The organism is Methylobacterium sp. AC315 (assembly GCF_979253755.1).
This window is the reverse complement of sequence record NZ_CEEDEA010000003.1, coordinates 278,957-390,000: the sequence shown is the minus strand read 5'-3', so window position 1 is coordinate 390,000 and position 111,044 is coordinate 278,957. Positions and strand designations below refer to the sequence as shown.

The following is a 111,044-nucleotide window of genomic DNA, read 5'->3' as shown; positions in this document are numbered from 1 at the left end:
GTCGCGGCGGCGTCCATGCGCAGCACGAAGCCCCGAACGGTGTCGCCGATCCGGCAGCGGACCAGCCGGTTCTCCTGGATCGAGCCGCCGCCGAGGGGTTGGACCGCCTCGATGGCGAGATCCGGACAGCCGAGATGCGAGGCGATCCAGTCGCGCAGCTGCGCCTGTTCCATTCGCTAAAGCCCCGAGACGAGGTGGCCGCCATCGACCGCGACGACGCTGCCGGTCATGTACGAGCCCGCCCCGGAGGCGAGCAACAGCAGCGGCCCATCGAGTTCGGATGCCTCACCCAGCCGGCGCTGCGGGACGCGCTTGATCAGCGCCTTGCCGGGTTCGGATTCGAAGAACGCATCGTTCAAATCGGTGGCGATGTAGCCGGGGGCGAGGGCATTCACCCGGATCCCGTGGCGGGCCCATTCCAGCGCGAGGCTCTTGGTGAGCTGGACGACCCCGGCCTTGGAGGCGGCGTAGGGCGCCAACCCACCGGCGACCCGCAGGCCGAGAATCGACGCGATGTTGACGATGCTGCCGCCGGAACCATGCCGGACCATGCGCCGCCCGGTCGCCTGCGCGACGAGCCAGACGCCCTTCAGGTTGGTGGCGAGGACGAAGTCCCAATCGGCCTCGTCCAGCTCGAGGGCCGGCTTCGTTGCGGTGACGCCGGCATTGTTGACGAGCACCGCCACGGGCCCGAACCGCGCCTCGGCGGCATCGAGCGCCCGCTCGACGCTCGCGGCGTCGGTGACGTCCATCACGATTGCCCGCGCCTCGCCGCCCTCCCCTTCGACCTGGGCGACGGTCTCGGCCAGCGCGTCGGCCCGGCGGGCGCAGAGCGACAGGCGGGCGCCGGCTTTAGCCAGCGTGCCGGCGAAGTGGCGGCCGAGGCCGCTGGAGGCCCCGGTGACCAGCACGTGCCGGCCGGTGAGATCGAACAGGCCGGCCATCTCAGTGCAACCGCTCGATGGCCATGGCGATGCCCTGTCCGCCGCCGATGCACATGGTGACGAGGCCGTAGCGGCCGTTCACCCGGGCGAGTTCGTAGAGCGCCTTGACGGTGACGATCGCCCCCGTGGCGCCGAGCGGATGGCCGAGCGCGATGGCGCCACCGTTCGCGTTGACCTTGGCGGGGTCGAGATCCAGGGCGCGGGAGACCGCGCAGGCCTGGGCCGCGAAAGCCTCGTTTGATTCGATCACGTCGAAGTCGGCAGCGCGCAATCCGGTGCGCGCCAGCAGGCGCTCAACGGCCGGCACCGGACCCATGCCCATCTCGGACGGATCGACCCCGGCATGGGCGTACCCGACGATCCGGGCGAGAGGCTTGGACCCATCACGCTCGGCCGCGGCGGCACTCGCCAGCACGACGATCGCGGCGCCGTCATTGAGGCCGGAGGCGTTGCCGGCGGTGACGCTGCCGGTCTTGGAGAAGGCCGGACGAAGCTTGGCGAGATCCTCGACGCTGGTGGCCTTCGGGTGCTCGTCGGTCTCGAACGCCACCGTCTCGCGCTTGCGCTGGACCGCGACGGCCAGGATCTGCTCACGGAATCGGCCCTCGCCGATCGCATGGGCGGCCCGGGCCTGGCTCTCGGCCGCGAACGCGTCCTGCATGGCCCGGGAGATGCCGTAGCGCGCGGCCACGTTCTCGGCGGTGACGCCCATATGGCCGTTGCCGAACGGGTCGTTCAGCACGCCGACCATGTAGTCGACCAGGGTCGCGTCGCCCATGCGCTGGCCGAACCGCCCGGTCTTCAGGAGATGCGGCGACCGGCTCATGCTCTCGGCGCCCCCGGCGACCGCCACCTCGGCGTCGCCCAGCATGATCGCCTGCGCGGCCGAGACGATCGCCTGCAGCCCGCTGCCGCACAGGCGGTTGACCGTGAGCGCCGGCACGGCCTCGGGGATCCCGCCCTCGATCGCGGAGACCCGGGCGATGTAGGCGTCGCGCGGCTCGGTCGGGATGACGTTGCCGATCACCACGTGGCCCACCGCCTCCGGCGCGGTCCCGGACCGCTTCAGCGCTTCCGCGATGCATTGCGCTGCCAGCTCGGCCGGCGGGATCGCCGAGAGCGAGCCCCCGAAGGTGCCGATCGCGGTGCGCACCGCGCCGGTGATCACGACATCTGTCATGTCTCGCGGACCTTTCCTCTCGTCGGCTGAACACCGATCCTGGCGTTCCCGCTACCGGATTCTATTCTTCACCGGCGAATGAGCAGTCAAACGGTCCTCTCACCGGCGCCCTCATCCGGAGGCGCCCGTGTCAGGGCGCCTCGGAGTAGCCAAGCATTCCGTTGCGCGATCCCCGGGGCCTCCATCAAGGCGGCTTCGCCGCACATCACGAGTGCGGACGGTGGGTTGTTCTTCCACCCTGCCGAGGTGGAAGAACAACCGTCACCCCTCCACACCCCAGGTCCAAAAAGAATCACCCTCGGCTTCGAGGTTGCGGTTGAGCACCATCTTGTGGACTTCGTCGGCACCGTCCACCAGACGGGCTTGGCGTGCGTAGCGGTAGATCCATTCGAGCGGCGTGTCGGTGGAGTAGCCCCGGGCACCGTTGATCTGGATGGCGATGTCGGCTGCCGCGTGCACCAGGTTGGCGACGTGGACCTTGGCCATCGAGACCTCCTTGCGGGCAAAGCTGCCCTGGTCGAGCGCCCAGGCGGCCTTCATCACCAGCAGGCGGCCGATCTCGATCCGCATGGCGAGGTCGCCCAGCATCAACTGGATGCTTTCGCGGTCGGCAAGACGGATGCCGAAGCCGTGGCGCTCCCCCGCATAGGCCCGGGCGATCTCGACGCAGCGCTTCGACAGGCCGAGCCAGCGCATGCAGTGGGTCAGACGCGCCGGGCCGAGGCGGATCTGCGTCAGCTTCAGCCCGTCGCCCTCGTTCATCAGGACGTTGCCGGCGGGGATCTCCAGCCCGTCGAACAGCAATTCGCAGTGGCCGCCGTGCTCCTCCGGGCCCATGATCGGGATCCGGCGCAGGATCTCCCAGCCGGGCTGATCCTTGTGGAACAGGAAGGCGGTCAGCCCCTTGCGCGCATCGTCGGATGTACGCGCCATCAGGATGAAATGCGCGGCCTCCTCCGCTCCGGTGATGTACCATTTGCGGCCGGTGACCACGTAGGTGTCGCCCCGCCGCTCGGCCCGGGTCTGAATCATGCCGGGATCGGAGCCACCGCCGGGATGCGGCTCGGTCATCGCGAAGGCCGAGCGGACCTCGCCGCGCACGATCGGGTCGAGCCAGCGGGCCTTCTGGTCCGGGGTCGCGACCTTCTCCAGCACCATCATGTTGCCGTCGTCGGGGGCGGCCGAGTTGAACACGACCGGTCCGAAGATCGAGCGGTTCATCGCCTCGTAGCAGACCGCCATGCCGACCTTGTCGAGGCCGGCTCCACCGGTCTCGGGCTTGAGCTGCAGGCACCACAGCCCCTCGGCCTTCGCGAGTCCGCGCAGCCGCGCCAGCTCGGCGAGGCTGATATTGCCGTGCCCGTCATAGGCCTCCGGGTCCGATTCCAGCGGAACGATATGCGCGTCCACGAAGGCCGCGATCCGCGCGCGGTATTCCTCGACGCGGCGGGAGATGGTGAAATCCATGGTCGCGGGCTCCGATGGATGCCTGTTTGCGGGAACTTACCGGCGGCCGAACAGCCGCTCGATGTCGGAGAGCTTCAACTCGATCGAGGTCGGGCGGCCGTGGTTGCACTGCCCGGAATTCGGCGTCGCCTCCATCTCGCGCAGGAGCGCGTTCATCTCCTCCGGACGCAGGCGGCGGCCGGCGCGGACCGAGCCGTGGCAGCTCATGCGCGACAGGATCGCGTCCAGGCGCCGGCCGAGCGGGCCACCCTCGGTGGCGGGGGCGCCGCCCTCCTCGTCTCCGCTGGCCTCCAGCGCGTCGAGGATGTCGGTCACGAGATCGCGCACGGACGCGCCGATCAGCGCGGCCGGCACTGCGCGCACCAGCACCGCACCGGTACCGAACGCCTCGATCGACAGGCCGAGCCGGTCGAGGTCCGAAGCCGCGGCGACCAGGCGCTCGGCGGCGTCCGGGCTCATCTCGACCACGTCGGGGATCAGCAGGCCCTGGCGGGCGATACCACCCCGGGCCCGCTCCGCCTTCATGCGCTCATAGACCAGACGCTCGTGGGCGGCGTGTTGATCGACGATCACCAGGCCGTCCCGAGTCTGGGCGAGGATGTAGGTCTCGTGAATCTGGGCGCGGGCAGCGCCGAGCGGGTGATCGACGGCCTCGGCCGCCTCGACCACCGGCCGGACATCCGCCTGGGGCGGGGCCGCGAGATCCGCCTCGGGCGAGTGCGCGAACGGCGCCTGCGGAGCCTCGCCGAACCCTTGCGCGTCGCCGAAGACGGGCACCGGCTCGCGGTCGTCCGGCTCGGTTGCCGGTTGCCAGCTGTCCGGCCGCCAGGCTTGGGCTCGGCTGTAGCCCGACGGCGCCGCCACGGAGGGCGTGTTCGCCGGGAAGAAGCTCGGGCGGGCGGACCGGAACAGGCTCGTCACGGCGGCGCCGGTATGGGTCGTGAGCGCGGGGCCGGCCGGACGCAGGGCGTCGAGGGTCCGGCTGGCCCCGGTGGTGGCCGAGCGGGCGCCGCCCCGGCGCAGGGCGTCGTGGATCGCGCTGACCACGAGCGCCCGCACGAGACCGGGCTCGCGGAACCGCACCTCGGTCTTGGCCGGGTGGACGTTGACGTCGACCAAGTTGGGATCGCACGCGATGGCGAGCCCGAGCACCGGATGCCGGTCTGAGGCCAGCGTGTCGGCATAGGCGCCCCGCACCGCGCCAAGCAGCAGCCGGTCGCGCACGGGGCGGCCGTTGACCACGAGGTGGATGTAGCCGGCCGCCCCGCGGTGATAGGTCGGCAGGCCGACATGGCCGGTGACCGCGAATCCTTCCCGGGCGAGCGATACCGGCAGCGCGTTGGCGGCGAAATCCGCGCCCAGCACCGCTGTTAAGCGGCGGAGCTCGCCCTCGGGTCCGGTCTCGGACGGCAGCAGCAGCGGCTGCCCGGCATCGGCGCGCAGCGTGAAGCGGATGCCGGGCTGGGCCACGGCGAGCCGACGCAGGGTCTCCGCGATGGCGGCGTTCTCGGCCCGGTCGGATTTCAGGAACTTCAGCCGCGCGGGCGTCGCTGCGAACAGCTCGGTCACCTCGATCCGAGTGCCGCGCTGGGCCGGGGCCGGACGGACCGGACCCTTAAGGCCGGCCTCGACGGTGAGGCTCGCCCCGGCATCGGCGCCCTCGGGACGGGTCGTGATCGCGAGCCGGGACACGGCACCGATCGAGGGCAGCGCTTCGCCGCGGAATCCCAGCGTGTCGATGGCCGAGAGATCGCCGCCGGGCAGCTTCGAGGTCGCGTGGCGTTCGACGCACAATGCGAGGTCGTCCGGGCCCATGCCGCGGCCGTCGTCGATCACCCGGATCAGCCGGCGACCGCCGTTCTCCACCACCACGTCGATGGTGCGGGCGCCGGCATCGATGGCGTTCTCAACCAGCTCCTTCACGGCCGAGGCGGGGCGCTCGACCACCTCGCCTGCCGCGATGCGGTCGACGAGGATCGGGTCGAGACGGCGGATGACGGGCGCAAGGGTGGACATCGACGCGCACGATAGCGGCTGGGCGGCGGCGCTCCTAGCGGACCGGATGACAGGGATCGTGTCGCGACGCCGCGGCGCTCAGGCGCGGCGGCTCGATCCGCCCAACGAGATGCGGCTGCCCGCAGGCCGGGCGCCGTGGCTCGGCGCCTTGTAGGGGCGGCGCGACGCGTCGTAGAGGGCGGTACCGACGACGCCGGCGGCCCGTCGCAGCGTGGCGCCGTCGCAGGTCGCCGCGACGCGCACGCCGATCTCGTGGGTATGGCTGCGGCCATACAGCCAGACCGCGAGGCGTGCTCGGGTCGCCTCGGGGATGCCGTCGAGGATGTACGTCGCGGTGTCGGCGTCGGCCTTGATCAATTGTCCGACGGTTTCCGGCGGGATCGGGCAATCCGCCGCCGGATCGTCGATGCTCAGCGGCTGGGTCTTCGTCATGGTCAAACCTGTCAGCCTGGGAACTGCAGGTTGAGGGGGCGTGGTTAATGATCCGTCAACGAACCGGCACCCGCCGCGTCTCACAGCGGCTTGCGGATGATCCGGGCGATCAGGCCGACGATGCCCTCGCGGAACAGCAGCACGCAGAGCACGAAGACGCAGCCCTGAATGATCGTCACCCAGGCGCCGAACTGCGCCAGATACGTTTCCATCGTGACAATCACCAGCGCGCCCACGATCGGCCCGAACACCGTGCCCATGCCGCCCACCAGCGTCATCAGCACCACCTCGCCGGACATCGACCAGTGGACGTCGGTGAGCGAGGCGAGCTGGAACACGATCGCCTTGGTCGAGCCCGCAAGCCCCGCGAGCGTCGCCGAGAGCACGAAGACCGCGAGCTTGTACTGGTTGGCGCGGTAGCCCAGCGAGATCGCCCGGGGCTCGTTGTCCCGGATCGCCTTGAGCACCTGCCCGAACGGCGAGTGGATGATCCGGTAGATCAGCAGCATCCCGGCCATGAAGACCACGCAGACGACGGCATACATCGCCCGGTCGTCGGCGAGGCTGAACACCCCGAACAGGTTGCCGCGCGGCACCGCCTGGATCCCGTCCTCGCCGCCGGTGAACTTCGCCTGCAGCGAGAAGAAGAACGCCATCTGGGCGAGCGCCAGTGTGATCATCGAGAAGTAGATGCCCTGCCGGCGGATCGCCAGCGAGCCGAAGACCAGCCCGAGCAGGGCCGCGGTGGCGGTGCCCGACAGGATCGCCAATTCCGGCGTGAAACCGAGGCTCTTGGCCGTGTAGGCGCAGAGATAGCTCGCCATGCCGAAATAGGCGGCGTGACCGAACGAGAGCAGGCCGCCGTAGCCGAGCAGCAGGTTGAAGGCGAGCGCGAACAGCGCGAAGCACAGCACCTTCATCAGGTAGACGGGATAGAGGATCAGCGGCGCCGCGGTCAGCACGACCGCGATGCCGACAAAAATCATCCAGTGCAGCGCCTTGTCGTCGCGGCGCGTCGGCAGCGCTGCGGCGATCGGGGCGACGTCGATGGCGGCGGTGTCGGCCATGGGGATCGAGCCTCTGATCTCTTTCAGGCCGTGCGCCCGAACAGGCCGGCGGGTTTGACGAGCAGCACCAGCACCATGATCACGAAGATCACGGTGGCCGACGCCTCCGGGTAGAACACCTTGGTCAGGCCCTCGACCAGGCCGAGGGCGAAGCCGGTGATCACCGAGCCGATGATCGAGCCCATGCCGCCGATCACCACCACGGCGAAGACCACGATGATGATGTCGGCGCCCATGTTCGGGTTCACCGAGTAGATCGGGGCGGCGAGGACCCCGGCGAAACCCGCGAGCGCCACGCCGAACCCGTAGGTCAGGGTCAGGAACAGCGGCACGTTCACCCCGAAGGCCTGGACCAGGGTCGGGTTCTCGGTCGCGGCCCGGAGGTAGGCGCCGAGCTTGGTCTTCTCGATCACCAACCACGTCGCGATGCAGACGGTGAGCGAGGCCACCACCACCCAGGCCCGGTAGTTCGGCAGGAACATGAACGGCAGGCGCTGGCCGCCCGACAGCTCGGCCGGGATCGCGTAGGGCAGCCCCGACACGCCGTACTGGTTGCGGAACAGGCCCTGGATGATCAGCGCCAACCCGAAGGTCAGGAGCAGGCCGTAGAGGTGATCGAGCTTGTAGAGGCGCGCGATCAGCACCCGTTCCAGCAGGATGCCGAAGGCCCCCACCACCAGCGGCGCCAGCCCGAGCGCCCACCAGTAGCCGAGCCCGACATAGGTCAGCAGCATCCAGGCCACGAACGCGCCCATCATGTAGAGCGCGCCGTGGGCGAAGTTGATGATGTTGAGGAGCCCGAAGATGATCGCGAGACCGAGCGACAGGATCGCGTAGAACGAGCCGTTGATCAGGCCGAGCAGCAACTGTCCGAACAGCGCCTGGGTCGGCACGCCGAAGATCGTGGTCATAGCCGTCCTCCGTGCCGGACCCGCACCGTTAGCCCTTCACCAGCGGGCAATTGCCGTCGTTGAGCGGCCGGAAGACCTGATCGCCCGGGATCGTCTCGAGCTTGTTGTAGAGGTCCCACTCACCCTTCGACTCCGAGGGCTTCTTCACCTCGAACAGGTACATGTCGTGGATCTTGCGGCCGTCCGCGCGGATGGTGCCCTTTCCGAACAGCGGGTCGTCGGTGGGCATGGACTTCATCTTGGCGACCACGGCGGCACCGTCGGCTCCGGATTTCAGCTCGGCCATCGCCTTCAGGTAATGAAGCACGTCGGAGTAGACGCCCGCGTGGTTGGCGGTCGGCTTCGAGTTGCCCTTCATCTGCTTGGCGAACCGGTCCGAGAAGGCGCGGGTCTGGTCGTTCAGGTCCCAGTAGAACGGCTCGGTGAGAACGAGGCCCTGCGCGACCTTGGTCCCGAGCGAATGCACGTCCGAGGAGAACACGAGGAGCCCGGCCAAAGCCTGGCCGCCCTCGGTGATGCCGAACTCGCCGGCCTGCTTGATCGCGTTGATCGTGTCGGTGCCCGCGTTGGCGAGCCCGATCACCTTGGCGCCGGACCCCTGCGCCTGCAGCAGGAACGACGAGAAGTCCGAGGTCGGGAACGGGGTCTTGACCGAGCCGATGACCTTGCCGCCGTTCTTGGTGATCACCGCGCTGGTGTCGCGCTGCAGGGTCTGGCCGAAGACGTAGTCGGCGGTAAGGAAGAACCAGGTGTTGCCGCCGCGCTTGACCATGGCGCCGCCGGTGCCGTTGGCGAGCGCCACCGTGTCGTAGACCCAGTGGATCGTGTTCGGCGTGCATTGCGGGCCGGTGAGGTCGGCGGTCCCGGCGCCGGTATCGATGAAGACCTTGTTCTTCTCTTTGGTTACTTGGCTGATCGCCAGGGCGACCGACGAGGTCACGCCGTCGGTGATCATGTCGACGCCGTCGCGGTCATACCATTGCCGGGCGATGCCGGCCCCGACATCGGGCTTGTTCTGGTGGTCGGCGGAGACGATCTCGACCTTCAGCCCGTGCTCTGCCGGCTTGAAATCCTCCACCGCCAGCTTTGCGGCGACGACCGAGCCTTCGCCGCTGATGTCGGAATAGGCGCCCGAGCGGTCGCCCAGGATGCCGATCTTTACGTTCGTCTGCGCGCTCGCGCCGCCCATCATCAGGGCACCCGCGAGGGCGGCGAGGGACACGGACCCGATGAGACGTCCGAACATCATGGTCTTCCTATCCTCCAGCGGCGCAGCGGATGACCGCTTGCCGAGCGTCCGACGCCGTTCTCCGGCGCTGATCAGGTATTGGTCGTCCGCCTCAGACGCCGAGATAGGCGTGAAGCTTGTCGATATTTGCGTCAAGCTCGGCATTCGGGATCATGTCGACCACCCTGCCCTGCTCGATGACGAAGTGCCGGTCGGCCAAGGTCTGCGCGAAGCGAAAATTCTGCTCCACCAGCACGATGGTGTAGCCCTGTGACTTCAACTGTTGGATCGTCCGGCCGATCTGCTGCACGATCACCGGCGCGAGACCTTCGGTAGGCTCGTCCAGCAGGATCAGCTTGGCGCCGGTCCGCAGGATCCGGCCGATGGCGAGCATCTGCTGCTCGCCGCCCGAGAGCTTGGTGCCCTGGCTGCCCGCACGCTCCTTCAGGTTCGGGAACAGGGTGTGGATCTCGGCCACCGTCATGCCGCCGGGCTTCACCCGCGGCGGCAGCATCAGGTTCTCGTGGACCGTGAGGCTCGCGAAGATGCCGCGCTCCTCCGGGACGTAGCCGAGGCCGAGCCGGGCGATGTTGCGCGAAGCCATTCGGATCGTCTCGACACCGTCATAGACGATCGATCCGGAGCGCTTACCCAGGATGCCGATGATCGCCCGGAGCGTCGTGGTCTTGCCGGCGCCGTTCCGGCCGAGCAGCGTGATCACCTCGCCGGCCCGGACATCGAGGTCGATGCCGTGCAGCACGTGGCTCTCGCCGTACCAGCCCTCCAGGCCGCGGACGGTGAGGAGGGCATCGGTCGCCGCGGCCGGCGCGGGTCTCTTCACGGCGGCCTCAAGCATGTCCCGACCCGATATAAGCCTCGACCACGCGCGGATCCTTTGAGACGGTGGCGTAATCGCCCTCGGCCAGGACCTGTCCGCGCGCGAGAACAGTGATGCGGTCGGACAGCGACGCGACCACCGAGAGATTGTGCTCGACCATCAGGATCGTCCGATCCTTCGAGACCCGCCGGATCAGCTGCGCCGTCCGGTCGACGTCCTCGTGGCCCATGCCGGCCATCGGCTCGTCGAGCAGCAGCATCTCGGGATCGAGCGCCAGGGTCGTGGCGATCTCGAGGGCGCGCTTGCGGCCGTAGGACAGTTCCACCGCGAGCGAGTCGGCGAACTCTGACAGGCCCACGGCCTCGACGAGCGCCAACGCCTCGCCGTTGAGCGCCCGCAGCACTTTCTCGGGGCGCCAGAAGTCGAACGAATCCCCCCTGCGCCGGCGCTGGAGCGCGATGCGGACGTTTTCGGTGACCGTCAGGTGCGGAAATACCGCCGAGATCTGGAAGGAACGCACGAGGCCGAGCCGAGCCACGTCGGCGGCGCGCAGCCCGGTGATGTCCCGATCCTTGTACCGGATCGTGCCCGCGGTCGGGATCAGAAACTTCGTGAGCAGGTTGAAACAGGTGGTCTTGCCGGCACCGTTCGGGCCGATCAGCGCATGGATCGTCCCGCGCTCGACTTCCAACTTGACGCCGTTGACGGCCCGGAATCCCTTGAATTCCATCGTCAAGCCATCGGTCGCCAGGATCACGTCCCGTGCCAAGCGCGTCCCTCCCGCGTATGATTTATTGCCTGCCATATCGCCGATCCGGCCCTGAACAGTCCATCGCAAACGCTCGGCGCGGCGGGACAATCCCCGGCTCATGATATGCTGATGCTTTCCGGGGTCGGGCCAACATCCCGTCGGGATGATGATACCGGCGCGGAGGGCACCTGACGGCCGGTCGATCCGGGCCGACCGGGTGTCGGCAAGCCGCTTGACCCAACTTCGGCCGAGCCTGTAACTCATACAAATCACGGGCAGGGAGGGCGCGCATGGTCGGCCAAGCGGCCTACATTGCCGTCGACTGGGGCACCACCAACCGGCGCGCCTACGCGATGTCGGCGGAGGGCGTCGTCGTCGAAACCCAGCAGGACGATCGCGGCGTCCTCGCGCTATCGCCCGACGATTATCCCGGCGCGATCGCGCGGCTGCGGGAGCGCTTCGGCGCGCAGATCGTGGTCGCAGCCGGCATGGTCGGCTCGACGCGCGGCTGGCGCGAAGCTCCCTATATCGATGCGCCCGCAGCGTTGCGGGACCTCGCCGCGGCGAGCCTCGCGGTCGCCCCCGACGTGCGGATCATCCCGGGTGTCGCGCTCCGGAGCGGCCCGCGGCCGGACGTGATGCGGGGCGAGGAGGTCCAGGTGCTGGGCGCGATCAGCAGCGGCGCCGCGCCGCCGACGGCGTTGTTCTGCCAGCCCGGCACGCACAACAAATGGATCGCCACGGTGGACGGCGCGATCACCGATTTTGCCACCGTGATGACCGGCGAACTCTTCGCCCTGGTCCGCACCCACGGCATCCTGGCCGGCATGCTGGACGGTGCGGTCGCGGACGGTCCCGCCTTCCGGGACGGGCTCCGCCGCGGGCGCGAGGCGCGCAACCTCGCCGCCGCCTTGTTCGAGGTCCGCGCCGGGGTGCTGCTCGCCCGGCTGGCGCCTGACGATGCCGCCGCCTACGCCAGCGGCCTCATGATCGGCGCGGATGTCGGCACGCGCACCGATCTGGCCGAGCGTCCGGTGCACCTGCTCGGCGGCGGCGCGCTAGCCGCGCTCTACACTGTTGCGATCACGGAAGCTGGCGGCCATGCCGTTGCCGTGCCGGACGGCGCCACGACGGCCGGCATCCACGCCATCTGGCAGGCCATCTCGAAAGCGCGGGCATGACGATCCTCGACCGTTTCGAAGTCGCTTTCGCGGCCTGCCCCCTGGTGGCGATCCTGCGCGGACTCACCCCGGACGAGGCACCCGCGATCGGCGACGCGCTGGTCGAGGCCGGGTTCACCCTGATCGAGGTGCCGCTGAACTCGCCCGATCCGCTCCGAAGCATCGGGCTGCTGGCCGAACGCTTCGCCGGGCGTGCCCTGGTGGGGGCCGGCACGGTTCTGACGCCCGGTCAGGTCGGCGACGTCGCGGCGGCGGGCGGGACCCTGATCGTCTCGCCCAACACCGACCCGGCGGTGATCGGCGCGTCCGTAGCCGCGGGCCTCGTCTCACTGCCCGGCTATCAGACGCCGAGCGAGGCATTCGCCGCCCTCGCAGCCGGCGCGACCGCCCTGAAACTCTTCCCCGCGGACATCGCGACCCCGGCAGCGCTCAAGGCGCACCGGGCCGTGTTCCCGGCCAGCGCCCGCGTGCTCGCCGTCGGCGGCGTCACGCCCGATAGCGTATCCATTTGGCGGCAGGCCGGCGCGGTGGGCTTCGGGCTCGGTTCGAGCCTCTATCGCCCCGGCAAGCCTGCGGATGAGGTCGCCCGGGACGCTTCAGCCTTCATCGCGGCGATCAGCGGACCTGCCTGATTGCGCGTAGCCCCACCGAACCGGGGCTGTCCGTCGAGTATCGTCAATCCTCGTAACCGGAGCGCGACAGAGATGGCGCTGCGGTCTAGAAACGCGCCCGCGTGGAGCAGGCGGGAGCAGGCGGATGGCGGACGGGCGGATCGGACGGGCGGACGGCTTCGACGGACTCGAGACGCCCTGCCTTCTCCTCGACGCGGACAGGCTGGCTGCCAACGTCGCGACCATGCGGGCGGGGCTCGACCGGCTGGGCGTAACGCTGCGGCCGCACCTGAAGACCGCGAAATCGCTCGCCGTCGCCCGCATCGCCATGGCGAGCCCGTCCGGACCCGCGACGGTCTCGACCCTCCGGGAGGCCGAGCACTTCGCCGAGGGGGGCGTGCGCGACCTGATCTACGCCGTCGGGATCGCGCCGCAGAAGCTCGACCGTGTTGGGGCGATCCGGCGGCGCTGGGATGCGGACCTCGCCATCGTGCTCGATTCGGCCGAGCAGGCCGACGCCGTGGCGGCGTGGAGCCGCCGGAACGACGACCCGCTGCCGGTGCTGATCGAGGTCGATGCCGACGGTCATCGTTCCGGCGTCGATCCGCGCGATGCGGATACGCTGGTGGCGATCGGCCGGGTGCTCTCCGACGGTGCCTCCCTGCGCGGCGTGCTGCTGCATGCGGGCGACAGCTACGGCCTCACCGATCCCGCCGCGCTGAAGGCGGCAGCCGAAGCCGAACGCGCCGCCGCCGTGGCGGCGGCCGCGATCCTGCGCGGCGCCGGCCTGCCCTGCCCGGTTGTCAGCGTCGGCTCGACGCCGACCGCGCGCTACGCCGACAACCTCGACGGCATCACCGAGGTCCGGGCCGGCGTATTCATGATCGGGGACCTGTTCCAGGCAGGCGTCGGCTCCTGCCGGGTCGACGAGATCGCCCTGACCGTTTTGACCACGGTGATCGGCCACCAGCGGGAGAAGGGCTGGATCATCACGGATGCCGGCTGGATGGCGCTGTCCCGCGACCGCGGTACGGCGCGTCAGGCCATCGATCAGGGCTACGGCATCGCCTGCGACGGGACGGGACAGCCCTACCCGGACCTGATCGTACGGGACGCGAACCAGGAACACGGGATCCTGGCCCTCCGGCCGGGCTCGTCAGCGCCCCTCCCCGACCTGCCGATCGGGGCACGGCTTCGGATCCTGCCCAACCATGCTTGCGCCACCGGCGCCCAGCACGACCACTACCATGTCGTCGCCGACGGCGGGCTGAGCGGAGCAGTCTGGCCGCGCATCAACGGCTGGTAATGTCGGGTCTTACCGCCCGTTCGAGACAGTCCGCACCGGACGGTCCGACTGGTCCATCACCGTGCGGCAGCCGGCGCTCAGATTCGGTCGCTGCTGGCGCAGACAGACCGTGATCGCTGCCACGTTGGGGATCTGGGCTGCGCAGAGACGCATCACGTCCGGGGTGCAGGCCGCGCGGTCGGCACGGGATTGCGCCAGCGCGGGCGCTGCGCCGGCGATCAGGGCGAGCAGAGCGAACGTGGCGGACTTCATCGACGGGAATCCTCAGGCGGATGATGGATGGGCTTTAACGGCCAAGCCTCGAAGTGCGGCGTGAACGCCGCGACACACCGAAATATCTATCGCGCGACCGACCTATTCTGCCGCAGCGCCGCGGATCGTCACCGCCATGCGGCACCTCAGCCGGATATCCTGCAGCGCGTCTCGTACGGTCAGGGTCTTGCGACCGGCGTGATCGCCCCGGTCGCCACAGGCTCGATCTGTGACGCGGCGGCATTCACCGGCGCCTTCTGCCGATCGAGCTTGTCCGCCGAGACGAGAGCCGCGGTGATCAGGGCCACCGCCGCTATCGTCGCCTTCAAGACCTCCCAGATTCGCGTAAGCATGGCTGAGTCCCAATGGCGTCACTGGATCTTCAGCATGTCTGCCTGGGGCGAAGCTGTTCAACACGCCCGCCCGGCGTCGTCTCATCGATCCGTGACTTCCGGATCTTCGGCGGCGACCCTTCCCAAAACCTTTCCGGGCCGCCGGTCCACACTCATCCGCCGGGACCTGATGCATCCGGGCCTCACCTGGAGGCGGAGTCCGCCGCAGCCTCCGCGGCCATCGCCTCGAAGACCAGTGAATGCCGCAGCGCCAGCGCCTCGACATCGTAGGTGTAGCCGCCGCCGATCACCGCAACGACCGGGATAGCGCGGGTGCGGGCCTGCGCGATGACGAACCGATCCCGGGCCAGCAGGCCCGCATCCGTCAGGCAGAGCCGCCCGAGGCGGTCGTCGCGGTGCGGATCGACTCCGGCATTGTAGAACACCAGGTCGGGCGCCAGCGCGTCGAGGAGCGGCGGCATCCGGGCGCGCAGCACGTCGAGGTAGCCGCCGTCATCGAGACGGTCCGGCAGGCCGATATCGAGGTCCCCGGCGATCTTGTGCGCGGGATAGTTGTTCTCGCAGTGGATCGAGAGCGTGAACAGTTCCGGGCAGAGCGCCAGGCAATCCGCGGTGCCATCGCCTTGGTGGACATCCAGATCGACCACCAGGACACGCCTCACCGCGCCCTCCGCCTGCAGCGTGCGGGCGGCGACGGCCACGTCGTTCAGCACGCAGAAGCCTGCACCCTGGAGCCGCCGTGCGTGATGGCTTCCACCGGCCGCGCTTCCGGCCAGCCCCTCGGCCAAGGCCAGGCGGGCGGCCAGGAGCGTCCCGCCCACGGAGGCGCGCGAGCGGCGAACCAGGGCAGCATCCACGGGTAGGCCGATGGCGCGCTCGATCTCCGGCGGGACCGCGACGGCGAGGACGGAAGCCACGTAGGCGGGGTCGTGCGCCTGGACCAGGATCTCGGCCCCGGCGAGCTCCGGGGTGACGAAGCCGAGCGGCGCCAGCCCCTTGGCCACCAGCGTCTCGGCCAGCAAGCCATATTTGCGCATCGGGAAGCGATGGCCCGCCGGAAGGCTCGATTCGTAGGCCGGGTGGAAGGCGATGGGCGGGATCACGCGGCTAGGCCGAGATCGCCGAGGATCGCCTGCGCAAGCGCCAGGCCGCTGTCATGGGCTGCTTCGATCCGCGGCCCGAGACACCAGTCGCCGGCCGCTCCCAGTCGGAGCGCGGGATCGTACTGGCAGGGGCGACCCAAGGCGGTCTCGACCTGGGCGAAGCGCCAGCGATGCGCCTCCGCGTAGCTCGGCCGAAGCGGCGCGGCCAGACACGCCGCCGCAGCCCGCGTCAACTCGGACACGACCGCATCCCGCGACAGTTCCAGATGCGCGCGCGACCAATCGGGCTTCGCGTGTACGGTCAGGCGGATGCCGGCGGGACGGCCGGGTTTCGACGAGTCCGTCGCGATGAGCCCGAGCGGACCGTCCTTCGGCTCGATCAGGGCTGCCGTGGGCGCCTCATCGACCGCGAGCATCAGCGACCAGCACGGTGCGTAGGAGGCATGCTGGATCTCGGGCATCGCGAAACCGGAGGCCGCCAACAGCGTAACGGTGTCTGGCGCCGGAAAGGTGATCGCCAGTGCCGCGAACGGGCCGTGATGCCCGCCCGCGCTGTCGGTCAGTCGCCAGGACGCCTCGTCGCGGACGATACGCGTGATCGTCGTACCGCTGGACACGGGAAGTTCGGCCAGAAGGTCCCGGACCGGCGCGGTCATGCCCGGCACGCCGACGCGGCGCATCGCCCCGCCCCAGGGCGCCGTGATCCCGCGCATGTCCCAGTCGGCAACCCGCGCGGCGAAGGCATCGGCGTGCGCACGTAGGAATTGCGCGCCATGGTCGAACTGCATCGTGCCCGAAAGGCGGGTCGCCATGCGGCCGCCGACGCCGCGTCCCTTGTCGAACACCTGCACGGGCAGGCCGGCCTCGGCGAGATGACGCGCCGCCGTGGCGCCGGCCATTCCAGCGCCCAGGATCGCGACGCGTCTGTTGTGGCTCACGCTACCGCCCCCGGCGCAACGCGGACCCTGCATCCGCGTAGACGGCAGAGATAGGGGATGATCCGTCGGGCGTCAGAGCGAACGGGCCGCGACGCAAGCGCTCGCGCGTGAGCAACGATGCGGCCACAACCGGGGACTCTCATGGGCGACGCAGCGAAAGGCCCGGTCCGATGCGCGCTGCTCGATCGCTCGGAAGCCGAGACGATGGTGCGGGTAGAGGGAATCGAACCCCCACGCCTTGCGGCTGGCGATTTTGAGTCGCCCGCGTCTACCAATTCCGCCATACCCGCGCGCGTCGGGCTCTTCGCATAAGTGTGGCCTCCACGCCAAGGGTGCGCGGCCGGGTTTTTTGCCGACATTGCCGATCTGGCCAAGGCGCGGCGCCTGTGCTCAAAGGACGGCCGCTTCCTCACGACCCGGACCCTGAATGCTCCGCCGGCTCTACGCGTGGATCCTCGCGCTCAGCGGCAGGCCCTCCGCGCCCTACGTGCTCGGGGCCGTCGCCTTCGCCGAAAGCTCGTTCTTCCCGGTCCCGCCGGACGCGATGCTGGTCCCGATGGCGGTCAGCCGTCCGGATCGGGTCTGGCTCTACGCGACGATCGCCACGGTGGCCTCGGTGCTCGGCGGGCTGGTCGGCTACGCGATCGGGGCGCTGCTGTTCGATTCCCTCGGCGAGTGGCTGATCCGGCTGTACGGGCTGCAGAATTCGGCCGCGACCTTCCAGGATTCCTACGCCCGCTACGGCCATTGGGTGATCCTGTTGAAGGGGCTCACGCCGATCCCGTACAAGCTCGTCACGATCACGTCGGGCTTCGCCCATTACAGCCTGTTCTGGTTCACGGTGCTGTCGATCGTCACCCGCGGGGCCCGGTTCTTCATCCTGGCCGGACTGCTGGGCCGCTACGGCGTCCAGATCCGCGGCGTGCTCGATCGGCATCTCAACGTGGTCGTGGCGATCTCGGTCGCCGTGATCGTCCTCGGCTTCCTGCTGTTCAAGGTGATCCTGTAGCCATGAACTTCGCGTCGGCACTGCGCCTCAAGAAGGCGGGTCTTGGGCTGGCTCTCGGCTCGGCATTGGTCCTGGCCGCCGTTCTGGTGCTGCAGTACGGCTACGGCTATGCGCCGTGTAAGCTCTGCCTGACCGAGCGCCTGCCCTTCTACGCCGCCCTGCCCCTTGGGCTCGCCGCGCTGTTCGCGCCCGAGCGCCTGGCTCGCCTGGCGCTCGGGCTCGCCGCCCTGGGGCTCCTGTATGGCGCCGGGCTCGGCGTCTACCATGGTGGCGCGGAATGGGGATTCTGGCCGGGCCCGAGCGATTGCGGCGGCGGCACGGGTGCGAACCCGGGACAGGTCGGCGAATTCCTGAATGCGCTTCAGAACACGAAGGTCGTGGATTGCTCGGTGGCGGCCTTGCGCATCCTCGGGATCTCCCTGGCCGGATGGAACGCCGTCGTCGCCTTCGTCCTGGCCTCGTTCGCCGGCACCGCAGCCCTGCGGTCCTGAGCTCCCGCGGTACGGTGCGCCTCAGTTGCGGTCGTCGGGCATGATCGGGATCGGCGCGACGTCGATCCCCTCATCGATGAGGGCGCGCGCTTCGGCCGGGCTGGCCTCGCCGTAGATCGAGCGGCCCTCGGCCTCACCGTAGTGGATCTTGCGCGCCTCCTCTGGGAAGCGCGTCCCGACATGCTCGGAATTGGCCACGACCTGCTCGCGCAGCGCCCGCAGCATCGCCCGTACCTGCCGCTCGGGCTCCGCGATCATCGCCATCGGAGCTTCGGCCTGGGGCGCCGCCGGCGCCGGACGCTCATTGCGATCGCTGCGGGCCACGTTGGGCGCCATCAGCGCCTTCGTGACATTCGCGCTCTCGCAGATCGGGCAGGTCACCAGCCCACGCTCCGCCTGCGCATCGTAGGATTCGGAGGACGGGAACCAGCTGTCGAAGCCGTGCGCGGATTCGCAAACGAGACTGTACCGGATCATGGGTTTGCTTACTGTACGGCCTGAACCTGAGGCCCGATGCGCTCGATTGTGAACGCGCGCGTGTGTTGCAGGGCGGGAATCCGCGCCCGGGCGTCAGCGACCTGGGCGAGGTCGATCTCGGCCAGGATTACGCCCGGCTCGGACCCGCCGGCATCGGCGAGCACCCGCCCCCAGGGATCGACGATCATGGAATGGCCGAAGGTCTCGCGGCCGTCCTCGTGGATTCCACCCTGGGCCGCCGAGATCATGAAGGCGCCGGTCTCGATCGCCCGCGCCCGCTGGAGGATGTGCCAATGCGCCTCACCGGTCTGGCGGGTGAAGCAGGCCGGTGCGGTGAGCACCTCGGCCCCAGCCTCTGCGAGGGCGCGGTACAAGGCCGGGAAGCGGATATCGTAGCAGATCGTCAGGCCGAGCGTCGCCCAAGGGGTCGCCGCCACCACCGCGCAGGCGCCGCCGGTATAGGTGGCCGATTCACGCCAGCGCTCGCCGCTCGGCAGGTCGACATCGAACAGGTGCAGCTTGTCGTAGGACCCCAGGATCTCCCCGTCCGCGCCGATCAGGAAGGCCCGGTTGGCAATCTTGTCGCCCGACCGCACCGCCAGCGAGCCGATATGCACCATCACCCCGGTGTCCCGGGCGGTCTGCCGCAGGCCGGCCAGGGTCGGATCCTGCTCGGCCTCGGTGACGTGCGCGAACAGGCGCTCGCGGCTGCGCTCGACCAGCGACGTCATCTCGGGAGTCTGGACGTAATGCGCGCCGCGGTCGGCAGCCTCGCGCACCCCGGCGACAGCCGCGTCGCGATTGGCGCCCGGGTCGCGGCCCGAGCGCATCTGCACGCAGGCGGCGGTGAAGCGCCTCTCAGGCATCGGCCTTGTCCGTCAGCAGCGGATCGAGCTTGCCGGCACGATCCAAGGCGTAGAGATCGTCGCAGCCGCCGACATGGGTCGATCCGATGAAGATCTGCGGTACGCTGGTGCGGCCACCGGCGCGCTCGACCATCACGGCCCGGCCACCCTGGGCGCGCTCGACGTCGATTTCCTGGAAGGCGACGCCCTTCTCCTTCAGCAGGCTCTTGGCCGCCGAACAGTAAGGGCACCAGGCCGTGGTGTAGATCGTGACCGGCTGCATGGCGGGCGTCATCTCGCGCGGGAACTCCCGTCATATAGGAGTACGCCCGTCGATTTACCTATGCCCGTGTGGTCACAGCCGAACCGAGCCGCAACCGCAGCGGCCCCTGGTGAATCCAGAGCCGATCGGCCGGTCAGGCGGCCATCAGCTTCTCGACCTCGTTGACGAGATCGCGCAGGTGGAATGGCTTCGACAGGACCTTGGCATCCTTCGGAGCCTTCGAATCCGGGTTGAGCGCCACCGCGGCGAAGCCGGTGATGAACATCACCTTGATGTCCGGGTCGAGCTCGGTGGCGCGCCGCGCCAGCTCGATCCCGTCCATCTCGGGCATCACGATATCGGTCAGCAGCAGCTCGAACGGCTCCTCGCGCAGCCGGTTGTAGGCCGAGAGGCCGTTGTCGAAGGACAGGACATCGTAGCCCGCGTTCTGCAGCGCCTTGGCCAGGAACCGGCGCATGTCGTTGTCGTCTTCCGCCAGCAGGATTTTCATCGGCCGTTTCCGAGCCCTCGAGTCGAAATGTTGATCCCATAAAGGGACGCGATGGTAAACAAGGTGTTAGGATTGGAGCCCGCAGCCGGCGCCGCGTGTCTCGAAAACGGCCCTGTGGGCCGTCGGCATCAGGGTGGACAGGCGATCATCCGCATACCACACTGCGTATCCGCCGCGCTTTTCCAGACGCCGGGGTGTGCACGTAACCCATGACCGCGCCCGAAACGGTACAGCCCGACGCCCTCGGTTTCGCCCCGGCTTTCGCGGTCGAAGAACCGGCGACGCACATCCTGCCCTTCGTCTTCAATACCGGCCATTCCGGCGCCGTCTACCCCCCCGATTTCGTCGCCGCCTCGCGCCTGGACGCGCTCACTCTGCGCCGCTCCGAGGATGCCCATGTCGATCGCCTGTTCGCCTCTGTGGTCGAACTCGGCGCACCGCTGCTCCGGGCGAATTTCCCGCGGGCTTTCCTGGACGTGAACCGCGAGCCCTACGAGCTCGACCCACGCATGTTCGACGGCCGTTTGCCGCCATTCGCCAACACCCGGTCGATGCGGGTCGCGGGCGGGCTTGGCACCGTTCCGCGGGTCGTGGCGGACGGCCAGGAGATCTACGCCCGGCGCCTGCCGGTCGGCGATGCGATCGCCCGCATCGAGGCCCTGTACAAACCCTACCACCGAGTCCTGCGCGGCCTGATCCAGCGCACGGCGCGGACGCACGGCCATTGCATCCTGATCGATTGCCACTCGATGCCGTCCTCAAGTCTCGGACGCGATACCGAGATCAAGGCCGACATGGTCCTGGGCGACCGCTACGGCACCGCGTGCGCGCCGGGCCTGATCGAGGCGTTCGAGGCCGCGTTCCGCGCCAAGGGTTTCCGGGTGGTCCGCAACAAACCCTACGCGGGCGGCTTCATCACCGAGCATTACGGCGAGCCCAACCTCGGGCGGCATGCTCTGCAGATAGAGGTCAACCGGGCGTTGTACATGGACGAGGCGAGCCTCACGACGACGCCTGATTTCCCGAGCCTCGTGAAGGCACTGCGGTCGGTTGTGGCCGGCGTGGCGGCCGATCTCGGTGACCTTACGCCCAGCCGGATCGCCGCCGAGTAGGCTGCACTCAGTCCACGTCCGGCGCCGCCACGAAAATCGGCGTTCGAAACGGCCTTCCTCACCCATAGCCTTGGGAAGGTCCGCCGCGGCGAGACCACGGGCCCGTCGATCAATCGACGGAGCACGCAACGAGGAGGTCGAGACAAGAAAAAAGGCCACTCCCGAAGGAGCGGCCCGAAGTCTAGGGAGGAAACGCCCAAGAAGGGCTACGGGACCGCGACGCCATCGCGATCTCGCAATGCACAAATGACAGTGCGGCGCACAAGACGCAAGGGCAAAATCGTCTCCGCCCGCGCGTCGAATGCATGGCTCAAGCGCGCAACGCGCAAAGGCCTCAGCTCTGCTTCAGGAGTTTTTCCATCTCGGCGCGCAGCGGGCCGGCGAGATCCGGCCGCTCCAGCGCGTAAGCCAGGTTCGCGGTCAGGAACCCGATCTTCGAGCCGGTGTCGTAGGTCCGGCCCTCGTAGTGCATGCCGAAGAAGTCCTGCGTGCCCATCAGGTCGATCATGGCGTCGGTGAGCTGGATCTCGCCGCCGGCGCCCTTCTTCCCGTGCTCCAGGATCCCGAAAATCTCGGGCTGGAGGATGTAGCGGCCGGAGATGATGAAATTCGATGGTGCGGTGCCCTGTTTCGGCTTCTCGACCATGCCGGTGATCTCGAACGACTGACCGTAGGTCTCGCCGACGCTGACGATACCGTATTGGTGCGTCTCTTCCGGCGCCACCTCCTCGACCGCGATGACGTTGCCGCCATGGCGCTCATAGGTTGCGAGCATCTGCTGCATGCAGCCGCGGCTCAGCATATCTGGCAGCAGCACCGCGAAGGGCTCGTCGCCGACGATCTCCCGGGCGCACCAGACCGCATGACCGAGGCCGAGGGGGGCCTGCTGGCGGGTGAAGCTTGTTTGGCCGGCCTTGGGCAGATCGCGTTTCAGCTCTTCGTAGGCAGCGGTCTTCCCGCGTTCCTGAAGGGTGTGCTCGAGTTCGAAGGCAATATCGAAATGGTCCTCGATCACCGCCTTGCCGCGTCCCGTGACGAAGATGAAGTGCTCGATGCCGGCTTCGCGCGCTTCATCGACGACATGCTGGACGACCGGCCGGTCCACGACCGTGAGCATTTCCTTCGGGACCGCCTTCGTGGCGGGCAGGAATCGCGTGCCCAGCCCCGCGACGGGCAGGACAGCCTTGCGGATCGGTTTCATCAAGCGGCAACCTCGGAAACAGAATGGGATGACACGGTCAATGGTTCAGGCAGTGAGATAGCCTAACACGATGCTTCGCAAGGCCTCTACGTCGATAGTATGAGGCAAAGCACCGTAAATATCCCGTCTGCGACCACCTAAAGTGGCCGTTACCAGATGATATCTCACCGGGCGTTTGAACGCGCGATGAAGCGGGGTGGGCGCCTTGCCTGCCCGTGCCCGGTTCGGGCAAGGCTCCCGGCAGCTTCCCTCGGAGCGGCTTCGGAGCGGACGACATGACGGGTCTGGTGACAGGCGGGGCCGGATCCATCGGCGGCCGCATGGTTTGGGACCTGCTGGATACCGGCCGCATGGGAATCGTGCCGCGCGACGACCGGGCCACCGGGCTCGACCAGTCGCTGGCCCGAACGGGCAAATCCAGTCCGCGAACCGGGGCTTGAGGCGATGCCGTCGCGCCGCACCCTGCTCGCTGCCGCCCTCTCCCTCTGCCCCGCGGTAGCCCGGGCTGCGAAGCCGACGGCACCGAACGGCGCCTTCCAGGCGTTCATCGCGTCCCTGCGTCCGGAGGCCGAAGCCCGCGGCGTCTCGGCCGAGACCTTCGCGGCCGCGTTCCGGGGCATCACGGCACCCGATCCCGGCGTCCTGGCGCGGACGCGCCAGCAGGGCGAGTTCGTGCGGCCGGTCTGGGATTACCTGGTCGGCGCGGTCTCGGCAGGCCGCATCGCCCACGGACGCGCACGAGCGGGCACCCTCGCGCGCGCGCTGAAGGCGATCGAGGCGCGCTACGGCGTCCCGGCGCCAATCGTGCTGGCGTTCTGGGGCGTCGAATCCGATTTCGGCGCGAGCGCCGGCAACCTTTCCACGATCCGGGCGCTGGCGACCCTGGCGGAGGCCCGGCATCGCGGCACGCTGTTCCGCGACGAGTTGCTGGCCGCCCTGGCGATCCTCCAGCGCGGCGATATCGCGCCCGAGCGCATGAGCGGAAGCTGGGCGGGGGCCATGGGGCAGGTGCAGTTCCTGCCGTCCACCTACCTAGCCCACGCGGTCGATTTCGACGGCGACGGCCGCAGGGACATCTGGACCAGCGAAGCGGATTCGCTCGGATCGATCGCGGCCTATCTCAAGGACCTGGGCTGGGATCCGACGCTGTCCTGGGGCTATGAGGTGCGTCTGCACGACGGTTTCGACCTGAACGCCTATGCCGGGCCGATCTCCGGCTTCGCCGCGCGGGGTGTCCGGCGGACGGACGGAAAGCCGTTGCCCGGGCGTGGGGACGCCGCGCTGTTCCTGCCCGGCGGTCTCGGGGCGCCGGCTTTCCTGATCACCGGCAACTTCGAGGTGATCCGCCAGTACAACACCTCGGATTCCTACGCGCTGGCCGTCGGCCACCTCGCCGACCGCCTGGACGGCGCCCCCGCGCTCGCGGCGCCCTGGCCTACAGGACCACGCCTCGACGGAGCGGGATTGCGCGCGCTGCAAACAGGTCTGGCGACCGCCGCCTTCTACGAGGGCCCGACCGATGGCCGCGCCGGGCCGAAGCTGCGCGACGCCGTGCGGCGCTACCAAATCGCGGCCGGCCTGCCGGCGGATGGGTATGCCTCGCCGGCGTTGCTCGCCCACGTCCAGGGCCGGCACGATCCGGCGCGGTAATCGGCCTCCGAGGGCGGGTTTAGACGCGCAAGTCGGTCTCCCGTATAGTGCCGCCTACCGACCGGTGTTTTTCGGTCGCCTTCAAGGTGCGGGATCTGCATGGGAGTCGCAGTCTGGCGTCGTACGGCGCGTCCAGCCATCCTCGGATTCGCCGTCCTGTTGAGCCAAGCGGGCCTGTCCCTGGTCGGCGGCACACCCGCTCAGGCACAATGGGGCGACAGCTATCATCGGCCCGAGGGCGGCGCCTATTACGAGGCCCCGCCGCGGCGGCGCCCGCGCGATGCCTATTATCGCGACGACGGCTCCAGCGCCCGCCAGCCCCGCTACGCACCGCCCCAGGAAGCGCCGCGGCAGTTCTACTGGCCGTGGGAGGACCGGCCCCAGCCGGTCGCTCCACCGCCGGAGCGCACCTACCGGGCGCCGCGTCCGCGCAGCACGATCGGAAACGCGGACGCGCAGCGGCCCTCGCCGTCCGTCAAGCGCCGGGAGCGGCCCGCCCGGGCGCCGGTGGCGCCGAAGCCCGCCATCGCCAAGACCGCGCCGAACGTCCAGATCGCGGTGTTCGGCGATTCGCTGGCCGACCACCTTGCCCACGGTCTGGACGACGTCTTCGAGGACAACGCCGACATCGCGGTCGTCGATCGGGCGAAGGGCGACAGCGGACTCGTGCGTAGGGACGTGGTCGATTGGCCCAAGAGCGCCGAAGACTACCTGCGCACCAATCCCAAGGTCCGCTACGCGCTGGTCATGCTGGGCGCCAACGACCGCCAGCCGATCCGTGAAGGTGACGAGACCGTCGATCCGCTCACCGATCGCTGGAAGGCCCTGTACCGCGCCCGGGTCGAAGCCCTCGTGAAGGTGTTTGCCGACCACAAGGTGCCGCTGGTCTGGGTCGGGCTTCCGCCGGTGCAGAGCGAGAGCTTGAGCCGGGATCTCGCGAGCCTCAACGACATCGTCCGGGACACCGTGACGAAGGCCGGCGCGACCTATGTCGACATCTGGCCCGGCTTCGTCGACGACCGCGACCGCTACGCGGCCTCGGGCCCGGATCCGGAAGGTCAGATCGCCAAGCTGCGGACCGCCGACGGCGTGCACTTCACCAAGGCGGGCGACCGCAAGCTGGCGCATTTCGCCGATGTCGAGCTGAAGCGCCTGATGGGAACGGCCACGCCGGCGCTGACCGATCCGCCGCCCACCGCGACTATCGCGCCGGGGGCGCCGAGCGCGACGCCCGGTCCGAGCCTCGACGGTTCCGGCCAGCCCACCGACACCGCGGCGATCGATCGGCAGATCACCGCGATGCTGCCGAGCCTGCCGGAACCTCCGGGCGTCCCAGCGCTGCCGGTCAAGCCCGCGGCCGGGCCGGTCGTGCCCCTCGGGCGCACCGAGGTCTCCCCCGGCGGGACGCTGCTGACCGGCCGTCCGCGCGATTCGGACAACCTCGGCACCGTGGAGCGGACGCTGGTCCGCGGCAATGCGCCGATGCCCCAGCCCGGCCGCGCCGACGATTTCCGCTGGCCCCCCGGCTGAGTGGTGATCCCGGCGCTGCGCTCGCACGGAGCGCCGGGACTGAACCTACCTCACCGCGGCAGGACGCTCGCACCCATCAAGGCCTCGTCGATGGCACGGGCCGCCTGACGGCCCTCTCGGATCGCCCAGACAACCAAGGACTGGCCCCGGCGCATGTCGCCGGCGCTCCAGATCTTCGGATCCGAGGTGCGGTAATCCTCCTCGTTCGCCTCGACGTTCCCGCGCTTGCTGACGCTGATGCCGGACTGGTCGAGCAAGCCCTTCTGCACCGATCCGGCGAAACCGATCGCCATGAAGACGAGATCGGCCGGCAGGATGAATTCGGTCCCGGGCATCGGCTGCCGCTTGGCGTCGACCCGGGCGCAGACCACGCCGGTCAGCCGGCCCTTCTTGTTGCCGTCGAGCCGCAGCGTCGCCGCCTGGAACTCGCGCTCCGCACCTTCCGCCTGGCTGGACGAGGTCCGCATCTTGGTCGGCCAGTACGGCCACACCGTCAGCTTGTCCTCGCGCTCGGGCGGCCGGGGCCGGATGTCGAGCTGCGTCACCGACAGCGCGCCCTGGCGGAACGCGGTGCCGACGCAATCGGAGGCGGTGTCACCGCCGCCGATCACGACGACGTTCTTGCCCGACGCCAGGATCGGGGCTTCGCCGTTGCCGCGCATCGGCTCCGCGGCCACGCGCCGGTTCGACTGGATCAGGTAAGGCATGGCGTAGTGGACGCCCTCGAGTTCCTGCCCGGGCAGCTGCGGGTTGCGGGGATCCTCCGCACCGCCGCAGAACATCACCGCATCGAACTCGGCCTTCAGCTCGTCGACCGGCTTGGTCACGCCGACGTTCTGGTTGTAGTGGAAGACAACGCCCTCGCCCTCCATCTGCCGGACGCGGCGATCGATGTGGCGCTTCTCCATCTTGAAGTCGGGGATGCCGTAGCGGAGCAGGCCACCGGCCTTCGGCTCGCGCTCGAACACGTGCACGTCGTGGCCGACCCGGGCCAGCTGTTGGGCCGCCGCGAGACCCGCCGGGCCGGAGCCGACGACGGCCACGCGCTTGCCGGTGCGCATCGACGCCGGCTCGGGCTTGATCCAGCCCATGTTCCACGCGCGGTCGGCGATCGCCTGCTCGATCGTCTTGATCGCCACCGGCTGATTCTCGAGGTTGAGCGTACACGCCTCCTCGCAGGGCGCCGGGCAGACGCGACCGGTGAATTCCGGGAAGTTGTTGGTCGAGTGGAGGTTGCGCGACGCCTCCTCCCAGTCGGACTGGAACACGAGGTCGTTCCAGTCCGGGATCTGGTTGTGGACCGGGCACCCGGTCGGGCCGTGGCAGAACGGGATGCCGCAATCCATGCAGCGCGCGGCCTGTTTGGTCAGGTCGTGCTCGTCGAGCGGCAGCGTAAACTCGCGGAAGTGCCGCACGCGATCGGCTGCGAGCTGGTACTTCTGCTCCTGCCGGTCGAACTCGAGGAAACCCGTGATCTTGCCCATCGATCAACCCTTGAGGCCCGCAGATCGACCGATGCTGCAGCCTATTAAACCGTCATTCCGCGATCGGCGCCCGCGTCGCACGGGCGCCGATACCGATAGCCTTACTCCGCTGCCACCGGCATCCGCGCCATCTCCATCTCGCGCAGCGCGCGGCGGTATTCCACCGGCATCACCTTGACGAACTTGGTGCGGAAGCTCGCCCAGTCGTCGAGGATCTGCTTCGCCCGCGGGCTGCCGGTATACTTGAGATGGTTAGTGATGAGCTGGCTGAGGCGCTCCTCATCGTGGCCGGACATGTCGGCCAGGATGTCGACGCGCCCCTTGGTCTCGAGATCGCCGTCTTGGTGGAAGCGGCGCATCAGGTCGTCTTCCTCCTCGACGGGCTCGAGATCGACCATCGACAGGTTGCAGCGGGCCGAGAACGAGCCGTCCTCGTCAAGGACGTAGGCGATGCCGCCCGACATGCCGGCCGCGAAGTTGCGTCCGGTCTCGCCGATCGACACCACGACCCCGCCGGTCATGTACTCGCAGCCATGGTCACCCATGCCTTCGACCACCGTGATCGCGCCGGAATTGCGGACCGCAAAGCGCTCGCCCGCGGAGCCGCGGATGTAACACTCTCCGGCGATCGCCCCGTACAGCACGGTGTTGCCGACCATGATGGTCCGGTCGGGTGGCGACCGCAGCGCATCGCTCGGGCGGATGATCAGCTTGCCGCCCGAAAGGCCCTTCCCGACGTAGTCGTTGCCGTGGCCGGTCAGCTCGATGGTGACGCCGGCCGCGACCCAGGCGCCGAAGCTCTGGCCGGCGGTGCCCGACAGCTTCACCACGATAGTGTCGTCCGGCAAGCCCTCGTGACCGTGCGCCTTGGCGACCATGCCGGACAGCATCGCACCGGCGGCCCGGTCCGAGTTGCGGATCACGTCGGTGACGACCACCGGCTCGCCGGTCTCGATGGCGTTCCGGGCCCCCTCGATCAGGCGCCGGTCCAGGACCGTGTCGATCGGGTGGTGCTGCTTCTCGACGTGCCGGATGGCGATGCCGTCCGCCACCTTGGGGCGATGGAACAGCTTGGTGAAATCGAGCCCGCGCGCCTTCCAGTGGGCGATGGCCTCGACCTTGTCGAGCACGTCCGAACGCCCGACGAGCTCTTCCAGCTTCGTGAAGCCCAGGGAGGCCAGGATCTCGCGCACCTCCTCGGCCACGAAGAAGAAGTAGTTCACCACGTGCTCGGGCGTGCCCTTGAAGCGCTTGCGCAGCACCGGATCCTGCGTGGCGACGCCCACCGGGCAGGTGTTGAGGTGGCACTTGCGCATCATGATGCAGCCGGCCGCGATCAGGGGAGCGGTCGAGAAGCCCATCTGGTCGGCGCCGAGCAGGGCCGCGATGACCACGTCGCGACCGGTGCGGATGCCGCCGTCGGCCTGGAGGGCGACGCGGCCGCGCAGGCCGTTGAGCACCAGCGTCTGTTGGGTCTCGGCGAGACCGGTCTCCCACGGTCCGCCCGCATGCTTGAGCGAGGTCAGCGGCGCGGCGCCGGTGCCGCCGTCGTAGCCCGAGATGGTGATGTGGTCCGCCCGCGCCTTGGCGACGCCGGCCGCCACGGTACCGACGCCGACCTCGGAGACGAGCTTCACCGACACGTCCGCGGACGGGTTCACGTTCTTCAGGTCGAAGATCAGCTGGGCCAGATCCTCGATCGAGTAGATGTCGTGGTGCGGCGGCGGCGAAATCAGGCCGACGCCCGGGGTGGCGTAGCGGACCTTTGCGATCTTGGCGTCGACCTTGTGGCCGGGCAGCTGGCCGCCCTCGCCGGGCTTGGCGCCCTGCGCGACCTTGATCTGCATCATGTCGGCGTTGACGAGATATTCCGTCGTAACGCCGAATCTGCCCGAGGCGACCTGCTTGATCGCGGACCGGCGCGAACGCCCGTCCGGCAGCGGCTTGAATCGCTCGACCTCCTCGCCGCCCTCGCCCGAGTTCGAGCGACCGCCGAAGGAGTTCAGCGCGATGGCGAGCGTCTCGTGCGCTTCCTTCGAGATGGACCCGTACGACATCGCCCCGGTGGCGAAGCGCTTGACGATCTCGGAGGCCGACTCGACCGAATCCAGCGGCACCGGCTGGCGGCCGAGTTCGGTTGCGCTCCTGAGGCGGAACAGGCCCCGCAGGGTCTTGAGCTGGTTCTCCTGCCGGTTCACCAGCGCGGCGTATTCGCGGTAGCGCTCCGGCACGTTAAGGCGCACCGCGTGCTGGAGCGTCGCGATCGTGTCGGGCGTCCAGGTATGAGCCTCGCCGCGCAGCCGGTAGGCGTACTCGCCGCCGACATCGAGGGCGTTGCGGTAGATCGGGGCGTCGCCGAAAGCGTCGCGGTGACGGCTGACGGTCTCCTCCGCGACCTCGGCCATGCCGACGCCCTCGATGGTCGTGGCCGTGCCGAAGAAGTCGCGGCCGACGAAGGTCGAGTTGAGCCCGACCGCGTCGAAGATCTGGGCGCCGCAATACGACTGGTAGGTCGAGATGCCCATCTTCGACATGACCTTGAGCAGGCCCTTATCGATCGCCTTGATGTAGCGGTAGATGATCTCGTCATCGGTGAGGTCCGGCGGGAACTCGTCCTTCATCGCCAGCAGCGTCTCGAAGGCGAGATAGGGATTGATGGCCTCCGCGCCGTAGCCGGCCAGGCAGGCGAAGTGGTGCACCTCACGCGGCTCGCCCGATTCGACCACGAGGCCGACCGAGGTGCGTAGACCCTTGCGGATCAGGTAGTTGTGCACCGACGCGGTCGCCAGGAGGGCCGGGATCGGCACCCGATCCGGACCGACCGCGCGGTCGGTCAGCACGATGATGTTGTAGCCGCCGCGCACCGCCGCCTCGGCCCGGTCGCAGAGGCGGTCGAGCGCCCCGTCCATGGCCTGCGCGCCCATCTCGGCCGGGTAGGTCATGTCCAGGGTCTTGGTGTCGAACCGGTCCTCGAAATGGCCGATCGAGCGGATCTTCTCCAGGTCGCCGTTGGTCAGGATCGGCTGGCGGACTTCCAGGCGCTTGCGCCGGGACGCGCCCTCCATGTCGAGCAGGTTCGGCCGCGGCCCGATGAACGAGACGAGGCTCATCACCGCCTCTTCGCGGATCGGGTCGATCGGCGGGTTGGTGACCTGCGCGAAGTTCTGCTTGAAGTAGGTATAGAGCAGCTTGGACTTCTCGGAGAGCGCCGAGAGCGGCGTGTCCGTCCCCATCGAGCCGACCGCCTCCTGGCCGGTGACGGCCATGGGCTGCATCAGCAGCTTGAGGTCTTCCTGGGTGTAGCCAAAGGCCTGCTGGCGATCGAGCAGGCCCACGTCGGAGCGCGTCTCCCGCGCCACGACGGGCTTGAGATCTTCCAGCACGATCTGGGTGTTCTTGACCCAGTCGGCGTAGGGATGCGCGGCGGCGAGCTCGCCCTTGATCTCCTCGTCGGAGACGATCCGGCCCTTCTGCAGGTCGATCAGAAGCATCCGGCCCGGCTGCAGGCGCCAGGACTGAACAATCTTCTCGTCGGGGATCGGCAGCGTGCCCATCTCCGAAGCGAGCACGACCAGCCCGTCATCGGTGACGATGTAGCGGGCCGGGCGCAGGCCGTTGCGGTCGAGGGTGGCGCCGATCTGGCGGCCATCCGTGAAGGCCACGGCCGCGGGGCCGTCCCACGGCTCCATCAGGGCGGCGTGGTACTCGTAGAAGGCGCGCCGCTCCTCGCTCATCAGCGGGTTGCCGGCCCAGGCCTCCGGGATCAGCATCATCATGGCGTGGGCGAGCGGGTAGCCGCCCTGCACCAGGAACTCGAGGGCGTTGTCGAAGCACGCGGTGTCGGACTGGCCCTCGTAGGAGATCGGCCAGAGCTTCGAGATGTCGTTGCCGAACAGGTCCGAATCGACGCTCGCCTGCCGGGCCGCCATCCAGTTGACGTTGCCGCGCAGCGTGTTGATCTCGCCGTTATGGGCGACCATCCGGTAGGGGTGCGACAGGCGCCAGGTCGGGAAGGTGTTGGTCGCGAAGCGCTGGTGGACCAGGGCGATCGCCGAGACGAAACGCTCGTCCTTCAGGTCGAGGAAGTAGTCGCCGATCTGGGTGACCAGAACCATGCCCTTGTACACGATGGTCCGGGTCGAGACGGAGACCGGGTAGAACTCTTTCACCCGCGGGTCGTCCAGGGCGTAGACCTTGTTGGAGATCACCTTGCGGGCGACGAAGACGCGCCGCTCGAACGTGTCCTGGTCGGAGACGGAGCCCGGTCGGCCGATGAACACCTGCCGGTGATGCGGCTCGGTGGCCTTCACGGCGACGCCCAGATCCTCGGGGTCGACCGGGACATCGCGCCAGCCGAGGAGCGGCAGGCCCTCGTCGGCCAGGGCCGCCTCGATGATTCCCTGGATGATCGCCCGGGGCTCCTCGGCCTTGGGCAGGAAGAACTGGCCGATGGCGTACTGCCCGGCGGGCGGCAGCTCGAATCCGAGGCGCGAGCACTCGTCCGCGAAGAAGCCGTGCGGGATCTGCGTGAGGATACCGCAGCCGTCGCCCATCTTGGGGTCGGCACCCACCGCACCGCGGTGGTCCAGATTCTCGAGGATCTTCAGGCCTTGCTGAACGATGGCATGGGTCCGGCGATCGTGCATGTCGGCGATGAAGCCGACGCCGCAGGCATCACGCTCGTTGGCCGGATCGTAGGCGCCCTGGGCTTTGGGCAGAGCGGGATCGCGCACCGTGATCGGCATCGCGCCGCCGCGCGGGGCGGAAGCCTGGAACTCGGAAGCAGCAAACTCTTCGGCGGGTCCGCGCTGTGCCATGCTTCGTCTCGTCCTTCCCTCGATCCCCTTCGCCGCACCTCGGCCCGCGAGCATGTTTCATGCCCGTGAGTCGCAACCGTGCGGCGTCCCGACCCGATGCCGCAGGCGATCCGGTCGGTCCCCGCGAGGACGTGCCCGTCGACCTTCGTTCATCGAAAACCCGGACCGCTCCAGGAGCGGCGTGCTGGCGCGCTCGAGACCGCCGGCCGGACTTCCCGCTGGCGCGCGGGACGGCGACGGCCGGCATGCGCGGCCAATGGGACAGTTCTGCTGTCCTAAGTCGCGAAATTGGCAGATTGAAACCGTTTCAGCAAGGGATCGCGCGGGCATGCGGGCGCGGCATCCGCGACTGCACTTAAACCGCCGTCCATCAATCGCTTCCGCAATCTCGCCCGAATCACGCGGTCTACGACCAGTGCCGAGCACAAGCGGCATGCGGGGCAACGACCTCGCCGGCATGGTCGAGGTCTGGGCAAACCGGCCCGGACCATGCCGGAACCGGATACTCTGCCGGGTCTCCAGAACGGGAACGCATCAGAGTGATGATCGAGAACGGAACGTCTCGCCGCGCAGCGCAGCGGGTTCTCAGTGCAGCCCTTCTGTCGGGCGGATTGATGCTGGGCCTCTCCCAGGGCGCCCGCGCGCAATTCGCCTTCGAGGACGAGATCCTGCCGCCACGGGTGATCGCATGGCGCCTGTCCGACCGCGGCTTCAGCGGCGTCAGCCGTCCGCGGTTCGACGGGCGCGTCTACGTCGTCGACGCCGTGAGCCCGACGGGCGCCCCGGTCCGTCTGTTCGTCGATCCGGCCGCCGGCGCGATCGTGGGACGCCAGCGCATCGGTTCGCCCGAGAGCTACGCCCGGTTGGAGCAGCCGCGCGCCGGCTTTGGATGGACCGAGGAGGATGCGGCGCCGCAGCGTCTCCTGCGGCCGGCGATGCCCGATGGCGTCCCGGCTCGGGCCGCGCGTCCGGCACGCCGCCCGAGTCCGGAGGCACTGCGTCCCGAGTTCAATCCCGATGGCCTGAATCCGGATGGCCGAGCGCGGCCTGAGGCGCCCCGCAAGGTCGCCCGGGCCCTGGCGCCTGGGCGCGCGCCGGAGCTGAAGCCGGCACTTCGCAACGTTCCGGAGGCGCCAGCTCCGAAGGTCGCCCCCGTGGAGGCATCCAGGGTGGATCCTGTGCCTGAGCCGAAATCCGCAGCCATCGAAAAGGCGCCTCCGGCCGGTCCGGCCCAGGCGGGACCGGCCAAGCCCGCAGCGGGCACGGTTGCCGAGGCTGCCAAGCCCCCAGCTGCCGATTGGAAGGATCCGCCGCCGGACAAGAAGCCGGTGCGAATCATCGGCGGTGCGACGATCGTCCCCGGCGCCTCCGAGAAAGAGCCCGCCGGAGCCCAGTAGCGCTGGCCCGAACGCTCGCCGCCGAAATCGATACCGGTTCGACGCAAGCGAGCGCGTCGACGCGAGGACTGAGAGACGTCCTCGATCGCGACGTGATCTGGGACTGCTCTAGTCGGTGGGGCTCAGACGCTCCGAGCCAGTAAAGACGGTCAGCGTATCCGCGCGGGCAATGGCGCAAAGAGTGATCCCGTGCGCTTGGGCACGCTCCAACGCCAGCGAGGTCGGCGCCGAGATCGCCACGATCACGGCCGCACCGAGGCGCGCGGCCTTCTCGACCATCTCGAACGAGCACCGGCTGGTGATCACCAGGAAACCGTCTGCTGGATCGGTGCCGGCCCGCATGGCGGCGCCGATCAGCTTGTCCAGAGCGTTGTGGCGGCCGACATCCTCGCGGACGGACGCCAGGGTGCCGTCGAGCCGAGCCCAGGCGGCGGCGTGCACGGCGCGGGTCTCGGCGCCCAGCACCTGCGCCGCGTCGAGCCCGGCGAGAGCCCGGGCGATCGCCGGGAGCGAGACCTGGATGTCGGGGGCGCCCCGTATGTCCGCGCGTGGCAATTCCGCCAGATCCTCGATGCCGCAGACACCGCAGCCCGTCCGCCCGCTGATGGCGCGCTTGCGCGCGAGGTGCTCGCGCAGACGTCCGGGGGCCAGCTCGACATGGAGGCGCAGCCCGTCCGGGCCAACCTCCACGCGCGTGCTGCGAATCTCGTCGGCGGATTCGATGATCCCTTCCGTCAGGCTGAAGCCGTAGGCGAAATCCTCCAGGTCGGCCGGCGACGCCATCATGACGGCATGCGGCACGCTGCCGTAGACCAGGTTGACCGGCGCCTCGACGGCGAGCACCCGCGTCCCCGCCCGGGGCGCGGCATCGGCGTAGGCCACGACCTGCATCGGAGCCGGGACCGCGCTAGCCGGCAGCTCGGCCGGAAAATCCTGGGGTGTCGTCAACATCCACGGCTCCGAAAGGCCCGTCCGGTGCTGCGATCGCATCGGATACGAAGCCACGCTAGCGAATCGAACGCAGCGAAAGACCGGTGCAAGGCGTCTAAGAGGCCACCCGAATCAGCCGGAAACCACCCTCTGCGACGCTTGTGCGGTTGCACCTGGCACGTCCTTGTGATCTGAAGCCGCGATCGGATACATGCCGGATGACACAACCGGCAGTCCGTCACGTCGGCACCATCCCGCGCTCATTCAAGACGGGAAAGTCCGACGGGAAATCAAATTGCAGGGGAGCAACGAGAGGCAGATGCGGACGGTGCGGACGATCACCCGATCACCCTTGAGCCTCGCCGCCCTCGGCGCCCTGCTCGCCTCGACATCCGGGGCGCTCGCCGCCGGATTCGGTCAGCCGGTGCCGTGGGAGATGAGCCGGCAGATCCCGGTTACCGAGAACGCGCGCGACATCCTCAGCTTCGAGATCGGCCTGCACTGGCTCTCGCTCGTGATCTCGGTCTTCGTGCTGGGGCTGATCCTCTGGTGCGTCTTCCGCTTCAACGAGAAGACCAACCCGACCCCGTCGCGCACCACCCACAATACCGCGATCGAGATCGCCTGGACGATCGTGCCGGTGCTGATCCTCGTCGCCGTGGCGATCCCGTCCTTCCGCCTGCTGCGCACGCAGCTTGCGGATCCGAAGGCCGACATGATCGTCAAGGTCATCGGCCATGCCTGGTACTGGTCCTACGAGTACCCGCAGACCGAGGCCGGCGGCGGTTTCACGTTCGATGCCAACATCGACGAGGACAAGCAGCCCCGCCTGCTCCAGACCGACAATGAGATGGTCGTGCCACTCGGCAAGATCGTGAAGATCCAGGTCACGGCGGCGGACGTGCTGCATTCCTGGGCGATGCCGGCCTTCGGCTTCAAGATCGACGCCGTGCCGGGCCGCCTGAACCAGATGTGGTTCCGGGCCGACAAGGAAGGCACCTTCCACGGTCAGTGCTCGGAGCTGTGCGGACAGCGTCACGCCTACATGCCGATCGTCGTCCGCGTCGTCAGCGAGCAGGCCTACGCCGACTGGCTGAATGAAGCGAAGACGAAGTACGCGCGCATCGACAACGGAACAAGCTTCGCCGAAGCCCGCTGAAGTCCGGTTGACCGAATAGAACCCGTCAGATCCACAAGGCACCCGAATCCATGGCTACAGCCGCAGCCCATGCCGAGGCCCACGAGGTCCACGACCATAAACCGTCGTTCTTCGCCCGCTGGTTCCTGTCGACGAACCACAAGGACATCGGCACGCTCTACCTGCTCTTCGCCTTCTGCGCCGGCATGATCGGCGCGTTCCTTTCCTTCGGTATCCGGATGGAGATGGAACAGCCGGGGCTGCAGTTCTTCTCCAATCCGGCGACGTACAACGTGTTCGTCACCGGACACGGCCTCATCATGGTGTTCTTCATGGTGATGCCGGCACTGATCGGCGGCTTCGGCAACTGGTTCGTGCCCCTCATGATCGGCGCGCCCGACATGGCGTTCCCTCGCATGAACAACATCTCGTTCTGGCTGACGGTGGCGGGCTTCTGCTCCCTGCTGTGCTCGCTGTTCGTCGAGGGCGCCCCCGGCGCATCCGGCGCCGGCACCGGCTGGACCGTCTATCCGCCGCTCTCCACTGCCGGCCATCCCGGTCCGGCCGTCGACTTCGCAATCTTTGCCCTGCACCTGTCCGGCACCGGCTCGATCCTGGGGGCGATCAACTTCATCACCACCATCCTGAACATGCGCGCCCCGGGCATGACGCTGCACAAGATGCCGCTCTTCGCCTGGGCCGAGCTGGTCACCGCCTTCCTGCTTCTGCTCTCGCTGCCGGTGCTCGCGGGCGCCATCACGATGCTGCTGACCGACCGTAACTTCGGCACGACCTTCTTCGACCCGGCCGGCGGCGGCGACCCGATCCTGTACCAGCATCTGTTCTGGTTCTTCGGTCACCCCGAAGTCTACATCATGATCCTGCCGGCCTTCGGCATCGTCTCGCACATCATCGCCACGTTCTCGCGCAAGCCGGTCTTCGGCTACCTTGCGATGGCCTACGCCATGGTCGCGATCGGCGTCGTCGGCTTCGTCGTGTGGGCGCACCACATGTACACCGTGGGCCTGTCGCTTCAGACGCAGTCCTACTTCGTGTTCGCCACGATGGTGATCGCGGTGCCCACGGGCGTGAAGATCTTCTCCTGGATCGCCACCATGTGGGGCGGATCCATCCGCTTCACCGCCGCCATGCACTGGGCCGTGGGCTTCATCTTCCTGTTCACCGTCGGCGGCGTCACCGGCGTGGTGCTCGCCAACTCGGCGGTCGATAAGTACCTGCACGACACCTACTACGTCGTGGCACACTTCCACTACGTGCTGTCACTTGGCGCTGTGTTCATCATCTTCGCCGGTGTCTACTACTGGTTCCCGAAGATGACCGGCCACATCATCCCGGAATGGGCTGGCAAGCTGCACTTCTGGCTGGCCTTCATCGGCGCGAACGTCCTGTTCTTCCCGATGCACTTCCTCGGCCTGGCCGGCATGCCGCGTCGTTACGCCGACTACCCGGACGCCTTCGCGGGCTGGCACAAGGTCTCCACCTACGGCGGCCACATCTTCGGCCTCAGCATGTTCGTCTTCGTGATCGGCGTCGTGCTGGCCTTCCGCTCGAAGGAGCGGGCCGCCGACAACCCGTGGGGCGAAGGTGCCACCACCCTCGAGTGGACGCTCCCCTCCCCGCCGCCGTTCCACCAGTTCGAGACGCTGCCCCGAATCGTCGACGAGCCGGGCGCGCACTGACAAGTCTCCGCGAGGGCCGCATCCGCGGCCCTCGCCCTTCCCCGGAAGCCGCCACGGCGACTTCCCGGCAAGGGCGACCAAGACGGGTGATCCGCACAAGCCGAGTGTCCCGCTCGCGCTGACCCTTGGAACGAATCGATTTCGAAACACGACTCGGCCGTGACGCGCGTGGCCGGGCGCCGACACAACAGCGGCAGACGCGATGACGAGCCTGACGAACACGATCAGACCGGACGCACCGGCCCCGACCTTTACGGCGGTCGGCGGCGACGTGCCGGACTATTTCGCGCTGCTCAAGCCGCGGGTGATGGTCCTCGTGATCTTCACCGCGCTGGTCGGCATGGTCGTCTCCCAGGGCCACGTTCCGCCGGCCATCGGCGTGATCTCGCTCTTGGCCATTGCGGTCGGCGCCGGGGCGTCGGGCTGCCTCAACATGTGGTGGGATGCCGACATCGACGCGGTCATGACCCGCACCGCGCAGCGGCCGATCCCGGCCGGGCGGATCTCGCCCGAGGAGGCGCTCGGCTTCGGGCTGTTCCTGTCGGTGGCATCGGTTCTTGTGCTGGGCCTCGCGGCGAACTGGCTCGCCGCCGGTCTGTTGGCCTTCACCATCGTGTTCTACGCGGTGATCTATTCGATGTGGCTGAAGCGGGCGACCGCGCAGAACATCGTCATCGGTGGCGCCGCCGGTGCCCTGCCGCCGGTGATCGGCCAAGCCGTCGTCTCCGGCTCGGTCGGGATCGAGTCCCTCGTACTCTTCGCGATCATCTTCATCTGGACGCCGCCGCATTTCTGGGCGCTGGCACTGATCAAGGCCGAAGAATACGCCCGCGCCGGCATCCCGATGATGCCCAACGTCGCCGGGCCGGCTTCGACCCGCCGGCAGATCGTTTGGTACTCGGTGTTCCTGTTTCCCCTCGGGCTTGCGCCCGTGGCGCTCGGGTTCGGCGGCCTGCTCTACGCGGTGATCGCCGTGATCGGCGGGCTCGGAATGCTGGCCTTCAGCGTCCGCGTCCTGAGGAATCGCACCGGCGATGCCGAGAAGCGGGCTGCGATGGGCATGTTCGGCTTCTCGATCCTGTACCTGTTCGCGCTGTTCTCGGCGCTGCTTGCCGAGCAGAGCTTCGGCCTCTTCCTGCCGGTCCTGGTCTAATCGCCATGCCGGATCCGGAAGTCCCCTATCGCCAGCTCACGCCCGTCGAGGAGGCGCGCCGGCGTAAGCGCTCGGTGGCCATCGCGTTGGCCCTGGGTGCGTGGGTCCTGCTGTTCTTCGTGCTGACGATCGTCAAACTCGGCCCGCAGATCCTCAGCCGTCCGCTCTGAGGGGCACGATGACAAAACCTCATCCCGATCCGCTTCGCGGCGCCAAGCGCACGGCGATCGCGTGTGCCGGCCTGGCGGTCGGCATGGTCGGCCTCGCCTTCGCGTCGGTGCCGCTCTACGACGCGTTCTGCAAGGCAACGGGCTACGACGGCACGCCGCGCCAGGGCCCGGCCCTCGCGTCGGCGGCGCGCACCGACGACAGCATGGTGGTGCACTTCGATACCAACGTCGCGCCGGGCCTGAGCTGGAAGTTCGCCCCCGAAGCCAACACCGTCGAGGCGAAGCTCGGCGAAACCAAGACGGTGTTCTTCCGGGTGCAGAACACCGGCGCCAAGCCATCGACCGGCGTCGCGACCTTCAACGTCCAGCCCGGCCTGATGGGCAGCTACTTCGTCAAGATCGCCTGTTTCTGCTTCAACGAGCAGACGTTGCAGCCCGGCGAGACGCTGGACGTGCCGGTGGTCTTCTACGTCGACCCGGCGGTGCGGGAGGATTCGAACACCGCGCATCTTTCCGAAATGACGCTGTCCTACACGTATTTCGCCTCCAAGAACGGCCAGCCGGTGACGGCGGCGGTCGCGACCACGGGGGCTTCGGGCACGAAGCGCGATTTCTGATCGCGAACGCGTGACAACACAGGTCGGCACCGACTAAGTGTGCGGACAAGCTTGGGGGTCCCGTATGTGGCGCCCAGCCAAAGAGCGATAGGCCGGATGCCGGGAACGGCGCGGGGCGTCAGGGTGAGGAGCGACGGGACGATGGCCGAGGCGCACGCCAAGAATCACGATTTTCATATTCTAAGCCCGAGTCCGTGGCCGCTGATGGGCGCCTTCTCGGGCTTCCTGATGGCGTTCGGCGCCGTGTTCTGGATGAAGAGCCTCCAGATCGGTACCCTGACCCCGGGTCCCTACATCTTCGGGGCTGGCGTTTTCGGCGTGCTCTACACCATGTTCGCTTGGTGGAAGGACGTGGTGCACGAGGCCAATTCCGGCGATCACACCCGCGTGGTCCAACTCCATCACCGGTATGGCATGATGATGTTCATCGCCTCCGAGGTGATGTTCTTCGTCGCTTGGTTCTGGGCCTACTTCGAGGCGGCCCTCTACACCGCCGACCCGATCCAGGCCTCCCGGGTCGAGTTCACGGGCGGCGTCTGGCCGCCCAAGGGCATCGAGGCGTTCGATCCGTGGCACTTGCCGCTGCTGAACACCCTGATCCTGCTGACCTCCGGCACGACCGTCACCTGGGCCCACCATGCCTTGCTGCATGGGGACCGCAAGGGTCTCAAGTACGGCCTGTGGCTGACCATCGTGCTGGGCGTGCTGTTCACGGCCTGCCAGGCGTACGAGTACAGCCACGCCGAATTCGGCTTCGCGGGCAGCATCTACTCGTCGACCTTCTACATGGCGACGGGCTTCCACGGCTTCCACGTCATCATCGGCACGATCTTCCTGGCCGTATGCCTGTACCGGACCTACGCGGGCCAGTTCACCCCACGCCAGCACCTCGGATTCGAGTTCGCCGCCTGGTACTGGCACTTCGTTGACGTCGTGTGGCTGTTCCTGTTCGCCGCGATCTACGTCTGGGGCTCGGGCGTCTTCCACGGCGCCGCGCACTGAGCGCTGCTATCTCGTCACCGCATGGCGGGGGTGTGAAAGGGCGGCTCAGGCCGCCCTTTTTCGTGTGCGACTCGGCGTGATCCCCATATCGAGGGAATGGCTGTGAGGCGGCGCGCATGCGCTCGCCTGGGCCAGTCTGGAGTGCTCACGTGGACCAACGAACCTATCCGCAGCTGCCGCCCGTCCCCACCGGCCTCCGCGGCCGGTGCCCCCGCTGCGGCGAAGGCCATCTGTTCAAGGGCTACCTGACCCTGCGGCCGTCCTGCGAATCCTGCGGGCTCGACTATTCGGGTTTCGACTCGGCGGATGGGCCGGCTTTCTTCGTGATGTCGATCGTCGGCCTTCTGGTGGTGGGTCTGGCTCTGTGGCTGGAGATCACCTACGAGCCGCCGATCTGGGTCCACGCGCTGGTAGCCGGCAGTCTTTCGATCGGTCTGAGCCTGATCCTGGTCCGGCCGCTCAAAGGCATGCTGATCGCCCTCCAGTACAGCAACAAGGCCGAGCAGGGACGTTTCGAGCAGTGAGTCGCACATCGCCGCGTGCGGCCGCCTGGCGTGACCTCGTCGCACCCGGGCTCGCATCCCTGATCGCGCTGGCGATCCTGCTGGGTCTCGGGACGTGGCAGATCGAGCGCAAGACCTGGAAAGAAGAGCTGATCGCCCGCATCGTCCGGCAGACGAAGGCGGAGCCTGTGGCGCCCCCTGAACCCGGCACCTGGGATCCCGGCCGGGACGAGTTCCGCCATGTGCGGGTCTCCGGCCGGTTCGACAACGATCGCGAGGCGCTGGTCCACGGACTTGCGGCCGGCGAGACGCCGGGCCGGGCGCTCCAGGGCTATTACGTGATCACGCCGTTTCAGCGCGCGGATGGCGGTGTCGTCCTGATCAACCGCGGCTTCGTGCCCACGGAGCTGAAGACCCAGGCCGACCGCCGGGATGGCCTCATCGAGGGCCCGACCACCGTCACCGGGATTCTCCGGGTCAGCGAGGCGCGGGGGATGTTCGTGCCGGAGGCGGATCCGGCACGGGGCGAATGGTTCACCCGCGACGTCGCCAGCATCGCTGCCGCGCGCGGGGTCGCCGACGCGGCACCCTACCTGATCGAGGCCGACGCGGTGCCGGATCAGACCACGTGGCCACGGGGCGGTCAGCTGAAGGTCGATCTGCCGAACAACCACCTGCAATACGCCTTCACGTGGTTCGCGCTGGCGCTTTGCCTGATCGGCGTGTTCGGCATGTTCGCCTATCGACGCCTGAACGATTCGGATGGCGTCGGCACAGTGTGAGAATAAACCCGCCGCTGAGTGAGTTCGGCGCAGAAGAATGCAACAGGACGGGCGTCTAAAACGGCATCGCGTTCCTTTGACCCGGCATCGTCAACGCGGAATACTTTGCGTGTTCATTAGCGGTCGCGCAAGCCTGCATCTTGTATTCAGTTTGTCGCGATCCTTCGAAGACGCCGCGGGGCAACGTCCCCGCGCGACAGAGGTAGCGCGCCATGACCGACCGTTTCAAAGACACGCCGCCTGATCCGATCCGCTTTGCCTACTGGGTGCCCAACGTCTCGGGCGGCCTCGTGATCAGCAAGATCCCGCAGCGCACGAGCTGGGATGCCGACTACAACCGGCGCCTGGCACAGATCGCGGAGGAATCCGGCTTCGACTACGCCCTGACCCAGATCCGCTTCACGGCTGGCTACGGCGCCGAATATCAGCACGAATCGGTGGCGTTCAGCCACGCGCTGCTGGCCGCCACCTCCAAGATCAAGGTGATTGCCGCGCTGCTGCCAGGCCCCTGGCATCCCACACTGGCGGCCAAGCAGATCGCAACGATCTCGCAGCTGAGCGGCGGCCGGATCGCCGTCAACATCGTGTCGGGCTGGTTCTCGGGCGAGTTCCGCGCGATCGGCGAGCCCTGGCTCGACCACGACGAGCGTTACCGGCGCTCGGAAGAGTTCATCCGCAGCCTCCGGGGGATCTGGACCCAGGACAACTTCACCTTCCGGGGCGATTTCTATCGCTACACGGACTATACCCTGAAGCCGAAGCCGGCCGACCCGCTGCCGGAGATCTTCCAGGGCGGCTCGTCCCGGGCGGCGCGCGACATGGCAGCGCGCGTCTCGGACTGGTACTTCACCAACGGCAACACGCCGGAGAACATCCGCGCGCAGGTCGACGATGTCCGCGCGAAGGCCGCCGCAATCGGCAACAACCCGCGCATCGGCGTGAATGCCTTCGTGATCGCCCGCGATACCGAAGAGGAGGCCCGCGCCGTCCTCCAGGAGATCATCGACCACGCCGATCCGGACGCCGTGAAGGCGTTCGGCCACGAGGTGAAGAATGCCGGGAAAGCCTCGCCCGAGGGAGAAGGCAACTGGGCCAAGTCGGATTTCAACGACCTCGTCCAGTACAATGACGGCTTCAAGACCAACCTGATCGGCACACCGGACCAGATCGCCGAGCGGATCCTCGCGCTGAAGGATGCGGGGGCCGACCTCGCGCTTCTGGCCTTCCTCCATTTCCAGGAGGAGGTCGCGTATTTCGGGGCACATGTGATCCCCCGGGTCCGCGCACTCGAAGCCGCCCGCGAGACGCGCGCCGAGGCGGCCTGATGGCTGCCCGCCCGAAAGATTTCCGCCCCGTTCGGAGTGAGCCATCATGAACATCGCCGTCGACGCGCGCGCGCTCGACCCCCTGCCGCGCCAAGGTGTGCCGGGGCCAGCCAGCCCGGCCTCGCCCGCCCATGTGATCCGTGACGACACGGAGGCGCTGGCGGTCGCCCGGAACCTCGCCGCGGAGTTTCGACGCGGCGCCTCGGAACGCGACCGGAACCACGCGCGGCCCCTGGCGGAGCTCGACGCCTTCTCCCAGAGCGGGTTGTGGTCGATCAACGTGCCGAAGGCGTTCGGCGGCCCGGAGGTGTCCTACAAGACCCTCGCGCAGGTCGTCGCGATCATCTCGGCGGCCGATCCGGCGATCGGCCAGATCTCGCAGAACCACCTCGGTATCGTTGCGTCGATCCGGACGGTCTCGGACGAGGCGCAGCAGCGTCTGCTGTTCGGGGCGGTTCTGCGCGGCACACGGTTCGGCAACGCGTTCTCCGAGCGCGGCACCAAGCGGGCCGCGGATTTCGACACCCGGTTCACCGATCACGGCGACCACGTGATCGTGCGCGGCCAGAAGTTCTACGCCACCGGGGCATTGCTCGCTCACCTGGTGCCGATCGTCGCCCTCGATGCGGAGGGACGGGCCTGGTACGCCATCGCCGAGCGGAACGCGCCAGGACTCACCGTGATCGACGACTGGTCCAGCTTCGGCCAGCGCGGCACGGCGAGCGGCACGGTGCTGATCGAGAATGTCCGGGTCGAGAAGACACACTTGGTGCCGGCCTGGAAGGGCTACGAGGCGCCCCGGTCGGACGGCGCCATCTTCCAGGTCATCCAGGCGGCGGTCGATGCCGGCATCGGCCGCGAGGCCCTGGACGACACGATCGCGTTCGTGCGCGAGAAGGCGCGCCCGTGGATCGACAGCGGTCAGGAGCGGGCCTCCGACGACCCCTACACGATCCAGGCGGTCGGCGACCTCACCATTCGGCAGCACGCAGCGGAAGCCCTGCTCGACCGGGCCGGGCTCGCCCTCGACGCGGCGGTCGCACAGCCGGATGCGGAGCGTGTCGCGGCGGCCCAGCTCGCCGTCGCGGAGGCGAAGGTGCTGACGACCGAGGTCGCGTTGGCCGCCTCCAACAAGCTGTTCGAGCTCTCCGGCACCCGCTCGACGCTGGCGGCGGAGAACCTCGACCGCCACTGGCGCAATGCCCGGACCCATACCCTGCATGATCCGGTGCGCTGGAAGGTCGCCATCGTCGGCAATCACGCCCTGAACGATGTCGCGCCGCCGTTCCACGCCTGGAGCTGACGCAGGTCCCGGCGGCCGGGCTGCTGGCACGGATGGAGCGTCGTCCCCGGATCATACCGCGGGCGACGTTTCTGGCTGGGTTTGATGCGCCGGCGTAGGGCTCGCGTGCTCCTAGAGAACCGGCAGGCCCCGGGCTTTGGCTTCCTCGCCCGGCTCCACGTGAATGGTCACGACCGCACCTGGGATCGTGGTTTCCAGGGCGCTCTCCAGCCGGTCGCAGATGGCGTGCGAGGCCTCGACCGTCATGCTGCCCGGAACCACGAGGTGGAAATCGATGAACGTGGCTTGGCCGGCCGAACGGGTGCGGACGTCGTGGGCTTCGAGCGCGCCCTCCCCGTGCTGCGAGATCAGCGAGCGGATCTGGCAGACCACGTCGGGGGACGCGGCCCGATCCATCAGGCCATCGACGGATTCGCGCACCATCCGGAAGCCCGACCACAGGATGTTGAGTGCCACGAGCCCGGCCACCGCCGGGTCGAGGGCCGGGTAGCCGGTTACCCAGACCGCGGCGACGCCCAAGAGTACGCCGCAGGAGGTCACGACGTCGGCGAAGACGTGGCGCGCATCTGCGATCAGGGCCGGCGAGCGCCACGCGCGGCCCCAGCGCATCAGCGCCCAGGCCCAGGCGGCGTTGATGACGCCCGCCCCGAGATTGATCGCCAGACCCACCGCTGGCGTGTCCAAGGGTTTTGGGGCGAGCAGGCCGAAATACGCCTCCCGCAGGATCAGGACGGCGGCCACCACGATGAGGGCGCCCTCGATCACCGCGGAGAAAAACTCCGCCTTGTGGTGGCCGTAGGGATGCTCGGCGTCGGCCGGACGCGCGGCGACACGCAGGGCCACGAAGGCGCCGATCGCCGCCACCACGTTGATGATGCTCTCGAGCGCGTCGGAATACAGCGCCAGGCTGCTGGTGAGCCAGGCCGCGTAGAACTTCAGCCCGGTGACCACCAAGCCGATGCCGGCGCTGAAGAGGGCTGCTTTCTGGGTCCGGTCCATGGGATGCGCCGATCACGAGTCGACGTGCCCATACGGGATGCAGCTTGCCTCAGGCCACGGCAAAGCTTCGACGCTGCCGAAAGAGTCTTAGCTTCGGCTATGCTTCGGTCGGACCGGGAGCCGGACTGCGGGCCGCCTCGCGCTGGCGGCTCCGCTCGGCCTTGGCCCGCGCCTCGGTCGCCTTGCGCATCAGGCGACGCCGCTGCCACGCGAAGCGCGCGGCGGTGGCCATCGTGTCGAGCCGCGCGGCTTCACGGTCCCAGTACCCGACGAGCTGGCCGTCGAGGGTCATGCGGGCGGGACGGCTGATCCTGACCATGACGTTCAGTCCCGTGGCGCTGGCGGCTCGCCGGTCTCGGCCACGATCAGCGCGTCCGCGTCACCGTTGAAACTCCCGAGCCCGGAGTTCGGCACCGGTACGGCCGGGCTTCCGAAGGGCTCGCTGGGATAGGCCTCCGCGAACTTCGACCGTGCCTGATCTGGATCGTCGGCCTTAAGCACGATCTGTTCGGTGCCAGGCAGCGGCCAGCGCGGGTCTGCGGCATCACGGGGGCGCACGGCGTACCAGGGCATCGTTCGGGCGTCTCCGTCCTCGGTGTGGCGTGAACAGGCGGCGCGGCGAACCGGTTCCGAGGTTGAAACCGCGTCCGGTTCGGTGCAGGCACCCGGCGATGCGCGTGGACCTGTTCGATTTCGACCTGCCGGAGAGCTGCATCGCCCTGCGCCCGGCCGAGCCGCGCGACGGTGGGCGGCTCCTGGTCGTACGCCCCGGCGAGGATTTGGCGGACCGCACGGTGCGCGACCTGCCGGCAGCGCTGCGCTCCGGCGATGCCCTGGTCTTCAACGACACGCGGGTGATCCCGGCGCGGCTCAACGGCGTGCGCACGCGCCCGGGGGCGCCGGGCCAGCGCACGGAGGTGATGCTGCACCTGCGGGAGGCGCCCGCGCGCTGGCGCGCCTTCGCCCGCCCGGCCAAGCGATTGACCCCCGGGGACGCGATCCAGTTCGGTGCGCTCCAGGCCATCGTCGCCGATAAGGCGGAGGGCGGCGAGATCGTGCTGGATTTCGACCGCGGCGGCGCCGAACTCGACGCGGCGATCGCCCAGGAAGGCGCGCTGCCCCTGCCGCCCTACATCGCCGGCAAGCGCCCCACCGACGCCCGCGACGCAACCGATTATCAGACTGTCTACGCACGGCATCCCGGTGCCGTGGCGGCACCGACGGCTGGGCTGCATTTCTCGGACGCGCTGCTCACGGACCTCGACGCGGCCGGCCTGCGGCGTCACCACGTCACCCTGCATGTCGGCGCCGGGACGTTCCTGCCGGTCAAGGCGGACGACACCGACGCCCACCGGATGCACGCCGAGATCGGCATCCTCGATGCCGATACGGCCGCCACCCTCAATGCCGTCCGGGCCGCGGGCGGCCGGATCGTCGCGGTGGGCACGACGGCGCTACGCCTCCTCGAGAGCGCCGCGAGCCCCGACGGCACGCTCTCGGCTTTCTCGGGGCCGACCGACATCTTCATCACGCCCGGCTACCGCTTCCGCGCGGTCGACGCCCTGGTGACGAACTTCCACCTACCGCGCTCGACCCTGTTCATGCTGGTCTCGGCGTTCTCGGGCCTCGACACGATGCGGGCGGTCTACGCGCACGCGATCCGGAGCGGCTACCGCTTCTACTCTTACGGCGACGCCAGCCTGCTGTTTCCGGGCCCGCGCGCGGATATCCCATGACCGAGACCCTGCCCTTCGGCTTCACCCTGCACGGGCAGGACGGCACCGCCCGCACCGGCGCCATCGCGACGCCGCGCGGAGAGATTCGCACGCCGGCCTTCATGCCGGTGGGGACCGCCGCGACCGTGAAGGCGATGTATCCGGGGCAGGTGCGGGAACTGGGCGCCGACGTGGTCCTGGGTAACACCTATCACCTGATGCTCCGTCCGGGCCCGGAGCGGATGGCGCGGCTCGGCGGCCTGCACAAATTCATGAACTGGGACCGGCCGATCCTGACCGATTCCGGCGGCTTCCAAGTGATGTCGCTCTCGGCCCTGCGGAAGATCGACGAGCAGGGCGTGACCTTCCGCTCGCATATCGACGGCACCGCGCACCACATGAGCCCGGAACGCTCCATCGAGATCCAGGGTCTGCTCGGCTCCGACATCCAGATGCAGCTCGACGAATGCGTGCGGCTTCCAGCCGAGCATGCGGCGATCGAGAAGGCCATGCACCTCTCGCTGCGCTGGGCCGAGCGCTGCCGGGTGGCGTTCGGCGAACAACCCGGCAAGGCGATGTTCGGCATCGTGCAGGGCGGCGACATCCCGGCGCTCCGCGTCGAGAGCGCACGCGCGCTCACCGACCTCGACCTGAAGGGCTACGCGGTGGGCGGGCTCGCGGTGGGCGAGCCGCAGGCGGTGATGTTCGCCATGATCGAGACCGTTGAGCCGCACCTGCCGCAGGCCAAGCCGCGCTATCTGATGGGAGTGGGCACGCCGGACGACATCCTCGGGGCGGTGGCCCGGGGCATCGACATGTTCGACTGCGTGATGCCGACCCGCGCAGGCCGGCATGGTCTGGCCTATACCCGCAACGGCCGGGTCAACCTGCGCAACGCCCGCCACGCCGAGGATACGGCGCCGCTGGACGAGACCTCGACCTGCCCGGCGGCGCGCGACTATTCCCGGGCCTATCTCCACCACCTCGTCCGGTCGAACGAGATCCTGGGGATGATGCTGCTCACCTGGAACAACCTCGCCTACTACCAGGACCTGATGGCAGGCGCCCGGGCGGCAATCGGCGCGGGGCGGTTCACGGAGTATTGCGCCGCCACCCGCGAGGGCTGGGCGCGGGCCGAACGCGCTTCTGCCGGCTGAGGATCCGCGTCACGGATGCGCCAGCACGCGATAGGTGCCGTCCGGATCGTCGGTCCCGAGGCGGACGGCGTCTTTCAGGTCCGCCACGATCCGCGCCGCCACCGGCAGGCGGTAGTGCAGCGCATCCCAGTAATTGTCGTCCCGCGTGGTGATCGGCGAGGGACGGCGGAAATCCACCACCACGGCGCCGTGCCGGGCACCGATCTCCGCGACCCGCGCCTTGCAGGCCGCCTCCCGGCGGCCGGCCGGCGTGCCGGGCACCCCCTGCGCGACCGCGTGAACCGGCATGAAGGCGACGAGCTTCGTCGCGGTCCCGGGCAGTCGAGCGAGCAGGGCATCGAGCCGCGCCAATGCCGGCATCGGCGCATCCGGTGGATCGGCGGGCGTCGCAGGATCGCGCGCGCCGGCACGGATATGAGTGCGGGCGCGCTCGGGATCGTACAGCACCTCGGGCGGCGTGAAGACCGCATAGCCGTCGGACCTCAGCCGCGTCTGCACGAGGCCGAGGCGCGCCAGTCCGGTCTGCGCAGCGATCGTGAGCGAGCGGAGGCTGACCTGCCGGAGCACGCCCCAGGGTGTGCCGGCCTCGTAGAGCCAGTCCGGAAAGGCGTTGGCGCTGCGGGCCGGCGGATCGGCGGCGCACCAGGTCGTGTCGAGGCCGAACAGGATCGCCCTCACCGGCCGGTGGGCCACGAACAGCTCGGCCAGCCGAATTTGCTCATCCGGTGTCGCGGCGTTGACCGCCAGGTTGGCAAAGCGCGCCGCGAAGGCGGAATCGAGGGCGCCCGGGTCCAGCAGCCGCGCTGTCGAGGTGCCGAACACGGCGGCGTCGAAGGCACCGCCGCGGGCGATCTGCGGATAAGACAGCCGCTGGTTCGTATCCATGATCGGACCCGGCGGATGGCCGGGTGCCACCCGTAATCCGTAGGGGTCGAGGATCGCGATGCCGACAACCACGGAGATCCCAACCAGCGCTGCGCCGATGAGGAATTGTCGCGCATAGTCCACCCACACGGACGCCGCCGCGGCGACGGGGTTTGGACCGGCTGGTGTTTCCAAGGCCATAGGCAGGGCGCATACTCGCTTCGGACCGAGCCGTCGCGGGAATTAGCGGTCCGTGCGGTGGACGGGATCAGCAAGGCGACGGCGGACAAGCAATCGCCGTAGCGAGGGGCGTAGCCCGCACCCACGCCTTGCGGCCCAGGCCGCCAAGTGCTGAAGCAAGAAAGCGGGAAGACCGTCAGCCCCGAGAGGAGCTTGGTCGGAGTGGCAGGATTTGAACCTGCGACCCCCACGTCCCGAACGTGGTGCGCTACCAGACTGCGCTACACTCCGAAGGCCGGCTTGCGTGTCCGCAACTGCCGGCAGCGGGCTTATAGCTGCGCCTTTCCCGTACCGCAAGGGCGGTTTTGGGCGGTCAGCGCAGACGGGTCGTCCAATCGCCCGCCAGATGCCGGACCGTGATCTCGGACGCCGCGCAGCGCAGCGCGGCCGTCGCGGCATATCCGGGACCGCAATCGAGTTCGGTGAGCGTCCAGTCGCCGGCCTGCTGCATGCGGAGGAGCCTTGGGCGGGCGGGCGGCACGCTGACGCTGAAACGGTCGAGCGACATCGAGAGGCCGGCACCCAGCGCCTTCACCACGGCCTCCTTGCGCGTCCACAGGCCGAAGAAGGCGGGCTCCATCGTCTCGTGGGAGTGGCCGGCGAGGGCTGCGACCTCATCCGCCGCAAAATGCCCGCGCGCGATGCGCAACGGATCCGGGATCGGCCGGATCGCCTCGACATCGACGCCGATGGCCGCGCCGCGCGCTACGCCGACGACCGCGCGTTCACCGGAATGGGACAGGTTGAAGTCGAAGGCGACGTGCGCGGCACCGGCCAGGCGAGGCTTTCCGGCCCCGCCGGCCTCCACGCGAATCGCGCCCGGCGCGCTGCCCAGCGCCTCTCCGAGAATCAGTCGCAGGGCCGCGTGGCTCGCCTGGAACCGAATGCGGTCCGCCGCCCGCATGAAGCGCGCGGCGCGGTCGCGCTCGTGTGTATCCAGGACGGGCGCACACCGATCGAGCTGACCCGGCGACAAAGCCAGATCGACGATCCAGATGTCGGCCGCGCTCACGCGACCCATCGCGAGGTCCGGGCGTACGACGTAGGCTGTTCAGGGTGGGGCGGCACGGGTTCGATCCGGTGGCGGCGGGGGGAGGAGCATCGTCGTGCGGCACCGGGCCGACAAGTGCAGGGCGACTTGAGGGTTCGGCCGGCTCCGACAGGCGTGGCATTGCCGAGCCTCGCGGGGCGGCGCGCCCGCTACGGCGTCTTCTTCGCGACCTACCTCTATCAAGGTCTGATCGCCGGCTTTTCACTCACCGCCCTGGCCAACCACCTTACGGCGCGTGGGGTGTCGGCAACCGAGGTCGGGGTTCATTTCGCCCTGGCGGGGCTGCCCTGGACGCTCCAGCCGATCCTGTGGGGGCCGCTCGTCGACCGGTCCGGCAACCTGCGCATGGGCCGGCGCCGGCCCTTCGCGGTGGCCGCGCTTCTCGGGTGTCACGCGGCGGTGGCCCTGATGCTGTTGCTCGACGCGGAACAGGTGGGCCTGCTCGGCATCGCCTTCCTGGTCCACAGCCTGTTCGCCTCGCTGCTGGATACCGCATGCGACCGGATGATCATGGACCACGTACCCGCGGAAGAGTTGGGCCGGGTCAGCGCCTGCACGCGCGCGGGCTTCGTCGTCGGCACGAGCCTCAGCGCGGCGATCCTCGGCTGGACGCTCGCCACGTACGGGCTGACCGTCAGCCTCTCCGTGCTGCTCGGGGCGGGTCTGCTGGCGAGCCTGCCGATGCTGCTCGTGCGCGAAGCACCCGCAGACGCGTTGCTGTCGCTCGACCGGCGCGGACCGGATCCCCGACGGGTCCCGTTCCTGCGCTTCCTCCGCCGCCTTGGGATCGCGCTGCGCAGAAAGCGGGCGCTGCAGCTGCTGGCCCTGTGTTTCGGCCTCGACGGGGCCCTTGGGCTGTTCGAGCTGCCCTTCTCGGTCGACCTGCTCCAAGGCCGCGGCTGGGAGCCCGCGGCCCTGTCCCGACTCCAGGCGGGGCTGGCGCTCGTGAGCGGCACCGCGGGCGCGTTCACCATCGGCCTGTGGTCCGATCGGGTCGGGCCGGTGCGGCCGCTGAGAATCCTGCTCGTGGCGAGCGCGGCGACCTTCGTGCTGGCGGGGGTGCTGATCGGTGCCGGCCTTCTCGGCTCCGCGGCACCGCTCATCCTGGCCCTGACCAACGCCTTGCCGGGTCTCTTGATCGTCGCGCTGATGCCCGCCCTGCTCCAGGCCAGCCGCGGACGCGCCGGCGCGGCGACGCAGTTCGAGGTCTACATGGCGGCGATGAATCTCGGCTCGGTCGCCGGGACGGCTTCGGCCGGATGGCTCGCCCCGGTGATGCCGCTGTCCGCCGTGGCAATCCTGGTCGCCACCGTGTTCCTGGGTGCGGCCCTCCTGGTCGGCCGCGGCGAGTTGCTCGCCCCGGGCGGTTGAGGGAAATCGGGGATGTCGCAGGGCGGCCGACTCCCCCCGGGCCCGCGATGCGCTAGAACGCCCACATGCCAGCTGCGAAGCCCGACACGCCCGACCTCGACCTGACAGCCGAGGAGGCGCGCACCGAGCATGCCCGGCTCTCGGACGCGATCCAGGAGGCCGACAGGCTCTACTACCAGGAGGACGCGCCCGAGATCTCGGACGCGGAGTACGACCGCCTGCGCCGCCGGCTGGAGGAGATCGAGACCCGGTTTCCCGATCTCGCCGGGACCGGGGCGGCCAGCACGTCGGTCGGCGCCAAGCCCTCGGAGAAGTTCGCCAAGGTGCGGCACGCCGTGCCGATGCTCTCGCTGGGCAACGCCTTCGATGCGGAGGAAGTCGCCGAGTTCGCGGCTCGGGTCCGGCGCTTCCTGGGCTGGCCCGAGGACGCGCCCCTGGCCTTCACGGCGGAGCCGAAGATCGACGGCCTGTCGTTGTCGCTGCGCTACGTGAACGGCGCGCTCGAGACGGCAGCCACCCGCGGAGACGGCGAGGTCGGCGAAAACGTCACCGCCAACGCCCGCACCGTCCACGACATACCGGCCTCGCTCGCGGGGACCGGATGGCCGGAGATCTGCGAGATCCGTGGGGAGGTTTACCTGTCCCACGCCGATTTCGCCGCGATCAACGTGCGCCAAGAGGCGTCCGGCAAGCCGCTCTTCGCCAACCCGCGCAACGCCGCCGCCGGCAGCCTGCGCCAGCTCGATCCCGGCATCACGGCGTCCCGGCCGCTGAAGTTCTTCGCCTATGCCTGGGGCGAGCTCTCGGCACCGATCGCCGAGACCCAGTCCGGCGCCCTCGAACGGTTCGCCAGCTGGGGCCTGCCGGTGAACCCCCTGACCCGCACGTTCACCGACATCGACGCGATTCTCGGTCACTACCGCCGGATCGAGGCGGACCGGGCCGGGCTCGGCTACGACATCGACGGCGTCGTCTACAAGGTGGACGACCTCGCGTTGCAGAAGCGGCTCGGCTTCGTCTCCCGCTCGCCGCGCTGGGCGCTGGCGCACAAGTTCGCCGCCCAGGAGGCGACGACGGTGGTGGAGGACATCGTCATCAATGTCGGCCGCACCGGCTCGCTCAACCCCCTCGCGAAGCTGCGGCCCGTGACGGTGGGCGGCGTGGTCGTGTCCAACGCGACGCTCCACAACGAGGGCTACGTGAAGGGCGTCGGGGGCGACGGCGCGCCGATCCGCGACGGCCGGGACATCCGCGTCGGCGACACCGTCACCGTGGTGCGGGCCGGCGACGTCATCCCGAAAGTGATGGATGTCGACCTCGCCAAGCGCCCGGCGGATTCGCAGCCCTACGCCTTCCCCGAGACCTGCCCGGCCTGCGGCAGCCGCGCCGTGCGGGCGGTCAACCCGCGCACCGGACGCCCGGACGCGATCCGGCGCTGCACCGGCGGCCTGATCTGCCCGGCGCAGGGGGTCGAGCGGCTGAAGCACTTCGTCTCGCGCAACGGTTTCGATATCGAGGGTTTCGGCGAGACCTACATCGAGGTGCTGTTCGAAGCCGGGCTGGTGCGCCAGCCCGCTGATCTGTTCCGCCTGGATTTCGAGACCCTGAAGGCGGCCGTCGTGGCCCGGCGCGAGGCGCTTTCGGCCGAGCGGCGCGCCGAGGCCGGCGCCATCGAGCCGCCGAAGAAGGCCGCCAAGAGGAAGGGCGACGACGAAGACAAGGCGATCAAGAACCTGCTGGCCGGGGTCGAGGCCCGCCGGTCGGTCCCGATGAACCGGCTGCTGTTCGCCCTCGGCATCCCGCAGATCGGCGAGGCCACCGCCAAGGCGCTGGCCAAGCGGTTTTCGGACATGCCGTCCCTCATCGCCGCGATCAAGGACGCGGCGGCCGTGCAGCCGGGGCCGGACTGGGTCGAGCTGCGGTCCGTGGACAGGATCGGCGACACGACCCGAGACCGCCTGCTCGATCTCGGCTTTCCTGACGACGCACATTCCGACGCACCGTCCGATGCGCCGCGCGCGCGGCTCAGCGCCCCCCAGCGGGAAAACCTGCTGCAGCATTACGGCGATGCCGATGCCGTGCGGGCCGCCCTCGCCCGGGCCGCCGAGCAGAAGCCCGGGGACGCTTACCGGCTGTTTGCCGACGATGGCGAGATCGGGCCCGTGGCGACCGACGCGCTGATCCTGTTCTTCTCCGAGCCGCACAATGCCGACGCCGTCACGGCCCTGATCGCGGAAGTCACGGTCGCGCCGATGGAGCGTCCGGCGGCCGCCTCGGCCTTCGCCGGCCAGACCGTGGTCTTCACCGGCACCCTGGAGAAGATGACCCGCAACGAGGCCAAGGCCGTGGCCGAGCGGCTCGGCGCGAAGGTCTCCGGATCGGTTTCGGCCAAGACCGACCTCGTGGTCGCGGGCCCCGGGGCCGGCTCGAAGCTCAAGGATGCCGAGAAGCACGGCGTCCGGGTCGTGTCGGAGGATGATTGGCTCGGGATGGTGGCGCAGGGTTGAAGCGCTGGTCGCGGGGGCTTAGACGGTTCGGGAACACCCCGAGAACGTTCCACGGCATGGTCCACCCGCGATGACGGTCCTGGCCCTCGACTTCGAGACGGCCAACGAGCGGCGCGACAGTGCCTGCGCGGTGGGTCTTGCCTGGATCGCGGACGGGCGCGTCGTGCGCCGGGAGAGCCACCTGATCCGGCCGCCGGAGATGCGGTTCTCGCCGGGCAACATCCGGGTCCACGGCATCCTGCCCGCCAACGTGGCCAACGAGCCGGATTTCGCCGGCGTGATGGCGCCCTATCTCGGCGATCTGACCCGCGGGCTGATCCTGGCGCACAACGCCAGCTTCGACATCGGCGTGCTCCGCGCGGGCTTGGCCCGGGCGGGCCTGCCGGTTCCGGCTCTGTCCTATCTCTGCACCGTCCAGATCGCCCGCCGGGTCTTCCCGGCACCGGAGGGCTGCGGCCTCGGCAAGGTGGCCCGGCGCCTCGGAATCCGCTTCGAGCACCACGACGCCGGAGAGGATGCCTATGCCTGCGCGGCGATCGCCCTGGCGGCCATGCGCCAGACCGAGACGCCGGACGTCCACGGCCTCGCGGCGGCGATCGGCGTCCCGGTCACCCGGGTGACGGGCGGCCCGTCCCTCCCCCGCCAGGCTGCGGGACCGATCAGCGACCGCGCGCTGGCCGCTTTCCCGGCCGCCCCCTCGGCGCTGAGCTTCTCCGTGCGAGGCTCGACCGGCAAGCGATACGACATCGTGCTGGAAGAGCGGACGGGCGGCCCGCAACTCAGATGCACCTGCACGGCGGGCCGCTACGGCATGCGCTGCCGCCACGTGAAGGCGCTGGAGGTCGGAGACATCACCGACCTGCTTTCCGACAACGCCGGCGATGTGGAACTGCTCGCCCGGATGCTCGGTGCGAAGCTCCGTGTCGCGTGATGAGGATCAGGCTGCCGCGAGGCAATGCTGAAGCACCGTGACTGGGCGCTCGACATCGCTCGAAGCCACATGCCGACGTCCAATTAGCCGGAGACGCAGTAAGCCGAGCCGTTCCCGGAGCGATCGGGAACGGCTCTCAGTCCCTGGTCTTATGAGGGTCTGCTGAAAGATCAGGCTGCGCGCTTCTCCGCCGCGTAGAACGTTCCGCCCTGCTCGGCCATGGCGGCCAGGGTGTCGGGGACCCGGAAGCGGGGGCCGTGCTTGGCCTCCAGGCCGCGGGCGAGGGCCACGAAGGAGGCCGCCCCCATGAAGTCGATGTAGGACAGGGTGCCGCCCGTGAAGGGGGCGAAGCCGAAGCCCAGGATCGAGCCGACATCGGCCTCCCGGGGATCGGTGACCACGCCTTCGCCGACGGTGCGGGCGGCTTCCAGCGCCTGCACCACCAGGAGCCGCTGCTTCAGCTCGTTGAAATCGACTGCCTCCGGGGTGATCCGGTTGGGCTGCAGGTCGGCCAGGCCCGGCCAGAGGCGCTTGGGTGCGCCTTCGGGGTAATCGTAGAACCCCTTGCGGTTCTTGCGCCCGAGCCGGCCCTGGCCCTCCACCATGGCGGTGAGGATCGTCTTCTGGGCGGGGTCGACCGCATCCGCCCCGACCTGCGCCTCGGTGGCCTTGGCGATCTTGAGCACGAGGTCGAGGGCGACCTCGTCGTTGAGCGAGAGCGGCCCGACCGGCATGCCGGCCTGGCGCCCTGCGCTCTCGATCATGGCGGGCGGCACGCCCTCGGCGAGCATCTTGTGCCCCTCCAGGATGTAGGCGCCGACGCAGCGGTTGGCGAAGAAGCCGCGGGCGTCGTTCACGACGATCGGCGTCTTCTTGATCAGCCGCACGTAATCGAGGGCGGTGGCGAGCGCCGCGTCCCCGGTGGCCTCGCCCTTGATGATCTCGACCAGCATCATCTTCTCCACGGGCGAGAAGAAATGGATGCCGACGAACCGGTCTGGCCGCTGCGAGTTCTTCGCCAGGCCGGAGATCGGCAGGGTCGAGGTGTTGGAGGCGAAGATCGTATCGGCGCCGATCACTGCCTCGACCTTCTGGATCACCTCGGCCTTCACCTTGGGGTCCTCGAACACCGCCTCGATCACGAGGTCGCAACCGCTGAGCGTGGCGTAATCCGCCGTGGTGGTGATCCGGCCGAGCAGCGCGTCGCGGTCCGCGGTCTTGGCGCGGCCCTTGTTGATCTGGCCGGTAATCAGCGTGTGGGCGTAGGCCTTGCCCTTCTCGGCGGCCTCGATCGACTGGTCGACCAGGACGACCTCGATCCCGGCCTGGGCCGTGACGTAGGCGACGCCCGCGCCCATGAAGCCGGCGCCGATCACGCCGACCCGCTTCAGGTTGGTGGCCGGGACGTCCTTCGGCCGGCGGGCACCCTTGTTCAGCTCGCCCATGGAGATGAACAGCGTGCGGATCATCGCCGCCGCCTCCTTCGAGCGCAGGATATGCGCGAAGTACCGGCTCTCGACCCGCAGGGCGAGGTCCATGGGCAGCTGCAGACCCTCGTAGACCGAGGCCAGGATCGCCTTGGCGGCCGGGTAATTGTCGTGCGTCTCGCGGCGGTAGATCGCGTTGGCCGGCGGCCAGATCATCATGCCGGCGGGCGAGTAGACCTTGCCGGAGGGTGCCTTGAACTTCGGCACGTCCCAGGGTGCCACCGCCGAGCCGCCGTCGCGGATCCAGGCCTTGGCGCGCTCGACGATCTCGGCCTGCGGCGCCACCGCGTGGATCAGCCCCATGCCCTTGGCCATCGGCGCGCGGATCTGCTCGCCCTTGAACAGCATCTGGAGCGCGTCGCCGGTCTGCATCAGCCGCGCGACCCGCTGGGTGCCGCCGCCGCCCGGGAACAGCCCGACCTTGATCTCCGGCAGCCCGAGCCGTGTCTTGGCATCGTCCGAGGCGATGCGGTGGTGGCAGGACAGGGCGAGCTCGAAGGCGCCACCCAGGCACAAGCCCTGGATCGCGGCAGCGAACGGCTTGCCGCAGGTCTCAAGCCGCCGGAACAGCAGCGACAGGCGCCGCGACGCCTCGAAGAAGTGGCGCATCGCCACCTCCTCGCCCTGCTCGGCCTTCAACTGCTCATAGGCCCGGCCGAGCCCCTGCAGCATCGTGAGGTCGGCGCCACCGGAGAAGTTGTCCTTGCCGGTGGCGATCACGCAACCCTTGATCGCCGCGTCCGAGGCGACCCGCTCGATGATCTGCTCGAGCTGATCCATCACCGCTTCGGTGATCACGTTCATCGAACGGCCCGGCATATCCCAGGTCGCCACCGCAACGCCGTCTCTATCGGTCTCAAAACGGAAATCGGTCAGCGTCATCGTGCCGTCCTCCCAAAGTCACGCCGTCTAAAAGCCGGTGGTTGTACGTTAAGGTTGCATTGAGCGCCGTAGCGCATGATCCGCCGGTCGGGGGGTACCGACGGATTCGGCATATGACGAAGGACATTGGCTGCCGCGCATGCCGCGACGGGGCCGCCCTCGATTTCGACTTCACAATGGCGTTTCAGCCGATCCTCGACCTCGGATCCGGGCACGTCTGGGCCTACGAAGCCCTGGTGCGCGGGCCCAACGGCGAACCGGCCGGCACCATCCTCGACCGGGTCACCGACGCGAATCGCTACCAGTTCGACCAGGCCGCGCGCGTCAAGGCGATCGAATTGGCCGGGCGCCTGTTCCCGCGGGACAGCGACACGCGGCTGTCGATCAACTTCATGCCGAACGCGGTCTACGAGCCGAACGCCTGCATCCGCGCCTCGCTGGAGGCCGCGCGACGCGTCGACTTCTCGTATCGGCGGATCATGTTCGAGTTCACCGAACAGGAGCGGTTCCGCGACATCGAGCATGTGAAGCGCATCGTCGCCGCCTACCGCAGGCAGGGCTTCCTGACGGCGCTCGATGATTTCGGCGCCGGCTTCGCGGGGCTGAACCTGCTGGCGAATTTCCGTCCCGACCTGATCAAGATCGACATGGAGCTCGTGCGCAGCATCGACACGGATTCCGGCCGCCACGCGATCGTGTCCGGAATCATCGCCATCGCCCGCGCGCTCGGCGTCACGGTTCTGGCCGAGGGCGTCGAGACCGCGGGGGAACTCGATGCCCTGCGCGGTCTCGGGATCACGCTCGTGCAGGGCTATCACTTCGCCAAGCCCAAGCTCGAAGACCTGCCCCGGGTGGACGGCTTCGCCCATCGGGCGGCCGCGCGCGCGGCCTGAGACCAGCCGATCGCGCGCGGGGAACGGCATCGGCTACTTCGGCGCCGGTGCAGGGGGAGCCGCCGGGGGCGGCACCGGCGGCGCACCGGTCTTCGGGGCGTTGTCGGTGGCGGCGGCCACCGCCAGCATGTTGAGCAACTTCGTCACCGAGTTCTGCGAGATCGCCGTCACCGCCGAGTTGGGGTCGGCGTTCATCGTCTGGAACTTGAGGTAGGTCGGATCGGCGTAGATCTCGTCCAGATGCTTCAGCTCCGCGAGCGTGAACTTCTGGGCGTATTCCTTCGACAGCCCCTCGATCATGATGCCGCGCTGCTTCTCGAACTCGTCCGTGAGCTCCTTGCGCACGGCCTCGGCGCGCGATTCCGGCATCGCCGCAACGGTCTTCTCCAGGGCGACGTTGAAGCCGGTCTGAAGGTTCTTGATCAGGGTCTTATTCACCAGCGACGTGGCTTCGGTGATACGGTCGGACGCATCGTCGGCACGTGCGGCCAGCGGTATGCTCAGGGAGACGCCCAGGCAGAGCGTCGCGATCAGGCGGTTCAAGGGCTCGACTCCCAATGTTTTATCGTCCGGCCCGGATTCGGGCCGACCGTCGCCCGCGCCTCTAGCAGCGTTCCCGGGCTTTGGGGAGCGGCCGTGACCGGCCCCCGCGCCGCACCGTCGCTCAGACGCGCTCGATGATCGTGGCGGTGCCCATGCCGGCACCGATGCAGAGCGTCACCAGCGCGCGCTCCTTGCCGGTGCGCTCCAGCTCGTCGAGCACCGTTCCGAGGATCATCGCGCCGGTCGCCCCGAGCGGGTGGCCCAGGGCGATCGCGCCGCCGGTGACGTTGACGATTTCGGGATCGAGGTCGAACGCCTGGCAAAAGCGCAGCACCACCGCCGCAAAGGCCTCGTTCACCTCGAACAGATCGATGTCGGAGAGGCTCAGCCCGGACCGGGCCAGAACCTTGCGCGTGACGTCCACCGGCCCCGTGAGCATCAGGGCCGGATCCGAACCGATGTTGGCAAACGCCCGGATCCGCGCCCGCGGCCGCAGGCCCGCGGCGGCGCCGGCCGCCTGCGAGCCGATCAGCACGGCGGCGGCGCCATCGACGATGCCCGACGAATTGCCGGCATGGTGGACGTGGTTGACCGTCTCGACATCCGGGTGCGCGTCGGTCGCCACCGCGTCGAACCCGCCCATCTGGCCCATCTGGACGAAGGAGGCCTTCAGCGCGGCGAGCGACTGCATGTCGGTGCCCGGCCGCATATGCTCGTCGCGATCGAGCAGCGTGATGCCGTTCACGTCGCGGACCGGAACCACCGAGCCGTTAAACAGCCCGTCCGCCCAGGACTTGGCCGAGCGCGCCTGCGATCGCACCGCGTAGGCGTCGCAATCGTCCCGCGAGAACCCGTACTTGGTGGCGATCAGGTCCGCCGAGACGCCCTGCGGCATGAAGTACGACTTGATGGCGATCGCCGGATCGACCGGCCAGGCGCCCCCGGACGCGCCGATGCCGATGCGGCTCATCGATTCGACGCCGCCCCCCACCGCCATCTCGTGCTGGCCGCTCATCACCTGCGCGGCGGCGAAATTCACCGCGTCGAGGCCCGACGCGCAGAAGCGGTTGATCTGGATGCCCGGGACGTGGTCGCCATAGTCGCTCACCAGCGCGGCGGCGCGGGCGATGTCGCCCCCCGCCTCGCCCACCGGGTCGACGCATCCCAGGATCACGTCATCCACCAGGGCGGTATCGAGGCCATTGCGGTCCTTCAGGGCCCGCAGGGCGGTCTCGGCGAGGCGCAGGGCCGTCACCTCGTGCAGGGCTCCGTCCGCCTTGCCACGGCCGCGCGGCGTGCGGACGTGATCGTAGATGAAGGCTTCGGGCATCGGCGTTCCCCAGCGTGTTCTTGCCTGTTGGCGACGCGGCCTTACCGGGCCGACTCGCTGGGCGCCAGTCTGCCACGGCGGATACGCGTCGCACCATCCCGGACCGTGGCGAATCGGCCAAGCGTGAAGCCCGCGTAAAACAGAACCGCGCCCGATCGGGGTTCGATCGGGCGCGCTCGTTAGGATGGTTGAGGGGTGGCCTGGGGCCCGTTCGGGATCCTAGTCCTGAAGCATCCGCTTCAGCAGCTCGACCTCGTCGCCGAGAACTGTATCCTCGCCGATCTGCTTCTCGATCTTGCGCACCGCGTGCAGCACCGTGGTGTGGTCGCGTCCACCGAACCGGCGACCGATCTCGGGCAGCGAGCGCAGGGTCAGCACCTTCGACAGGTACATGGCGATCTGGCGCGGCTTGACCACGGCGGCGGTGCGCCGCTCCGACAGGATGTCCGAGCGCGAGACGTTGTAGCGCGAGGCGACCAGCTTCTGGATATCCTCGATCTTGATGCGCTTCGGCTCGCGGTTCTTCACGAGGTCGCGGATCGCGCTCTCGGCGGTCTCCATCGTGACGGCGGTGCCGGTGAGCGTGGCGTGGGCCAGCAGACGGTTGACCGCGCCTTCGAGGTCGCGGCCGTTGGCCGTGATCGCCCGGGCCACGTAGGTCGCGACCTGCGGCGACACGTCGAAGCCCGGATGCGCCGCCCGCACCGCGGCGAGCCGCGCCGACAGGATCGAGACGCGCAGCGCCTCGTCGAGGGCCGTGATCTCGACCACGAGGCCGCCGCCCAGGCGCGAGCGCACGCGCTCGTCCAGCGCCTCCAGCTCGGTCGGGGGCCGGTCGGACGCCACGACGACCTGCCGGCCGGCATCGATCAGCGCGTTGATGGTGTGGCCGAATTCCGCCTGGATCGACTTGCCTTGAATGAACTGGACGTCGTCCAGGATCAGCAGATCGATGCCGCGCAGACGCTCCTTGTAGGCGAGGGCCGACTGGGTCTTCAGGGCGTTGACGAAGCCGTACATGAAGCGGTCGGCGGTCAGGTAGATCACCCGGCGGCCGGCCTCGCGGGCGGCATGGCCGATGCCGTGCAGCAGGTGGGTCTTGCCGAGGCCGACGCCGGCATGGAGGTAGAGCGGGTTGTAGAGCGCGCCCTCGCCCTGGTGCCGGGCGACCCGCTCGGCGGCGGCATGGGCCAGCGCGTTCGAGCGGCCGATCACGAAGCTCGCGAAGGTCAGCCGCGCGTCCAGCGGCGTGCCGCTGAGGTCACCGCCCGCATCGGCGGAGCGATGCTCCGACGGCGTGGCGACGGCCGCAACCGGTGTCGGCGTCCCGGTGGCGTGGAGCCGGGCCAGCGGGCCGCTGGCCGGTCCGGCCTTGGGCGCGCCGACGGCGGCCGGACGGACCGGGGCGGCCGTGCCGCGCACGCCGACTTCGATCCGGCCGATCTCCTCGGCCTCGGCCTTGAAGGTGCCGAGCACCCGGTCGAGGTAGTGTGATTCGATCCAGCTCTTGAGGAAGCGCGTCGGCACCGTCAGCCGCGCCGTCCCGGCGGTCACGCCCTCCAGTTCCAGGCGGGCGAACCAGCTGGCGAACACATCCTCGCCCAGCTCAGCGCGCAGCCGACGCTTCACCCGCGCCCAGGCGGGCCCGAAATCCATGTTGCCGCCGCTGCGGCCGCCCTCGTCGTCGCTCGCCACCGTTCCGTCGACACGCATCACTGGCTCTCCCGACGCCGCCGGCGGAAACCCGCAGGCCGCGCGTACGCACGATTTACGCCCTCAGCGTCCCGCATAATCGGGCGGGACAGACTCCGCTGGCGGAGTCAACTCCCCACCAAGGAACTTTTGCCGATTGGAAGAGCCTATCAACAATTACCTACAGTTCCTTTAACAGTGGGACTTGTGGGGACGGCCCAGATTCGCAACTGCAAGTCTTCTCCGACTCAACCGGGTCGCTGGATAGAGTCTTGGCGAATCGGAATGATTCGCTCACGTCCCGAAATCGGCGGTCTTTTCTTGAACACAGTCAGTTTTTGTTAAGCTACACGCCACCCCAAGACTCCGCAACGTGCGAAATTCTGGCCTAGGGTTAACGCTTCGCGACCCGGGCCGGACCAGGCCGGCCGGCGGCGCTCCGGAACGCGGACACGAAAAAGCCCGGCGCGAAGGCCGGGCTTGGTGTCGTCTTACGTGCTGCGGTGGCGGGATTAGGCGGCCAGCGCCTTCACCCGGGCGGCCAGGCGCGAGACCTTCCGCGAGGCGTTGTTCTTGTGAACGATGCCGTGCTGGGCAGCGCGCATCATCTCGGGTTCGGCGGCCCGCAAAGCGGTCAGCGCGTCCTGCTGGTTGCCGGCGGCGATCGCCTCCTCGACCTTGCGGACGAAGGTGCGCATGCGCGAGCGGCGCGAGCGGTTGACCGCCGTGCGCTTCTCGATCTTGCGGGTCATTTTCTTGGCCGAAGCGGTGTTGGCCATGGAGTCCTCGTTCTCTTCGTCGGGCGATGCCGACGGGCCGGCTCAGCCGGGAATCGGTCGTCGCATCAGGTTGTCAGGCGATAGCCGAGACGCAGCGCGCGCGAAAGCGCGGCCTCTCGGCGAAGCGCGCTCTATAGACACGGTCCGATGTCGCGTCAACGCATCGGTCGGAGCAAGCCCAGCGACACGGCGAGCTTCGGCGAAGCCATCATAGGTTCTCGGGTGGTCATTTTTTCCTTGTAAATAGGCTTTAATTCCGATACAAGTCTCTCAGTCCATATGGGAAAGAGGGCCGTCCGTGAATGGCGTTACGCTCAAATCCGTCATTCGAAGTGGCGTTGCTACGCAGCCTTGTGGCTGGCCTCACATTCGAATTTAAGCTTTTAAAGCTGCGACTTGCTCTTCAACGAGCGTATTCGCCAGAACAGCCTCGTGTACCCGCCGGCCAACCCAATGCCGGACAGTGGGCGCGTGAAGCGGAAAACTCGCGCCCTGGATCAAATTATCAGCAAATTGCCGAAACATGCCAGGAGTATATCGAGGCCAACTGCGTAGGAAAAATTTATCGCGAATTCCCTCGACAATTCCTCGGAATGGATGTCTCAGATTTGAAGGCTGCCGCGCGAGCTAATGAACCCGGAGCCAAGAAAGCACATAAACTATTATTTGATAATCGCTTCAAGAAGTAGGAGGCATAAGAATGGAATCTGTATCTATTTTTAGAATTTTGAATCTTCTCGAAAAATCGAAAGTTAAATTTCGTCTCGCCCGTGACCGTCCAGACACAATTAGGGTTGATGCGACATTATATGGTCTGCGACTCGAAATAGAGTGCTTCGATGACAATCATATAGAAATTTCGACATTCCGCGGCACGGAAGATATCGACGGAGAATACGATTATCTACTGAAGATCTTGTCCGAAAACTCAATGGATTAGATCGAGACAATTCGATATGATGATTTGAGGCATGGCGGCAGGTGATCACGTGTCACTCCGGCCAGCGCAAAGCCGCCGCCGCCGCAAGCGTCCCGACCACGGCGGCGATCAGGGTCAGCGCCGTTAGCACCGCGAGCGGCACGAGGAACGGCACCGTGCCCCCCGTCGCCGCCTGGGCGGCCGAGACGCCGAAGATCAGGCTCGGGATCATCAGCGGCAGGACCAGGACCGCGAGAATCAGCCCGCCCCGGCGGATCGAGGCCGTCAGCGCCGCCCCGACCGCGCCGATGAAGCTGAGTGCCGGGGTTCCGGCGAGCAGCGTCAGCGCGGTGGCGCCCATGGCGGTGCCGTCGAGGGCGACGAGCAGGCCGAAGAGCGGCGAGGCCAGCGCCAAGGGCAGTCCCGTCGTCAGCCAGTGCGCCGTGACCTTGGCGAGCACCACGCCTTCGAGGGGCACCGGGGCGGCGGTCATCAGGTCGAGGGATCCGTCCTCCTCGTCGGCCTGGAACAAGCGATCGAGGCCGATCAGGGTCGAGAGCACCGCGGCGAGCCACAGGATGGCCGGGCCGATCCGCGACAGCAGGTTGAGATCGGGTCCGAGCGCGAACGGCACCAGGGCGACGATCATCAGGAAGAACACCAGCGACAGGGCGCCGGAGCCGCCGACGCGGCCGGCGAGCCGCAGGTCGCGGGCGATCAGCGCGAGGATGGCACGGGTCACGCCCAATCCTCCGCGGGCTCGGGCTCCGGCCCGGTCCCGGGCTCGATGCGCAACTCCGCCGCCCCGTCGAGGCCCAGCGGCTGGTGGGTGGCGGCGATCACCAGGCCGCCGCCCGCCCGGTGGGCCGCCATCAGGCCAGCGAGGAGGGCCTGCGAGCCGGTATCGAGGGCCGCGGTCGGCTCGTCCAGGAGCCAGAGCGGGCGCGCGCAGACCAGCAGCCGCGCCAGGGCCACGCGCCGCCTCTGGCCGGCCGACAGATAGCCGACCGGCAAATCGTGGGCGTGGCCGAGGCCGAGCCGGTCCAGGGCCTCCCGGGGCGACAGGCGCGGAGCGCCGAGGAGGCTCTGCGCGAAGCGCAGATTCTCGCCGGCCGACAGCGAACTCTTGAGGCCGTCGCGGTGGCCGATTGCATGGAGGCATTCGGGCAGGCTCGCCTCGCCGACCTCGGACAAGGCGATGCGCCCGGCATCGGGCCGCAGCCGGCCCGTCAGGATGGCGAGCAGGCTCGACTTGCCCGCGCCGTTCCGCCCGGTCACCGCCAGGGCGTCGCCGGGCCCGAGGGCGAAGGTCAGGCCGGAGAAGATCCGCCGGCCGGAACGGCGGCAGGCGAGATTGTCGACGCTGAGCCGCACCCGGTACCCCGCCCTCTCCCGCCGGCAGGCGGCCAGACCGATCCGCGCCGCCCCGCGGACGGGAACGGACACGCGGCGCCTCCATGCCCGATTGCGGCGCATAACGGAACCGTGCCGGGACGGGCCGGCTTTTTTCACCGGTTGCGGAGGCTTTCATGAACGAGGCGGAACACCCGAGCGAGGCGGACGTCGCCGCGACGGCCGATGCGCGGGAGGGCCGGGCCCTGGTCGAGGCCCGCGTGGCCCTCTGTACCCCGGAGGAGCAGGCGGCGTTCTGGGAGGCGGTCGGGCGCTGCTTCGGCGGCGGCAAGCCGCCCGACATGCAAGTCGACGCCTGATCAGCTGCCCAGGTCAGGCCCCTTTCTGAGGTTCTTTTCGTGTCAGCGCCCGCAACGCGCCCCGGAAGGTGCGCACGTCCTGCTCGGTCAGGCCCATGCGGTGGAGCATGTCGCGCATGTTGCGGGCGATGATGTCGCGCTTCTCGGGCGGGTAGAACCGGGCTCCGTCGAGGGCCGCCTCCAGGCTCCCGAACAGGGATATCAGGGCCTCGCGGCTCGCCGGCGGCGACAGCAGCTCGCCCGAGAACGGCAGCACAGCCCGGCCGCTGGCCTGCCGCCAGGCGTAGCCGACCAGCAGCACCGCCTGAGCCAGGTTCAGCGACGGGAAGTCCGGCGAGACCGGGAAGGTGATGATGGCGTCGGCCAACGACACCTCGTCGTTCATCAACCCGACCCGCTCGCGGCCGAACATCACCGCGACGCGCTGCCCCTGCCGGGCGACCACCTCGCCCATCGCGTCCTCAGGCGCGAAGACCCGCTTCATCTGACCGCGCTCCCGCGCCGTGGTGGCGAGCACGTAATGCAGATCGCCGATCGCCTCGGCGACGCTGGCATGGATCGTCGCCCGGTCGAGCACGTGGGTCGCCCCCGAGGCCGCCTCGCGCACGCCCTTCTTGGGCCAGCCGTTCTTCGGGTTGACCAAGCGCAGCTCCGACAGGCCGAAATTGGCCATGGCCCGGGCGGTCATCCCGATATTCTCGGCGAGCTGCGGCTCCACCAGGATCACCACCGGGGCGATTCCGGCCGGCACCTCGGTGAGCTTGGCCGGTGCCTGGTCCTGCGGGTCTTGGGTCGTCATGCCGGCCCTCTGGCACAGCCGGCGACCGCCCGTCGAGGGCCGGGTGACGATGCCGCCCGGATGACAGCCCGCGCCTTCCGCTGCCGGAAGGGCCGCGCTATGTCGCCGGGGCGAAACGTACCCAATCGACGGTTGGGCGGGCGACCGCACGGCCCTTGCATGCCGTGCGCGGGGACAACGCGAGAAGGCATCGGTCCATGGCGAAGATCAAGGTAGCGAACCCCGTCGTTGAACTCGACGGCGACGAGATGACCCGGATCATCTGGGCCGAGATCAAGAACAAGCTCATCCATCCCTATCTCGACGTCGACCTCGAATATTACGACCTCGGCGTGGAGCACCGCGACGCCACCGGCGACAAGGTCACGGTCGATGCCGCCGAGGCGATCAAGCGCCACGGCGTCGGCGTGAAGTGCGCCACCATCACCCCCGACGAGCAGCGGGTGCAGGAATTCGGCCTCAAGGAGATGTGGCGGTCGCCCAACGGCACGATCCGCAACATCCTGGGCGGCGTGATCTTCCGCGAGCCCATCATCTGCAAGAACGTCCCGCGCCTCGTGCCCGGCTGGACCCAGCCCTTCGTGATCGGCCGCCACGCCTACGGCGACCAGTACCGCGCCACCGACTTCAAGGTGCCCGGCAAGGGGCGCCTGACCATCAAGTTCGAGGGCGACGACGGCACCGTCATCGAGAAGGAGGTGTTCAAGTTCCCGGACGCCGGCGTCGCGATGTCGATGTACAACCTGGACCAGTCGATCATCGACTTCGCCCGCGCCTCGCTGAACTACGGCCTCGCCCGCAAGTACCCGGTCTACCTGTCGACCAAGAACACCATCCTCAAGGCCTATGACGGCCGGTTCAAGGACCTGTTCCAGAAGGTCTACGAGGAGGAGTTCGAGGCCAAGTTCAAGCCGCTCGGGATCACCTACGAGCACCGCCTGATCGACGACATGGTCGCCTCGTGCCTGAAGTGGTCCGGCGGCTACGTCTGGGCGTGCAAGAACTACGACGGCGACGTGCAGTCGGACACCGCCGCGCAAGGCTTCGGCTCGCTCGGCCTGATGACCTCGGTGCTGATGACCCCGGACGGCCAGACCGTCGAGGCAGAGGCCGCCCACGGCACGGTCACGCGGCACTTCCGCGAGCACCAGAAGGGCCGCGAGACCTCGACCAACTCGATCGCCTCGATCTTCGCCTGGACCCGTGGCCTGTCGCACCGCGCCAAGCTCGACGGCAACGACGACCTCGCCAAGTTCTCGGCGACCCTCGAGAAGGTCTGCGTCGACACCGTCGAGGCCGGGCATATGACCAAGGACCTCGCGCTCCTGGTCGGACCCGATCAGAAGTGGCTCTCCACCACGGGCTTCCTCGACAAGGTCGATCAGAACCTGAAGACCGCGATGGGCGTCTGACAGGTCCATTCCTGTCGGAATCCGAACGGCGGGCGCCCCGAGGCGTCCGCCGTTCTTGTTCGAGGTCGCCGTCGGCCGCCGGAGGGCGGTACGCGGTTCGTCCGGGTCAGGCCTCAGCCTGTCCATCCCCCCCGCAGCTCTGGGCCAGCGCCCGGCCGACCTCGATCAGCAGCAGGTCGATCGCGGCCCGCATCAGCGGATCGCCGACCGAATCGATCAGGTCGCGCACCGAGAGGCACTGCGCCGCGAGGGTGTCCAGGTGGCTATCGTTCATGGCGTTGGTTCTCATCAGGCGGCCAGGTAGGCCGGCTCGGACACGAGGACGGAGCGGCTGTCGCCGTGGACCGTGCGAAGGCGCGCCAGGGTGCGGGCGTCGAAGGCGGCGGTCGCCGCCATGATGTCCTCGCCGCCGATCTGGACCGGAAGGCCCAGCGGCTGGGCGCGGAAATGCAGCTGGATGACGTGGATCATGTAAAGGGTCGGCATCTGCAGCAGCAGGCCGGTGAGCCCGTGCGCCATGCCCCATTCCACGATGCCGGTGAGCAGGGCGATCGAGACCGGGTTGACCACACGGCCCCGGGCGCGGTGCGAGCGGGCGACGCCCTGCCGGGTCCATTCCCAGAGGTGCGGGCCGGCGGGACGCGCGCCCTCGCAGAGTTCCGGGTAGACGTCGGAGAGGAGGTGCGGGCGCGTGGTCGGCAGGAGGCGGCTGTAGCCGATGACGGTATCGCCCTCCATGGCCAGGAAGTGCACCGCGTGCGGCGTATCGAACTGGTCGATCTCGCGTCCGTCCGGACGGGCCAGGTCGGTCCAGCCCTTCTCCTCGACGAAGATCTGGTGCCGCAGGCGCCAAGCCTGCTCCATCGCGTCGCCATAGCGACAGGCGTTGGCGGGGGTGACCACATGGATCATGAAACAACCTCACGTCTCGATGCCGTGAGTGTTCCGCGTTCGGGCTCGGGTGTGTACTACGTAAAACCGTAGGGTTACGTGTATCGCCCAGCGCCGATGCAACCGTGGATTTGACGCCGGATCGCGGACCCAGCGGGTGCCGCCCTCAGGTGATGAGGCCGGCCCGCAACGCCTGCGCCACGGTGTGCGCCTTGTTGACCGTGTCGAGCTTCGTGCGCGCCGAGCGCAGATGATAATCGACGCCCGAGGCGGTGATGCCCATCACCATCCCGATCTCCGCGTCGGTCTTGCCTTCGGCGGCCCATTGCAGGGTCTCGCGCTCCCGCGGCGACAGGCGCACCGGCTCGCTTGCGCTGGGACGGCTGTTCATCAGGAGCAGTTGCCCGACCGCGTAGGTCGCCACCAGATTGACCGCGATGCGGTCTGCCGCCTCGATCTCGATCGCCGCGCCGGAAAAGCTGATCCCGCCCGGTTCGCCGTCGAGGGTCACGAAGGGGATCGTCAGGCCGGCCCGGATACCGAACTCCGTGGCCTCGTCCATGACGCGGCCGCCGACTGGCGTCTCGGCCTGTACGGCATTCCATTCGAACGGGACGGCGCTGGTGCAGAGCCGACGAACCGTCGGGTCGTGCAGGGCGTAGCCCCGGGTGACGTAACGACGGGCCCATTCCTCCGGCATCGTACTCGCGAGGACGAAGCCGCCGTGGCGCCGCGGCGGCAGCCCGGGTTCCGGCACGATGCCGGCCATCACGTAGGAAACCCCATATCCGCGGAAGGCGCCCACGAGCAGATGGGCGATCTCGTCCGGCGTCGCCGCGCGGTCGAGATCGCGTAAGAGGTTGAACGTCCTGTCCAAATGCTTCGCTTGCGGCATGCTCGCCCCGGATTTTACACGTAGCGCGACAAATCGCAGACCACCACAACCTGAGGATGGCATCTTGAACGCTTCGGCGATAGGTTGTGACCGAAATCTGTCCCGCGGCCGGGGTCGCCTCCGGCACCGATGTGCGAAGCGGATCGAGTGCGAGTTTCGTGTCCATGATCGACGATGAGACTTCTCCGACGACGCGCTCACTTCTGGAGCGCATCGCCGCCACGCTCGACGTGCCGGCGTCCTACTTCTTCCGCGTCGATTGCATGCCGGCCGATCCGTCGGGGGTCAGTGCGGCGCAGTGCGACGAGGTCACGTCGCTGTTCCGGGCCATCAAGTCACCCGCCCGCCGCGACGCCGTGATGCGGCTGCTCCGCGAGATGGCCAGCGACAGCTAGGGCGCTCTTCGCCGGAGGGCAGATCTGACGGGCCGCAGCGATCGTTTGGAATCAGAGGCTCGACGTCGATCCGAGGCGATGCGCTTTCGGGCGGCTCCGGGCGGCCCTGGTTTCCGAGGGCCGGTCATCGCCCCAGAGATGCATGCGATCCAATGCGGCCGATGCCGTCGTTTTCGACCCGGCGCCTATCCGATGCTCCGATCCCCACCACCGGGCGTCGGCGGTCACCGCCGGTGTCGCCCGCGCTGCTGCGCCGCCAAGACATCGCCGCAGCGGCTGAGAAGAAGATCCGGTAGGACGGCCGTTCCGACGCTCAGGATGCCACCAACAAGGCGGCTCCGGCCACGCCGGACAGGACCAGCCGCAGGCGGCCGAGCCAGAGCGGCACGAGGCCGCGTCGGGGCAGATCCTGATCGATCAGGCCCCAGGCCAGGACGAGGACGCCGAGCACGCGCAAGTCCCAGGGGGCCGGCGCCGCCATCGCGGCCCAGGCCACCAGCGACGGCACGATCGCGACGACATAATCCCCGTTGCCGGAGTTGCGGGCTGCGGCCGCGCCCCAGCGGATGCCGCCCAGGAACGACGCGATCACCGCGCCATACGCCGACAGGATCGTCCGAGGCGACAGACCGATGCTGCTCAAGCCGCCGTCCGAGCCCGAGACTGCGAGCGCCGCGAAGCCCAGGAACGGGATGAGGCCGGCCACGCCGAGCACGAGCGCGCTCATCGGGACAGGGTTCCGGTGCGCCATCCATCCTCCGAGCCGCCGCACGGGCGGCCGCCACGCCGTATTTACGCGGGCGGGTATCGCCCGACCCGAGCGTTCACGCATCGCGTGAGACCGGTCAAGCTGGGATCAGGGCGGCAAAACACAGCAGGCGTCCGCCGGTTCTCGGACCACGCGTCCGGACCCTGAAACGCCCCACGCCGCGCCGCGGGACACACGGCTCGGGCGAGACCGTGGGTGCACGCACGGCGCGACGCGCCGGACGCGCTTCAATCCCGCGAAAGCACGCGCGGAAAGAGCAGTCTCGTTCATCGCGCGGGGGGGATCGATGCGGCCACACGCCGTCATTCCGGGGCGCCGCAGGCGAGCCCGGAATGACGGGGCGGGTTATCAGGTATGGGGTATCGATCCTCAGGAACTGAATCGTCCAACCCATGTGGTCCGTAGACACACGGGCACGGAAGCGCATCGCCTCCCGCATCACCATCGAAGCCGAAAGCCGATGGCCATCGGCCGGGAGGAGGTTCGCGCGGCCGCTACGACTTGCGGGCCGGAGCGGTGAAGCCGTTCGGGCTCGGGGTCGGGGCACCCAGGAGCGACATCGGCGCGGTGATGCCGTCCTTCGCGGCGGGCGGCTCGTTGACGGCGGGATCGAGCTTGCGCGGCTTGAAGGTCGCCGCGAGGCTCTTGGCGCTGGCCAGGTCGGTGGGGCTGAGCTTGTTCGCCACGTCGTCGCGCTTCTTAGCCGCGTCGTCGTCGCCCTGTGCGGCGGCGGCCGAGAACCATGCGTAGGACTGCACCAGATCCTGCGTCAGGCCGAGGCCGCGGGCGTAGAGCACCGCCAGGTTGTACTGGCTGTCGCGCACGCCGAACTCGGCGCCCTGTCGGAACCACGAGGCCGCCGAGGCGAAATCGGGCTTGCCGTTGGCGGCGGGGTTTTCAGCGTAGAGCACTGCCAGATTGTGCATCGAGCGGGCATGGCCCTGCTCGGCGGCCCGGCCGTACCAGAGCTTCGCCTTGTCGAGGTCCCGGACCACGCCGGATCCCTTCTCATAGTGACCGGCAAGCTTGTACTCGGCCGGGGCATAACCGGCCCCTGCCAGCTTCTCGAACAGCTTCGCGGCCACCGAGAGGTCGCGGGGCATGCCGCGGCCGTCCGCTTCGCGCGCTGCCAGATCCCAGATCGCCGTGCCGTCGCCGTCCAGCGCCGCCTGCTTCACCTTGGCGAGGGCCGGCGGAACCGTGCCCAGATCCGCCTGCAGGGTGTTCATGCCCGAGACCTGCGGCACAGCAGCCCGGACGGCGGCCGCCCGCGCCTCTGCGGGAAGCGGCGTCGGCAGGGCCTGCGTGGTCACCGGGTCGGCCACCGGCGGCTTCTGCGCCGGAGCCTCTGCGGCTATCTCCGGGCGGACGTCCCGGGCGGGCTCGGCCCGGCTCGGGGCGACCTGCGAGGTCTGGACCGTGCGCGGTGCCTCGTCGGGGGCACGCATGCTAATTGCCTGGAGCGCGCCCAGAGCCAGCACGATGGCGGCGAGGCCGAGCAAGAGGGGCCGCCGCCGGCGGTTGATCTCCGCCCGCAACCGGCTGAGCCGGCTCTCACCCGCGGCTTCCGGCTCGCTCTCGGCCATGCGGGCGCGCAGGTCCCGGCGGTCGGCCGGCGCCTCGGCGGCGAGTTCAGCCTGGGCGGCCTGGGCGGCGCGACGGGCGGCCGCGATGAAGCTGGTCTTGATGTCGGCTTCGCCGCCGGCCTCCGGAACCGGGCGGCCGCGCGCCGGATCGGCCGAACGCTCCCGCGCCGGCCGGCGGATGGCGGTGTCACGGACCGCGCGCGGCTCCCGGCCCGGACGACCGCTGCCGGGTTCCAGCAGGTCGTCGGCCAAGCGCGACGCGTCGGATGCCGCGACCCGCGCCTCCGGGCTGGTTGAGGTCAGGAGCCGCTCGTCCAGCGACGGTGGGCGCGCGGCGGTCGAATCGGCTGGGCCGAGCCGGTTGACGAGGCGCTCCAGGGCGGACTGGACGCCCTCCAGGGTGGCGCCGAGCCGCTGGTCCGAGGCGATCTGCCGGGCCTGCATGTCGGCCAGGCTCGCCCGCAGGAGGCCGATCTCGCCGAGCTCGGCGCTCGGCAGGCCGGAGCCCTTGAGGGTCTGGGCCACGGCGTTGCGCGCGGCGCGCTCGACGACGGCCTCGCTCGGCGCCGATTCGCGCAGGGCCGCAACCTGCTGCAGCAGGTCGTCCATGGTGCGCTCGAGGCCTGCCAGGGCCGGATCGCCGCTACGGGGGGCATCGAGCCGGCCCGCGAGCGAGACGACCTGCTTCTCCAGGGCGTCGAGGCCCTCGTTCTCCGGGCGGCTGCCGACCTGATCGACCTTCTCGGCGAGGCTGCGCAGCATCGCGTGGATCGAGGCCATGTCGCCGGCCTGAGCCGGATCGGACGCTTCGGCGCGGTCGTACCGCTGATCGCGGGTGTAGAGGCCGTCGACCTTGTCGGCCAGCGTCTGGATCTGCTCGGCGATGGCGGCCGGGGCGCCGGTGCGGACATCGCTGCGGATCTCCTCCAGCAGCGGGCGCAGGCTGGCCTCGCTGCCGATGCGCTGGAGCTGCGCGATCTGTGCGCTCACGGCCTGTAGGCTGTTGGCCAGACTCTGGATCCGCTCCGGGCCGGCCAGGGCGCCGATCAGGCGGCGGATCTCTTCGAGCTCCGCGAACAGACCCGCCAGCGTGTGGCCGTCCGAACCGGCCTGTCCGGCCGCGGCGACGCTGTCGAGGCGCTCGGCCAGGCGGCGCACGTCGTCGGCCACGCGGGTGTGGACGTTCTCGGCGACCTCCTCGGCCAGCCGCTCGACCTGGGCCCGGACCTGCTCGACCGGCGCCGCGATCGCGGCGAGGTCGGTGCCGACCTGCGCCCGCTCGATGCCGTGCGCGAGCGAGGTCACGGCCTGCTCAAGTGCCCCGACATCGCGGCTGGTCGCCAGCTGATTGATCGCCTCGCGCAGACGCACGGTCTCGCTCTGCAGCTCGGACACGGCGGCGGACGGCGCCGCCATATCCTCGACGCGCGCCTCGAGGCGGCGGGCGAGGTCCATCCGCATGCTCGCCACGACGCCGCCATCGGACCGGCCTGCGGCGAGCGCGCGCTCACCGACGCCCTCCGACAGCTCACGCTGGCGCTGGCGGATATCCTGGACGGCGTTGCGGATCTCGACCGCATCCGGCCGGCCGCGGCGGCCGGCGGGGCGCCCGGAGGCCATCTGCTCGCCGAGCTGCGACATCCGCCGCTCGATGTCGCCGAGACGCTCGGTCACCTGCTGGACCGGCGCCGCCGTCAGGGCGCGCTCGATCCGGGTCTCGATCTCGGCCAGGCGCCGGGTCTCGGCCTCCTGGGTCAGGCGCCGCTCCTCGTCCAGGGTCCGGTTCAGTCCGTCGATCCGGCTCATCAGGGCGGCGAAGCCCTGGCCATAGGAATCTGGGCTTGGCTCCTGGCGGGTCTCGGCCGTCCGCTCGAACCGGGAGCCGCCCGGCTGATCCATGATATCCGCCTGCCGGTCGCTCTCGAGCCGGCTGTCCGGGCGCGCGGTCTGCTCGGCCCGCTGCTGGCGGCGGCGCTGCCGGCGGTTGCCCTGCAGGCCCTGCTGCTGCGGCACCACCGAGGCGATCCAGGTCTCGAGCGGGACACCCGCCCGCGCCGCGACGTCCCGGGCGGCGTCAAGCACCTCCGGGTCGAAACTGTCGAGCTGCGGCATGGCGTTGCGGGTCATCGGAGGCCTGTCGTCGGCAGCGTTCGGCGTTGATCCTGTTCGCGGGGCGGGACCGAGAGACGGTATCCACGGAACGCGGGCGCCGGATCGTTCGGGGCGACCTTTAACTTTCTTGGTAAACACACGGTTAAGGCGAGGCCGGCCCAGTAATCTTCGGCGCTGACGTGCAAGCCCCTGACACTTCCCGCGCACGCGACCGCAGAACCGTTGCTCCGGAGCCGGGGGCGCGCTTAGATGCTGGCAAACGGGCGAGCCGATGTCGGCGATCAGCCCGGCGAGGGGGAATCAGGTCATGCCTCACTATCGCGCCCCGGTCGACGACACGCTGTTCCTGCTGAACGACGTCTTGGGCTTCCATAACCGGGACAACCTGGCCGGATTCGCAGACGCCTCCCCGGACGTGGTCGAGGCGGTGCTGCGCGAGGGTGCGAAGCTCGCCGAGGAGGTGCTGGCTCCGGTCAACCGGGTGGGCGACCTCGAGGGCTGCCGCCGCGAGCCCGACGGCAGCGTGCGCACGCCGACCGGCTTCAAGGCCGCCTACGATGCCTACGCGAAGGGCGGCTGGATGGGCCTCGCAGTCCCGGAGGCGTTCGGCGGCCAGGGCCTGCCGCACACCGTCAACACGGCGATGCAGGAATTCGCCTCGGGGGCGAACCTGGCGCTGGGGATGTATCCGGGGCTGACGCAGGGCGCGATGGCCGCGCTCCTGGTCCACGGCACCGAGGCACAGAAGGCGCTCTACCTGCCCAAGATGGTCGAGGGCGCCTGGACCGGCACCATGAACCTGACGGAGCCGCATTGCGGCACGGATCTCGGCCTGCTCAAGACCAAGGCGGTGCCGAACGGCGACGGCTCCTACAGCCTCACCGGCACCAAGATCTTCATCTCGGCGGGGGAGCACGACCTCGCGGAGAACATCGTCCACCTGGTCATCGCCCGAATCGAGGGTGCGCCGGCCGGGACCAAGGGCATCTCCCTGTTCGTGGTCCCGAAGGTGCTGGTGAACCCTGACGGGTCGCTCGGCGCCCGCAACGGCGTGTCCTGCGGCTCCCTCGAGCACAAGATGGGCATCCACGGGAACAGTACCTGCGTGATGAACTACGACGGCGCCACGGGTTGGCTGGTCGGCCAGGAGAACCGCGGCCTGAACGCCATGTTCGTGATGATGAACGAGGCGCGGCTCGCGGTCGGCGTCCAGGGGCTGGGCCAGTCCGAGGTCGCCTACCAGAACGCCGTCGCCTACGCGAAGGACCGGCTCCAGGGCCGGGCGCTGACCGGCGCCAAGGCCCCCGACAAGGCCGCCGACCCGATCCTGGTCCACCCGGATGTCCGCCGCACCCTGATGCAGATCCGCGCCTTCAACGAGGCCGCGCGCGCCCTCATGCTCTGGACGGCCCTCCAAGCCGACATCCTGCACCGGTCCGAGGATGCCAAGGAGCGCCAGACGGCCGACGACCATCTCGGCCTGCTCACCCCCGTGGTGAAGGGCGTGCTCACCGATCGGGGCTTCGCCAACGCGGTTGAGGCGCAGCAGCTGTTCGGCGGCCACGGCTATATCGAGGAGTGGGGCATGTCGCAGTTCGTGCGCGATGCCCGCATCGCCATGATCTACGAGGGCGCCAACGGGATCCAGGCCATGGACCTGATCGGCCGCAAGCTGCCCAAGGACGGCGGCCGGGCGATGATGACGTTCCTGGGCGAGGTTCAGACCTTCCTGAAGGACCATGCTGAGGATCCCGCGATGGCGCCGTTCACCCAGCCGCTCCAGGCTGGGCTGAACGACCTGCAGGGCGCCGTCATGTGGCTGATGCAGAACGCCTTCTCGAAGCCCGACAATGCCGGCGCCGGGGCGACGGACTTCATGCACCTCTTCGGCCTCGTGGCTTTGGGCTACATGTGGGCGCGGATCGCCAAGGCGGCGCTGGCCAAGCAGGCGGAAGACGCCTCGCCCCGCTGGGCGGCCAAGCTCACCACCGGCCGGTTCTTCATGGAGCGCATGCTGCCGGAGACTGCCTTGCGCCTGGTGCGGATCAAGGCGGGCTCGGAGTCCACGATGGCGCTGGCGGACGAGGTTTTTTAGGCGCGCGCCGAAGGCCGGTTCAAAGACCGGCTTTCATGCGAAGCCAAACTCGACAGACGGTCGCGAGCGGCGCGGTTTCGCAAGGTCTTGCGGCGAAGCGACCACTTCGCGACCGTCCTTCCGGATGCCGTTGTGGCAACGCGACGGCGTCAAAGGCCGAGTTCAGCCTGTGAGCCGAGACGAACCAGCTTGATCGACTGCGCATCCGGCAAGCGATGGAGCAGCACGAAATCCGGTTTGATGTGGCAATCACGATGATCGTGCCAATTGCCGACCAGAGCGGGATCGCGATAACGGGCGTCCAGCGGCTGATCGACCATCAAAGCATCGATTACGGGCGACAGATCTGCAACTCGCGTTGCGCGATCACGCCCCTTCATCTCGCGCCTGTAGTCCTGCCTGAACTGGCCGGTGCATTCCATCGTCCGCATCGAGGTCGGCCATTGATGCGGCCACGCTGTCGAACCGAACCAAGCCGCCCCGCCGCGCTTTCTCCATGGCGGCAAGGGTCGTCAGGTTCGGAATGAGCGGCTCGAAGGGCAGAGCCTTGTCGCGCGCGACACGGACCAGCATCAGCCGGACGGCATCGGCACCGTCAGGCCTATCGTAGCCGGGACCGCAGCTGCCTCTTCCTCCGTGGCTGAGCCGATACTGGCCGGGATCAGCGTGTCAGCCATGGGGTCGACCTCCTGCCCGCATCACACCGTGATGCCGCGGACGATCCGGCGCCATGACACCTCGACGTGTCTCTGGCCGCTCTCAAGCCCCCAGCGCACCGTCCAGATCCTCGATCAGATCCGCCGGATCCTCCAGGCCGATCGACAGCCGCACCACCTCCGTCCCCGCCCCGGCGGCGGTCTTCTGCGCGTCGGTGAGCTGGCGGTGCGTGGTCGAGGCCGGGTGGATCACCAGCGAACGCGTGTCGCCGATATTGGCCAGGTGCGAGAACAGCTGCAGGTTCGAGACCAGCTTCACCCCGGCCTCGTAGCCGCCCTTCAGGCCGAAGGTGAAGACCGCGCCGGCGCCGTTGGGCGTGTAGCGCTTGGCCAGCGCGTGGTAGCGGTCGGTCTCTAGGCCCGGGTAGCTGACCCAGGACACGGCCTCGTGCTGCGCCAGGTGCTTGGCCACCACCAGGGCGTTGTCGGAATGGCGCTGCATCCGCAGGGGCAGGGTCTCGATGCCGTTCAGGATCAGGAAGGCGTTGAACGGCGAGAGGGCCGGGCCGAGATCGCGCAGGCCGAGCACCCGGCACGCGATGGCGAAGCCGAAATTGCCGAAGGTTTCGGCGAGCACCATGCCGGAATATTCCGGCCGGGGCTGGCTCATCATCGGGTAGCGGGAATCCCCCGCCCACTGGAACGAGCCGCCGTCGACGATCAATCCGCCGATCGAATTGCCGTGCCCGCCCAGGAACTTGGTGGCCGAATGCACGACGATGTCGGCCCCGTGCTCGAACGGTCGGATCAGGTACGGTGTCGCCATGGTGTTGTCGACGACCAGCGGGATGTTGTGCTTCTTCGCGACGTCCGAGAGCGCCTTGATGTCGGTGATGACCCCGCCCGGGTTGGCAATCGACTCGCAGAAGATCGCCTTGGTGCGCGGCGTGATCGCCGCCTCGAACGAGGCCGGGTCGTCGTTGTCGGCCCACGCCACCGACCAGCCGAAGTTCTTGTAGGAGTGATTGAACTGGTTGATCGAGCCGCCATACAGCTTGTTCGAGGCGATGAACTCGTCCCCCGGCTGCATCAGCGCGTGCATGGTGAGGAACTCGGCGGCGTGACCCGAGGCCACGGCGAGCGCCGCAGTCCCCCCCTCCAGCGCCGCGATGCGCTCCTCCAGCACGGCGTTCGTCGGGTTGGTGATCCGGGTGTAGATGTTGCCGAAGGCCTGCAGCCCGAACAGCGAGGCCGCGTGATCGACGTCGTCGAACACGAAGCTGGTGGTCTGGTAGATGGGCGTGGCCCGCGCGCCCGTGCTCGCGTCGGGGGCGGCGCCCGCATGGATCGCCAACGTGTTGAAGCCGGGCAGGCGGTCGGTCATCGTCAGGTCTCCTCGCACCGTCTCGCCTGTATGCCCGCGCGGGCGCGGGGCGCAAGGTTCGACGAAGGCCCGGCGGTCGATGCCCCCGGCCCCGTCCGTTCCTAGGCTTCGTGCCTATGCCTCGTGCGCGGCGCCGATATCGACATGGGGCTGTCCGGCATCGACCAGGGCGCGGTCCACGGCCTCGATCGCCAGCAGCGTCCGGGTGAGGTCTTCGGCCATGGAGATCGGGGCCACGTCGATCCCGCCCAATCGCTTGGCGATGGCGTTCCGCTGCCGCGCCAGGGCGCCGCGCGCGCGCTTCAGGTCTTCGACCTCGTCGAGGGTCATCCGCAATCCCTTTCCTGGCCCGGGCCGTTCAGTCGCCGGGCGTCCAGTCGATGGTCGGCCGCTGCGCCAGCATGCGGTCGAAGTAGTTGGCCACCGCCTGAGCCCCATCCGTGTGCATCATCGCGACGGGATGCGCGAGGTAGGCACGGGCGAGATCCATCGGAATCTGGCCGGACTGGAGGGCTTTCAGTACCTCGTCGATGAACGCGTCGTTGGCGTCGTTGAAATCCCCCGACAGCTTCTTGCGGTCGTTGAGCGCCTTGATCGGCATGCGGTGTCCTCTGGTGCGAACGGTAATCGGCGACGAGTGGGTTTGCCGGCGGGCGCGGACATCCTGAGCGGCGAGTCGCGAGATGGACGGCGTGCCTCGACGCGCCGCCCCGATCGAACCTGCGTTGCCGTCAGGCTCGTCCGAGGCGCCGACGGGCCGATCCGACAATTGTGAGCGTGTGATTCCACACTTAAGTAATCACGTGCGCCGGTCGATCGGAGCGGATGTCCGGCGTGGAACGTTTACGATCCATGTCCATCGATTTGATACCCGCCCATAGCGTCGAAGTCATTCCCTGCGCGCGCGATCCGCGCTGCTACCGCTGGGTCATCCGCGCCGGCGGCGGAACCGTCGTGGAACGCTCTCCCTACGCGTTCGTCACGCAGAACGGCGCCCGGATTTCGGGAGAATGCTGGATCCGCGAGCACTTCGCCGACGGCGTGCGCGGCTGAGCGCGGAGCCACGTCAGGCATCGTCCAGCGCACGACAGCGTTCCGGTACGGCCGGCCAACGCGCATCCAAGGATATGCGCGCGGGCGCCACATCGGCCGCAAATGCAAAAAACGCCCGTCGGGCGTTTTGCAAAGATTTGGTTGGGAAGAAAAACTGGAGCGGGCGAAGGGATTCGAACCCTCGACCCCAACCTTGGCAAGGTTGTGCTCTACCCCTGAGCTACACCCGCTCACTAGTGCCTGGCCGCCTGGACTTTCGTGCCGGCGGCCCCCGGCGCGGCTCTCTAAACACCATTCCGCCGGGCGACGCAAGCGTCTCTTTTGCGGTTCCTGTCGATTCACCAATCCGGGTCGGGTGCGAGCCCCTGCCGGATCTCCCGGAGCCGCGCGGCGGTCGCCCGGGTGGTGCCCTCGGGGAGCGCATCCACCGGGAAGAACCCGAAGGCGGCGATCTCGCGGTCGGGGGTCTTGTCCCGCAGCACCGTGAAGGCCGATAGGACGAACACAGCGACGTGGTCCCGGGGCGCCGCCCCGGCGTTCCGGTAGAGCCCGTGGAGGCGCAGGGGCGCAGCGGCAGCGATCTCAGCCTCCTCGCGAAATTCACGCTCCATGGCGGCGACCGCAGTCTCGCCACGCTCGACGCCGCCGCCCGGCAGGTGCCAGCCGCTGACGTAGGTGTGCCGGACCAGGGCTACCCGTCCCTGCGTATCGAGGGCGACGCCGCGCACGCCCAGCGTCATGCCCCGGGACGCGAGGGCCCCGAGGTGGAACAGGCGCCGGAGGAGCGGCCGGTCGAGGAGCATGGTGCGCGCGGTCACACGACGTCGAGGGTCATCTCGCCAAGGCCGGCGATCGCCGCGACCATGCGTTCGCCGCGCCGGACCGGGCCGACGCCCGACGGCGTGCCGGTGAAGATCAGGTCGCCGGGCTGTAGGGTGAAGTAGCGCGACAGGTAGGCGACCTGCTCGGCGACCGACCAGATCATGTCGGCGAGGTCGCCCGTCTGGCGGATCGCGCCGTCCACCGAGAGCGTGATCGCGCCCTTGGCCGGATGGCCGATCGCCGAGGCCGGAAACAGCGGACCGATCGGGCCGGAGCCGTCGGCCGCCTTGCCGAGGTCCCAGGGCCGCGACAGCTTCTTGGCCTCGTCCTGAAGGTCGCGCCGGGTCATGTCGAGGCCGATCGCGTAGCCGTAGACCTGGTCGAGGGCGGTCTCGGTCGGGATGTCGCTGCCGCCGCCGGAGAGCGCGGCCACGAGCTCGACCTCGAAATGGTAGTTCTGCGTCTGGGGCGGATAGGTGTGCGGCGTCGGCTCGGCGCCGACGATCTGCAGGGCGTCGGCCGGCTTCATGAAGAAGAACGGCGGCTCCCGGTCCGGGTCGGCGCCCATCTCGCGGGCATGGGCGGCGTAGTTGCGGCCGACGCAGTAGACGCGGCGCACGGGGAACAGGTCGGTGCTGCCGGCGATCGGCAGGGCGATCCGGGGGGGATTCTGGATGACGGAGAGCATCGCGGCCTCTGGGGTGGAGCGTGCTGGAAACCGGGCGCGGGTGCCCCGGGCGTGCAGGAGCGTTGTAAAGCCTGCCGGGGCCCGCGCCATCCCGGCGCTTGCAACCGGCGCCGGCTGGCCTACAAAATTTCAGTGATGACGCCCCCTTCCCTCTCCCACGACACGCTGCTCAGCGCCCTGCGCGACGGGATCGGCGCGCGCCACGTGCTCACGGAGCCCGAGGACCTCGCGCCCTACCTGATCGAGAGCCGCAAGCTGTTCACGGGCGCGGCGCTGGCCGTGCTGCGGCCCGGGAGCACCGAGGAAGTTGCGTTCGCGGTCCGCGCCTGCACCCAGGCGGGCCTCGCCGTGGTGCCGCTGGGCGGCAATACCGGGCTGACCGGGGGCGGCGTCCCGCAGGGCGGCGTGGTCCTGTCGCTGGAACGGATGGCGCGCCTGCGCGCGGTCGATCCGGTCGACGCCACGATCACGGTCGAGGCCGGGATGATCCTCTCGGAGGTTCAGGACGCCGCCGAGCGGGCCGGCCTGCTGTTCCCGCTCTCTTACGCGTCCCGGGGCTCCGCCCGGATCGGCGGGGGCATCGCCACCAATGCCGGCGGCATCGCCGTGCTGGCCTACGGCAACGCCCGGGACCTCGTCCTCGGGCTCGAGGTGGTTCTGGCCGACGGGCGGGTGTGGAACGGGCTGCGGGCGCTCCGGAAGGACAATGCCGGCTATGACCTGAAGCAGCTGTTCATCGGGTCCGAGGGCACGCTGGGGATCGTCACCGCGGCGGTGCTGAAGCTGTTCCCGCGTCCCCGCTCGACCAGCGTCGCCTTCGTCGGGCTGGACTCGTCCCGCGCCGCCCTCGACCTGTTCGTCTTCCTGCGCACGCGGATGGACCGCGACCTCACCGCCTTCGAGTACCTGCCGCCCTTCGCCCTGGAGATCGTGCTGCGGCACGTCCCGGGCACGGTCCGGCCGCTCTCGGGCGATCACGGCGCCTACGCGCTGATCGAGGTGTCGTCCGCGCGGCCCGACGCCGACACGCGGGCCGAACTCGAAGCCGCCCTCGGGGAGGCCCTGGAATCGGGATCGATCGCCGACGCGGCCATCGGGGCGAGCGGCGCCCAGAACGCCGCGCTCTGGGCCCTGCGCGAGGGCGTGCCGGAGGCGCAGACCCGGGAAGGCGCCTCGATCAAGCACGACGTCTCGGTGCCGCTCTCGACGCTGCCCGCGTTCCTGGAGCGGGCGAGCGCGGCCTGCATCGCGGCGATGCCGGGCCTGCGGCCCTGCGGCTTCGGCCATTTCGGCGACGGCAACATCCACTTCAACCTGACGCAGCCGGCCGGGCTGGATCGCGCCGCGTTCCTGGCGGAATGGGGCCGGTTCAACCGCATCGTGCATGACATCGTGGACGAACTCGGCGGCTCGATCGCGGCCGAGCATGGCGTCGGCCTGATCAAGCGCGACGAGCTGGCGCATTACGCCGACCCGGTCGGGCTCGACCTGATGCGCCGGATCAAGGCGGCGCTCGATCCCGAGGATCGGATGAACCCCGGAAAGGTAATCCCGAACCCCGACGGGGCACCGCCGGCAAAGCCCTAGCCGCGCGCCTGCGCGTAGAGCGCCTCGCAGCGGTCGAGCCAGAGGTCGCGGGTGAACAGGCGCGCGACCCGGGCCTGCGGGATCGGGCGCGGGATGGCCAGCGCCGTGCCGATCGCACCGGCCAGCCCGGCCTCGTCCCCGGCCGCCGCGAGGCATCCGGCCTCGCCGACCACCTCCCGGGCCGCGCCCATGGCGAAGCCCGCGACCGGCAGGCCGCAAGCCATCGCCTCGATCGCCACCAGACCGAACGGCTCGTCCCAGCACGGGGTGAACAGGAAGACCGAGGCGCGGCCGATCTCGGCGGCGAGCGCCCGGCCGTCGAGATGGCCGCCGTAGCGGATCGGGCCGCCGAGCTGCGGGGCGATCCGGTCCTCCCAGTAATCCGGCTCTTCGACCGGGCCGTAGAGCGTCAGCGCGATGCCGGCGCGCCGGGCCGCCGCGATCGCGTGGTGGGCGCCCTTGATCGCCGCAAGCCGCCCGGACCAGGCCGCGCTGCCGTCGCCGCGCTCCCGGAACGGCCAGGCCGCGGGGTCGACGCCGTTATGCAGCACCGACACCTCCGGCGGTGCGCCCTCCGGCCACCAGGCCTGCCCCTGCGCCCGCGACGTCACGGTGATCCGGTGACCCGGGCCAGGGCTGTCGTGAACGAACCCGCGCAGGGCCTCGTAGGGCGGCACGTGCAGGGAGGTGACGGTGGGGACCTGCGCGGTCCGCCGGCGCTCCAGGGGCAGCCGGCTCAGGCTGTTGTTGTGCAGCACGTCGAACCCGCCCGCCGCGATCCGGTCGCAGGCGGCGGCGTAGCCGTCATCGACAGAAGCCCGCAGCCCCGGATCGCCGCGATGCTCGAGACCCGGGAAGACGCGCTCGTGGTGCTCCGGGACCACGGCGTCGATCGCGAAGCGCGGATCGCTGTCGCCAGACGCGAACAGCACGACGTCGTGGCCGCGGGCCGCCAGCCCCTCGGCGAGGTGCCAGCTATGGGCCTCCATACCCCCCGTGAAGGGCGGCGCGACCGGGTGGCGGATATGAGCGAGGAGCGCAATCCTCACGCGGTCGCCGCCGCGCCGACCCGGGATTCCAGATACCGGATGACCGACGCCGAGTTTGTGTAGGGCTGGTGGCTCTGCTGCCCGGTCAGGGCGAGGTCGTCGGCGTCGGGCCGGCGCAGGATCCGGATCGGCTGGTCGGGCGTGTCGTCGATCAGGCCCATGACCCGGAACGCGTAGAGCCAGTGGCCCATGGTCCGGTAGCCCCACTTGGCCTCGAACAGCTCGGCGTTGCGCACGACGCTGTCGAGGTGGTGGACCGGGGGCATGTGGTGCGGGTGGTACTGGTGATAGGCCAGCGCGCCCTTGATCCAGGCGATCGGGGTGCCGCTCTGGTCGAGGATCTTGCCGAAATCGGTGTCCTCGCCGCCATAGCCGGCATAGCGCTCGTCGAAGCCGCCGAGCGCAAGGAAGGTGGCCCGCCGGATCGCGAAGTTGAGCGACCAGAAGCAGCGGTAATCGTTGCACATCTCGATGCCGGAAGCCGGCGGTCCGCGACGGTCGGAATGCCGCTCCGCGCTCGCCGCCAGGTCGGCGTAGCGCCAGGCGCCCGCGGTGGCGCGCTCGGGCAGGTGCAGGACCTCGCCCATCAGCAGGCCGTCGAGCTCGGCGAGCCCGCGCGCGTAATCGGCCACGAGGTCGGGGGCCGGGATGCAGTCCACGTCCAGGAAGACGATGCCCTCGCCGGTGGCCGCGCCCACGCCGCGGTTGCGCGCGGCCGCGAGCGGCAGCTCATGTCCGGAAACCCGGATCTGGCGCACCGGAAACGACGTCTCGGGCAGGTCGTAGAGCTCGTCCTGCATCACCGCGACGATGAATTCGGCGGGGGCCTGCGTCTGGCGCTCCAGGCCGCGCAGCACGTTGCGCAGATGCGCCGGCCGGCCCTTGGCCAGGGTCACGACGGAAACGGTGGACATGCGACAGTCGGGCTCCGGGGGGATGATGGACGGGGTGGCGGCGGGGGATCAGCCGGTCGCGACGACGCGAAGCGGACCCGGCTCTTCGGCGCCCAGCCAAAGCGCGTCGGTGAGCCCTTCGAGCCAGTCGGCGGCGCGGAATGCGGCGTCCGGGGCGTAGAGGCCGTGCAGCACGGAGCCGTCGAGGACGCGGGCACGAGCCAGGAGGTCGCGCCAGCCCTGGAGGTCGCCCGGCCAGGCCGGAGCCTGGACGGCGGCCCCGAGCCGGACCAGGGCTTCGGCCTTGCGGGTCTGCTCGGCGAAGTAGCGCCATTCCGGCATCACGATCAGGCGGCCGCCGACCCGGGCGACCTCGTGGACCGTGTTGTCGCCCGCGGACGCGATGACGATGTCGGCGGCCGCCAGATAGTCGGTGACCGAGGGCACCCAGCCGAGTTCGCGCAGGTTGGCGAAATCGGTCTCGTGACCCTCGCGGTGGGTCGGCCCGAGGGTCAGCCACAGGGCGTCGGGCTCGGCCCGCGCCGCCACGGTGAGCGGCGCGTAAGGCGTGCCGCTGCCGCCGCCGCCGGTCACGGCCACGACGATCTCGCGCTGCGGGTCGAGGCCGAGCTTCGCCCGCGCCTCGGCCCGGTCGGGAATCCGGTCGAGGCTGGTGCACAGGCCGCCGCTGTAGAAGGTCTTGGCGCGCAGCGCCGCCGGGTAGTCCGCCTGCTCCAGCCGCGCGTCGAACGGCGCCAGCATCCCGACGCAGGCCTCGTAGGCGCCGACATGTCCGATATCGGAGCGGTCGCCGTGCATCCGGATCTGCACCGCCGGCACGCTGGCGATCCGGGCGAGCAACGCGATTTCGGCCGAGACGTCGACCACGAACAGGCCGACCTCGCGCGCGTCGAGATGATCGAGGATGGTCCGCATGGTCCGGCGCATCGGGGCGAGCCCCAGGGGCACGCAATGCATCACCTGCGGGGTCGGCTCGGCGTAGAGGCGCGCGGTCGGCACCGCGGCGCCGATCATGTCGGGCAGGGCCACGATCTCGATGTCGCGGGAGAAACCGTCGAAGAGGTGGGGGCCGGCGGTCAGCACTGAGACCGGCCGGTCACGGGCAAATTCGGCGGCGACCGCCATGGTGCGGTTGGCGTGGCCCCGTCCCTGGTGGTGGACGAAGAACGCAATCGGCTTCTTCATGGTCTGCTTCATGAGAACAGGGCGCCGGGACGGAGGGAGGCGACCACCTCCGGGGCGGTCGGCTTGCGGATCAGGCGGATTACCGGGGCGGCCTCGCTCCAATCGATCAGCCCGGCGGCGCGGAACTGGTCGAGCCAGTACGTCATGCACCAGCGCCCGTGGCGGGCGTGGAACCGGACGGCGTTGGCCAGGATCGGCGCGAAGTGCTGCAGGGGCGGCACGTGGACCGGGTGGTGCTGATGGTAGGCACGCGCCCCCGCGACCCAGTCGGTCGGCAGGCCCGTGGCGGCGAGGCGGGCGGCGAAGTCGGTCTCCTCGCCGCCATAACCTGTAAAGCCCTCGTCCATGCCGCCGACCGAGCGCCAGGCCCGAGCCGGCAGGGCGAAGGACAGCCCCCAGAGCTGGCCGGGATCGGGCTCCCGGCGCAGCCCCGTCTCCGGCACCGGAGGCCGTGCCGGGTGGGGGCGGCCGAGGCTGTCGAGGGCTGAGTCGTCGAGATCGGACGCGTCCAGCGCCGGCCCGGCTTCCGGCGGCAGGTACAGAACCTCGCCGAGGAGCAGCCCCCCGGCGCCGGAGGCGGCCGCCGCGTAGGCGCCGACCAGGCCGGAGGCCGGGATGCAATCCACGTCGAGGAAGACCAGCAGGTCGCCGGCGGCGGCCTCGGCGGCGCGGTTGCGCGCGGCGGCAAGCGGCATCGGCTCGCCCGGCACGTGGAGATGACGCACCGGGCAGCCGGGATCGGGCAGGCCGGGGGCGGGCTCGGGCTGCATCCAGGCGATCACCAGCTCGCGCGGGCGCACGGTTTGCCGGGCGAGGCCGCGCATCAGGTTGCGCAGGCATCCGGCCCGGCCGCGCACGAGGGTCAGCACGCTCGGCGCGGGCGTCGGCGATACGGCCTCAGGAGGCTCAATGTCAGGAAGCATGGGCCAGCATCCGGCGGAAATGCGCCACGCCCTCGATGATGCCGCGGGCATGCGAGGCACGGGCGACGTAGGAGTGCTGCAGCGCCGCGTTGCTGGCGAGGTCGTCGGAATAGTTCGCCACGATGATCGCCTGCACCCGCACGCGCAGCATCTCGATGTCGTTGCCCGAATCGCCGGCCACGAACACCGCCCGCTCCGGCAGGCCGTAGAGGGCGCGGACATGGTCCACCGCGGTGCCCTTGGAGGCTGCCGCCGGCAGGACATCGAGGTAGCGGTCGTGGCTGTGGATCACCCGGGCATCGAGACCGGATTCGGCGAGATGCGCTTCGACCTGGCGGGCCGCGGCATCGCCCCCGAAATAGCTCAGCTTGTACGGGCGTTGCTCCAGCGGACCCTGCGGTAGGAGCCCCGGGATGCCGGCGAGCGCCGCGCGCACCGCCTCCCGGTTCCAATCCGCCGCGATCGCCTCGCGCCAGGCGGCATCGGCCGTGTAGGTCACGCCGTTGGCGTCCAGGTGGTAGATCTCGGAGCCGACCGACGTGATCATCACCTGGGGTCGGGGGCTCGCCTGCTGCTCCAGGATCGCCATGGCGCTGTGGAACGAGCGACCGGTGGCGACCCCGAAGGCCAGGCCCGCCTGCTCGCTGCGCCAGCGCCTGAAGATGCCGAGCGCGGCCTCGCAGCCGACCAGGGTGTTGTCGATATCGCAGACCAGCAGCTGCGCAGGCGTCCGCAGGGGCGGCTCTGGGGCGAGCAGGGCCCGCAGCAGGGCGTGGTAGCGCGCGGCGTGCCGGTCCCAGTCGTAGGCGGCCGCGGCGCGGGCCCCGCCGGCCACGTAGCGGGCGCGCAGGGCGGGGTCGGACAGGATGCGCAGGCAGGCTTGCGCGATCGCCGTGGGGTCACGGGGATCGACCAGCAGGCCGTTGCCACAGGTCTCGACGATGTCGTTGGGGCCGCCGCTGTCGGTGGCGACCAGGGGCAGGCCGGCGGCCGACGCCTCCAGCAGCGTCAGGCCGAACGGCTCATTCAGCGCCGGATTGACGAAGATCCCGCCGCGCTCCCGGGCATAGGCGTAGATCGCCGGCACGTCGTCGGGCCTGTGCGTCTTCGGGTAGGCCACGCGGCCGTACAGGTCGTAGCGGTCGATCAGCACCAGCAGGTCGCGCATCGTCGCGGCCATGTCGCCGTCGAGGGCGTCGATGTCGCCGCGGGTGCCGGCCACGATCACCAGGTTGGCCCGGGCCTGCAGCTCCGGGCTCTCGCCATAGGCCTCGACCAGGGCCGCCAGGTTCTTGCGCGCCACCGGCCGGGCCAGCGCCAGCAACAGCGGCTTGGCGGGATCGTCTAGGAAGCGGTCGATCAGGGCATCGACCCGCGGATGCGGCTCGGCGGCGGCGAAGCGCGCGAGGTCGCTGCCCGGCGGCACGACGCGGACGCGGCCGGGATTGTAGGATTCGTAGCCGGCATACTGGACTTCGGCCTCGTCCCTGGACGAGGCGATGACCAGGGTGGCCCGGGCGAGTGCCGCCTCCTCGGTGGCGATCCGGCGGGCGAGGTCGGGGGCTCCGTCGGCGTCACCACCGAGCATCGCGGCCTTGACCCGCCCGAGGGAGTGGGCGGTGAACACGAACGGGATCGCCAGCCGCGCCTCGACGATCGCCGCCACCGCGGCGGCGTCGGCGTAATGGGCGTGGATCAGGTCGGGCGCGCGCGCCTGCCCGGCGATCCAGGCGATGAGGTTCTCGGCGAAGCTCGCGACTTCGGCGTGCATCGCCTCCTTGGACCGGTAACCCGATGCCGCGCTCGGGAGCCGCACCAGCCTGACCTTGTCGGAGATCCGCTCTTCGGGCACGGCGTAGTCCGGGCCGGGCGATCCGTGGAACAAGCGGGTCGCCACCACGATGTCGGCGACGCCGAAATCCTGGGCCGAGGCGGCGACGAGATCCAGCAGGTAGCGGATGTGGCCGCCGGTATCGGCGGTCAGGCCGTAGACGACATCGCGGCCGCGCAGGCAGCCCTGCAGGGCGACGTGCAGGACGAACATCAGGCGTTTGCTGAAGCTGTCGACCGCGCCTGCCAACTTAACTTATGTGAAGAGGGCGTCGTGATCCGTGTTGCCCAAGTCGCGCCGAACATTTTTCCCGTTCCCCCAAACCATCACGGCGGCACCGAGCGGGTTGTGCACGATCTCAGCACGGCGCTTCGAAGCTTGGGCGTGGAAATAACGTTATTTGCCTCCTCGGACAGTGCGACAGACTTACCCCGTGTCGGCGATTACCCGAGCCTCGCGGCCCTGGAACAACGCCACGGCGGGGTCGCGCCCGGGGTTCCGGCGGTGCTCGACGCGCTGCAGCTGGAGGCGCTGCGGCTGCGGCTGCCCGATTTCGACATCGTGCATTGCCACGGCGAGTTCGCGCACGCGGCGCTGCTCGGCGCGGCCCGAACGCGCAGCCTGACCACGGTGCATTGGCGGGTGGACGAGCTCGACCGGGCGCTGTTTTTCGCCGGCTTCCCCGATCTTCCGGTGGCGGCGATCTCGGCCGCGCAGGAATCCGGCATCCCGGCGTCCAACCGCGCCGGGATCGTGCATCACGGCATCGATCGGGACCGCTACGCTTTCCGGGCCGAGCCGGAGGCGCATGTCGCCTTCGTGGGCCGGATGACCGACCAGAAGCGCCCGGACACCGCGATCCGCGTCGCCCGGGCGGCCGGGATGCCGATCCGTCTCGGCGGCACTGTCGATGTCGGCAACCCCGCCTATTTCGACCGCCAGGTCCGCCCGCTGCTCGGGCCCGACGCGACCTATCTCGGGCCGGTGGACGATGCCCAGAAGGGTTCGCTCCTGGGTAGCGCCCGGGCGCTGCTGTTCCCGATCGACTGGCCCGAGCCGTTCGGGCTGGTGATGATCGAGGCGATGGCCTGCGGCACCCCGGTGGTGGCCTGGAACCGCGGATCGGTCCCGGAGATCGTCGAAGACGGCGTGACGGGGTTCATCGTCGAGTCCGAGGCGCAGGCCGTGAAGGCTATGCGAAGAGTCGCCAGCCTCGACCGAGCGCACATTCGAAGAACCTTCGAAGAACGCTTCACCGCCGAGCGCATGGCACGCGATTACCTCGCACTCTACCGTCGCCTGCTCGCCCGCTGATGCGCACGGCGCTCCTGGCCTGGGACTACCCGCCATCCCCTAGCGGCCTCTCGACGGCGGCCCGCGAGATCGCCGAAAGCCTCGCCGAGGCGGGCACCGACGTCACGGTCTTCACCCTAGACCGGACCGGCCGGGAGCGGGTCGGCGGCGTCACCGTGCTCGGTATCGCGATACCGCCTGAAAGCCTGCTGTCGCGACTGCGCCTTTGGGGCACGGTCGGTCATCTCGCGGCGCCGCTGGCCTTCCGGAAATCGGTGCTGGCTGAGCACGCCCGGGCGGCGTTCGCCGTCGTCGAGGCGACGAACTGGTACGCCCCGGCGGTGCTGCTCACAGGCCGCCGGGACCCGCCCATCGTAACGCGCAGCTCGACGCCCGCCGCCTTCACCCGCGAAGGCCGCCCCAACCTGCGCCATCGCCTCGACGGCGCCGCCGCCGACCGACTGGAGCGCCGGCAGGCCAGAAGCAGCGCCGGGCTGATCGCCAACACGGCGGCGCATGCCGGTGTGATCGCCCGGGCCTACGGGCTGTCGGGTGGGAGGCCGGAGGCGGTCATAGGCCTCAGCCTACCGTCGGAGATCGCGGCCGCCGCCCGGGCGGCGCCTTATCCGGCGGACGGGGCGGGACCGGTGCGCCTGCTGTTCGTCGGCCGGGCTGAGGCGCGCAAAGGCTTCGACGCCCTGCTCGACGCCATGGCGATCCTGGCTGCAGAACAGGTGCGAGGCGAGTTTCCGCCCTTCTCGCTCGAACTCGTCGGGGTCCCCCCGGGCGACCTGCCGGCGGACCTGTCGGATGCCGCCAGAAGCCGCATCCGGGCTCGCGGCCGGATCGACGCGGAGGGCCTGGCCGAGGCCTATGCGGGCGCGCACGTCGTCCTGGCGCCCTCGCGCTACGAAAGCTTCGGCCTCGTCTACCAGGAGGCCCTGGCCTATGGCCGGCCGGTGGTGGCCTGCGCCGAGGATGCGAGTGCCCGGGCCTTCGTCGGCGCCCCCGAGGCGGGGCCGCTGGCGCGGGCGGCGACCGGCCCCGCCGTTGCCGAAGCTCTGCGCCCGCTCCTGCGCGATCCCGCCCTGCGTTCGGCCTACCGAGCCCGCGCGCTGACGGCGGCTGGCCGGTTCGACCGGACGAGCCTCGGACGCGAAACCCTGGACCTCTACCGGCGGGCGATCGATCAGGCGCGGTAGGGTCGCAGCAGCGCCTCCCGCTCGTCCGGCCGCCCGCGCCCCGGATCCAGCGCCTCGTAGTGCTGGGAGCGTGCCCGGACATGGGCACCGCTGAGTGCATGGTCGATCGCTCCGTGGAGCGCGATGAAGCTCCGGGGCCAGCCGCCGGGCAGCGCCGGCCGCTCGTGCACGCGGCCGACATAGCGCGTCCCGGTCCGGTTCAGCCGGTACTGCACGTCCGGGTAGACATCCGACAGGATGCCGTCGACACGATTGCACCGGGGAAGCCCAACCGACACGACGTCGCCGGCCTCGGCGAGCGCTGCCAGCGCCGGGAGATGCCTACCGGTCTCGGGATCCAGGACCTCGTCGGCGTCGAGCTGCAGCATCCAGTCGTTGCGGGCGAGGTCCTGCAGAGCGTTGCGTTGGGCGGCGAAATCGCCCGCAAGGGGACGCGCCGCCAGCCGCACGGCGCCGGGAGCGAAGCCCGGAACATTAACGGCAAGCGCCGGGGCAGCCTGCGCATCCAGCAGGATCGCGACATCCGAGGTCCAAACGGCCTGCGCCGGCAGCGCCGCCAGCACGGAGTCCCGCTCGGCCGGGCGGCAGATCACCCCGAGCGAGACCGGACGCCGCTCTGCGCCATCGAGGTCGTACAGGGCGCCTTGGGCGGCGCGCACGCTGTGCGGTTGGAGCAGGGCGATGCGATCAGCCGGGCCGAGGGTGCGGATCCCGCGGCCGAGCCGGGTTGCGGCGCTGCGCAGGGTGTAGAGGTCGAGGCCGTAGCCCGCCTCCGGGTCGGGAACGAAGACGGGCGCGGCGAGCCGCCCAGCAAGATCCCGCCAGCATCGGTCGGCGTCCGCATCCGGATCGATCAGCACGCCGCAGGAGGCACACCCGATTGCGAACAGTCGCCGCCACCCGCCCGGGAAATCGAGGACCCGCGCGTTCGGCGCCAGCATGTCGGCGGCGCAAACGAAGCAGCGGCGTGGGGGCTTCACCGAGCGCTCCGGTTTGTCGCGGCGCCCTGGCGACGCGGAGCCGGTGCCATACCTTGGCTGTTCCTCGCGACCCAGCCGCCCATGTCCATCGCCCTCGACTCCCTCCGCCCGGAGCGCGCTGACCCGCGCGGCTCCATCGCCATCGTCGGAAACGCGCCCGGGATCGGACCGGTCGCGCGCACGATCGACGCGGCCCACCAAGTCGTGCGCTTCAACAACGCCCCGGGCTTCGGCGGGCGCACAGGCTCGCGCGTCACGCATCTGGCCCTGGTCAATCGCGGCGGGCAGATGCGGGAATGGCTGGCCGATCCAGGCTTCCTGGACCGCCCGGTGGTCCGGCAGGCAGAGGCGTTCATCCTGCCGTTCCCGATGCTGCCTGCCGAAGCGAACGCGCCTGAACCGATCTGCTGGACCCGCGAGGCGCTGGTGCTGCTGCGGCCCCTCGGCAAGCCAGTCCATCTCCTGCCCGAGGCCCTGCACGACGAGGCGAGGCGCCGGCTCGCGCGCGGCACCAAGGATTGCCCGAACCCGAGCACCGGCTTCCTGGTGAGCCTCGCACTGCTGCTCGACCGCCCCACGGATTCTGGTGAGGTGAACATCCACGGCTTCGGCTTCGCGGGGTGGCCCGGCCATCCCTGGGCAGCCGAGCGGGCCTGGTTCGCAGAGGCCGCAGCAGCCGGGCGCCTGCGCCTGCACCCACCCGAGGCGTCGGACGCATCATGACCACGCTGATCACCGTCCTCAGGAGTGGCGGGCGCTACGATGCGACCTGGGTCGAGCGCCTGGCCCAGGGCGTGCGCCGCCACGCGCCGGCCTTCGACCGGTTCCTCTGCCTGACCGACCTTCCGCTCGATGTAGCGGGTGTCGAGCGGGTACCGCTGCGGCACGGCTGGCCGGCCTGGTGGGCCAAGATGGAGGCGTTCCGTCCAGGCCTCGTGCGCGGCACGGCCCTGCTGTGTGATCTCGATACCGTCCTCACCGGACCGGCCGACGCCCTGGCCGAGCCCGGCTTCGCCGCCATGGAGGATTATTTCCACCACGGCCGGCTCTCCAGTGCCCTGTTGCGCTGGGACGGGGACGAGCTCGCAGGCCTCTACGCGACCTTCACGGCCGATCCCGCGCGCTGGATGGCGGCCGGTTCCTGCGGCCCGGTCCCGAACGCGGTGCATGGAGACCAAGTCGTGATCGATCACCTGCTCCGCCGAGACGGCCGCTATCCGGATTTCATCCAGAACGTCCATCCGGGCCTGTTGGATTTCTATGATCCCCGTCGCGAGGCTCATGGCCCAGTCGTAATCTTCATCGGCGCTGCGAAGCCAGATACGGCTACCGGTCCTGTGCTCGACGCATGGAAGCATATTTGACGTACTCTGAAGTCCGTCACACCCAAATATACCAGTTAAAAATATCAAATAATACCTCGCTGAAATTGATCAATATCGGCCATTATACCTTGAGTTCCTATGAACACAGCGCCTCGATAGACCCTGTCCCAGCCATCAGCGCTGCGGACAGTATCCGCAGACCTGGGTTGACGGCGGTGCCTGTGCCACGCCGAGGAACCTGAAGAAGGCGTTGCGGACGGGAATGGCGGGCCCGATCCGTGCGCGAAATACGCATCCGAATTGACGATTTGCGCGGAATGCGCAATTTGTTCGCCATGCGTGGTGGGTTTTGCCGCCCGTTATACAAAAATTCGCGCGCATTACGCAGGGAGGAAACGAGCATGCAGATCCCGATCAAGCGGGCGATCGAGCGTGTCCCGGGCGGCATGATGGTCGTGCCCCTTCTCACCGGCGCATTGATCGCGACGTTCTTCCCAGGAACGCCGAAGTATTTTGGCTCTTTCACGGGGGCGCTGTTCTCGGGTGCTCTGACGATCCTGGCCGTCTTCTATGTCTGCATGGGTGCGAGCATCGATTTTCGCGCCACCCCTTACATCGTCAAGAAAGGTGGCACCCTGCTCGTCGTGAAGATCGGGATCGCCTTGATCCTGGGGCTGATCTTCGGACGGGTTCTCGGTGAGGCGCCGGTTGCCGCCGGAATGTTCGCGGGGCTGTCCACCCTGGCCATCGTCGCAAGCATGAACGACACGAATGGCGGTCTCTACATGGCGCTGATGGGCCAATACGGGCGCCCGCGCGATGTCGGGGCCTACACGGTCATGTCGCTCGAGAGCGGCCCCTTTCTGACGATGGTGACGCTGGGCGTCGCCGGCCTCTCGGCGTTTCCCTGGCAAACGCTGGTCGGCGCGGTTCTCCCGCTCCTCGTCGGCATGATCATCGGGAACCTCGACCGAGAGATGCGCGCGTTCCTGAGCCGCGCGATTCCGGTGATGATCCCGTTCTTCGCCTTCGCCCTCGGGGCGGGCCTCGATCTGACCAAGGTGTGGCAAGCCGGCCTGCTGGGCTTGGCGATGGGGGTCGCGGTCGTGGTTCTCACCGGGATCCCGCTGTTCCTCGCCGATCGCCTGACAGGCGGCACGGGCGTGGCGGGCGTTGCCGCCGCGTCGACGGCCGGCAATGCCGCAGCCGTGCCGGCGATCGTGGCCGCGGCCAATCCGGCCTACACGGATGCCGCCGGTCCCGCGACGATCCTCGTCGCCGCCTGCGTCGTCGTCACGGCGATCCTGGTCCCGATCGTCACGGCCTGGACCGCGCGGGTCGTCGGCCGTGGAGAGGACGAGACGGAGGCGCTCGATGGAGAGCCCGTTGGTCCCGTGCCGGTCAGCCGTGCCTGAGATGAGCGCGCGCTGGCTCATCCTCGCCGACGATCTGACGGGCGCCGCCGACTGCGCGATCGCGTTCCGACGGCGTGGGAGCGCGGCTGCGGTGATCTGGGGCGATGCGGCTCCGGACGATCGAGTTCCGATCCTGTCGTACGATGCGGACAGCCGCGGTCTGTCCGCGCAGGCCGCAGCCGGGCGCCATGCCGCCCTGTTGCAGCGGCTGCACAGCGCGGATCGACGCCTGTTCAAGAAGATCGATTCGACGATGCGGGGGCAGCCCGCCGCCGAGAGCGCTGCAACGCTGGCGCATCTGCGTAACTGGTCCGGTCAACCGGCCTTCGGCGTGCTGGCACCGGCTTTCCCCGCGACGGGCCGGACCACGGTGGACGGCCGGATGCGGGTCGGCGGCCGTCCGTTGGAAGAGGCGGAGGTCTGGCGGCGCGATCATACCTACGCCAGTGCCGACCTCGGCGCGATGCTGGCGACTGCCGGGACACGGGCCAGGACGATCACCCTGCCGACGGTGCGCAGCGGCTGTCTTGCCGAAGTGCTGGCGGAGGCTGCCGCCGGTCCTGACGAAATCGTCGTCTGCGATGCCGAGACCGACGACGATCTGCACCGTATCGCCGAGGCTGGCCTGGCAGCGACGCCGTCGGCCTGCTTCATCGGCAGTGCCGGGCTGGCGCACGCACTTGCGGCCGCCGGGCCGAAGGCTGCGCGCGAGCCGGTCCGGATCAGGCCGGACAGGCGCGGCACGCTCCTCGTCGTCGGTTCACTCGCCGAAGTCTCGCGCGCCGGCGCCAAGCGTCTCGTTGCCGACGGTGCCGTGGCGCATCTGCCGGTCTCCCCGGAGACATTGCTGGCCTCCGAAGGCCAGGGGCATCTGACGGCGGAGCTCGCGGAGCGGCTGACGGCTGGTCAGGATGTCCTGGTCGAGATCCTGATCGGCGCCGACCCCGACATGAGTCTCGGGCCCCGGCTCGCGCACGGGCTCGCAGACGCACTCGCGCCGATCGCGGAGCAGATCGGGGCGCTGGCGGCCACGGGCGGCGAGACCGCGGCGGCGCTGTTGACGCGCTTCGATATCCACGGAATCCAGCTGGCCGACGAGATCGAGCCGGGCGTCTCGCTCGGCGTCACGCTGGGCCGGCTTTCGATCCCTATCGCCACGAAAGCCGGGGCGTTCGGCGATGCCGATAGCCTCACGCGCATTCGTGACCGCCTGCGCAGAGCGCGAATTGAAGGAAGCCTGACATGACCCGTCCGACCATCGCCATCACCATGGGCGATCCCGCCGGCATCGGGCCGGAGATCATCATGAAGGCGCTGGCGCATCCGGAGGTCCACGCGATCTGCCGTCCGCTGGTGGTCGGCGATGCCGGGCGCCTTCGGCAGGCCGGACGCATCGTCGGAGCCACGATCGGGGTCGACGCGCTCGCCGATGCCGGCGACGCGGCGTTCGACACCGACGCGGTCCAGTGCATCGATCTGAAATGCGTGCCCGACGACCTACCGTTCGGAAAGCTGTCCCCGATCGCCGGCGAGACCGCCTATTGCTGCATCGCGGCGGCGGTGGAGATCGTCCAGGCGGGTCAGGCGCAGGGGATCTGCACAGCGCCCCTGTCGAAGGAAGCGCTGCACGCGGCGGGTCACAAGTTTCCCGGCCACACCGAGATGCTGGCCCATCTCACCGGGACGCCGGAAGTCTCGATGATGCTGGTCTCCCCCAAGCTGCGAGTGATCCACGTCACGACCCATATCGGCCTGATCGACGCGATCGCGCGAATCGAGCCGGGACTCGTCGAGCGCGTCATTGCCCGCGGGCACGCGGTGCTGGTGAAGGCCGGCATCGCCGAGCCGAAGATCGGCGTCTGCGCCATCAATCCGCATGCGGGCGAGAACGGTCTGTTCGGTCATGGCGAGGAGGCGGAGAAGATCACGCCGGCGGTCGAGGCCTGTCGCGCCAAGGGCTGGGACGTTCGTGGCCCCCTGCCGGCCGACACCCTGTTCTTCCTAGCCGGTCGGGGCGATTATGACATGGTGGTCGCCATGTATCACGATCAGGGTCATGGCCCGATCAAGGTCTTGGGTCTCGAGGCCGGGGTGAACATCACGGTCGGGCTTCCGGTGATCCGCACCTCGGTCGACCACGGGACGGCCTTCGACATCGCCGGGACGGGTGTCGCGGATGAGCGCAGCCTCATCGAAGCCCTACGGCAGGCGGTCGAGCTGGCGCCGAAACCATCCGCGGCTTGACAGGATCGCCGGGACGGATGGAAGCGCCTCCTGTCGCGGGCAGGTAGGAAGAGCAGGGCTATGCGCGGTACGGAACGCCGGGCGCGGCTGCTGGAGGCGCTGGGGCTCGGTGAGATCGATGTGGACGATCTCGCCCGACGGTTCGGCGTCTCAGCCTCGACCGTCCGGCGCGATCTGCAGCACCTCTCCGACACCAAGGCGGTGCGACGGACCTACGGCGGCGCAATCCTGGCCGGGGCCATGCCCGAGACCACGCTCGACCAGAGGTCGGCGATCAACGGCCCCGAGAAGCAAGCGATCGCCCGGGCGGCGCTCGCACTCATCGCGGATGGCGAGACCCTCATCCTCGATGCCGGCTCGACGGTCACGGCCTTCGGGCGCCTCCTGCTCGATCGACGGCTGCGCATCATCACGAACAATCTGGCGCTGCTGCCCTGCCTGGCGCAGGCGCCCGGAATCGATCTCGTCGTCCTCGGCGGCAGCCTGAGAGCCACGAGCATGAGCACCGTCGGCCCTCTCGCCGTCGAAGCCCTGCAGAGGATGACCGCGGATCGAACGGTGATGAGTGCGGACGGCGTGGTCGCTGGACGCGGCCTGTGCGAGGCGAGCCTCGATCAGGTCGCGCTCAAATCCGTGATGATCGCGCAGGCGCGCGAGACGATCGTGCTGGCCAACGCTGGCAAGCTCGGGCGCGCGGAGCAGATGGCCTGGGCTCCGCTCCCACGGCGCTGGACTTTGGTCACCGACGCGACAGTTCCACCGGACCAGCGGCGGCACCTCGCGGACGCAGGCGCCTCCATCATCGTCGCCGGCACCTGATCGACGCGGCGCCGTTGGCGGACGCGATCAAGCGGCGGGACGGTCGTATCACAGCGCGCGGTGTACGATCCCGGTGCTGCGGCCGACAAAGGTGGACCGATCATGACCCAGGACCTGCCGGAGCTGCCGCCGGAGGCATTCGCCAAGCCCGACCACCATCCCGATCCGCTGTTCTACGCGCAGCCGCGGCTGGTCACCCACATCGACGCGGCCGCGATCGCCGCCGTGACCGACCTCTACCGCGCGGTCGTGCCTGCGGGCGGCATCGTCCTCGACCTGATGTCGAGCTGGATCAGCCACCTGCCGGACGAGGTCGCCTACGAAAGCGTCATCGGCCACGGCATGAACGCGGCGGAGCTGGCCGCCAACCCGCGCCTGGCCCGGTACTTCGTGCAGGACCTCAACGCCGAGCCGCGCCTACCGCTCGACACGGCGAGCGTTGACGCGGCTTTGATGTGCGTCTCGGTGCAGTACCTACAACGCCCCGTGGCTGTCCTGTCCGAGGTCGCCCGCATCCTGCGCCCCGGCGCACCGGTGATCATCAGTTTCTCGAACCGCTGCTTCCCGACCAAGGCGGTTGCGATCTGGAGCGCGCTCGACGGCGAGGGGCACGCGCAGCTGGTCAACCTATACCTGCAGCGCGCGGGCTTCGCGCGCGTCGAGACCCGCATCCTGAAGCGCGCGGCAGGCTCGGGCGACCCGCTGACGGCGGTCATCGGATGGACAGGGCCGGCCTGACAGCCCGTCCGGACCGGCAGGGTGAATCCGAGCGTCCGCGTCAGCGGATGCCGCCGTCGCTGAGCCGGTACCAGGCGATGATGGCCGAGACGTACAGGCGGTGGAACGCGTGCAGCGGCAGCGGTGCGACCGGTGTCAGCGGCAGTGGCAGACGGTCCGGATCCCCGGTCACGACGTAATCGGCGATCAACCGGCCCATAGTGGATTGAAGGCCGACACCGCGCCCCTGGCAGCCGATGTCGATGAGGAGCCCGGGCGCGGGCTCGTGGAGATGCGGTAGGTAATCCTGCGTGATCGCCACCCGGCCGCACCAGCGATGGTCGAACGCGATCCCGTCGAGATGCGGGAACAGCTTGCCGACAATGCGCTCGAGATGAGCCCAGTCGCGGGCACTGCGCGGTTCGCGGAACGGCCCACGGCCGCCCATCAGCAGGCGGCCGGTATGGTCGAGGCGGAAATACAGCAGGAGCTTGCGCGTGTCCGAGGAGACTTGCCCCTCGGGCAGGATCGAGCGGCGGAGGTTGTCCGAGAGCGGCTTCGTGGCAACCTGGAAGGAATTCGCCGCGATCACGGTCTGCGCGAGCCCGGGCCAAAGCCCGCCCGTGTAGCCGTTGGTGCACAGGACGACCCGCTCGGTCGAGAGCCGCGCGCCTTGAGCGGTCGTAACGGTCCAGGTCGATCCGCTGCGGGCCAAGCCGGTGACGGGGCTGCCTCCGTGGATGGCGGCGCCGGCCTTCAATGCAGCGCGAGCGAGACCGCGGGCGTAGCTCAGCGGCTGGACCGCACCGCCACGGCCGTCGAGCCAGCCGCCCAGGTATCGCTCCGTTCCGAGGAGCCGCGCGGTCTCGGACTTGTCGAGGACCCGGGTCGGCGCACCGAGCCCGGCCCATTGCTCCGCCCGGCGCGCGACCTCGACGAGCCCGGCCGCGGTATGCGCGCCCTGGATCCAGCCGGCGCGTTGGTGCGGCACGTCCATCGTGTGTCGGGCGATCAGGTCGAAGACCGTGTCGGCGGTGCTTCCCGCAAAGCGCGCGAGCCGCTCGCCGCGCTCGTGCCCGAACTTGGCCACGAGGTCGGCGGGATCATATTTCAGGCCCGGGATCACCTGGCCGCCGTTGCGCCCGGACCCGCCGAAGCCGACTTCGCGAGCCTCCAGCACGACCGGTCGGATCCCGCGCTCGGCGAGGTGCAGGGCGGTCGAGAGGCCGCAGAAGCCGCCGCCGACGATCACCACATCGGCGTGCCCGGATTCGGACAGGGGCGGCGTCTCGGGTCCCGGTGGTGCGGTGGTGGCCCAGAGCGACGGAGCGAGGGGAAACGGTTCGGCCACGGTAATCCCTAGAGCGGATGCAGCACGCGCTGCAGGAAGTCTTGGGTGCGCGGGTGTTGCGGGCGATTGAGGATCTCGGCGGCCGGCCCCTGCTCGACCAAGCGACCGCCGTCGAGGAACAGCACGCGATCGGCGACTTCCCGGGCGAACCCGATCTCGTGGGTCACGACGATCATGGTCATGCCCTCGTCCGCCAGCCCGCGCATCACCCGCAGGACATCGCCGACCAGCTCCGGATCGAGGGCCGATGTCGGCTCGTCGAACAGGATCGCCTCGGGACGCATGGCCAGGGCCCGCGCGATGGCGACGCGCTGCTGCTGGCCGCCGGACAGCGCGTCGGGCCGGGCGTGCTCCTTGCCGGCGAGGCCGACCCGGGCGAGCAGCGCCCGAGCGCGCTCTTCGACCTCGGCGCGGGGCTCCCGCTTCACGTGGATGGGCCCCTCGACGACGTTCTCCAGCGCGGTGCGGTTGGCGAACAGGTTGAAGCGCTGGAACACCATGGACACGCGGGTCCGCACCGCTTGGATGCTCCGCTTGTCCCGGTCGACGCGCTGGCCGTCGACCCGGATCTCGCCGCCGTCATAGGCTTCGAGCCCGTTGATGCAGCGCAGCAGCGTCGACTTGCCGGAACCCGACGGTCCGATGATGCAGACCACCTCGCCCTTGGTGACCTCGGCCGAGACGCCCTTGATCACTTCCAGCGAGCCGTAATGCTTGTGCACATCCTGGAGGACGATCACCGGTGGCGCCCCTTCGCTTCGAGATGACGCACCAGGAGGATCAGCGGCAGGCTCAGCGCCAAGTACATCAGCGCCACCATGGTGTAGACGCTGGTATTCTTGAACGTGGAGGAGGCGATGAGCTTGCCCTGGAGGGCGAGTTCCGCGACCGTGATGGTCGAGGCTTGCGACGAATCCTTGAGCATCATGATCATGATGTTGCCGTAGGGCGGCAGCGCGATCTTGACCGCCTGGGGCAGGATCACCCGACGCATGGTCATCCACCAGCCCATACCGATCGACAGGGCAGCCTCGACCTGCCCGCGGTCCACCGCCTCGATACCGGCCCGGAAGTTCTCGGCCTGATAGGCAGAATAGGCGATTCCGAGCCCGATGATCGCTGCCTGCACCGCCGTGAGCGACAGGCCGAAATCCGGCAGCACGAAGTAGATGTAGAAAAGCTGCACGATGATCGGGATGCCGCGCAGGATGTTGATCATCACCGCGCTGAACCCCGCCAGCACAGCGATGCCGGAGACCCGCAGCACCGCCCAGAACAGGCCGAGGACGGTCGAGACGATAAGGGAAGCCAGGGTGATCAGAACCGTAAGCTGCACGCCCTGGAACAGGATCGGCAGATAATCCTGCGCGTCGGCCAGGAACTCGCGCATGAAGCTCAGGACCGGTCGGCCGAGGGCGGCAGACCCCACTTCGTCAGGATCTTCTCAAGGGTCCCGTCGGCCTTCAGCTTGGCGAGCGCGGCGTCGATCTTGGCGAGCAGGGCGGTGTCGGCCTTGCGCACGCTGATGCCCACCGAGGCCACGACGGTCGGCTTGAGGGTCTCGACCAGCCGGACGCCGGGAAACATCCCCTGCTTGACGTAGTAGGCCAGGATTGGAGCGTCGGCGAAGCCGGCCTTCAGCCGCCCGGAATTCACGTCTCGGATGATGTCCGGGATCGCGTCGTAGATCTTCACCTCGGCGAACAGGCCCGACTTCTTTAACGGATCGACGAAGGCGGTGCCGACCTGGGCGCCGACGGTCTCACCCTTCAGGTCGGCGAAGGACGTGTAGTCCTTGGTGTCGGCCTTCGGGACGATCAATCCCTCGCCGTAGCTGTAGACCGGGGCCGAGAAAGACACGATCTCCTTGCGCTGGGGCGTGATGAACATCGCCGCCGAAATGATGTCGATCTTCGAGGCGGTGAGCGCCGGGATCAGGGTCGAGAATTGTAGGGGCTCGACTGCGACGGCGAAGCCGGCCTCCTTGCCGACCGCGTTCACGAGATCCACCATGACCCCCTGGATCGTGTTGGTCTTGGTGTCGAGGAAGGTGAACGGCAAGCCGGTCGGCGTGGCGCCGACCCTCAGGGGCGGCTCGGCCCTGGCCGGGCCGGCGATCAGGAGGGCGAGGCTCAAGCCCAGGCTTGGAAGCAGGCGTCTCATGGCGCGGATCCTCGACACTGGCATAGCGCAGCTCTGCGCTATCGCTCGTCTGTTTTCATATTCGTGAAGATTACCGCACGGTTCGCGGCTCGACGCAAGATGATTTCACGTGCATGAAGATGGCACGGATTCTCCAGGATGACGCTGCGGTGAGCAGGCCCAAAGTCGAACCGATGGCGGCCGATCCCGTGGACCGGGCCGTGGGCCAGCGGCTGCGCGCCCTGCGCCAGGAGCGACGGCTGTCCCTGGAGAAGGTCGCGGCCAGCACCGGGCTCTCGATCGGCTTCATCAGCCAGGTAGAGCGCGGCCTGTCCTCGCCGTCCCTGCGCGTCCTGGCCCTGCTCGCCGACACGCTCCAGACCGGGATCGGCGGCCTGTTCGAGACGACCGCCCCGGAGAAGGACCCCGACCCGATCGTGGTGTTCGAGCGGGACCGGGCGGAACTCAAGCTCTGGCGCGCCGGGATCACCAAGCAGCTGCTGACGCCCGCGGGCAGGACGCCGAGCCTCAGCCTGTTCCACATGGTGCTCGAGCCGAAGGCCAGCACGGGCGACGAGCTGTTCAGCCACGATGGCGAGGAGGCCGGACTTGTGCTCGAGGGGCGCCTGACCCTCGTGGTGGAAGCCCGGACGCTGGACCTCGCCGCCGGCGACAGCTTCCGCTTCGCCAGCCATCGGCCGCACCGGTTCGGCAATCCGGACGGCCGGACGCGTGCCGTCGTCCTGTGGGTCAACGCCTTGGGGGCGGATCGGACACCGGATCCGTGAAGGGCCGCAGTGCACGCGCGCGCGGACAAGCGCAGCCGTCCGGGCCGCGATGCGCGCCGGCGGAACGAGACTTCGGCTCGGTGTCTCGCAGACCATGGCGATCGGTCTTGACGCTGAGTTGTAGCCCGTGCCCTCGTAACACTCACAAAGAGAAGCATTCCACGGGAGGTCCACCATGGCGCTGATCCGCAGCTGCGTCCTCTCGGCCGCGATCGCCTGCGGCGCGATGGCCGGGGCAGCCGCGGCGGAGCCAATCACCGTGAAGGTGGGTGTCCTGAACGATATGTCGGGGGTCTACTCCGATACGGGAGGCCAGGGGTCAGTGGTCGCCGCGCGGCTCGCGATCGAGGATTTCGCCAAGACCGACGCCGACGTGCGTGTCGATCTCGTCTCCGCCGACCACCAGAACAAGCCGGATGTCGGCGCCGCCATCGCGCGGCAATGGTACGATCGCGATGGGGTCGACGCGATCTTCGACGTGCCGACGTCCTCGGTGGCCTTGGCGGTCAGCCAGGTCACGCGCGAAAAGAACCGGATCTTCATCGATTCCGGCGCCGGGACCACGGATCTGACCGGCAAGGCCTGCTCGCCCAATACGATCCAGTGGACCTACGACACCTATGCCCTCGCGCACGGCACGGCCGGCGCGATGCTCAAGCGCGGGGGCGAGTCCTGGTACTTCCTCACCGCCGACTACGCGTTCGGGATCTCGCTCCAGAACGAGGCCTCCGCGGTCGTCCAGAAGGGCGGGGGCCGCGTGCTCGGTGCCGCCAAGGTGCCGTTCCCGGCCACGGACTTCTCGTCGTTCCTGCTTCAGGCGCAGGCGTCGGGGGCGAAGGTGGTCGGGCTCGCCAACGCCGGCGGCGACACGATCAACGCCGTCAAGCAGGCCCACGAGTTCGGTCTGACGGAGAGCGGTCAGACCCTGGCGGCATTGCTCGTCTACGCCGTGGACGTGCATTCGCTCGGCCTGCAGACGGCCCGCGGACTGGTGCTGACCGAGTCCTTCTACTGGGATCTCAACCCCGGCACGCGCGCCTTCTCCGAGCGTTTCGCGCCGCGCCACAACGGCGCCATGCCGACGATGAATCAGGCGGGCGTCTATGCCGGCCTCCTGCACTACCTGAAGGCCGTCGCGGCGACGAAGTCGAAGGATCCGCAGACGACCATGGCCTGGATGAAGGCCAACCCCACCGACGATCCGCTGTTCGGCAAGGGCTCGATCCGGGTCGATGGCCGCAAGTTGCACCCGATGTACCTGTTCGAGGTGAAGGCGCCCGCCGAATCGAAGGGCGAATGGGACCTGTACAAGCTCCTCGACACCATCCCGGCCGAGCAGGCGTTCCGCCCCCTCGCCGACGGGGGGTGTCCCCTGGCCGCCGCGCAATAGGCTCGGCGCATGAGCTTCCGGGAGCCGGGGATCGGCAACCGGTAGACCCTGGGACGCCGTCCGGCGCAGGCCCGGCCGCGGCCCTCAACGAAGGACGTTCGGGAGATCGCTCGTCATGCTGCGCGATATCAGAGGACAGGTCGCCTGGGTGACGGGAGCCGGGTCCGGCATCGGACAGGCCGCCGCGGTGGCGCTCGCCGAGGCAGGGATGCGGCTGGCCCTTACGGGGCGCCGGGCGGACGCCCTGGAGCAGACTGCGGAACTGGTCCGCGACGCGGGTGGCGAGGCCCTGATAGCGCCCGCCGACATGGGCCGCGCAGACGACGTCGAACGCGCCTGGGCGGCGGTCCACGCGGCCTATCAAGGCTGCGACATCCTGGTGAACTCCGCCGGGCTCAACGTGCCGAACCGGTCCTGGAGCGAGATCTCGCACGCCGACATCGACGCGGTGATCGGCGTGGATCTCAACGGCCCCTTCTACGCATCCCGGGCCGTGCTTCCGACGATGCGCGCCCAGAAGGGCGGCCTGATCATTCAGGTCTCGTCATGGGCCGGCCGTTACGTGTCCAAGCTGACGGGTCCGGCCTACTCGGCGGCCAAGCACGGGCTGGTCGCGCTCTCCGAGAGCCTGAACCAGGAGGAATGCGGACATGGCATCCGCTCCTGCTGCATCTGCCCCGGTGAGGTGGCGACGCCCATCCTGGACAAGCGTCCCGTTCCGGTCACGGCGGACGACAAGGCGCGCATGCTGCAATCGGAGGATCTCGCCGAGACGATCCTGTTCGTGGCCCGCCTCCCGGCGACCGTCTGCGTCAACGAGATCCTGATCAGCCCGACATGGAATCGCGGCTATCTCGAGGGGATCAAGCTCTGAGCGGGGAAGACCGCGCCCGGTCGTCGGGATATTGGATTCCGCTGCTCGACCCGGCCCTCTTGAAGGGCACGAGGCTTGCTGAGATTGGTTCTGGCAGCCGGGGACGTCCACGAGGCCGATATGCAGTACCGACACGATGCGCTCTACGCCTCCCGGCGCTCGCCCGTCTTCGCGCGCAATCTCGTCGCCACGTCGCAGCCGCTCGCCACGCAGGCCGGGTTGCGGATGCTGCAACAGGGCGGCAACGCCCTCGACGCGGCGCTGGCGGCGGCCATCGCGCTCACGGTGGTCGAGCCCACCGGCAACGGCATCGGGTCGGACGCCTTCTGCATCCTCTGGCACGACGGCAAGCTCCACGGGCTCAATGCGTCCGGCCGCTCGCCGGCTGGTTGGACGCCTGAACGCTACGCCGGGCACACGGCGTTTCCGCATCGCGGCTGGGACACCGTCACGGTCCCGGGCGCAGTCTCGGCTTGGGTCGAGCTATCGCGGCGCTTCGGCCAGCTGCCGTTCGAGCGCCTGTTCGAGCCGGCCATCGATTACGCCGAGGCGGGCTTCCTCGTCTCGCCGGTCATCGCCGAGCTCTGGCGGCGCGGCGCGGCGGAACTGAAGAACCAGCCCGGCTTTGCGGCCACCTTCATGCCGGACGGGCGCACGCCGGCCGCCGGTGAGCTTTTCCGGTCGCCCGGCCACGCGCGCACGCTCCGGTCGATCGCCGAGACGCGCGGCGACAGCTTCTACCGGGGCGCGTTGGCGCACCGGATCGCGGATTTCGCCCGCGCGCACGGGGCGGCGCTCGACGAGGGCGACCTTGCCGAGCACAGCGCGGATTGGTGCGGCACCATCCATCAGGATTTCGGCGGCGTGAGCCTGCACGAGATCCCGCCGAACGGTCAGGGCATCGCGGCGCTGATGGCCCTCGGTATCCTCCGGGCGGCCGGCCTCGAAGATCTGCCGGTCGACGGCGCGGACGCGCTCCACCTCCAGATCGAGGCCATGAAGCTCGCCTTCGCGGACGTCTACGCCTACGCGGCCGACCTTCGGCACATGACCAAGGTCACCCACGACCATCTGCTGGACCCGGGCTACCTGGCGTCGCGGGCGGCGCTGATCGACCGTCGGCGCGCGCAGGTGTTCGGGCATGGAGCGCCGAACGAGGGCGGGACCGTGTGCCTCGCCACCGGCGATGCGGGCGGCATGATGGTCTCCTACATCCAGTCGAATTATTCGGGCTTCGGGTCCGGCGTGGTGGTCCCGGAGACGGGCATCAGCCTGCAGAACCGTGGATACGGCTTCACCCTGGCCGAGGGCCATCCCAACCAGGTCGGGCCGAGCAAGCGTCCGTTCAACACGATCATCCCAGGCTTCGTGATGCGGAACGGCGCGCCGTTGATGGCGTTCGGCTTCATGGGCGGGCCGATCCAGGCGCAGGGCCACGTGCAGATTGTGGTGCGAACCCAGGTGTGGGGGCAGGATCCGCAGACGGCGGTGGACGCGCCCCGCTGGCGCCACGTCGCCGGCCTGCAGGTGGCGGTCGAGACCACGTTCCCGGCCTCGACGCTGGGCGACCTGGAGGCGCGCGGCCACGAACTCGTCCGAGAGCCGCCGGATTCCGCCTTCGGGTTCGGGGGCGCGCAGCTCGTGCGCCGGATCGAGGGCGGCTACGTCGGCGGCTCCGATCCCCGCAAGGACGGCCATGCCGGCGGATTCTAGAGCCTCGCCCGGCGACGTCTGAAAACCCCGCTGCGACGCGCGCTGAAGCGGCGCCCGTCACGGCGCGCGCCTCATCCAACCGAGATCGAGCAGCATATGTTGTCACCGGACGCGGCCGTGAGCGCAACACCCGTCCGCGGTACATCGCAAATGTACAAGGCGGTGATTGCATCCTCGATCGGAAACGCTCTCGAGTTCTACGATCTGACGCTGTACCTGTACTTCGCCGTCACGATCTCGAAGTTGTTCTTCCCGACCAGCAACCCGACCACGTCGCTGCTGATCGCCCTCGGCAGTTTCGGCATCTCGTACCTGATGCGCCCGCTCGGGGCGATCGTACTCGGCCTCTATGCGGACAGAGCCGGCCGCAAACCCGCTTTGATGCTGTCGATCATGCTGATGATGGTCGGGACCTTCATGATGGTCGTGATGCCGTCCTACGAATCGATCGGCATCCTGGCCTCGGTCGGCGTGCTGGTGGCACGGCTGATCCAGGGTTTCTCGGTCGGTGGCGAATTCGGCGCGTCGACCGCCTTCATGGTCGAGCACGGGCCGACGCGAAAAGGCTTCTTCGCGAGCTTCCAGTTCGCCAGCCAGGGTCTGGCGAGCGTTCTGGCGGCCTTGTCCGGGGTCATCCTGAGCGCCACGCTGAGCCCGGACCAGATCGCCGCGTGGGGCTGGCGCCTGCCGTTCGCGTTCGGGCTGCTGATCGGTCCCGTGGGCCTCTACATCCGTCGTAACATCGCGGAGACGCCCGAATTCGAGGCCTCGGCCGAGACGGGCGACGCGCGCTCACCCGTACGCGACCTGTTCGGACAGCAATGGCTGAACATGCTGCTGGCGACGGGGCTCGTGGCGACCTCCACGGCGCTGAACTACATGATCAGCTACACGCCCACCTACGCCGTCAAGCAACTCGGCCTGCCATCCTGGATCGGCTTCCTGGCGTCGTTCGTGGGCGCCGTCATGCTGATGACAGTCGCACCGCTGGTGGGGCACTGGTCGGACACGGTCGGCCGGACACCGATCATGCGGATCGTGGTGATCGCGGTGTTCGTGCTGATGTTTCCCGCCTTCGCGCTGCTGATCAGCTATCCGGTGCTGCTCGTCATCGTGCCGGTGCTCGCCCTGATCGGCGGCCTGAAGGCGAGCTACAGCGCGGCCCTGCCGGCGCTCATGGCCGAGATCTTCCCGACACGCACCCGCAGCACGGGCATGAACATCAGCTACAACGTGGGCGTGACGGTCTTCGGCGGCTTCGCACCGTTCTGGATCGAGAGCCTGATCGCGGTCACACACACGCCGCTCGCGCCCAGCTTCTTCCTGATGTTCGCGGCCGGAATCAGCCTCACGTGCCTGGTGCTGGTCCGTCGGAAATTTGGATTGCGATGATCTGGGTTTTCTCGGTCTGACGTTGGCATCGGCTGCCGCGTCCAATTGAGCCGAGGCGTGCCCTACGGAGCCTGATCCGGGGGTGAGGCAGCTGTCCGGCCGTGATCCAGGCGCATGAGGACAGAACCGTCAGGGGTTTGCAGGGGCAGATACCGCAGGACCGGCCCAGGACATCCTCTGCTATACCGTCGTTGCCACGCCTCGATCGCACTTCCGATCTCGGCTGACGATGGGACACCGTTCGAGTTCGGCCAACGTCGCGCAAGCGGTCCCGATGGCGAAGTCGCTCGCAGGCGGACTTCGCCTCAACACTCCGATCGGCGCGATTGAATTTGTGCGGCGCGCCATAATTCGGCACGTCGAGGGGTGCAGGACAGCCACGCGGCGCCGCGTTCGGCGGTCGCCGTGCCGGCCGTTAAACGACTGCTAACGCATCGAGCCGACCCTTCAGGCAGCGATCGGGGGCAGCCTCGTGAGCCCGGGCATAGTCCTTGCTCAGGATGTGTTCATCTCGCATGTGCGAGATATCGCGACGCTCCGTCCACCGATGACCGCGTTCACTTTTCTGGAGACCCACGGAATGCCGACCTCTCAGGCCCGCGTGCAGACCGCCGAGGCAAGCCGCTACCTGCAGCAGCTGTGCCGGCACTGGAGCCACAAGTTCAAAGTCGAGGCGACGCCCGAGCACGGCACCGTGCCGTTCGGCGAGGACCGCGTCTGCACCTTCGACGCCGAACCCGATGCCCTGGTGATGCGCATCGACAGCGCCGACCCGGTCAACCTCACCCGGCTCGAGAACGTGGTCGCTGATCACCTTGCCCGCTTCGCCTTCCGCGAGAGCCTCGGCGATATCCGCTGGTCCCGCGCCGCCTGAGCTGTCGCCGACGTTGCCGGGGCGCGAATCCTGAGGACGCGCGAGCGGTCGCGTTCCGATATGGGCCGTCTGGCTTCAGACCGGGACGGCTGTCTCAATCCTGACCGGTAAGGGTCCGGCTGCTGGCGTAGGCTTTGCAACCGGGAAGCGCTGCGCGGATCCGCGTCGGCAACCCTGGATCGGAGCGGGACGACGGTATGAAGCGACGCACTCTGCTGCGAGGCGCTGGCGCCTTGATGGCCGGAGCCATGGCACGCCCTGCCCTGGTCCGGGCGGCCTCAGCCACGACACTCCGCTTCGTGCCTTACGCAGACCTCGCTCTGCTCGATCCGATCATCACCACGAATTACGTCACACGCACGCACGCGTTGATGGTGTTCGACACGCTGTACAGCCTGGATGCGTCCTACCGCGCGCAGCCGCAGATGGTCGGGAGCCAGGACGTATCGCCGGACGGTTTGACCTGGCGGCTGACCCTGCGCGACGGCCTACGCTTCCACGACGGCACCCCGGTTCTCGCCCGCGACGTGGTGGCGAGCCTCAAGCGCTGGTCCGGGCGCGATGCCTTCGGGGGCGCGCTGTTTTCCACCGTCGACGAACTCTCGGCCCCGTCCGACACCGTTGTGCAGTTCCGGCTCAAGAAGCCGTTCCCGCTTCTCCCGGACGCCCTGGCAAAGCCGACCTCCTACCTGCCGGTGATCATGCCGGAACGGCTGAGCGCGACGCCGGCCACGCAAGCCGTGGCGGAGATCGTCGGCAGCGGGCCCTATCGCTACGTCGCGACCGAGCGCGTACCGGGCTCCCTCAACGTCTACCGCCGGTTCGAGGCTTACCGGCCCCGCGAGGACGGCACGCCGAGCTTCACCGCCGGCCCCCGGATCGCGCATTTCGACCGGATCGAATGGCGTACGATCCCCGATGGCGCCACCGCGGCCGGCGCCCTGCGTTCGGGCGAGATCGATTGGTGGGAGCAGCCGCTGGTCGACCTCGTGCCCGATCTGCTGCGCCAGCGGGACGTGCGCGTCGAACTGGTGGAGACGACCGGCCTGATCGGGCAGATCCGCCTCAACCATACCCTGCCGCCCTTCGACAATCCCGCGATCAGCCGGGCGCTCCTGTCGGCCGTCGATCAGAACGAGATGATGGACGCGGTCGCAGGCAGCGATCCGTCGATCCGGCGCGGTCCCGCGGGCATCTTCACCCCCGGCGGCCCGATGGCTTCGGAGGCTGGGATGTCGGTGTTCACCGGTCCGCGCGACCTCGCAGGCGCCAAGCGGGCGCTGGCGGCGGCCGGCTACAACGGCGAGCGGGTCGTGCTGCTGGCGGGCACCGACGTGCCGCGGATCAACGCGGTCTGCGAGGTGATGGCCGACCTCTGCCGTAAGCTCGGGATGAACCTCGACGTCGTCTCCACCGACTGGGGCACGGTGAATCAGCGGATCCTCAATGCGAAGCCGCTCGACCAGGGCGGTTGGTCGATGTTCGGCATCTTCTCCGGTGGGCTCGACATGATCTCGCCGGCCTACCACTTGGCGGCCCGCGGCAACGGCCGGGCCGGCGTCCCGAGTTGGCTGACGGATGCGCCCCTGGAGGAGATGCGCGCCGCGTGGTTCGCAGCCCCGGATGTCGGCGCCCAGAAGGCCTTGGCGGCGACCATCCAGGCCCGGGCCCTGGAGGTCGGCGCCTACATTCCGTGCGGCCAGTATTTCCAGCCCACCGCCTACCGGCGCGACCTGGACGGTATGCTCACTGGTTTGCCGCTGTTCTGGAACCTGCGCCGGTCGGCCTGATCGATTAGCCGATCGCCAGAAGGCTGGCATTGCCACCGGCGGCCGTGGTGTTGATCGCGGTCGAGCGCTCCTCGATCAAGCCAGGGAGCGCATACAGGTCGCCTGCCGCAAGCGCGTCGATTGCGCGGGCCTGAACCTGAAGGATCGGACCGGGACCTTGGGCGATGGCGCGGTTCAGCGCCTGCAAACCCTCGGGTCCGCCTTCGTACAGCACCGCCCGGACCTCGCCGGCCTGCCTGAGATCCGCCGCGCGTTCGACCCGGGCCGCGAGTTCGGCCGGTAGCTCGGCCAAGATCGCGAAGATCCTGTCCGGACTCAGCACCACGGCGCGGTTGCCGGTGGCGATGATCGCACCGAGTTGAAGGATCAGGCCGCGCTCGGTCTCGGCGATCGCCGCGACGCGCCCGCGTGGGCGCAACGCGTAGAGATTGCGCTCCCCGACCGGCCCGGCGAGCGCAATCTCCTCGCCCTGGATCGGAGGCAACGCTGCAACGGTGTCGGCGAGCGGGCCGAACCCACGGACTCGCAGCCACGCCGCGTAGCGTCGGCCCAGATCGCTTGAGCCCTCAAGACCATCGAGCGCGGAAGCCGGCGGCCGCTTCAGCAAGCGGCCGAGATAAAGCGGACCGC

The 111,044-nt window shown here is 69.1% G+C and carries 108 protein-coding genes and 3 tRNA genes (2 of these 111 running past the window's edge); 49 read left to right on the top strand and 62 right to left on the bottom strand.

What is annotated here, in order from left to right; genetic code table 11:
- The 11 genes from AC0IY0_RS07070 to AC0IY0_RS07020 all read right to left on the bottom strand — a co-directional run.
- Positions 1-173 carry the 5' end (the start) of a phosphotransferase family protein gene (locus tag AC0IY0_RS07070; RefSeq protein ID WP_147940159.1) on the bottom strand. The gene continues 838 nt to the left of window position 1, outside the view, so only the first 173 of its 1,011 coding nucleotides appear in the window; the start codon lies at positions 171-173; its stop codon lies off the left edge, out of view.
- 3 nt (positions 174-176) lie between these two features.
- On the bottom strand, positions 177-944 hold the full coding sequence (locus tag AC0IY0_RS07065) for an SDR family NAD(P)-dependent oxidoreductase (RefSeq protein WP_471763386.1): 768 nt from the start codon (positions 942-944) through the stop codon (positions 177-179).
- A gap of 1 nt (position 945) precedes the next feature.
- On the bottom strand, positions 946-2,124 hold the full coding sequence (gene bktB, locus AC0IY0_RS07060) for a beta-ketothiolase BktB (protein ID WP_471763385.1): 1,179 nt from the start codon (positions 2,122-2,124) through the stop codon (positions 946-948).
- 261 nt (positions 2,125-2,385) lie between these two features.
- Positions 2,386-3,591: an acyl-CoA dehydrogenase family protein gene (locus AC0IY0_RS07055; RefSeq protein ID WP_419829376.1), complete on the bottom strand. Its 1,206-nt coding sequence runs from the start codon at positions 3,589-3,591 to the stop codon at positions 2,386-2,388.
- Between the two features lie 36 nt (positions 3,592-3,627).
- Positions 3,628-5,607 (bottom strand): DNA mismatch repair endonuclease MutL, encoded by a 1,980-nt coding sequence (gene mutL, locus AC0IY0_RS07050; protein WP_471763384.1) that lies wholly within the window; start codon positions 5,605-5,607, stop codon positions 3,628-3,630.
- Positions 5,608-5,685: 78 nt separating this feature from the next.
- Positions 5,686-6,039, bottom strand: a complete 354-nt coding sequence (locus AC0IY0_RS07045; protein WP_147855164.1) for a hypothetical protein — start codon at positions 6,037-6,039, stop codon at positions 5,686-5,688.
- 80 nt (positions 6,040-6,119) lie between these two features.
- A complete protein-coding gene (locus tag AC0IY0_RS07040) occupies positions 6,120-7,106 on the bottom strand; it encodes a branched-chain amino acid ABC transporter permease (protein WP_419829374.1) in 987 nt (328 codons plus the stop codon).
- Positions 7,107-7,129: 23 nt separating this feature from the next.
- Positions 7,130-8,017, bottom strand: coding sequence for a branched-chain amino acid ABC transporter permease (locus tag AC0IY0_RS07035; protein WP_147855162.1), 888 nt, complete (start codon positions 8,015-8,017; stop codon positions 7,130-7,132).
- Positions 8,018-8,045: 28 nt separating this feature from the next.
- Positions 8,046-9,263, bottom strand: a complete 1,218-nt coding sequence (locus tag AC0IY0_RS07030; protein WP_419829373.1) for an ABC transporter substrate-binding protein — start codon at positions 9,261-9,263, stop codon at positions 8,046-8,048.
- 94 nt (positions 9,264-9,357) lie between these two features.
- Positions 9,358-10,101: an ABC transporter ATP-binding protein gene (locus AC0IY0_RS07025; RefSeq protein ID WP_147938215.1), complete on the bottom strand. Its 744-nt coding sequence runs from the start codon at positions 10,099-10,101 to the stop codon at positions 9,358-9,360.
- Positions 10,094-10,852: an ABC transporter ATP-binding protein gene (locus tag AC0IY0_RS07020; RefSeq protein WP_147908496.1), complete on the bottom strand. Its 759-nt coding sequence runs from the start codon at positions 10,850-10,852 to the stop codon at positions 10,094-10,096. Before AC0IY0_RS07020 ends, AC0IY0_RS07025 begins: the two co-directional genes overlap by 8 nt.
- Positions 10,853-11,124: 272 nt before the next feature.
- Between AC0IY0_RS07020 and AC0IY0_RS07015 the strand changes: the two genes are divergently transcribed.
- From AC0IY0_RS07015 to AC0IY0_RS07005, 3 genes are all read left to right on the top strand, one after another.
- The gene (locus AC0IY0_RS07015) at positions 11,125-12,015 is read left to right on the top strand and encodes a 2-dehydro-3-deoxygalactonokinase (RefSeq protein WP_471763383.1); all 891 of its coding nucleotides are present in this window, start codon (positions 11,125-11,127) and stop codon (positions 12,013-12,015) included.
- Entirely contained in the window at positions 12,012-12,647 is a 636-nt protein-coding gene (locus tag AC0IY0_RS07010; RefSeq protein WP_461230886.1) for a 2-dehydro-3-deoxy-6-phosphogalactonate aldolase, read from the top strand. Before AC0IY0_RS07015 ends, AC0IY0_RS07010 begins: the two co-directional genes overlap by 4 nt.
- A 124-nt stretch (positions 12,648-12,771) precedes the next feature.
- Positions 12,772-13,932 (top strand): alanine racemase, encoded by a 1,161-nt coding sequence (locus AC0IY0_RS07005; RefSeq protein ID WP_147908499.1) that lies wholly within the window; start codon positions 12,772-12,774, stop codon positions 13,930-13,932.
- A gap of 9 nt (positions 13,933-13,941) precedes the next feature.
- On the opposite strand, the gene AC0IY0_RS07000 is transcribed toward AC0IY0_RS07005, so the two are convergent.
- The 5 genes from AC0IY0_RS07000 to AC0IY0_RS06980 all read right to left on the bottom strand — a co-directional run bounded on the left by AC0IY0_RS07000 (position 13,942) and on the right by AC0IY0_RS06980 (position 16,868).
- Positions 13,942-14,184, bottom strand: coding sequence for a hypothetical protein (locus AC0IY0_RS07000; RefSeq protein WP_147908500.1), 243 nt, complete (start codon positions 14,182-14,184; stop codon positions 13,942-13,944).
- Positions 14,185-14,363: 179 nt separating this feature from the next.
- Complete coding sequence (locus AC0IY0_RS06995; RefSeq protein ID WP_471763382.1) at positions 14,364-14,537, bottom strand: hypothetical protein; 174 nt, start codon at positions 14,535-14,537, stop codon at positions 14,364-14,366.
- 182 nt (positions 14,538-14,719) lie between these two features.
- A complete protein-coding gene (locus AC0IY0_RS06990; protein WP_419830016.1) occupies positions 14,720-15,637 on the bottom strand; it encodes a histone deacetylase family protein in 918 nt (305 codons plus the stop codon).
- Positions 15,637-16,578 carry an NAD(P)/FAD-dependent oxidoreductase gene (locus AC0IY0_RS06985; RefSeq protein WP_471763381.1) on the bottom strand — a complete coding sequence of 314 codons (942 nt, stop codon included), beginning with the start codon at positions 16,576-16,578 and terminating at the stop codon, positions 15,637-15,639. Before AC0IY0_RS06985 ends, AC0IY0_RS06990 begins: the two co-directional genes overlap by 1 nt.
- A 205-nt stretch (positions 16,579-16,783) precedes the next feature.
- A tRNA-Leu gene (locus AC0IY0_RS06980) sits at positions 16,784-16,868 on the bottom strand.
- Positions 16,869-17,005: 137 nt separating this feature from the next.
- On the opposite strand from AC0IY0_RS06980, the gene AC0IY0_RS06975 reads away from it, so the two are divergent.
- Entirely contained in the window at positions 17,006-17,587 is a 582-nt protein-coding gene (locus AC0IY0_RS06975; protein ID WP_147853841.1) for a YqaA family protein, read from the top strand.
- Positions 17,588-17,589: 2 nt separating this feature from the next.
- On the top strand, positions 17,590-18,078 hold the full coding sequence (locus AC0IY0_RS06970; protein ID WP_147908502.1) for a disulfide bond formation protein B: 489 nt from the start codon (positions 17,590-17,592) through the stop codon (positions 18,076-18,078).
- 21 nt (positions 18,079-18,099) lie between these two features.
- Here the strand turns inward: AC0IY0_RS06970 and AC0IY0_RS06965 are convergent, their stop codons facing one another.
- The 4 genes from AC0IY0_RS06965 to cpdR form a co-directional block, all read right to left on the bottom strand.
- A complete protein-coding gene (locus AC0IY0_RS06965) occupies positions 18,100-18,555 on the bottom strand; it encodes a DUF1178 family protein (RefSeq protein ID WP_147908503.1) in 456 nt (151 codons plus the stop codon).
- An 8-nt stretch (positions 18,556-18,563) separates the two neighbouring features.
- Positions 18,564-19,421, bottom strand: a complete 858-nt coding sequence (locus AC0IY0_RS06960) for a carbon-nitrogen hydrolase family protein (RefSeq protein ID WP_147938221.1) — start codon at positions 19,419-19,421, stop codon at positions 18,564-18,566.
- Positions 19,414-19,683, bottom strand: a complete 270-nt coding sequence (grxC, locus tag AC0IY0_RS06955) for a glutaredoxin 3 (RefSeq protein ID WP_147908522.1) — start codon at positions 19,681-19,683, stop codon at positions 19,414-19,416. The genes AC0IY0_RS06960 and grxC overlap by 8 nt, the downstream gene beginning before the upstream one ends.
- Before the next feature lie 133 nt (positions 19,684-19,816).
- Positions 19,817-20,173, bottom strand: a complete 357-nt coding sequence (cpdR, locus tag AC0IY0_RS06950; protein ID WP_007558883.1) for a cell cycle two-component system response regulator CpdR — start codon at positions 20,171-20,173, stop codon at positions 19,817-19,819.
- A 209-nt stretch (positions 20,174-20,382) separates the two neighbouring features.
- Here cpdR and AC0IY0_RS06945 point away from each other — a divergent pair, with 209 nt between their 5' ends.
- Entirely contained in the window at positions 20,383-21,285 is a 903-nt protein-coding gene (locus AC0IY0_RS06945; protein WP_147908505.1) for an N-formylglutamate amidohydrolase, read from the top strand.
- Between the two features lie 334 nt (positions 21,286-21,619).
- On the opposite strand, the gene galU is transcribed toward AC0IY0_RS06945, so the two are convergent.
- The gene (gene galU, locus AC0IY0_RS06940; RefSeq protein WP_147908523.1) at positions 21,620-22,486 is read right to left on the bottom strand and encodes a UTP--glucose-1-phosphate uridylyltransferase GalU; all 867 of its coding nucleotides are present in this window, start codon (positions 22,484-22,486) and stop codon (positions 21,620-21,622) included.
- Positions 22,487-22,761: 275 nt separating this feature from the next.
- On the opposite strand from galU, the gene AC0IY0_RS06935 reads away from it, so the two are divergent.
- The 3 genes from AC0IY0_RS06935 to AC0IY0_RS06925 all read left to right on the top strand — a co-directional run bounded on the left by AC0IY0_RS06935 (position 22,762) and on the right by AC0IY0_RS06925 (position 25,666).
- Entirely contained in the window at positions 22,762-22,926 is a 165-nt protein-coding gene (locus tag AC0IY0_RS06935; RefSeq protein WP_471763380.1) for a hypothetical protein, read from the top strand.
- Positions 22,927-22,930: 4 nt separating this feature from the next.
- Positions 22,931-24,136 (top strand): lytic murein transglycosylase, encoded by a 1,206-nt coding sequence (locus tag AC0IY0_RS06930; RefSeq protein ID WP_471763379.1) that lies wholly within the window; start codon positions 22,931-22,933, stop codon positions 24,134-24,136.
- A gap of 99 nt (positions 24,137-24,235) precedes the next feature.
- Positions 24,236-25,666, top strand: coding sequence for an SGNH/GDSL hydrolase family protein (locus AC0IY0_RS06925; protein WP_471763378.1), 1,431 nt, complete (start codon positions 24,236-24,238; stop codon positions 25,664-25,666).
- 50 nt (positions 25,667-25,716) lie between these two features.
- Here AC0IY0_RS06925 and AC0IY0_RS06920 read toward each other — a convergent pair whose 3' ends face one another.
- Together AC0IY0_RS06920 and gltB are read right to left on the bottom strand one after the other, a co-directional pair.
- Positions 25,717-27,150: a glutamate synthase subunit beta gene (locus AC0IY0_RS06920; RefSeq protein WP_147938224.1), complete on the bottom strand. Its 1,434-nt coding sequence runs from the start codon at positions 27,148-27,150 to the stop codon at positions 25,717-25,719.
- Between the two features lie 101 nt (positions 27,151-27,251).
- Positions 27,252-31,967 carry a glutamate synthase large subunit gene (gene gltB / locus AC0IY0_RS06915; RefSeq protein ID WP_419829368.1) on the bottom strand — a complete coding sequence of 1,572 codons (4,716 nt, stop codon included), beginning with the start codon at positions 31,965-31,967 and terminating at the stop codon, positions 27,252-27,254.
- Positions 31,968-32,581: 614 nt separating this feature from the next.
- Here gltB and AC0IY0_RS06910 point away from each other — a divergent pair.
- Complete coding sequence (locus AC0IY0_RS06910; RefSeq protein WP_471763377.1) at positions 32,582-33,364, top strand: hypothetical protein; 783 nt, start codon at positions 32,582-32,584, stop codon at positions 33,362-33,364.
- Positions 33,365-33,472: 108 nt separating this feature from the next.
- Here AC0IY0_RS06910 and fdhD read toward each other — a convergent pair whose 3' ends face one another.
- On the bottom strand, positions 33,473-34,315 hold the full coding sequence (fdhD, locus tag AC0IY0_RS06905) for a formate dehydrogenase accessory sulfurtransferase FdhD (RefSeq protein ID WP_471763376.1): 843 nt from the start codon (positions 34,313-34,315) through the stop codon (positions 33,473-33,475).
- Positions 34,316-34,613: 298 nt separating this feature from the next.
- On the opposite strand from fdhD, the gene coxB reads away from it, so the two are divergent.
- From coxB to AC0IY0_RS06855, 10 genes are all read left to right on the top strand, one after another.
- Entirely contained in the window at positions 34,614-35,453 is an 840-nt protein-coding gene (coxB, locus tag AC0IY0_RS06900) for a cytochrome c oxidase subunit II (RefSeq protein WP_147908512.1), read from the top strand.
- Positions 35,454-35,503: 50 nt separating this feature from the next.
- The gene (gene ctaD / locus AC0IY0_RS06895) at positions 35,504-37,132 is read left to right on the top strand and encodes a cytochrome c oxidase subunit I (protein WP_147908513.1); all 1,629 of its coding nucleotides are present in this window, start codon (positions 35,504-35,506) and stop codon (positions 37,130-37,132) included.
- 202 nt (positions 37,133-37,334) lie between these two features.
- Positions 37,335-38,285 (top strand): heme o synthase, encoded by a 951-nt coding sequence (locus AC0IY0_RS06890; protein WP_471763375.1) that lies wholly within the window; start codon positions 37,335-37,337, stop codon positions 38,283-38,285.
- 5 nt (positions 38,286-38,290) lie between these two features.
- Positions 38,291-38,455 (top strand): hypothetical protein, encoded by a 165-nt coding sequence (locus tag AC0IY0_RS06885; RefSeq protein WP_187193554.1) that lies wholly within the window; start codon positions 38,291-38,293, stop codon positions 38,453-38,455.
- Positions 38,456-38,463: 8 nt separating this feature from the next.
- Positions 38,464-39,072 (top strand): cytochrome c oxidase assembly protein, encoded by a 609-nt coding sequence (locus AC0IY0_RS06880; protein ID WP_147908515.1) that lies wholly within the window; start codon positions 38,464-38,466, stop codon positions 39,070-39,072.
- A 141-nt stretch (positions 39,073-39,213) separates the two neighbouring features.
- A complete protein-coding gene (locus AC0IY0_RS06875; RefSeq protein WP_147908516.1) occupies positions 39,214-40,074 on the top strand; it encodes a cytochrome c oxidase subunit 3 in 861 nt (286 codons plus the stop codon).
- A 149-nt stretch (positions 40,075-40,223) separates the two neighbouring features.
- A complete protein-coding gene (locus tag AC0IY0_RS06870; RefSeq protein ID WP_187193553.1) occupies positions 40,224-40,598 on the top strand; it encodes a DUF983 domain-containing protein in 375 nt (124 codons plus the stop codon).
- Positions 40,595-41,359, top strand: coding sequence for an SURF1 family protein (locus AC0IY0_RS06865; protein WP_471763374.1), 765 nt, complete (start codon positions 40,595-40,597; stop codon positions 41,357-41,359). Before AC0IY0_RS06870 ends, AC0IY0_RS06865 begins: the two co-directional genes overlap by 4 nt.
- Before the next feature lie 212 nt (positions 41,360-41,571).
- Positions 41,572-42,684, top strand: coding sequence for a dimethylsulfone monooxygenase SfnG (gene sfnG, locus AC0IY0_RS06860; protein WP_147938229.1), 1,113 nt, complete (start codon positions 41,572-41,574; stop codon positions 42,682-42,684).
- Positions 42,685-42,730: 46 nt separating this feature from the next.
- Positions 42,731-43,987, top strand: a complete 1,257-nt coding sequence (locus tag AC0IY0_RS06855; protein ID WP_471763373.1) for an SfnB family sulfur acquisition oxidoreductase — start codon at positions 42,731-42,733, stop codon at positions 43,985-43,987.
- A gap of 111 nt (positions 43,988-44,098) precedes the next feature.
- Here AC0IY0_RS06855 and AC0IY0_RS06850 read toward each other — a convergent pair whose 3' ends face one another.
- The 3 genes from AC0IY0_RS06850 to AC0IY0_RS06840 form a co-directional block, all read right to left on the bottom strand.
- Positions 44,099-44,986 carry a cation diffusion facilitator family transporter gene (locus tag AC0IY0_RS06850; RefSeq protein ID WP_419829362.1) on the bottom strand — a complete coding sequence of 296 codons (888 nt, stop codon included), beginning with the start codon at positions 44,984-44,986 and terminating at the stop codon, positions 44,099-44,101.
- Between the two features lie 97 nt (positions 44,987-45,083).
- The gene (locus AC0IY0_RS06845) at positions 45,084-45,305 is read right to left on the bottom strand and encodes a hypothetical protein (protein WP_147938232.1); all 222 of its coding nucleotides are present in this window, start codon (positions 45,303-45,305) and stop codon (positions 45,084-45,086) included.
- Between the two features lie 5 nt (positions 45,306-45,310).
- Positions 45,311-45,559, bottom strand: coding sequence for a hypothetical protein (locus tag AC0IY0_RS06840; protein WP_147910704.1), 249 nt, complete (start codon positions 45,557-45,559; stop codon positions 45,311-45,313).
- A 98-nt stretch (positions 45,560-45,657) separates the two neighbouring features.
- Here AC0IY0_RS06840 and queA point away from each other — a divergent pair, with 98 nt between their 5' ends.
- Both queA and tgt read left to right on the top strand, forming a co-directional pair.
- The gene (queA, locus tag AC0IY0_RS06835) at positions 45,658-46,722 is read left to right on the top strand and encodes a tRNA preQ1(34) S-adenosylmethionine ribosyltransferase-isomerase QueA (RefSeq protein ID WP_419829361.1); all 1,065 of its coding nucleotides are present in this window, start codon (positions 45,658-45,660) and stop codon (positions 46,720-46,722) included.
- Positions 46,719-47,858, top strand: coding sequence for a tRNA guanosine(34) transglycosylase Tgt (gene tgt, locus AC0IY0_RS06830; protein WP_147938234.1), 1,140 nt, complete (start codon positions 46,719-46,721; stop codon positions 47,856-47,858). The genes queA and tgt overlap by 4 nt, the downstream gene beginning before the upstream one ends.
- Positions 47,859-47,867: 9 nt before the next feature.
- On the opposite strand, the gene AC0IY0_RS06825 is transcribed toward tgt, so the two are convergent.
- From AC0IY0_RS06825 to AC0IY0_RS06815, 3 genes are all read right to left on the bottom strand, one after another.
- Positions 47,868-48,923 (bottom strand): hypothetical protein, encoded by a 1,056-nt coding sequence (locus AC0IY0_RS06825; protein ID WP_471763372.1) that lies wholly within the window; start codon positions 48,921-48,923, stop codon positions 47,868-47,870.
- A gap of 193 nt (positions 48,924-49,116) precedes the next feature.
- Positions 49,117-49,193 (bottom strand) — tRNA-Pro (locus AC0IY0_RS06820).
- A gap of 82 nt (positions 49,194-49,275) precedes the next feature.
- Positions 49,276-49,983 (bottom strand): 4'-phosphopantetheinyl transferase family protein, encoded by a 708-nt coding sequence (locus tag AC0IY0_RS06815; RefSeq protein WP_471763371.1) that lies wholly within the window; start codon positions 49,981-49,983, stop codon positions 49,276-49,278.
- 144 nt (positions 49,984-50,127) lie between these two features.
- Between AC0IY0_RS06815 and AC0IY0_RS06810 the strand changes: the two genes are divergently transcribed.
- From AC0IY0_RS06810 to AC0IY0_RS06800, 3 genes are all read left to right on the top strand, one after another.
- On the top strand, positions 50,128-51,384 hold the full coding sequence (locus tag AC0IY0_RS06810) for an MFS transporter (protein WP_471763370.1): 1,257 nt from the start codon (positions 50,128-50,130) through the stop codon (positions 51,382-51,384).
- A 65-nt stretch (positions 51,385-51,449) separates the two neighbouring features.
- On the top strand, positions 51,450-53,891 hold the full coding sequence (gene ligA / locus AC0IY0_RS06805; protein ID WP_471763369.1) for an NAD-dependent DNA ligase LigA: 2,442 nt from the start codon (positions 51,450-51,452) through the stop codon (positions 53,889-53,891).
- A gap of 70 nt (positions 53,892-53,961) precedes the next feature.
- Entirely contained in the window at positions 53,962-54,822 is an 861-nt protein-coding gene (locus AC0IY0_RS06800; RefSeq protein WP_471763368.1) for a 3'-5' exonuclease, read from the top strand.
- A 170-nt stretch (positions 54,823-54,992) separates the two neighbouring features.
- Here the strand turns inward: AC0IY0_RS06800 and AC0IY0_RS06795 are convergent, their stop codons facing one another.
- Complete coding sequence (locus tag AC0IY0_RS06795; RefSeq protein WP_471763367.1) at positions 54,993-57,191, bottom strand: 3-hydroxyacyl-CoA dehydrogenase NAD-binding domain-containing protein; 2,199 nt, start codon at positions 57,189-57,191, stop codon at positions 54,993-54,995.
- 113 nt (positions 57,192-57,304) lie between these two features.
- Between AC0IY0_RS06795 and AC0IY0_RS06790 the strand changes: the two genes are divergently transcribed.
- Positions 57,305-58,084, top strand: a complete 780-nt coding sequence (locus tag AC0IY0_RS06790; protein ID WP_147907122.1) for an EAL domain-containing protein — start codon at positions 57,305-57,307, stop codon at positions 58,082-58,084.
- A 33-nt stretch (positions 58,085-58,117) separates the two neighbouring features.
- On the opposite strand, the gene AC0IY0_RS06785 is transcribed toward AC0IY0_RS06790, so the two are convergent.
- From AC0IY0_RS06785 to rpsT, 4 genes are all read right to left on the bottom strand, one after another.
- Entirely contained in the window at positions 58,118-58,627 is a 510-nt protein-coding gene (locus AC0IY0_RS06785; protein ID WP_147907121.1) for a DUF2059 domain-containing protein, read from the bottom strand.
- A gap of 121 nt (positions 58,628-58,748) precedes the next feature.
- Positions 58,749-59,957, bottom strand: a complete 1,209-nt coding sequence (locus AC0IY0_RS06780; protein WP_147907120.1) for an acetyl-CoA C-acetyltransferase — start codon at positions 59,955-59,957, stop codon at positions 58,749-58,751.
- 219 nt (positions 59,958-60,176) lie between these two features.
- Complete coding sequence (gene dnaA / locus AC0IY0_RS06775; protein WP_147907119.1) at positions 60,177-61,670, bottom strand: chromosomal replication initiator protein DnaA; 1,494 nt, start codon at positions 61,668-61,670, stop codon at positions 60,177-60,179.
- A 491-nt stretch (positions 61,671-62,161) separates the two neighbouring features.
- Positions 62,162-62,428, bottom strand: a complete 267-nt coding sequence (rpsT, locus tag AC0IY0_RS06770) for a 30S ribosomal protein S20 (protein ID WP_147856441.1) — start codon at positions 62,426-62,428, stop codon at positions 62,162-62,164.
- 302 nt (positions 62,429-62,730) lie between these two features.
- Between rpsT and AC0IY0_RS06765 the strand changes: the two genes are divergently transcribed.
- Positions 62,731-63,117 carry a hypothetical protein gene (locus tag AC0IY0_RS06765; protein ID WP_471763366.1) on the top strand — a complete coding sequence of 129 codons (387 nt, stop codon included), beginning with the start codon at positions 62,731-62,733 and terminating at the stop codon, positions 63,115-63,117.
- 303 nt (positions 63,118-63,420) lie between these two features.
- Here the strand turns inward: AC0IY0_RS06765 and ccmB are convergent, their stop codons facing one another.
- Positions 63,421-64,089, bottom strand: a complete 669-nt coding sequence (gene ccmB, locus AC0IY0_RS06760; RefSeq protein ID WP_147856438.1) for a heme exporter protein CcmB — start codon at positions 64,087-64,089, stop codon at positions 63,421-63,423.
- Complete coding sequence (gene ccmA, locus AC0IY0_RS06755; RefSeq protein ID WP_147938888.1) at positions 64,086-64,721, bottom strand: heme ABC exporter ATP-binding protein CcmA; 636 nt, start codon at positions 64,719-64,721, stop codon at positions 64,086-64,088. Before ccmA ends, ccmB begins: the two co-directional genes overlap by 4 nt.
- Positions 64,722-64,876: 155 nt before the next feature.
- Between ccmA and AC0IY0_RS06750 the strand changes: the two genes are divergently transcribed.
- Positions 64,877-65,059: a hypothetical protein gene (locus AC0IY0_RS06750; protein ID WP_147907115.1), complete on the top strand. Its 183-nt coding sequence runs from the start codon at positions 64,877-64,879 to the stop codon at positions 65,057-65,059.
- A gap of 13 nt (positions 65,060-65,072) precedes the next feature.
- Here AC0IY0_RS06750 and AC0IY0_RS06745 read toward each other — a convergent pair whose 3' ends face one another.
- Positions 65,073-65,858: an RNA methyltransferase gene (locus AC0IY0_RS06745; protein WP_471763365.1), complete on the bottom strand. Its 786-nt coding sequence runs from the start codon at positions 65,856-65,858 to the stop codon at positions 65,073-65,075.
- A gap of 197 nt (positions 65,859-66,055) precedes the next feature.
- Between AC0IY0_RS06745 and AC0IY0_RS06740 the strand changes: the two genes are divergently transcribed.
- Positions 66,056-67,270 (top strand): NADP-dependent isocitrate dehydrogenase, encoded by a 1,215-nt coding sequence (locus AC0IY0_RS06740; RefSeq protein WP_147907113.1) that lies wholly within the window; start codon positions 66,056-66,058, stop codon positions 67,268-67,270.
- Between the two features lie 106 nt (positions 67,271-67,376).
- Here the strand turns inward: AC0IY0_RS06740 and AC0IY0_RS06735 are convergent, their stop codons facing one another.
- From AC0IY0_RS06735 to AC0IY0_RS06725, 3 genes are all read right to left on the bottom strand, one after another.
- Positions 67,377-67,544, bottom strand: a complete 168-nt coding sequence (locus tag AC0IY0_RS06735) for a hypothetical protein (RefSeq protein WP_238259382.1) — start codon at positions 67,542-67,544, stop codon at positions 67,377-67,379.
- A 14-nt stretch (positions 67,545-67,558) separates the two neighbouring features.
- Positions 67,559-68,182, bottom strand: coding sequence for an acyl-homoserine-lactone synthase (locus tag AC0IY0_RS06730; RefSeq protein ID WP_147907112.1), 624 nt, complete (start codon positions 68,180-68,182; stop codon positions 67,559-67,561).
- A gap of 145 nt (positions 68,183-68,327) precedes the next feature.
- On the bottom strand, positions 68,328-69,056 hold the full coding sequence (locus AC0IY0_RS06725; protein WP_147907111.1) for an autoinducer binding domain-containing protein: 729 nt from the start codon (positions 69,054-69,056) through the stop codon (positions 68,328-68,330).
- 164 nt (positions 69,057-69,220) lie between these two features.
- Between AC0IY0_RS06725 and AC0IY0_RS06720 the strand changes: the two genes are divergently transcribed.
- Entirely contained in the window at positions 69,221-69,451 is a 231-nt protein-coding gene (locus AC0IY0_RS06720; RefSeq protein WP_147907110.1) for a hypothetical protein, read from the top strand.
- A 313-nt stretch (positions 69,452-69,764) separates the two neighbouring features.
- Here the strand turns inward: AC0IY0_RS06720 and AC0IY0_RS06715 are convergent, their stop codons facing one another.
- Positions 69,765-70,202: a DUF3429 domain-containing protein gene (locus tag AC0IY0_RS06715; protein WP_147907109.1), complete on the bottom strand. Its 438-nt coding sequence runs from the start codon at positions 70,200-70,202 to the stop codon at positions 69,765-69,767.
- Positions 70,203-70,714: 512 nt separating this feature from the next.
- Entirely contained in the window at positions 70,715-73,933 is a 3,219-nt protein-coding gene (locus tag AC0IY0_RS06710) for an SEL1-like repeat protein (RefSeq protein ID WP_471763364.1), read from the bottom strand.
- A 292-nt stretch (positions 73,934-74,225) separates the two neighbouring features.
- Between AC0IY0_RS06710 and AC0IY0_RS06705 the strand changes: the two genes are divergently transcribed.
- Complete coding sequence (locus AC0IY0_RS06705; protein ID WP_461230860.1) at positions 74,226-76,013, top strand: acyl-CoA dehydrogenase C-terminal domain-containing protein; 1,788 nt, start codon at positions 74,226-74,228, stop codon at positions 76,011-76,013.
- A 149-nt stretch (positions 76,014-76,162) separates the two neighbouring features.
- On the opposite strand, the gene AC0IY0_RS06700 is transcribed toward AC0IY0_RS06705, so the two are convergent.
- The 5 genes from AC0IY0_RS06700 to AC0IY0_RS06680 form a co-directional block, all read right to left on the bottom strand.
- Positions 76,163-76,393, bottom strand: coding sequence for a type II toxin-antitoxin system YafQ family toxin (locus AC0IY0_RS06700; protein ID WP_461230859.1), 231 nt, complete (start codon positions 76,391-76,393; stop codon positions 76,163-76,165).
- Positions 76,380-76,586 (bottom strand): hypothetical protein, encoded by a 207-nt coding sequence (locus AC0IY0_RS06695; RefSeq protein WP_461230858.1) that lies wholly within the window; start codon positions 76,584-76,586, stop codon positions 76,380-76,382. The genes AC0IY0_RS06700 and AC0IY0_RS06695 overlap by 14 nt, the downstream gene beginning before the upstream one ends.
- 186 nt (positions 76,587-76,772) lie before the next feature.
- Entirely contained in the window at positions 76,773-78,053 is a 1,281-nt protein-coding gene (locus AC0IY0_RS06690; RefSeq protein ID WP_471763363.1) for an O-acetylhomoserine aminocarboxypropyltransferase, read from the bottom strand.
- A gap of 114 nt (positions 78,054-78,167) precedes the next feature.
- Positions 78,168-78,383, bottom strand: coding sequence for a hypothetical protein (locus AC0IY0_RS06685; RefSeq protein WP_147855183.1), 216 nt, complete (start codon positions 78,381-78,383; stop codon positions 78,168-78,170).
- Between the two features lie 28 nt (positions 78,384-78,411).
- Positions 78,412-78,654 (bottom strand): hypothetical protein, encoded by a 243-nt coding sequence (locus tag AC0IY0_RS06680; RefSeq protein ID WP_147855182.1) that lies wholly within the window; start codon positions 78,652-78,654, stop codon positions 78,412-78,414.
- Positions 78,655-78,905: 251 nt separating this feature from the next.
- On the opposite strand from AC0IY0_RS06680, the gene AC0IY0_RS06675 reads away from it, so the two are divergent.
- Positions 78,906-79,106: a hypothetical protein gene (locus tag AC0IY0_RS06675; RefSeq protein WP_147907104.1), complete on the top strand. Its 201-nt coding sequence runs from the start codon at positions 78,906-78,908 to the stop codon at positions 79,104-79,106.
- Positions 79,107-79,261: 155 nt separating this feature from the next.
- Here AC0IY0_RS06675 and AC0IY0_RS06670 read toward each other — a convergent pair.
- The 3 genes from AC0IY0_RS06670 to AC0IY0_RS06660 all read right to left on the bottom strand — a co-directional run bounded on the left by AC0IY0_RS06670 (position 79,262) and on the right by AC0IY0_RS06660 (position 80,616).
- Positions 79,262-79,336: transfer RNA gene (locus AC0IY0_RS06670), tRNA-Gly, on the bottom strand.
- Positions 79,337-79,444: 108 nt separating this feature from the next.
- The gene (locus tag AC0IY0_RS06665) at positions 79,445-79,909 is read right to left on the bottom strand and encodes an NUDIX domain-containing protein (RefSeq protein WP_419830015.1); all 465 of its coding nucleotides are present in this window, start codon (positions 79,907-79,909) and stop codon (positions 79,445-79,447) included.
- Between the two features lie 11 nt (positions 79,910-79,920).
- On the bottom strand, positions 79,921-80,616 hold the full coding sequence (locus AC0IY0_RS06660; protein WP_147907103.1) for a fumarylacetoacetate hydrolase family protein: 696 nt from the start codon (positions 80,614-80,616) through the stop codon (positions 79,921-79,923).
- Between the two features lie 135 nt (positions 80,617-80,751).
- Between AC0IY0_RS06660 and AC0IY0_RS06655 the strand changes: the two genes are divergently transcribed.
- The gene (locus AC0IY0_RS06655) at positions 80,752-82,203 is read left to right on the top strand and encodes an FAD-binding oxidoreductase (RefSeq protein WP_471763362.1); all 1,452 of its coding nucleotides are present in this window, start codon (positions 80,752-80,754) and stop codon (positions 82,201-82,203) included.
- Here the strand turns inward: AC0IY0_RS06655 and AC0IY0_RS06650 are convergent.
- From AC0IY0_RS06650 to AC0IY0_RS06630, 5 genes are read right to left on the bottom strand one after another with little or no spacing between them, the layout of a single operon-like run.
- The gene (locus tag AC0IY0_RS06650) at positions 82,200-83,252 is read right to left on the bottom strand and encodes a glycosyltransferase (RefSeq protein ID WP_471763361.1); all 1,053 of its coding nucleotides are present in this window, start codon (positions 83,250-83,252) and stop codon (positions 82,200-82,202) included. The genes AC0IY0_RS06655 and AC0IY0_RS06650 overlap by 4 nt on opposite strands.
- Complete coding sequence (locus AC0IY0_RS06645; protein WP_147907100.1) at positions 83,249-84,166, bottom strand: glycosyltransferase family 2 protein; 918 nt, start codon at positions 84,164-84,166, stop codon at positions 83,249-83,251. The genes AC0IY0_RS06650 and AC0IY0_RS06645 overlap by 4 nt, the downstream gene beginning before the upstream one ends.
- Before the next feature lie 48 nt (positions 84,167-84,214).
- Positions 84,215-85,351, bottom strand: a complete 1,137-nt coding sequence (locus tag AC0IY0_RS06640; RefSeq protein WP_147907099.1) for a glycosyltransferase — start codon at positions 85,349-85,351, stop codon at positions 84,215-84,217.
- An 8-nt stretch (positions 85,352-85,359) separates the two neighbouring features.
- Positions 85,360-86,274 carry a glycosyltransferase family 2 protein gene (locus AC0IY0_RS06635; protein ID WP_187193552.1) on the bottom strand — a complete coding sequence of 305 codons (915 nt, stop codon included), beginning with the start codon at positions 86,272-86,274 and terminating at the stop codon, positions 85,360-85,362.
- Complete coding sequence (locus AC0IY0_RS06630; protein ID WP_471763360.1) at positions 86,264-88,318, bottom strand: HAD-IIB family hydrolase; 2,055 nt, start codon at positions 88,316-88,318, stop codon at positions 86,264-86,266. The genes AC0IY0_RS06635 and AC0IY0_RS06630 overlap by 11 nt, the downstream gene beginning before the upstream one ends.
- Positions 88,319-88,378: 60 nt before the next feature.
- Between AC0IY0_RS06630 and AC0IY0_RS06625 the strand changes: the two genes are divergently transcribed.
- Both AC0IY0_RS06625 and AC0IY0_RS06620 read left to right on the top strand, forming a co-directional pair.
- On the top strand, positions 88,379-89,419 hold the full coding sequence (locus tag AC0IY0_RS06625; protein ID WP_147907097.1) for a glycosyltransferase family 4 protein: 1,041 nt from the start codon (positions 88,379-88,381) through the stop codon (positions 89,417-89,419).
- Entirely contained in the window at positions 89,419-90,600 is a 1,182-nt protein-coding gene (locus AC0IY0_RS06620) for a glycosyltransferase family 4 protein (protein ID WP_471763359.1), read from the top strand. The genes AC0IY0_RS06625 and AC0IY0_RS06620 overlap by 1 nt, the downstream gene beginning before the upstream one ends.
- Here the strand turns inward: AC0IY0_RS06620 and AC0IY0_RS06615 are convergent.
- Positions 90,588-91,541, bottom strand: coding sequence for a glycosyltransferase family protein (locus tag AC0IY0_RS06615; protein ID WP_471763466.1), 954 nt, complete (start codon positions 91,539-91,541; stop codon positions 90,588-90,590). The genes AC0IY0_RS06620 and AC0IY0_RS06615 overlap by 13 nt on opposite strands.
- A gap of 120 nt (positions 91,542-91,661) precedes the next feature.
- Between AC0IY0_RS06615 and AC0IY0_RS06610 the strand changes: the two genes are divergently transcribed.
- The 7 genes from AC0IY0_RS06610 (at position 91,662) to AC0IY0_RS06580 (ending at position 98,121) form a co-directional block, all read left to right on the top strand.
- Positions 91,662-92,303 (top strand): hypothetical protein, encoded by a 642-nt coding sequence (locus AC0IY0_RS06610; RefSeq protein WP_471763358.1) that lies wholly within the window; start codon positions 91,662-91,664, stop codon positions 92,301-92,303.
- Positions 92,300-92,944 carry a hypothetical protein gene (locus tag AC0IY0_RS06605; RefSeq protein WP_419829343.1) on the top strand — a complete coding sequence of 215 codons (645 nt, stop codon included), beginning with the start codon at positions 92,300-92,302 and terminating at the stop codon, positions 92,942-92,944. Before AC0IY0_RS06610 ends, AC0IY0_RS06605 begins: the two co-directional genes overlap by 4 nt.
- Positions 92,945-93,306: 362 nt before the next feature.
- A complete protein-coding gene (locus tag AC0IY0_RS06600) occupies positions 93,307-94,320 on the top strand; it encodes a 2-keto-3-deoxygluconate permease (protein ID WP_147907093.1) in 1,014 nt (337 codons plus the stop codon).
- Between the two features lies 1 nt (position 94,321).
- Entirely contained in the window at positions 94,322-95,566 is a 1,245-nt protein-coding gene (locus AC0IY0_RS06595) for a four-carbon acid sugar kinase family protein (RefSeq protein ID WP_419829342.1), read from the top strand.
- On the top strand, positions 95,563-96,564 hold the full coding sequence (gene pdxA, locus AC0IY0_RS06590; protein WP_471763357.1) for a 4-hydroxythreonine-4-phosphate dehydrogenase PdxA: 1,002 nt from the start codon (positions 95,563-95,565) through the stop codon (positions 96,562-96,564). Before AC0IY0_RS06595 ends, pdxA begins: the two co-directional genes overlap by 4 nt.
- A 60-nt stretch (positions 96,565-96,624) precedes the next feature.
- Positions 96,625-97,383, top strand: a complete 759-nt coding sequence (locus AC0IY0_RS06585; protein ID WP_147907090.1) for a DeoR/GlpR family DNA-binding transcription regulator — start codon at positions 96,625-96,627, stop codon at positions 97,381-97,383.
- Between the two features lie 102 nt (positions 97,384-97,485).
- Complete coding sequence (locus AC0IY0_RS06580; RefSeq protein WP_461230846.1) at positions 97,486-98,121, top strand: class I SAM-dependent methyltransferase; 636 nt, start codon at positions 97,486-97,488, stop codon at positions 98,119-98,121.
- A 40-nt stretch (positions 98,122-98,161) separates the two neighbouring features.
- Here the strand turns inward: AC0IY0_RS06580 and AC0IY0_RS06575 are convergent, their stop codons facing one another.
- From AC0IY0_RS06575 to AC0IY0_RS06560, 4 genes are read right to left on the bottom strand one after another with little or no spacing between them, the layout of a single operon-like run.
- Positions 98,162-99,451 (bottom strand): NAD(P)/FAD-dependent oxidoreductase, encoded by a 1,290-nt coding sequence (locus tag AC0IY0_RS06575; RefSeq protein ID WP_471763356.1) that lies wholly within the window; start codon positions 99,449-99,451, stop codon positions 98,162-98,164.
- Between the two features lie 8 nt (positions 99,452-99,459).
- Complete coding sequence (locus tag AC0IY0_RS06570; protein ID WP_147907087.1) at positions 99,460-100,191, bottom strand: amino acid ABC transporter ATP-binding protein; 732 nt, start codon at positions 100,189-100,191, stop codon at positions 99,460-99,462.
- The gene (locus tag AC0IY0_RS06565; RefSeq protein ID WP_471763355.1) at positions 100,188-100,841 is read right to left on the bottom strand and encodes an amino acid ABC transporter permease; all 654 of its coding nucleotides are present in this window, start codon (positions 100,839-100,841) and stop codon (positions 100,188-100,190) included. Before AC0IY0_RS06565 ends, AC0IY0_RS06570 begins: the two co-directional genes overlap by 4 nt.
- A 5-nt stretch (positions 100,842-100,846) precedes the next feature.
- Positions 100,847-101,614, bottom strand: a complete 768-nt coding sequence (locus AC0IY0_RS06560; protein ID WP_471763354.1) for an ABC transporter substrate-binding protein — start codon at positions 101,612-101,614, stop codon at positions 100,847-100,849.
- A gap of 173 nt (positions 101,615-101,787) precedes the next feature.
- On the opposite strand from AC0IY0_RS06560, the gene AC0IY0_RS06555 reads away from it, so the two are divergent.
- The 7 genes from AC0IY0_RS06555 (at position 101,788) to AC0IY0_RS06525 (ending at position 110,414) form a co-directional block, all read left to right on the top strand.
- Positions 101,788-102,381, top strand: coding sequence for a cupin domain-containing protein (locus tag AC0IY0_RS06555; RefSeq protein ID WP_147907129.1), 594 nt, complete (start codon positions 101,788-101,790; stop codon positions 102,379-102,381).
- Between the two features lie 175 nt (positions 102,382-102,556).
- The gene (locus AC0IY0_RS06550) at positions 102,557-103,771 is read left to right on the top strand and encodes an ABC transporter substrate-binding protein (RefSeq protein ID WP_147938860.1); all 1,215 of its coding nucleotides are present in this window, start codon (positions 102,557-102,559) and stop codon (positions 103,769-103,771) included.
- 115 nt (positions 103,772-103,886) lie between these two features.
- Positions 103,887-104,645: an SDR family oxidoreductase gene (locus tag AC0IY0_RS06545; RefSeq protein WP_471763353.1), complete on the top strand. Its 759-nt coding sequence runs from the start codon at positions 103,887-103,889 to the stop codon at positions 104,643-104,645.
- A 120-nt stretch (positions 104,646-104,765) separates the two neighbouring features.
- Positions 104,766-106,358 carry a gamma-glutamyltransferase family protein gene (locus tag AC0IY0_RS06540; protein WP_471763352.1) on the top strand — a complete coding sequence of 531 codons (1,593 nt, stop codon included), beginning with the start codon at positions 104,766-104,768 and terminating at the stop codon, positions 106,356-106,358.
- A gap of 117 nt (positions 106,359-106,475) precedes the next feature.
- Positions 106,476-107,750, top strand: a complete 1,275-nt coding sequence (locus AC0IY0_RS06535) for an MFS transporter (protein WP_246692207.1) — start codon at positions 106,476-106,478, stop codon at positions 107,748-107,750.
- A 580-nt stretch (positions 107,751-108,330) separates the two neighbouring features.
- The gene (locus tag AC0IY0_RS06530; protein ID WP_039902563.1) at positions 108,331-108,624 is read left to right on the top strand and encodes a DUF2218 domain-containing protein; all 294 of its coding nucleotides are present in this window, start codon (positions 108,331-108,333) and stop codon (positions 108,622-108,624) included.
- 197 nt (positions 108,625-108,821) lie between these two features.
- Entirely contained in the window at positions 108,822-110,414 is a 1,593-nt protein-coding gene (locus AC0IY0_RS06525; protein WP_147907080.1) for an ABC transporter substrate-binding protein, read from the top strand.
- A 4-nt stretch (positions 110,415-110,418) separates the two neighbouring features.
- On the opposite strand, the gene putA is transcribed toward AC0IY0_RS06525, so the two are convergent.
- Positions 110,419-111,044: the end of a trifunctional transcriptional regulator/proline dehydrogenase/L-glutamate gamma-semialdehyde dehydrogenase gene (gene putA, locus AC0IY0_RS06520; RefSeq protein ID WP_471763351.1), read on the bottom strand. It continues 3,061 nt past the right edge of the window; 626 of the gene's 3,687 nt are visible here — the last part of the coding sequence; its start codon lies off the right edge, out of view; it ends in the stop codon at positions 110,419-110,421.

Coding starts and splice junctions, on each gene's coding strand:
- AC0IY0_RS07005 (WP_147908499.1), top strand. CDS start 12,772: ATGGCGGACGGGCGGATCGGACGGGCGGACGGCTTCGACGGACTCGAG.
- AC0IY0_RS06545 (WP_471763353.1), top strand. CDS start 103,887: ATGCTGCGCGATATCAGAGGACAGGTCGCCTGGGTGACGGGAGCCGGG.
- mutL (WP_471763384.1), bottom strand. CDS start 5,607: ATGTCCACCCTTGCGCCCGTCATCCGCCGTCTCGACCCGATCCTCGTC.
- fdhD (WP_471763376.1), bottom strand. CDS start 34,315: ATGTTGACGACACCCCAGGATTTTCCGGCCGAGCTGCCGGCTAGCGCG.
- AC0IY0_RS06705 (WP_461230860.1), top strand. CDS start 74,226: ATGCCTCACTATCGCGCCCCGGTCGACGACACGCTGTTCCTGCTGAAC.
- gltB (WP_419829368.1), bottom strand. CDS start 31,967: ATGGCACAGCGCGGACCCGCCGAAGAGTTTGCTGCTTCCGAGTTCCAG.
- sfnG (WP_147938229.1), top strand. CDS start 41,572: ATGACCGACCGTTTCAAAGACACGCCGCCTGATCCGATCCGCTTTGCC.
- cpdR (WP_007558883.1), bottom strand. CDS start 20,173: ATGAAAATCCTGCTGGCGGAAGACGACAACGACATGCGCCGGTTCCTG.
- AC0IY0_RS06975 (WP_147853841.1), top strand. CDS start 17,006: ATGCTCCGCCGGCTCTACGCGTGGATCCTCGCGCTCAGCGGCAGGCCC.
- AC0IY0_RS06970 (WP_147908502.1), top strand. CDS start 17,590: ATGAACTTCGCGTCGGCACTGCGCCTCAAGAAGGCGGGTCTTGGGCTG.
- AC0IY0_RS06630 (WP_471763360.1), bottom strand. CDS start 88,318: ATGTTCGTCCTGCACGTCGCCCTGCAGGGCTGCCTGCGCGGCCGCGAT.
- AC0IY0_RS06735 (WP_238259382.1), bottom strand. CDS start 67,544: ATGAACGATAGCCACCTGGACACCCTCGCGGCGCAGTGCCTCTCGGTG.
- AC0IY0_RS06780 (WP_147907120.1), bottom strand. CDS start 59,957: ATGCCCGAAGCCTTCATCTACGATCACGTCCGCACGCCGCGCGGCCGT.
- AC0IY0_RS06565 (WP_471763355.1), bottom strand. CDS start 100,841: ATGCGCGAGTTCCTGGCCGACGCGCAGGATTATCTGCCGATCCTGTTC.
- AC0IY0_RS06560 (WP_471763354.1), bottom strand. CDS start 101,614: ATGAGACGCCTGCTTCCAAGCCTGGGCTTGAGCCTCGCCCTCCTGATC.
- AC0IY0_RS06710 (WP_471763364.1), bottom strand. CDS start 73,933: ATGACCCGCAACGCCATGCCGCAGCTCGACAGTTTCGACCCGGAGGTG.
- AC0IY0_RS06640 (WP_147907099.1), bottom strand. CDS start 85,351: ATGAAGAAGCCGATTGCGTTCTTCGTCCACCACCAGGGACGGGGCCAC.
- AC0IY0_RS06960 (WP_147938221.1), bottom strand. CDS start 19,421: ATGCCTGAGAGGCGCTTCACCGCCGCCTGCGTGCAGATGCGCTCGGGC.
- AC0IY0_RS06595 (WP_419829342.1), top strand. CDS start 94,322: ATGAGCGCGCGCTGGCTCATCCTCGCCGACGATCTGACGGGCGCCGCC.
- AC0IY0_RS06745 (WP_471763365.1), bottom strand. CDS start 65,858: ATGACGACCCAAGACCCGCAGGACCAGGCACCGGCCAAGCTCACCGAG.
- AC0IY0_RS07065 (WP_471763386.1), bottom strand. CDS start 944: ATGGCCGGCCTGTTCGATCTCACCGGCCGGCACGTGCTGGTCACCGGG.
- AC0IY0_RS06855 (WP_471763373.1), top strand. CDS start 42,731: ATGAACATCGCCGTCGACGCGCGCGCGCTCGACCCCCTGCCGCGCCAA.
- AC0IY0_RS06815 (WP_471763371.1), bottom strand. CDS start 49,983: ATGGGTCGCGTGAGCGCGGCCGACATCTGGATCGTCGATCTGGCTTTG.
- AC0IY0_RS06685 (WP_147855183.1), bottom strand. CDS start 78,383: ATGACCCTCGACGAGGTCGAAGACCTGAAGCGCGCGCGCGGCGCCCTG.
- dnaA (WP_147907119.1), bottom strand. CDS start 61,670: ATGCGTGTCGACGGAACGGTGGCGAGCGACGACGAGGGCGGCCGCAGC.
- AC0IY0_RS06910 (WP_471763377.1), top strand. CDS start 32,582: ATGCTGGGCCTCTCCCAGGGCGCCCGCGCGCAATTCGCCTTCGAGGAC.
- AC0IY0_RS06610 (WP_471763358.1), top strand. CDS start 91,662: ATGTCCATCGCCCTCGACTCCCTCCGCCCGGAGCGCGCTGACCCGCGC.
- rpsT (WP_147856441.1), bottom strand. CDS start 62,428: ATGGCCAACACCGCTTCGGCCAAGAAAATGACCCGCAAGATCGAGAAG.
- AC0IY0_RS06845 (WP_147938232.1), bottom strand. CDS start 45,305: ATGGTCAGGATCAGCCGTCCCGCCCGCATGACCCTCGACGGCCAGCTC.
- grxC (WP_147908522.1), bottom strand. CDS start 19,683: ATGCAGCCGGTCACGATCTACACCACGGCCTGGTGCCCTTACTGTTCG.
- AC0IY0_RS06635 (WP_187193552.1), bottom strand. CDS start 86,274: ATGCTTCCTGACATTGAGCCTCCTGAGGCCGTATCGCCGACGCCCGCG.
- AC0IY0_RS07035 (WP_147855162.1), bottom strand. CDS start 8,017: ATGACCACGATCTTCGGCGTGCCGACCCAGGCGCTGTTCGGACAGTTG.
- AC0IY0_RS07025 (WP_147938215.1), bottom strand. CDS start 10,101: ATGCTTGAGGCCGCCGTGAAGAGACCCGCGCCGGCCGCGGCGACCGAT.
- AC0IY0_RS06680 (WP_147855182.1), bottom strand. CDS start 78,654: ATGCCGATCAAGGCGCTCAACGACCGCAAGAAGCTGTCGGGGGATTTC.
- AC0IY0_RS06720 (WP_147907110.1), top strand. CDS start 69,221: ATGATCGACGATGAGACTTCTCCGACGACGCGCTCACTTCTGGAGCGC.
- AC0IY0_RS06665 (WP_419830015.1), bottom strand. CDS start 79,909: ATGCTCCTCGACCGGCCGCTCCTCCGGCGCCTGTTCCACCTCGGGGCC.
- AC0IY0_RS06540 (WP_471763352.1), top strand. CDS start 104,766: ATGCAGTACCGACACGATGCGCTCTACGCCTCCCGGCGCTCGCCCGTC.
- AC0IY0_RS06995 (WP_471763382.1), bottom strand. CDS start 14,537: ATGCTTACGCGAATCTGGGAGGTCTTGAAGGCGACGATAGCGGCGGTG.
- AC0IY0_RS07040 (WP_419829374.1), bottom strand. CDS start 7,106: ATGGCCGACACCGCCGCCATCGACGTCGCCCCGATCGCCGCAGCGCTG.
- AC0IY0_RS06725 (WP_147907111.1), bottom strand. CDS start 69,056: ATGCCGCAAGCGAAGCATTTGGACAGGACGTTCAACCTCTTACGCGAT.
- ctaD (WP_147908513.1), top strand. CDS start 35,504: ATGGCTACAGCCGCAGCCCATGCCGAGGCCCACGAGGTCCACGACCAT.
- AC0IY0_RS06795 (WP_471763367.1), bottom strand. CDS start 57,191: ATGACGCTGACCGATTTCCGTTTTGAGACCGATAGAGACGGCGTTGCG.
- AC0IY0_RS06885 (WP_187193554.1), top strand. CDS start 38,291: ATGCCGGATCCGGAAGTCCCCTATCGCCAGCTCACGCCCGTCGAGGAG.
- AC0IY0_RS06655 (WP_471763362.1), top strand. CDS start 80,752: ATGACGCCCCCTTCCCTCTCCCACGACACGCTGCTCAGCGCCCTGCGC.
- AC0IY0_RS06935 (WP_471763380.1), top strand. CDS start 22,762: ATGACGGGTCTGGTGACAGGCGGGGCCGGATCCATCGGCGGCCGCATG.
- AC0IY0_RS06965 (WP_147908503.1), bottom strand. CDS start 18,555: ATGATCCGGTACAGTCTCGTTTGCGAATCCGCGCACGGCTTCGACAGC.
- galU (WP_147908523.1), bottom strand. CDS start 22,486: ATGAAACCGATCCGCAAGGCTGTCCTGCCCGTCGCGGGGCTGGGCACG.
- AC0IY0_RS06920 (WP_147938224.1), bottom strand. CDS start 27,150: ATGGGCAAGATCACGGGTTTCCTCGAGTTCGACCGGCAGGAGCAGAAG.
- AC0IY0_RS06695 (WP_461230858.1), bottom strand. CDS start 76,586: ATGCTGGTCCGTGTCGCGCGCGACAAGGCTCTGCCCTTCGAGCCGCTC.
- queA (WP_419829361.1), top strand. CDS start 45,658: ATGCGCGTGGACCTGTTCGATTTCGACCTGCCGGAGAGCTGCATCGCC.
- bktB (WP_471763385.1), bottom strand. CDS start 2,124: ATGACAGATGTCGTGATCACCGGCGCGGTGCGCACCGCGATCGGCACC.
- AC0IY0_RS06925 (WP_471763378.1), top strand. CDS start 24,236: ATGGGAGTCGCAGTCTGGCGTCGTACGGCGCGTCCAGCCATCCTCGGA.
- AC0IY0_RS06600 (WP_147907093.1), top strand. CDS start 93,307: ATGCAGATCCCGATCAAGCGGGCGATCGAGCGTGTCCCGGGCGGCATG.
- AC0IY0_RS06690 (WP_471763363.1), bottom strand. CDS start 78,053: ATGACCGACCGCCTGCCCGGCTTCAACACGTTGGCGATCCATGCGGGC.
- AC0IY0_RS06765 (WP_471763366.1), top strand. CDS start 62,731: ATGGCGTTACGCTCAAATCCGTCATTCGAAGTGGCGTTGCTACGCAGC.
- AC0IY0_RS06750 (WP_147907115.1), top strand. CDS start 64,877: ATGAACGAGGCGGAACACCCGAGCGAGGCGGACGTCGCCGCGACGGCC.
- AC0IY0_RS06620 (WP_471763359.1), top strand. CDS start 89,419: ATGCGCACGGCGCTCCTGGCCTGGGACTACCCGCCATCCCCTAGCGGC.
- coxB (WP_147908512.1), top strand. CDS start 34,614: ATGCGGACGGTGCGGACGATCACCCGATCACCCTTGAGCCTCGCCGCC.
- AC0IY0_RS06525 (WP_147907080.1), top strand. CDS start 108,822: ATGAAGCGACGCACTCTGCTGCGAGGCGCTGGCGCCTTGATGGCCGGA.
- AC0IY0_RS06730 (WP_147907112.1), bottom strand. CDS start 68,182: ATGATCCATGTGGTCACCCCCGCCAACGCCTGTCGCTATGGCGACGCG.
- AC0IY0_RS06675 (WP_147907104.1), top strand. CDS start 78,906: ATGTCCATCGATTTGATACCCGCCCATAGCGTCGAAGTCATTCCCTGC.
- AC0IY0_RS06945 (WP_147908505.1), top strand. CDS start 20,383: ATGACCGCGCCCGAAACGGTACAGCCCGACGCCCTCGGTTTCGCCCCG.
- AC0IY0_RS06800 (WP_471763368.1), top strand. CDS start 53,962: ATGACGGTCCTGGCCCTCGACTTCGAGACGGCCAACGAGCGGCGCGAC.
- AC0IY0_RS06825 (WP_471763372.1), bottom strand. CDS start 48,923: ATGGCCTTGGAAACACCAGCCGGTCCAAACCCCGTCGCCGCGGCGGCG.
- AC0IY0_RS06585 (WP_147907090.1), top strand. CDS start 96,625: ATGCGCGGTACGGAACGCCGGGCGCGGCTGCTGGAGGCGCTGGGGCTC.
- AC0IY0_RS06790 (WP_147907122.1), top strand. CDS start 57,305: ATGACGAAGGACATTGGCTGCCGCGCATGCCGCGACGGGGCCGCCCTC.
- AC0IY0_RS07045 (WP_147855164.1), bottom strand. CDS start 6,039: ATGACGAAGACCCAGCCGCTGAGCATCGACGATCCGGCGGCGGATTGC.
- AC0IY0_RS06645 (WP_147907100.1), bottom strand. CDS start 84,166: ATGTCCACCGTTTCCGTCGTGACCCTGGCCAAGGGCCGGCCGGCGCAT.
- AC0IY0_RS07055 (WP_419829376.1), bottom strand. CDS start 3,591: ATGGATTTCACCATCTCCCGCCGCGTCGAGGAATACCGCGCGCGGATC.
- AC0IY0_RS06890 (WP_471763375.1), top strand. CDS start 37,335: ATGACGAGCCTGACGAACACGATCAGACCGGACGCACCGGCCCCGACC.
- AC0IY0_RS06660 (WP_147907103.1), bottom strand. CDS start 80,616: ATGCTCTCCGTCATCCAGAATCCCCCCCGGATCGCCCTGCCGATCGCC.
- AC0IY0_RS06715 (WP_147907109.1), bottom strand. CDS start 70,202: ATGGCGCACCGGAACCCTGTCCCGATGAGCGCGCTCGTGCTCGGCGTG.
- AC0IY0_RS06605 (WP_419829343.1), top strand. CDS start 92,300: ATGACCACGCTGATCACCGTCCTCAGGAGTGGCGGGCGCTACGATGCG.
- AC0IY0_RS06840 (WP_147910704.1), bottom strand. CDS start 45,559: ATGCCCTGGTACGCCGTGCGCCCCCGTGATGCCGCAGACCCGCGCTGG.
- AC0IY0_RS06880 (WP_147908515.1), top strand. CDS start 38,464: ATGACAAAACCTCATCCCGATCCGCTTCGCGGCGCCAAGCGCACGGCG.
- AC0IY0_RS06580 (WP_461230846.1), top strand. CDS start 97,486: ATGACCCAGGACCTGCCGGAGCTGCCGCCGGAGGCATTCGCCAAGCCC.
- AC0IY0_RS07010 (WP_461230886.1), top strand. CDS start 12,012: ATGACGATCCTCGACCGTTTCGAAGTCGCTTTCGCGGCCTGCCCCCTG.
- AC0IY0_RS07000 (WP_147908500.1), bottom strand. CDS start 14,184: ATGAAGTCCGCCACGTTCGCTCTGCTCGCCCTGATCGCCGGCGCAGCG.
- AC0IY0_RS06615 (WP_471763466.1), bottom strand. CDS start 91,541: ATGCTGGCGCCGAACGCGCGGGTCCTCGATTTCCCGGGCGGGTGGCGG.
- AC0IY0_RS06740 (WP_147907113.1), top strand. CDS start 66,056: ATGGCGAAGATCAAGGTAGCGAACCCCGTCGTTGAACTCGACGGCGAC.
- AC0IY0_RS06875 (WP_147908516.1), top strand. CDS start 39,214: ATGGCCGAGGCGCACGCCAAGAATCACGATTTTCATATTCTAAGCCCG.
- AC0IY0_RS07030 (WP_419829373.1), bottom strand. CDS start 9,263: ATGTTCGGACGTCTCATCGGGTCCGTGTCCCTCGCCGCCCTCGCGGGT.
- AC0IY0_RS06530 (WP_039902563.1), top strand. CDS start 108,331: ATGCCGACCTCTCAGGCCCGCGTGCAGACCGCCGAGGCAAGCCGCTAC.
- pdxA (WP_471763357.1), top strand. CDS start 95,563: ATGACCCGTCCGACCATCGCCATCACCATGGGCGATCCCGCCGGCATC.
- tgt (WP_147938234.1), top strand. CDS start 46,719: ATGACCGAGACCCTGCCCTTCGGCTTCACCCTGCACGGGCAGGACGGC.
- AC0IY0_RS06555 (WP_147907129.1), top strand. CDS start 101,788: ATGGCGGCCGATCCCGTGGACCGGGCCGTGGGCCAGCGGCTGCGCGCC.
- AC0IY0_RS06850 (WP_419829362.1), bottom strand. CDS start 44,986: ATGGACCGGACCCAGAAAGCAGCCCTCTTCAGCGCCGGCATCGGCTTG.
- ligA (WP_471763369.1), top strand. CDS start 51,450: ATGCCAGCTGCGAAGCCCGACACGCCCGACCTCGACCTGACAGCCGAG.
- AC0IY0_RS07015 (WP_471763383.1), top strand. CDS start 11,125: ATGGTCGGCCAAGCGGCCTACATTGCCGTCGACTGGGGCACCACCAAC.
- AC0IY0_RS06930 (WP_471763379.1), top strand. CDS start 22,931: ATGCCGTCGCGCCGCACCCTGCTCGCTGCCGCCCTCTCCCTCTGCCCC.
- AC0IY0_RS06700 (WP_461230859.1), bottom strand. CDS start 76,393: ATGAAGGGGCGTGATCGCGCAACGCGAGTTGCAGATCTGTCGCCCGTA.
- AC0IY0_RS06550 (WP_147938860.1), top strand. CDS start 102,557: ATGGCGCTGATCCGCAGCTGCGTCCTCTCGGCCGCGATCGCCTGCGGC.